The following is a 113,119-nucleotide window of genomic DNA, read 5'->3' as shown; positions in this document are numbered from 1 at the left end:
TAGCCCTTGGCGCCAACCTTTCCCCGCCCCCTCCGCGGTCATGCCCCGCGAAAGCGGGGCATCCAGCACGCTGCGGCCCCTCGACTCCAGCCGCGCCGGTGGAATACTGGATCGCCCGCCTTCGCGGGCGATGACGCCCGGCGTGGGGCTAAATCCACCCCAAAACCTTGACGTCCCGCCCCTTCCCCCCTATACGTCCGCCCGCTCCCTGCAAGGACGAAAGAATTTGCCCCCGTGGCGCCCCGAATGGCGGCCGCAAATCGTTGGGGGCTCGAACCTGAGGATTTCTACCATGTCTCGCCGCTGCGAACTGACGGCCAAGGGCCCCCTCGTCGGCCACAAGGTCAGCCACTCCAACATCAAGACCAAGCGCCGCTTCCTGCCGAACCTCGTCAACGTGACGTTCATCTCGGAAGCCCTCGAGCGCAACGTGCGCCTGCGCGTCTCCACCAACGCGGTCAAGAGCGTCGACCACAATGGCGGCTTGGATGCCTTCCTGCTCAAGGCCAGCGCCGACGTCCTGTCGCCGCGCGCCCTCGAGCTGAAGCGCGCCATCCAGAAGAAGGTCGGCGACGCGCCGGCGAAGAAGGCGAGCTAAGAATTCAGAATTGGGCGGGGGCTAAGTTGCGTCGTGTGGCGTAGGCTTAGCCAGTAGAGTTGCGTTGCGGCCGGATCGGAAGATCCGGCCGTTTTTGTTTGTGACAGGTCGTAATTCCTGACCTCGTCACGATTGGACTTTTTCACCAATGTAGCCAATAGCGGCCGTTCCATTGGAACGGTCGCACCACAAATGGATCCTCCCGGCACCGGGCGTGTATCGCGCGTGCAGATCGAAGCAGCGCACCTCTCCTTGCACATCTACGAAGTTGAATAAGGATCGGCGTTGCTCGTGTTCAGGGGTAACCTTAGTACGAAAAGTCGGGAGAGCGTGTGACTCAGGATTCCACTCTGCAAGCGCGCACTGAATTTCCCATAGGCGCCGGTTCACGGCCAACAATTCAGGCGCTCCCGATCTTAGCGAACGCACTTGCTCCTCTACACGCGGCAAGAAACGAAGGCGCGGGAAGCGTTCGGCTCGATTGTCCTACAAATCATCCCCATCGCTAGGCGCCTGCAGCGCCACAATGCGCATCCAAGCACGCACCGGATCGACGTGACCTCGGATCGAAGCGTTTCGGACAACGACAACTTCCGATTCGAGCGCTTCATCCTGCAGTTCGAGCCTGAAGACGTCCACTTCGGACCGACGCCAAGTCTCACAGTCAAAGCTAACTGCCAAAGCATCAAATTCATATGCCAGTCCTAGCGCAATCGCGCTCTTATCTTCGAATTCGAAGTCTACGTTAGCAGCAATCTTTCGATCCAGGCCAATATGAAAGGGAGCTCGATTTTCCAAGCCACGAAGAAAGCGCCACTCATCGATGGTGTCTGCATCAGCACGCAAGGCGCTGAGCCACAGATTATCACCAAGCGGCACAGCCCCTAATGGCACGGATGAATGAAGGGCCAAATCCGATCGTTCCGCCTTCAGCTCTTTCAAAAGTGCGATCAACGTCCGCACCACTTCACGGGCCGACGCTTGAGTCTGCGAGCCCTGCGGGTAAGAGAGCTCATTTAAGAAGGTTAAGAATGCCATCTTATGACAGCAAGCGATCGAGCGATTTATCCCACTGATCAAAAAAGCCGTTCGGCCAATGACTCAGCCGCCCATCAGCGGAAATCTTTGGTTGTTCGTGAGAAGGTTCGACGGCGCCCATCGGGCGATGAAAGAAATTTAGTCCCACTTGCTCTGGCGAGAGCACCCCCTCCTTCACGGCAATTCTGATGCCATTCAGAAGATGGTCGCTATGGGTCTCTACTATAATGGTCGTCCCTGCGGCTACCGCACGCGCTATCATTTCGCCCATGGCAGCCTGGCCTTGGGGATGCAAATGAGCCTCTGGATTTTCTACCAGAACCCAGCTACCCGCCGGCAAGGCAAGACACGCAACAACCACAGGGAGTGCATAAGTAAGTCCAAATCCGACATTGGTTGGTCGAAATGGATTGGAGCCGCTGAGACCTGCTGAACCGCCGTAACTATAGTCAAGCTGAACAAAGTCGGTCCGCGGCACTTCGGCAACATTGAGACTTACGCCAGGACTGAAGACCTGCATCCAAGCGTTGGTCTGTGACAGCAAGCCAGGAGCCATTTCGGCCGGATGCCGGAGCCGCTCTGGTACAGGAGCATCCCGAAACGCATTGAGATAATGTGCAGTAAATTCTCCGCGCGTGCCAAGAAAGCGGCGCTCGCTTACGACATGATATGATTTGGGATAACTGACGTTCGGGCTGGCTCTATCAGCCCTCAAATACTGAAAATTATTGCCAAAGAGTCCCCCATCAAAGTTTCCAGCAAACATTCCGTACTTGGGCGAGGTCGCAAAGTGCAAGACATCACCCTCAGGAGCGTATGCGACCTCCCACTCCCAAGGCGTTCGCCCATCGTGCATACCTATACGGATAACGTCATCCTCGTGCTGATCGTGAAGGAGGTCAGATCCCGTTCCCAACTCAACGAGTTCGCCATTGAGCAAGAAGCCCTTCGAGTCAAGAAAACCAGCATCGCGAGACTGCCTGACCAACGCTAGCGCCTGAAGCGCGGTGCTCTTGCCCGCACCGTTTAAACCAGCCAGTACAGTGAGCGGCCGAAGAGGAAGCGCAAGGTCCTTGAACGCTTTGAAATTGTGGAGCGCCAAAAGGTCAGCCACGCGCCACCTCCTGAAATACTCGCTCCATTGCCATGAATCGGTAGCGAACTTTGGCAATATCGCCTGTACCCTGCGAAATTGAGCTCTCGAATACTCTATCTTGCATTAAGACCATCATTCGCGCGCGTATTTCGGTGGCTCTGTCAACACATCGCCGCCGCTCAGAGTCCGCCAGCGAAGCTATCGCCACTGAAACAGTTTCGAACAGCGCCTTGTTTATGGGCATGCGCGCGTCTTGCTCGCGATAGCGCTTTCGAAACGCATCATCTCCAAAGATCTCCGCTGCTGTATTCATCACAGCAACGAACTCCTCCCCCAAACGATCGAGCTTACGACGGCTCAGAGTATTTATTTGACGCATAGCATCACCAAGGAAGCGATCAAAATCGTACGCTCTAAACTCCTCAGGCTCATTCAAACGAAAAGCGACGAAACGTAGCACCATTTCTCGATCAGCCATTCGTTCGTCGCGTATGCTGTACGTGGTTGCGACCTTGAACGCATCGCTTGCTGCCAAATCCCTAAGGAAATTTCTGGCCTGACCGGGAATGAGCGCATGACGCAATTCTTGGCTGGAGAGAGGTAATCCGCCAGTGTTGATGCGAGCGAAGATATTGAATTTTACTTCTTGCGGCGTGCCATGCCTAATCAAATGAACAACCAGCTCAGTTTCACGAAGGCGGCGCTTTAGTCGCGCAGGCAGATCATCATAAACCATGCCATTGAACGAATTTCCCAGATACTCCAGACCACTCAAACGTAGCGGAGCTTCTTCTATCAATTCAGGCGAAATGAAGCGCGTAATGGTGGTTAGCCGCTGGATACCATCCACAATCGCCCAATTCTCTTGTTCATCCTCCGCCGCATAAAGTGTAGGAAGCGGAATTCTCAATAAAAGAGATTCGATCAAACGACTCTGTTGGCGATCGGTCCAAATCCCTCTCCGACGCTAAAAGTCGGGCTCAAGATCGATTGCATCAGCGGCAATCCTAGACAGCAGCAAATCTATCGTCATCGACCTTGTAGCGACGTCTATGTCATCGGGGTTGAACGGTTCGCCGATAGCTACGTCTTCGAGGAGAGGCCGAGCCTCTACCTCGATGCCGCTCGCCTCGCCAAATGAGGTGCTCTCTTCCAGAGCCACTTTCACGTCGCTAGTCATCGCAATCTCCGCCGGGTCTTCAATAGCCCAGGTCCTAGATTCTAGCCAGCTATTCAATCCAACATTGAAAGGTCGACGCTCAGCCCGCAAGGCAAGCTCCCACCTCGGCAAGCGGAGCGACCTATATTTCTTAGGTAGGAACTCAAGAGCACTAAACTATCCGTTCACCCACATCTGCGAGCAAGGTTCAGGCGACCAAAGCGGACCACACCTGCGCCCATACGTCCCGCTAAGCTTACCTCCGATCAGCTTCTGACGGACGCGTCACTCAAGTGGACCTCGGTTGCCGCCCTTTTCCAGCTATGCTCGCCCCGGTAGCATCGCCGGGGCATGCCGTTGAGCACGACCAAACAACCGACCCGAAACCTCATCATCTGCTCTGACGGCACCGGCAGCGAGATCTCGGAGAACATCTCCAAATCCTGAAGCTCTATCGCCTGCCTCCGGGCAAGACCGACAGGACACAGCCCGCGGCAGATGCTGCCCGGCATCCCTACGTCGGCCCGGTGTCCGGCACTGGTAAACAACACCCCTCGCGCGTTAACCGTGCATTAACCAACGCAGCCTAGCCTGCGGTAATCGTCCAGCCATCATTAGCTCGAAATGCCGTCCCGGTTCGCTCCAGGAGAAGCGCCGATGTGCGTTGCATTGTTGACGTATGCCGATCTCAGTGCCCGCCTCGATATCTCCCGAGAGGCCGCGCGTTCGCTTGCGCGACGCCGCCGGTTGCCGCGCTCGCGGTCGGAGGACGGCAAGGCCCTGGTGAGGGTTGATTTCGCAGAGCTCCGCTACACGCCCCGCCCACGACGCATCCGCCGGGCAGACCCGATCGATGCCTCCCTGGCGAAGATCGAGGCGATCAAGATCCAGGCCTTCAAGGCGGAGGTGGCGCGGCTCGAGGCCGTCGCAACCGCCTACAGGGCAGTGTTCGAGCGCGAGCGCGAACGTGCCGATCGCCTGGCGGTCGAACTGACGCAGGCGGCCGCCGAGACGACCGCCGCCAATGCGTGGGCGGCACGACTGGAAGACGAAGTGGCGGTTCTCCAGGCCGGTCGCGGGGCGGGCGGCACGATCGCGGGACAAGCCGCGCTCCGATTGGGACATCTGGCCGCTGCGATCGTGCAGGCGGACCGCGCGGCTCGCAGGTAGCACTCGAGACTCATCTCCATCCCCGGCTTGCCGGAGCAATCACGAGGGAAGTATGACTGGCACCACCGATATCCACGAAATGAAGGCCCGCATTGTCGTGTTTGGCGTCGGCGGCGCCGGCGGCAATGCGGTCAACAACATGATCACGGCCGGGCTGCAAGGGGTCGAGTTCGTGGTCGCCAACACCGACGCGCAGGCGCTGGCAATGTCGAAGGCGAGGCGCCTGATCCAGCTCGGCACAAAGGTGACCGCAGGCCTCGGCGCCGGCTCGCAGCCGGAATTGGGACGCGCCGCAGCCGAAGAGGCAATCGACACGATCCGCGATCAATTGACCGGCGCGCACATGGTGTTCGTGACGGCCGGCATGGGCGGCGGCACCGGCACCGGGGCTGCCCCCATCGTCGCCAGGACCGCGCGCGAGCTCGGCATCCTCACGATCGGCGTGGTCACCAAGCCATTCTACTTCGAGGGCCAGCGCCGCATGCGCTTTGCCGAAGCCGGCATCGAGGAATTGCTGAAGACGGTCGACACGCTCCTGATCATCCCGAACCAGAACCTGTTCCGGGTGGCCAGCGAGAAGACCACATTCGCCGATGCCTTCGCCCTTGCCGACCAGGTGCTTTATTCCGGCGTCGCCTGCATCAGCGACCTCATCGTCAAGGAAGGCCTGATCAATCTCGATTTTGCCGACGTCCTCTCCGTCATGAAGGAGAAGGGCAAGGCCATGATGGGACGGGGCGAGGCTTCCGGCGAGAAGCGCGTGCTTGCCGCCGCTGTCGCCGCGATCTCCAATCCATTGATCGAGAATCCCTCGATCAAGCGCGCCAGTGGCCTCATCATCTCCATCACCGGCGGCAAGGATCTCATGCTGTACGAGGTCGACGAAGCCGCGACCCGCATTCGCGACGAGGCCGACCCGGACGCCAACATCATCGTCGGCGCGTCGTTTGATGACAGCCTCGAAGGCATCGTCCGCGTCTCCGTGGTCGCAACCGGAATCGATAATCTCGACCCGGCGCAGCAGTCGCAACCGGTGGAAACCGCACTCACGCAGCTCGCCGGCAGGCTGCGCAATGACGGCCGCCGTATCGCCGATCGCATCGAGCGCAGTGCGCCCCTTGCGCAGGTCGAAAGCCCGCCGCTCCGGCCGCAGCCGCACCACCCGGTGGGGCCGCCGGCAAGGCCGAGCCTGGAACATGCACGCCACGCGGCCGACCGGCCGCTCGATCCTTACGGCCGCAGCGCTGCGCGCAATGCGCCCGACGAGGCCGTTCTCGATATCCCGGCCTTCCTGCGCCGCGCCGCCAACTGAGCGGTCGCAGGAGGGGAGTTAATCGTCTCCAATGCCGGACATGGACCGCTGCCAGGCGGCTCCAAAGCGCGATGAAATCAGGTTCGGTCGGAGGTCCACCTCGCCCCAGCGGGGAGAGGTCGGATTGCTATGGCGCGCAATTGCGCGCCTGAGCAATCCGGGTGAGGGCCCGCTGCGCTCGGTGAGACCGGATCCCTCACCCGGATCGCATCTTTCGATGCGCTCCGACCTCTCCCTACGGGAGAGGTGGTCTGAGCTCTCGGCTTGCATCGAATCAAACAATATCATCAGCTTGTGCCGGCGCATGCCGTCGGCGCGCTGGCGCTGCCGACGGGAATTTCATCGGCAACTCAGAACCGCCAGATCTGCAGACAAGCTTCTTGAGCCGCGCGGCGCGCCGATTGTTCACGCTGCCGTGCTGCGCGGGCTCTCCGCTGTTTCCTTCTTGTCCGTCTCCTTGTCGCGAGACAGCCACGCCGGAAAACGAAGCAGGCGTTCGTTGCTGTCTTTCGGCAGCTCGATGGCAGCTTCGTCGGCCGAACTCGGGAGGTCGAGCGCGACGTGCCCTGTTCGCACCGCATCGGCGCGCTGATCCAGTTCGCGCAACAGGGGATCGAGCACGCTGTCGATTTCGGTCGCCACCGACACCAGGAAACTATTGAGCTCGCGCGCCTCGGGCACGACGGCCGCAGCCGATTCGATCGCCTTGGAGAGGCCATCGACGACGGGCGCAAACGCGCCGGCGGCCTGCTTGACTCGGGTTTTGATCGCTTCGATCTCGACCAAGACGCGCTCACGCTCCCGCCTTTTCTTCTCCTCCGAAAGGCGGGCTTCAATTTCGGCGATCTGGGCCGTCAGGGTCGTGGCTTCGGATGCGAGTGCATCGCGTCTTCCGCGCGCGCGCTCGAGATCGCGGCTGAGATTGTCCACTAAGTCGTCCTTTCCAAACATGGCTTTGCTCCGTACGACAGCCGTTTTGGTCCGTAGGACGGCCGTGGCGCGAACCGCCAGCCTGGCAAGCTCAGCAAAGGCTGGACGGGCCGAAACAGGCATCAACTTCGGTCGCGTCACATGGGCCGACATGGTGATCCCCCACTCCTCCACATTAGGCGTCGGCATGGTTAACAAGTGGTTAATGTCAACAGAAGATAAATGAGGCACCACGCCGGCGGCGCCGGCTTCGTCTCCTCGCTGCCATCCATTTCCGCTATACTGCGGTCGCATCACCCGGAGGCGCATCCCATGGAGCATGCAGCCAGCACCGACCGCAAACCCGAGCCGAAAAACCTCGTCATCTGCTGTGACGGCACCGGCAACGAGATCAGCGAGAACATCTCCAACGTCCTGAAGCTCTATCGCTGCCTGCGCAAGACCGACAAGACGCAGCCGCGGCAGATGGTGTTTTACGATCCGGGAGTCGGCACGGTGACGGAGCCGACGACGTGGCATCGCTGGAAGGCCAATATCAACATGGTGCTGGGGCTCGCCACCGGCTATGGGCTCGATGAGAACGTGCTCAGCGCCTATTGCTTCCTGGTTCAGCATTACGCAGCCGGAGACAAGATCTACCTGTTCGGCTTCTCGCGCGGCGCCTATACCGTGCGGGTGCTGGCGGGGCTGATCCACAAGGTCGGGCTGATCTCGCCGGAGCAGGTGAACCTCGCAGGCAGCGGCCTCATCGCCTACAAACAATATTCCGGCACCGGGCGCGGCAACGACGTCGAGGACCTCAGCGATGTCACTTTCGACGAGCAGGGGCCGCTGCCGAAAGACCAATTCGACCTCGCCGCGCAGTTCGCGCGCATCACCTCGACGCGCTGGCCGACCATCCACTTCGTCGGCGTCTGGGACACGGTGGCGAGCGTGATCGTGCCGCGCGCCGACCGGCTGTATTGGCCGAGCTTCGAGGAGCTCGCCTTCACGCTGCGCAATCCCAGCGTCAAAATCTTCCGGCAGGCGATCGCGATCGACGAGCGGCGCTGCATGTTCCGCCTCAAGGCGTATGACGCGCCGCAGGAGTTCTGGAGCAATCGCTATGTGCCGGACGAGAAGAAGGTGCCGCAGGACATTCTGCAGGTGTGGTTCGCCGGCGTGCATGGCGATGTCGGCGGCAGCTATCCGGAAGCCGAGAGCGGACAGTCGAAATATCCGCTGCTGTGGATGATCGAGGAGGCCGCAAAGGCGGGGCTGAACTTCAACCCGCGCACGGTGAACCAGCTCGCCTTCGGCATCCAGCGCAAGAACTCGCCGTTCAGCTATGTCGCGCCCGCTTTTACCGGGAAGACGGGCGAGCTGCACGATTCCATGACGCTCGCCTGGCGGCTGCTGGAATATTTGCCGAAGCGCGCGAAATACCGGGAATGGCCGGAGCGGAAGGTGGTGCTCGGCTTCTACATTCCCGATTGCGAGCCGCGCGTCATTCCGGAAGGCGCGCATGTGCATGAGAGCGTGGTGAAGCGGATGGCGGTGGAGCCGGACTATCGGCCGGTGAATCTGCCGAAGGATTTTGTGACGGTGCCGATGCCGACAGGGCCGGGGATGGAGGTGGCGGCGGGGGCGGAGGAGATCGTGACAGGGTGATGGGAGAGCCGCGCTCTCTTACCCTCCCCTGGAGGGGTAAGCACCCGCTACCTTCGCTTTCTTTCTTTGCCGCTACTTTTCGTTAAAATTCTCAAGCCTGCTTTAGCGGGATCGCATGATCTGCCGGCCATCATTGGAACCGATCGCCGCGAGACAGCGGAGCTGGAGGAGACGTGCCGCACTATCCGCGCAAATATGCCCGCGTGAAACCTTCGGGATTGGTGTCGCGCCAGGCCAAGATCATCACCGACCCGCGCGCGCCGGTGATTCCCTGCACGCTGATCGACTATTCGCCCGGCGGGGCCTGCGTCGATCTCGGCGGGCAGGTGAGCATTCCCGATCGGTTCGAGCTCTTGCACGTCAACACCAAGAAGCGCTGCCGTATCGCGTGGAAGCGCGGCACGCGGGTGGGCGTGGTGTTCTAGGGCCGAACACCGAGATGCCCCGCTTACCCTCCCCTGGAGGGTAAGAGCCGCGCTACGTCCGCATCCTGGCCTTGGTGCCCGCGACGATCTGCATGGCGACACCGCCGATCCAGCCGAGCAGAGCGAGCCAGGTCCAGGCGATGTGCGGATCGAGGCGGAGCACGATGACGGCGACCGAAGCGAGCGCGGTGAGCGTGGCGCAGAGCGTGCCGGCCGAACTCAAAAACTCCGCGGCGTCGATCTGGCTGTGCGCCTCGTCGAACGGCATTTGCGGCGTGTCGATGCCGATATAGAAGCCGATGAAGCCGAGCACCATCATCAGCAGCAAGAACCCCTGCGTGGTGAGCGTGGGGATCGCCGATCCCACATAGGCGCCGACGAACAATCCGCACGCCGCGCCCGCCATCGCAAGACCCACGCGCTCGAACACATGGGCAGTTTTGCGAACACCAAAACGCATGGCCGGCCTCCGTGAGCCGTTGAGGGGACGGAGGTTAGGCCAGTTTTGCGGGAGGTGGAAGGTGAGCGGGGTTACGGATGCGTGAGTTTACTCCCCCGCACGCCGCGCCGCACGCGGGGAGAGGTGAAGAAATCACCGCGCCCCGAACGTGGTCCTGCCGAACAGCGCCTTTTGCGTCGAGGGCTGCGAGCGCCAATATTGCGGCGGGGCTTCGACTTCGCCGCCGAGCTCGGCGGCCGCGTGCCAGGCCCAGCGCGGGTCGTAGAGCATGCCGCGGGCGAGCGCGACCATGTCGGCCTTGCCGGATGCGACGATCTCCTCGGCTTGCCTGGCTTCGCTGATCAGGCCGACGGCGATGGTCGGCAATTCGGTGTCGCGCTTGATCGCCTCTGCGAACTGCACCTGATAGCCGGGGCCGAGCGGAATCTTCTGAAGCGGCGAGACGCCGCCGGAGGAGGCATCGATCCAGTCGACGCCGCGCGCCTTCAGCGCTTTCGCGAATGCGATGGTCTGCGCCAGGTCCCAGCCGCCCTCGACCCAGTCGGTCGACGACACCCGCATGCCGACCGGCTTGTCGGCGGGGAATGCTGCGCGCACCGCATCGAACACCTCCAGCGGAAACCGCATGCGGTTTTCGAGGCTGCCGCCATATTCGTCGGTGCGCCGGTTCGAGATCGGCGACAGGAACTGATGCAGGAGATAGCCGTGCGCGCCGTGCACCTCGATCGCGTCGACGCCGAGGCGGGCGGCGCGCTTTGCTGAGTCGGCGAAGGCGTTGCGGATGCGCTTGAGGCCCGCGGCGTCGAGCGCCAGCGGCGCGGCCTCGCCCTCCTTGTGCGGCACGGCCGACGGCGCAACCGTCTGCCAGCCGCCGTGTTCAACCGGAATCAGCTGGCCGCCCTCCCAGGGCCGCGCGCTCGAGGCTTTGCGGCCGGCATGGGCGAGCTGCATCGCGATGGCCGTGGAGGAATATTTGCGCACCGAATTGAGGATCGGCTTCAAGGCCGCTTCGCAGGCGTCGCTGTAGAGCCCGAGACAGCCCGGCGTGATGCGGCCGATCGCCTCGACATGCGTCGCCTCTATGCAGAACATCGCCGCGCCCGACAGGCTGAGATTGTTGATGTGGGTGAAGTGCCAGTCGGTGGCGACGCCGTCGTCGGCCGAATACTGGCACATCGGCGACACCACGACGCGGTTCTTCAACGTCAGGCCGCGCAGCTTGATCGGGGAAAACAGGACGGACATGCGGGGAGGTTCCGAAGGATGGAGGGGCAATGGCAGGAGTGTAGTGACCGACGTGCGGATTGCTAGGCGCGCGGCGGAATGGCGGATAGTGATGCCACGCATTGCGCTGTTGGCTCGGTGCGAGCCCGCCTCCGCATCGGCAATGAGGGGGAGAGACCGCCGGCTACTCCACAAGCGTAAACTGCAGCAGCAGCGTCCGCTGGAGCATCGAGAAATTGTCGTCGGAGATCAGGGTCAGCACGGTCTCGCCCCCGGCCGTGACGTGGGCGTCGATGCCCTCCATGTTGTCGATCTCGTGGCCGAGATCGGCGGCGAACAGCGTGAGGCCGTCGACCAGCGCACCCGGCGCGATTGCCTTGAGCGGGATCGCGCGGATGCGGATGTTGACGCCGGTGAACCAGGAGAATTTGCGCTCGAGGATGAGGAGATCGCCCGAGGGCAGCAGCACGGCGTCGCTGATGTCAAAATTTTCGGAGCGCCGCACGCTGAACTGGCCCGGCGTCGGGCCGCCGATCAGGAAGGCTATGAGGTTGCCGTCGGCATCGAGCCCCCGCTCTGAGAAGGCGATCAGCGTGCCGGCGAGCGGCTGGCTCTGGCCTTGCCCTCTCGGCACCATGACCATCGCCTCCAGCCCCTTGTTGGAGGGCAGCTTGCGCAACGCCGGCGGCACCGCAATCACCTCGCCGCGGGCGCGGGTGCCGCCCTTGGCGAAATCGTAGCGCAGGATCTGGTTAACGCGCTCGAGGCCGACATAGACGAGGTTGCCGTCGCGCGCGAGCGCCTCGGTGTCGTACCAGAGCCGCTTGTCCGTGATCGGCCGCCCGTCCGCACCGAGCAGCGGCGCGGCCTCGACGTCTGCGAGCCCAACCATCTCGCGGCCGGAATAGCGGATGGCACCGGTGAACCAGCCGCCCTGGTCGGAGATCGCGAGGAAGCGTTCACCTTTGTTGTCGAGGAAGCGGATACCGGACAGGCCGCCAAAACCGCGATAGGGCGAGGTCAGCACCAAGCCGCTGCGAAAATCCAGCGAGCCGAAGCGCGTGCGCGCGCGGTCGCGCGGCTCGAAATTGGGGATGGTGCGCGCGTTGACCTCGACGCTGACGGGCGCGGCGACGGCGTGATCGAGGTGGAGCGCGCGCGGCGGCGGCTCGGTCGCGGGCTGCAATTGCGCCTGCGCTCGCGCCAATCGCGGCATCGTCAGAATGGAAAATCCCGCCGCCGCGTGGCCGAGAAAGCTGCGGCGGGATGAAGCTGCGCTCACGAATGCAGTTTGCGGCGCAGCCGGCTGGCCGGCTGGCTTGGCGCGGTGTTGGTCTCGCTGAAGAGTTCGGCGAGCTTCTCGGTGATGGCGCCGCCGAGCTCCTCGGCGTCCACGATCGTCACCGCGCGGCGGTAATAGCGCGTCACATCATGGCCGATGCCGATCGCGATCAGCTCGACCGGTGAGCGGGTCTCGATCTCCTCGATGATGTGGCGCAGGTGCCGCTCGAGATAGTTGCCGGGATTGACCGACAGCGTGGAATCGTCGACCGGCGCGCCGTCCGAGATCATCATCAGGATCTTGCGCTGCTCGGCCCTCCCCAAGAGGCGCTTGTGCGCCCAGTCCAGCGCCTCGCCGTCGATGTTCTCCTTGAGGAGCCCCTCGCGCATCATCAGGCCGAGATTTTTCCGCGCACGACGCCAGGGGGCGTCGGCGGATTTGTAGATGATGTGGCGAAGATCGTTGAGGCGGCCGGGATTGGCGGGCTTGCCGGCGGCAAGCCAGGCCTCGCGCGATTGCCCGCCCTTCCAGGCGCGCGTGGTGAAGCCCAAAATCTCGACCTTGACGCCGCAACGCTCCAGCGTGCGGGCGAGGATGTCGGCGCAGGTGGCGGCGACCGTGATCGGACGTCCGCGCATCGAGCCGGAATTGTCGAGCAGCAGCGTCACCACGGTATCGCGGAACGTCGCCTCCTTCTCGTGCATGAAGGACAGCGGGTGATAGGGATCGGTGACCACGCGCGACAGCCGCGCGGGATCCAGGATGCCCTCTTCGAGATCGAACTCCCAGGCGCGGTTCTGCTGCGCCATCAGGCGGCGCTGCAGGCGGTTTGCGAGGCGGGCAACAATGCCTTGCAGGTGCGCGAGCTGCTTGTCGAGATAGGCGCGCAGCCGCTCCAGTTCGTCATGGTCGCAGAGGTCTTCGGCGGCGATGACCTCGTCGAATTTCGGCGCAAACGCATGGTATTCCGGCCCGCGCGGCTCGTTGGCTCCGCGCGAATTCGGCCGCGTCGCCTCGCCCGGCGTCTCATCGTCGCCGAGCTCGCCGTCGTCGAAGGTGTCCGAGGTCGAGGCCTGCGCGCTCTCCATCGCGCTCTCGCTCATCTCCTCCGACGTCGCCTCGGCCTGATCGGCGCTCATCTCCTGCGCGGCGTCGGAATCGGGCGAGCCTTCGGCGCCGGACTGGTCGTTGTCGCCGTCCTGGTTCTCGTCGTTCTCGTCATTGTCCTCGGTGTCGGCGTTGCGTTCGTCGCCGAGCTCGAGCGCCGACAAGAGATCGTGCACGGCATCGCCGAACCGGGTCTGGTCCTCGAGCACGCCGTCGAGCCGGTCGAGCCGCTTGCCGATCTTGTCTTCGAGAATGGGACGCCAGAGGTCGACCATCTTCCTGGCGGCCGCCGGCGGCGCCATGCCGGTCAGGCGCTCGCGTACCAGCATCGCCAGCGCGTCCGCCAGCGGTGCATCGGCGCGGTCGGTGATCTCGTCGAACTTGCCGCGATGGAAGTGATCGTCGAGCATCGCGGTGAGGTTTTTCGCAACGCCCGCCATGCGGCGCGCGCCGATTGCCTCGACCCGCGCCTGCTCCACCGCCTCGAACACGCCGCGCGCCTGCGGATTGCCGGGCATCAGCTTGCGATGCACTTTCGGATCGTGACAGGCGAGCTTGAGCGCGATGGAATCAGCGTGGCCGCGCACGACCGCGGCGTCCCGCTTGGTCATCTTGCGCGCAGGCTCGGGCAGCCGCGCCTTGCCGGGCGCAAGGCCCGGGCGCTCAGCGGCGAAGGAGACGTCGAGCTCGGGCGTCTTCGCGATCGCCTTGAGACAGGAGGCGACCGAGCGCTTGAACGGCTCGGTGGGCGCTTCCTTGCTGCTGCGGAATTTGGAGTTGGAGGTGGTCATCTCACCCTATCCGTCGTCCCGAAAGGCCGGGACGACATCTCAAACCTTTAGCTCAGCGCCACGTTCACCGCCGATTCCGGCAGCTCCGCATTGAAGCAGCGCTGGTAGAACTCGGCGACAAGCGGACGCTCGAGCTCATCACATTTGTTGAGGAAGGTGACGCGGAAGGCAAAGCCGATGTCGCCGAAGATGTCGGAGTTTTCCGCCCAGGTGATCACCGTGCGCGGGCTCATCACCGTCGACAGATCGCCGTTGGCGAAGGCGTTGCGGGTGAGGTCAGCGAGACGCACCATCTTGTTGACGATGTCGCGGCCCTCCTGGGAGCGATAGTGCTTGGCCTTGGCCAGCACGATCTCCACTTCCTCGTCGTGGCTGAGATAGTTCAGCGTGGTGACGATCGACCAGCGGTCCATCTGGCCCTGGTTGATCTGCTGGGTGCCGTGATAGAGGCCGGAGGTATCGCCGAGGCCGACGGTGTTCGCCGTGGCGAACAGCCGGAACGCCGGATGCGGCTTGATCACCTTGTTCTGGTCGAGCAGGGTCAGGCGCCCCGAGACCTCGAGCACGCGCTGGATCACGAACATCACGTCCGGGCGGCCTGCGTCGTATTCGTCGAACACCAGCGCGACGTTGTTCTGCAGCGCCCAGGGCAAAATGCCGTCGCGGAATTCGGTGACCTGCTTGCCGTCGCGGACCACGATGGAGTCCTTGCCGACCAGGTCGATACGGCTGATGTGGCTGTCGAGGTTGACGCGCACGCAGGGCCAGTTCAGCCGCGCGGCGACCTGCTCGATATGGGTGGATTTGCCGGTGCCATGATAGCCGGTCACCATCACGCGGCGGTTGCGGGCAAAGCCGGCGAGAATGGCAAGCGTGGTGGCGCGGTCGAAGCGGTAGTCGGAATCGACTTCGGGCACGTGAGGATCGACTTCGGAATAGGCCGGGACTTCGAGATCGCTGTCGATCCCGAACACCTGGCGCACCGACACCTTCATGTCGGGCAGACCGGAAACTTCCTCAACTTTGGACAGAGCGGCGGTCGTCATCAATCCTCCGAGGTCCCGGGCGGTCCCGAAACCGGTTATTTGCACGTTGGCTGCGGCTGGGTGCTGAAAATCAACCTATCAGAGACAACGAGCGGGCAGAAGCCCGCCCACTTATCAAAGTTCCATTGTCTTTTCATTTAGATAGGCAAGGAACGCAGTTTTTGGAGGGCTGCCTTGCGAATCATGCTCGAATTTCGGGCGGTTGACCCCTCTGCCGGCGCGGACGCCACTGTTGCCGCATGCACTGACCCATGTAGGGTCTGACTTCCAGTGCTCCAGTCCACCATCGAGACGACGTGACATCCTTCCTCGATCCCCTCATCGCCTTCGTCTCGGCCCATGCGTGGCTGGCCTATCTGACCCTGTTTCTCGCCGCGCTGCTCGAAGCGGTGCCGGTGGTGGGATCGGTGATCCCCGGCTCGACCATCATCCTGGCACTGAGCGCGCTGGTTCCGGGCGGCGAGCTGAAGCTGCCATGGGTGTTGCTGGCGGCCGCACTCGGGGCAGTGCTCGGCGACGGATCGGCCTATTGGATCGGGCACCGGCGGCAGCGCGAGATCCTCAACACCTGGCCGCTGACCAGCTACCCGCGCGTGGTCGAGCAGAGCGAGAATTTTTTCCATCGCTTCGGCACCTGGGCGGTGTTCTTCGCCCGTTTCGTGCCCCCGGTCCGCGCCTTCGTGCCTGTTACCGCCGGCGCGCTCGGCATGGCGCCGGCGAAATTCTACGCGGTCAACATCCCGGCGATCCTGGCCTGGGCGCCCGCGCATGTGCTGCCCGGCGTGCTGGCGGTCTCAGCGCTCCACGAATATGCCGGGCTGCATCATCACGGCCATATCGGCAAGCACATCTGGATTTTGACCGTAATGGCCGTGGCGATCGTGGTGGGCGTAACGGTGTGGTTCTCCCGCCGCCGGCACGGCGGCGGCGTCGCGAAGGCCAAGCCTCGGGAATAGGGGCCGCCAAGCTCTCCGCCCTCATCCTGAGGGCGCGCGAAGCGGGCGCCTCGAAGGATGGCCGCGGGCGAGAGGCGGGCCTTCATGGTTCGAGACGCGCGCGAAGGGCGCGCTCCTCAGCATGAGGGTCTAGATTTAGCTCCTGGGCTCAGCTCCCGCCCGCCGTCCCGGTGCCGGTCCCACATACCTTGCCCTTGGCCTGATCAGCTTGCCGAACTGCAATTGCTCGCTGGAATGGGCGATCCAGCCGACGCTGCGGGCCATGGCGAACAGAGCGAGCTCGCTGCCGGCGGGCAGGCGCAGGGCATGCACGAGCACGGCGAGTGCATAGTCGATGTTGACGAACTCGCCGGTCGCTTCCGCGATCCGCTCCGGCACCTCGCGGGTGAACTTCCGCGGTGCGCCTGCGCGCGACAAGGCATTGAGCAGCGATTGCGCGCGGGGATCGCCGCGCTTGTAGACGCCATGGCCGAAGCCGGCAAAGCGCTCGCCGAGCGCGACGCGCTCGCGCACCATCGGCTCGACGTCGCGATCGATCAGCGTTTTCACGAGCTGCGAGGCCAGCACGCCGGCGCCGCCATGCTTGGGCCCTTTGAGCGCGGCGAGCCCGGCGATCACCGAGTCGTAGAGATTGAGGCCGGTCGATGCGGCACAGCGCGCTGTGAAGGTGGAGGCGTTCAGTTCATGGTCGGCAAGCAGCACGAGCGCGCGGCGGATCAGATCGCTCGCGTGCTTGTTGTCCGCGGCCCACGCCTTCGCAACCTGCTGATGCAGCGGCTCGGCCGACGGCTCGGCATTGAGCATGGTCGCGACCAGCAGGCGGACGATGCGCGCGCCGACCATGGCACGGCCATCGGGCGCGCGGGTGAAGGCGCGGGGATCGGCGCTCGCGGCCAGCGCGAGCACCGCAATGGCGCGGTCGATCGGCGCGGCGCGACGCGCGGCTTGCCCGATCATGCGCATCTCCTCGGAGAGGAGCGGCTGATTCTCCTGATCGAACGGATCGACGCCGGAGACGTCCCACAGCAGCGTCGCCGTATGCTCGAGCGTGTCGTTCTCGGCGAGATCGACGCAATTCACCCCGCGGTAGATCGCGCCGTCCTCGGTGATGGTCGAGATCTCCGTGTCCATCACCGGCAAATCGGCGTCGAAGCTGCGCAGGCCCCTGGGCTCCGGCGACGGCACCCGGCGCTCCTTGAGCGCGCGGACGTCCTCGGCCCGGTAGCGATTTTTTCGCGAATCCTGCGTCGGCTCGGAGCGGATCAGACCGCGGCTGACATAGGCATAGAGCGTGGCCGGCGAGATCGCGAGCTCGGCGGCGGCTTCCCGGGCGGAGAGGTAGAGCTCGTTGGAATTTTTCATATTGATTTATGTAATCAAGATTGATCAATCTGTCGACAGGTCTGACCTTCCCCTGCATCAAACGGGAGATTGGGCCATGAACATCCACCTCACCAAAAGCCAGATCGGACTGGACGGCGTTCCCGCCGCTGAGACCGTGCTGAGCCATGTCGACGGCGAGCGCGGCGAGCTGATCATCGCCGGCGAGCATGTCGGCAGTCTCGCCGCCAGATCGAGTTTTGAGGGCGTCACCGCCCGGCTCTGGAACGGCGCCAACAAGACCAGCTTAAGCGAGGCCGATGTGCGGGCGAGCCTGGGGGCCGCGCGGGAGCGCGCCTTCGCGCGATTGCCGGACCTGTTGCCGGCAACCCGCGGCATGGGCATCGTCGACGGGTTTCGTGCGGCCGTCGCGGGCCTTCGCGCCGAACACGGCCTGGAGCATGAAGCAACTATCGTCGGCGCGTTTCCGGTGATTGCGGGCGCGCTGGCCCGCCGCGCCGGGGGGCTCGAGCCGGTGGCGCCCGATCCCAGCATGAGCCACGCCGCCGACACGCTGCGCATGCTGCACGGGCGGGCGCCTGCAACGCGCGAGGTCACCGCGCTCGATGCGTATCTCGTCACCGTCTGCGACCACGGCATGAATGCCTCGACCTTCACGACGCGCGTGGTGGCCTCGACGCAAGCCGATCTGTTCGCCGCCGTAACCGCGGGCTATTGCGCGCTCACCGGCCCCTTGCATGGCGGCGCGCCGGAGCCCGTGCTGGAAATGCTCGACGCGATCGGCTCGCGCGAACGCATCCAGAGCTGGGTCGACGCGGCACTGGCACGCGGCGAGCGGATGATGGGCTTTGGTCACCGCGTCTATCGCGTCCGCGACCCGCGTGCCGACGTGCTGAAGACCGCGATCGAGGCCCTGGCTTCCAACGGCGCCGACCTGCCCTTTGCCGGCGAGGTCGAAGCCTATATCCGCAGCGCGCTGCGCAAGAAGAATCCGGACCGGCCGCTGGAGACCAATGTCGAGTTCTTCACCGCCATCCTGCTCGATGCACTCGCGATTCCGAGGCAGGCCTTCACGCCGATCTTCGCGGTGGCGCGCGCGGCAGGATGGACCGCGCATGCGCGCGAGCAGCAGCGCACGGGACGGCTGATCCGGCCGAGTTCGTCCTATGTGGGCGCCATGCCGAAGGCTCCAGCGCCTAAAGACTAAAAGACTAAGGGAAAGGCGACAGCGGAGCTCCCACTCCGCTGTCGTGCGGGCGAAGTCCTGATCTATGCTGGTTGACGAGATCTGCACGTCCCGGGCGAGCACTGTGGAACGTATACGCGGCCGGCGAATTAGCTGATCTGGCCCGTAGAGGAACGCGATGCTGGACTTGCTTGGACATTCGGACGAGGCCAGGATCGGCGAGATCGCGAGGCAAGCAGCGAGCAGGAGCGCTGCCGGCGGGGATTCCGAGAGGCGATTCCGGGACTTGCTCCAGGCGCTGCCCGCCGCGATCTACACCACCGACGCAGAGGGCCGCATCACCTTCTTCAATCAAGCCTGCATCGAGTTCGCCGGACGCACGCCAAAGATCGGCGAGATGTGGTGCGTGACATGGAAGCTCTATCTGCCGGACGGCACGCCGCTTCCCCACGATGAGTGCCCCATGGCCGTCGCGCTCAAGCAGAACCGGCCGGTGCGCGACGTCGAGGCTGTGGCCGAACGGCCGGACGGCTCAAGGATTTGCTTCATGCCGTATCCGACGCCGCTCCGCGACGAAGGCGGCCGCCTGGTCGGCGCGGTGAACATGCTGGTCGACATCACGGCTCGCAAGCAGGCCGAGCAGCGGATGATGCTCCTGGCTTACGAGGTCGATCATCGTTCGAACAATCTGCTGGCGGTGACCCAGGCGATGCTGCGGCTGACGAAGGCCGAGACCGCTGCAGAATTCCAGGCCGCGTTTCAAGGCCGGCTCAGCGCGCTTGCCAATGTGCAGAGGCTGTTCTCGGAATCGCGCTGGACCGGTGCGAGTCTGAAGACCATCGTCGAAGAGGAACTCCGGCCCTACGCAGGCGCAGACGGCGAACGTATCAGCATCGCTGGAGACGACCTCCGGCTGCCGGCGACGCTCGCCCAATCGATCGCGGTCGCCGTGCACGAACTTGCGACCAACGCCGCCAAATACGGGGCGCTGTCGACGCCTTCGGGCACGCTGGAGATCCGCTGGGAGACCAATGGTGCAGACCCTCTCGTACTGCACTGGTCAGAGCGCGGCGGTCCCCCGGTCAACGAACCGCCGACGCGCAAGGGCTTTGGCATCGGCGCGGTCGATGGCATCATCCGGACCTTGCGCGGGAGGATCACCCGGCGGTGGAAGCCGGAAGGGCTGGTGTGCCAGATGGCGTTCCCGGACGTCACCAAGTAAGCGCGACCAGATCCGGATGCATCGTCATCGCGCTTTGTCATCGCGCTTTAGACTGTCGCCAAAGCAAAGCCTCTGAAGGCCGATGCACGCATTCCTGAATGCACTAGGCCTCGCGGACCACCGTCTTCAGGTAATTATACGCCTTGATGATCTCGATCAAACGGTCTTCGGTAGAGCGGTCGCCGCCGTTGGCGTCGGGATGATGCTGCTTCACCAGCGCCTTGTACTTGCTCTTGACGTCGGCGAGGGTGGACTCGGGTCCGAGGCCCATGACCTGGAGCGCCTTGCGCTCAGCGTTCATGATCTTGCGCGTCTCGGCCTTGGGCGGGGCTTGCGGGCCGCCGCGCCAGTTGGCGCGGCCGTTGAGCTCCTGGAACATGCTGAACGGATCGAAGGCGCTGTCGATCTCCGCCTCCGCGCCTTTCTTGACGCCGCCATTAGCGCCCATCTTCCAAGTCGGGCGGTGGCCGGTCAGCGCATCCTTCTGGTAGCGCGCGACCGCGTCGGCATTCATGCCGGAGAAGAAATTGTAGTTCTGATTGTACTCGCGCACGTGGTTCAGGCAGAAGTGCCAGTACTCACGCTGATTGTCGCGACCCTTGGGCGCACGATGCGCGCCCTTGTTCTGACACCCGGTCCATTCGCAATTGACCACGGTGTCGCGCGGCTTCACTTCCGGCTGCTTGCCCCGCGGCTTGACCCGGATGGAGTCGAAGAACTTTGATGAATCGATCGGCATGGCTGACTTTGACTACGCAATGCAAAAACCTTCAAGTCTTGACATTGCAATTAGCTTGAAACCCGTAGCCGAAGTTTCACTTCGGCCTTTTCAGAACGGGCCACCAGAGGCGGCCTATGGTGTTGACGGAGTGCGATCGCGTCCCTTAATGGCTCACATGGCTATCAGAGACGTTATCAGCAACAAGTTGCAGGAAGCTTTCACGCCAGAGAGCCTGCAAGTCGTCGACGAGTCCCATTTGCATGAGGGCCACGCCGGCCATCGGCCGAGCGGCGAGACGCACTTCCGTGTGTATATCGTATCTGCCGCCTTCAAAGGGAAGGGCCGGGTCGATCGCCACCGCATGATAAATTCGGCGTTGGCCGCGGAACTCGCTGGCGGCGTGCATGCGCTCGCGATCCACGCGCAGGCGCCGGGGGAAGGGTGATTTGCTTACCCTCCCCTCCAGGGACCTCCAGGGAGGGTAAGCGAGGTCAAAACGAAGTTCCGGCCCTTCGCGGCTTGGCTTCCTCCAGCTCGGCCTCCCGCGGCACCGGTGAAATACGGAGCGCGGTGATGCGGTTGCGTTCGCGGCGGAGGACGCGGAAGCGGAAGCCGTGGAAGGTGAAGCTCTGGCCGCGGTCGGGGATCGAACGCGCCTCGTGGATGACGAGGCCCGCGACCGTGGTTGCCTCTTCGTCGGGGAGGTGCCAGTCAAGCGCGCGGTTGAGATCGCGGATCGGCACCGAGCCGTCGACCACGACAGAGCCGTCGGGCTGGCGGCGCACGCCCGCGACCACGACGTCATGCTCGTCGGCGATGTCGCCGACGATCTCCTCCAGGATGTCTTCCAGCGTCACGAGCCCTTCGACTTCGCCGTATTCGTCGACGACCAGCGCGAAATGGGTCTTGCGGCGGCGGAACGCCTTGAGCTGCTGGGATATCGGCCGCATTTCCGGCACGAACCAGGGCGGCAGCATGATGGTGGTGACGTCGATGCGCGAGGTATCGCCTTCCGACGCGCGGATTGCCCGCAACAGATCCTTGGCGTGCAGAATGCCGATAATGTTCTCCGACTTGTCGCGCCACAGCGGAATGCGGGTGTATTCGGTAGCCAGCACCTCCCGCACCAGCTCCTCCGGCGGGAGATCGGCATTGATCATCACCATCGCGGTGCGGTGAACCATCACGTCGGAGACGGTCAGCTCGCCGAGGCGGAAGACATTGTGAATGTACTCGGCTTCGCCGCTCTCGATCTTGCCGTGTACGGCCGATTCCTCAACCAGGCCCTCGATCTCGGAATCCGTCAGGATCTCGTGCTGCGAAAACTCCTGAACGCCGATCAGACGCAAGATCGCGCTCGAAGCCGTGTTGAGACACCAGCTCAGCGGGTAGAACACCAGGTAGGAGACATGAAGCGGATACGCAATCCACTGCGACACCGGCACCGGCTCCCTGATCGCAAGCGTCTTCGGCACCTGTTCGCCGATGATGATGTGCAGCGAGGAGAAAACCAGAAAACCCGCCACGAACGAGGTGAAGTGCAGCGTCGCCTCCGACAGTCCGAGCGGATGGAGGATCGGGCTCAGCAGCGCAGAAACGGTCGGCTCACCAATCCAGCCAAGACCAAGGGAGGCCATGGTAATGCCGAGCTGGCAGCAGGCGAGATAGGATTCGATATTCCCCATCATCGTCTGCAACAGGCGTGCGCCGAAGCGGTTCTGCTCGACCATTGCCTTGACGCGAAAGCCACGGCTCTTCACGAGGGCAAATTCGGCCGCCACGTAAAATGCGTTGGCAGCAAGCAGGAGGACAGCAAGCAGCAGATTGATGGAGATCGAACTCATGTTTGCCTCGCGACCGCCTCGGCGTTCCGCGCCGTTTCGCGGGCGGCAGATCCAATCGATCCCGCCATCACTGCGCTAATTTCGACTGCAGGAAATCGCGCACCAGCGTCGGCTCGACGTCCTTCGCAATCACGGCGCGCCCGACCGCCTCCAGCAGAATGAAGGTGAGCTTGCCGCGCTTGACTTTCTTGTCCTGCGCCATCAGCGCCATCAGCGCGTCGGCGTCGGCAAGGCCTTCCTGCGCAAAACCCGCGATGTCCTGCAAGCGCGTCGGCAGGCCGGCTTCGACCAGATGCCGCTCGACGCGCGCCGCATCGGCCTCTCCGATCTTGCCGAGCCGGGCCGAGAACTGCGCCGCTAGCGTCATGCCGATCGCGACGCCCTCGCCGTGGAACAGGCGGTCCGAGAAGCCGGTCGCCGCCTCCAGCGCATGACCGAAGGTATGGCCGAGATTGAGCAGCGCGCGTTCGCCGGTCTCGCGCTCGTCGCGCGCGACGATTGCGGCCTTGGCGCGGCACGACGTCGCGATCGCATGCTCGCGCGCCGAGCCGCCCCTGAAGATATCGGCATGGTTCTTCTCCAGCCAGGTGAAGAAGGCGTCGTCGCCGAGCACGCCATATTTGGCGACCTCGGCATAGCCGGCGCGGAATTGCCGCGGCGACAGCGTGTCGAGCACGGCGGTGTCGGCGATGACAAGGACCGGCTGGTGGAAGGCGCCGAGCAGATTCTTGCCCTGCGGCGAGTTGATGCCGGTCTTGCCGCCGACGCTGGAATCGACCTGCGCCAAGAGCGAGGTCGGCACCTGCACGAAATCGACGCCGCGGCGCAGGATCGCCGCGGCAAAGCCGGCGAGATCGCCCACCACGCCGCCGCCGAGCGCGATGACGAGATCGTTGCGCTCAATTTTTGCGGCGATCAGGGCCTCGCTGACCTTTTCCAGGCCCGCATAGGTTTTGGAGATCTCGCCTTCCTCGACCACGATGCGCGAGGTCGGAATGCCGGCTGCGGCAAGCGACGCCTCGGCGGGCTCGAGCCAGTGCTTTGCGACGGTGCGGTCGGTCACAACGGCGGTACGCACGCCGGGGCGCAAGCGCGCGACGCGCTCGCCGAGCGAGGCCAGCACGCCGCGGCCGATGACGATGCCATAGGCGCGGTCACCGAGCGCGACATCGACATTGACAGGATCGGAATGCTTCAAAGGCGCAGTCATCGTACGGCACTCGCAAGGTCTGCAGGTGGCACGCCGCAGAGATGGGCATGCAGGGTCTCGATGCATTCCTCGACGATCTTGTCGTGCGGCACGTCGCGCGAGGCGATGGTGAGGTCGGCATGGCGATAGACCGGTTCGCGTTCGGTGAGCAGGCGCGTCACGGTTCCTTCGGGATCGGCGGTCTGGAGCAGCGGGCGATCGGCACGGCGCCGCACGCGGCGCATGATGACGTCGTGGTCGGCCTTGAGCCAGATCGAGACCGCTTTCGCGGCGATGCGCGCGCGCGTCTCCTCGCGCATGAACGCGCCGCCACCGGTCGCGAGCACGATCGGTCCGCCGTCCAGCAGCCGCGCGATCACGCGGGCCTCGCCGTCGCGGAAATGAGGCTCGCCGTGGCGCTCGAAGATTTCCGGTATGCTCATGCCGGCCGCCGCCTCGATCTCGGTGTCGGCATCGACGAAGGGCAACTTGAGCCGCGCCGCCATGCGGCGGCCGATGGTGGATTTGCCCACCCCCATCATCCCGACAAGCACGATCGAGCGCGCCCCGAGCGCCGACAGGATGTCGGCCTCAGGCGAACCGGGTATCGGCAGCGCGGCGTCGGACATGGATCTCGCTCGATCTGCCGCCAAGGCGGCATGCTTTCGCCACCTATACGACCCCGCAGGGGGCCTCGCCAGAGGACTCTTGCCACGAAACGGCGAACATGTTGGATGATTTCATTGGTTAATTTGCCCGCCAAGACCGCTATCGAGACCCTTTGCCGATGCCCAGCCTGTTCCGCTTCCTGACGGTCCTCGCCGTGATCGCCGGCATCGTCTATGGCGCGGTCTTCGCGCTGGCAAACTTCGTCAGTCCGAAGCCGCGGGAAATGACGGTGACGATCCCGCCTGATAAGTTTCTCAAGAAATAGCAGCTAGGCTTTGGGCATGCGCACCAAACCCTCCGACACCCGGCTCACCGGCCTGTTCCTCGACATGCTCGCGGCGGAACAGGGCGCCGGGCCCAACACGCTCGACGCCTACCGCCGCGACCTCACCGATCTCTCGGAATTTCTGGGCCGCGTCGGCCACACTTTCGCGGATGCGGAGACGCAAACGCTGCGCGATTATCTCGCCGATCTCGATGCCCGCGGCTTCAAATCCACCAGCGTCGCGCGGCGGCTGTCGGCGATGCGGCATCTGTTCCGCTTTCTCCTCAACGAGCGCATCCGTACCGAGGATCCCGCAGCGATCCTGTCGGGGCCGAAGCGCGGCCGCGGCCTGCCGAAAGTGCTGTCGATTGCGGATGTCGACCGCATGCTCCGCCGCGCCAAGGAATTGAGCGAGGCGGCAGATGCCTCGCCCTCGAAACGGCTGCGCAGCTTGCGGCTCTATTGCCTGCTCGAGGTGCTCTACGCCACCGGCCTACGCGTCTCCGAGTTGGTGGCACTGCCGCGCTCGGCGGCCAAGCGCGATGCGCGCATGATCGTGGTGCGCGGCAAGGGCAATAAGGAGCGCCTGGCGCCGCTCAACGAAGCCTCGCGGCAGGCGATGGCGGATTATCTCGCGGCGATGGAAGCTGCAAAGGCTGACAAGAAGAACAGCGTGGCTGCTTCGAAATGGCTGTTCCCCTCATTCGGCGAGAGCGGACATCTGACCCGACAGCATTTCGCGCGCGACTTGAAGGAACTCGCGGTCGCCTCCGGGCTTCAGGCCCGTCTGGTCTCCCCGCACGTGCTGCGCCACGCCTTCGCCAGCCATCTCCTCCACAACGGCGCCGATTTGCGCATCGTGCAGACCCTGCTCGGCCACACCGACATCTCGACGACCCAGATCTACACCCACGTGGTAAAGGAGCGGCTGAAGAGCCTGGTGCGCGACCTGCATCCACTGGCGGAGAAGTAATCTTGCGTGCCCCCGCCGCGGCGCAGCGTGAAACGGTGCGCCGCTGAGCTGGGCCCCACGCCTCTTGCCGGGTCCCGGCTCAGCGCTACAGCGCGCTGCAGCGCGTCCGGGACACGAGAGTCCAACCCCGGCGATGGCGAAACCGCCTTGACTTCGGCCACATCTCCGCAGAAAGAGCCGGGGCTTCACGAGTGATTTGGCTTGCGGCCCACGAGCACACAAGCCAAGCCATTGAAGAATCTACAGTTCTTTCCGCGACCGCAACCTCGCTTCGCTTCTCCAGCCCCGTCCGCCTATATTGAGTTGATGCCAGACCAGATGCGCAGCTATCTCGACTTCGAAAAGCCCGTCGCCGAGCTCGACTCCAAGGTCGACGAGTTGCGCACGCTCGCAGCTTCCGGCACCGACATCGCCGAGGAGATCGGGCGGATCGAGGACAAGGCGTCGCAAGCGCTGGCCGACCTCTATGCGAACCTGACGCCGTGGCAGAAGACGCTGGTGGCGCGGCACCCGCAGCGGCCGCATTTCAACGACTTCATCAAGGGCCTGATCACCGAGTTCACGCCGCTAGCCGGCGACCGCAAATTCGGCGAGGACGAGGCGCTGGTCGCCGGCTTCGGCCGCTTCCGCGGCGAGCCGATCTGCGTGATGGGCCAGGAAAAAGGCGATTCAACCGAGAGCCGCATCCGGCACAATTTCGGCATGGCGCGGCCCGAAGGCTATCGCAAATGCGTGCGGCTGATGGAGATGGCCGAGCGGTTCGGTCTGCCGGTGCTGTCGCTCGCCGATTCCGCCGGCGCCTATCCCGGCATCGGCGCCGAAGAGCGGGGACAAGCCGAGGCGATCGCGCGCTCGACGGATGCCTGCCTGGCGCTGACCGTGCCGAACGTCGCCATCATCACCGGGGAGGGCATGTCGGGCGGCGCCATCGCCATCACCACCGCCAACAAGGTGCTGATGCTGGAGCACGCGATCTACAGCGTGATCTCGCCGGAAGCCGCCTCCTCGATCCTGTGGCGCGACGGCACCAAGGCGCAGGAAGCCGCCAACAACATGAAGATCACCGCCCAGGACATGCTCCGCTTCGGCGTGATCGACAGCATTTTGAAGGAGCCGGTCGGCGGCGCCCACCGCGACCCTGCCGCCATGATCGCCACCACCGGCGATGCCATCGCCAAGGCTTTCGACGAGCTCCGCGGCCTCGACGGCGACGCCATCCGCAAGCAGCGGCGGCAGAAATTCCTCGATATCGGCCGGAAACTGGGCTGATTCGGCCCGAGAGCCCGGATGGCCCTAGTAACCCCGCGTTAACCCTTTTTTTGCCCAAATCGGCGATCTCTGTTCCAATCCGGCCGAAAGGCCCAAGTAAGGCCCAAAGTCGCGTCCATTTAGTCTTCGTTGACCATGCCACTGGGCCAACGGGCTCGTGATCCCCGCTCGGGTTGCGACCACATGACCCAGAGGTTAGAATTTTAATCAATGGCTTCAGGGCATAAGCGCTGGGGCATGATCTGAAAAGCCCGTCACGACGGGTCTGGTTCGCCGGTCAGATCATGCTCCAAACGATTGGGGTCGCGCTTTCTGCCCGGCACGGTGTGGGGTCCATCTTGATTTCTCGTTCGCTTGCTCGGGCGCTCTTGGCTTCGGTTGCGCTGATGACGGCCGGCGTTCTGCTGACCGGGTGCGACACCGACCAGGTCTCGCTCGCGACCAACGCCAAGGCCAACCAGCCGGTGCCGCCAAAGCTGCTCGCCGCGATGACCGAGAAGGACATGGATCTGCAATCGCCGATCCTGGTCCGCCTGTTCAAGCAGGAGGCCGAGCTCGAAGTCTGGAAGCAGACCCGAAGCGGCCAGTTCGCGCTGCTCAAGACCTATCCGATCTGCCGCTGGTCGGGCGATCTCGGCCCCAAGGTGCGCGAAGGCGACCGCCAGGCGCCGGAAGGATTCTACTCGATCAATCCGAGCCAGATGAATCCGCAATCGGCCTATTACCTGTCCTTCAATACCGGTTACCCCAACGCGTTCGACAAGGCGCTCGGGCGCACCGGCTCGCAGCTGATGGTGCATGGCGATTGTTCTTCGCGCGGCTGTTACGCCATGACCGACGAGCAGATCGCCGAGATCTATTCGCTAGGGCGCGAATCCTTTTTCGGCGGCCAGAAGGCGTTCCAGCTCCAGGCCTATCCGTTCAAGATGACCCCGGTGAACATGGCCAAGCACCGGAACAATCCGAACATGCCGTTCTGGAAGATGATCAAGGAAGGCTATGATCATTTCGAGGTGACGCGGCAGGAGCCGAAGGTCGATTTCTGCGAGAAGAAGTACGTGTTCGATGCAGCCAAGCCGGCGGACGCCAAGCGCGACCCGGTGTTCGACGCCTCGGCAAAATGCCCGGCCTATGTCATCCCCGAGGACATCGCCGCCGCCGTGCGGGGGAAGCAAGCCAAGGACGAGGCGGAATACGCTAGGCTGGTCGCCAAGGGCACGCCGGTGGCGCGCATGAACACCGGCATCGACGGCGGCATGAACAAGGTCTTCGCCGCGAAGATTCCGGAAGGCTCCACGGGCCTGTCCGAGAGCGCCGAAGGCACCACGCTGCAGATGTTGGCGATGGCCAAGGCGCCGGGCACCATCCCCGGCCATGTCAATCCGCCCAAGCCGAATCTCGATGCGGCGGCATCCGCGCCTGCGCCGCAGGAAGAGCCGGTCACAGCTACCAGCGCGCCCGCGACCAGCACCCGCGTCGCCGCGGCCCAGCCTGCCGAGAAGACCCAAGAGAAATCCGGAGGCTTCTTCTCCAACCTCGGCCGCAAGATGGGCCTTGGCTCCGCCGACACCACGGCGACCACCCCGCCGCCGCAAGCCACCGCCTCCGTGGCCCCGGCCGCCACGACGCCGACGCCGCCCACCGCAGCGTCGCGGCTCAAGGCCGCCGTGACCCGGTTCGTGCCGGGGCACGACAAGTCCAAGGACGTTGCGAAGGACGCGCCGAAGCCGGCCGCGACCGTGGCCGCCAAGCCGGCAGAGCCCGCAAACACCCGCCTCGCCCAGACACGCCCGGCGCTGAAGCCGTCGGTGAGCGAAGGTGCAGGTGAGAGCGGTCAGATCGCCGGCGCCGCGCCGGTGGTGTCGTCGAACTCGTTCGACAGCCGCTTCGGAGCGATGAAGTAGGGACGATGCCGCGCCTTCCGGCATAAGCCAAGCACGACGTCGGGTTGGTTCCCTCCATAAATCCGGAACGCCTCTGGATGTGCCGGATTGCGTCGCCCGGTCACGCGGCTATAGTTGCGGCGTTTGCTCCTACGCGCTGCGCATGAGTGGATTTGGGCATCTCGATCACCTGATAGACCGCATTTACGAGGCCGGGCTGATACCGTCATTGTGGCCCGAGGTCCTCAATGAAATCGGTCACGCCATCGGCGGCAATGGCGGACTGCTTTTCGCGGTACGGGACGGCTATGTCAGCGGGATCAATTCCGTCAATCACGACCAGACCATGCATCTTTTCTTGGAAGAGGGATGGAGCGAGCGCGATCCGCTGCTGCCGCGTGCCGCCGCCCTCAACTACGCCGGCTTCCTCAACGATGGAGACCTTGTATCGGAAGAGGAGATCGCGACCAATGACGTGTACTGCAATTTCTACCGCAGGCACGGAATCGGCTACAGAGCCGGGACCATCATTTCAATACCGAGCGGCGATTCCATTGCGATCGTCATGCCGCGACACCAAAACAATGGACCGGTGCCGCGCGAGATCGTCTCGTTCCTCGATGGCCTGAGGCCGCATCTGGCTCGGGCGTCTCTGACTGCAAACCGGCTTGGCTTCGAGCGCGCACGCGCGCAAGCCGATGCATTGCAGGCCATCGGGCTGCCCGGAGCGATCTTGCGCGAACGGGGCAAATTACTCGCGGCGAACGGGCTGTTCGAAGCGCTGATGCCGTCGCTATTCCAAGACCGCGCAGAGCGGCTGACCCTGACCGATGTCAACGCGGACGGATTGTTCTCGGCGGCGCTGGGGAGCTCGTTCGTCGGCAACAGCCGGGGCGTCAAGTCCCTCGCCATCGCAGCGGCCATGGACCGCGTACCAATGGTCGTGCATGTCGTCCCGGTGCGCGGATCGGCGTGCGATATCTTCACGCAAGCCACCTTCATGCTCATCGTGACACCCGTCGATCGCGGCGCGGTCCCGAGCGCGGAAGTCCTGCAAGGGCTGTTCGACCTGACGCCGGCAGAGGCCCAGGTCGCACGTGGCGTTGCACAGGCCGGATCGGTTGATGCCCTCGCGGCAAGAATCGGCGTGACGCGAGAGACGGTGCGCACGCAGCTCAAAGCCGTGCTGTCGAAGACCGGCCTTTCCCGTCAGCAGGAGCTCGTCAGCTTACTCGCTGGCAAGGCGTTGCGCGGCGGCTAGAGTGCCATCCACCCGCAGAGACATCCCTCATCGCCCTTACGCCCGACGGCCCAGACCGGGACTTTGCCTCGGCACATGCCCCTTTCACCCAAATGGGTGAAGACAGGTATCGGACCTCCGCGTTCAAGTTTGTCGGGTTGGATCCAAGGTGAGAAGCGGCGACAATGGCTAGACCGGAGTTTCCCACATTCGAAATGACTTTGGTGCAGCGCAAGCGAAAAAGATGGGCCTGGAGCGTTTTCACCATCGGAGGAGCAGTCGTGGTGCAGGGGCGGGAATCAAGTCGACACGCCGCAAAATACCAGGCCGAGCGCGCACTTTTCATGCTGCTTCTGACGGCGCCCTATCGGTCGCGACTTCCCGCATAGCGAGGCTCTCAACGAGGTTGCGCTTGGCCCTGGTTCGAGCCGGAGCCACAGGTCGAGATTGTCGCCCTTCGTGGGTGAGTCACGGTGATCAACCGAGAGGCTGCGGCGTACTGCATGCCCTGCTTTCGCGGAGCATGAAAGCTGTGGTCGCTGTGGGTTCGGCGCGCCTCACGCGCATTCGCTACGGCGCCAGATAGCGCATCAGCTCCGGATTGCCCCGCACCTCACCCGCCTCACCCTCAAGCGCGACGCGGCCGCGATCGAGCACGTAGGCGTAATCGGCGACGCGCAGCGCGAGGTCGAGATGCTGCTCCACGATGATGACGGCGATGGTCTTCGCGAGCTCGATCAGGCGCTCGGTGATCTCCTCGATGACGCCGATCCAGACCCCTTCGGTGGGCTCGTCCAGCAGCAGCAGCTTTGGATCCCCCAGCATGGCGCGGCCGATCGCGAGCATCTTGCGCTCGCCGCCGGAAAGGGTCCCGGCAGGCTGGTCGAGACGCTGGCCGAGCTTGGGGAAGATGGTCAGCACGCGATCGACCGCGGAGGAATCCTTGTTCGCGAGCGAGCCGACGGCGAGATTGTCCCGCACCGACAGGCGCGCGAACACCGAATGCTCCTGCGGGACGTAGCCGATACCGGCGCGCACGCGCTGCTCGGTGGCGCGGCGGCTGATGTCGCGGCCGTCGAAGGCGACCTCGCCCTTCCAGGCCGGCAGCTCGCCGACGATGGTCTTCATCAGCGTGGTCTTGCCGGCGCCGTTGCGGCCGAGCACGGCGACGCCGCCGCGCCAGGGGATGCCGAGGCTGACGCCGAACAGCACCTGGCTGCGGCCATAGCCAGCATCGAGATGCTTGATGTCCAAAAATTCAGGCACGGCGCAGATAAATCTCCTGGACGGCTTTGTTGGCCTGGATCTCGGACACCGTGCCTGATGCCAGCACCCTGCCCTGGTCGAGCACGGTGAGGCGATCGCAGATGTCGCGGATGAAATCGAGGTCGTGCTCGACGATGACGAGCGAACAATGCTGCTTGATCGGCTCGAGCAGTTCGCCGGTGACGCGGCGCTCCTCGAGGCTCATGCCGCCGGTCGGCTCGTCCAGCAGCAGGAGTTTTGGCTTGCCCGCCAGCGCCATCGCGATCTCCAGCCATTGCTGCTGGCCATGCGACAGCGCGGCGGCCGCATCGAAGGCGCGGTTCGCCAGACGAAACTGCGTCAGCATGGTCATGACCTGGTCGTGCAGCAGCCTGCGCGTGCGCGAGCATACGAGATCGAACAGCGAAGACTGCGCCTGCAGCGCAAGCAGGATGTTGTCGTACAGGGTCAGCGACGGCAGCACGGACGTGATCTGGAATTTCAGGCTCATGCCGGCGCGGGCGCGCTCGGTCGGCGTGAGGGCGGTGATGTCGGTGTTGACGAAGCTCACCTTGCCCTGCGTCTGCACTTCGGCCCCGGCGATGCACTTCATCAGCGTGCTCTTGCCGGAGCCGTTCGGTCCTATCAGCCCGTGAAACTCGTTTTCGCCGACGCTGAGCGCCGCGCCGTCGAGCGCGGTGAGCTTGCCAAAGACCTTGCTGATGCCGGCGGCTTCAAGGAGCGGCATTGCGCTTCTCCTTGGGTTTGGCACCGAAGCTGCCGACGCGTTCACGCTCGCCGAGGACAAAACTGATCAAGCCGAGCGGCCGGAACAGGATCACGAGCAGCAGCAACAAGCCGAGAATGATTGGCCAGATATCGCGGTAATTGTCCGACAGCCAGAAGCTGACGCCTTCGACAATGACGGCGCCGATGACGGCGCCGATCAGCGTGCCGGAGCCGCCGAACAGCACGTAGAGCACCACCTGGGTCGACACCACGACGCCGACCATATTGGGCCAGACGAAGCCTTCATGGAAGGCATAGAGGCTGCCGGCGAGCCCGGCGATGGCGCCGCCGATGGTGAAGATGATGGCTTTGAGATGCTGCGCCTTGTAGCCGAAGAAGGCGATGCGTTGTTCGTTCTCGCGCAGGCCTGCCAGCGCAAGGCCGAACTGCGAACGCACCAGGAAGCGGCAGAGCAGGTAGACCACGACGAGGATGCCGAGCACGAGATAATAGAAGGCCGGCCCTTCCGAGAGTTCGTATGAACCAAGCGACATTGGCGCGATCGAGGGGATGCCGTTCTGACCGCCAAGATAGTACCAGCCGCGCGCCAGGCGGTCGGCCGCGTAGGAGCCCGTCAGCGTGCCCAGTGACACGAAGATCACGCTGGAGGGATGCCGCCCCAGCAACAGAAAGCCGCCGAGCAGCAGTGCGAAGGTCAGGCCGATCAGCGTGCCCGCCGGCAGCACCAGAAACATGTTGGTGATATCGAGGTCGCGCGCGAGCAGCGCGACGCCATAGCCGGCCGATCCGAAGAACAGGGCCTGACCGAAGCTCATGATCCCGGCATAACCCCAGACGAGGTCGAACGACAGCGCGAACAGCGCGAGGATGATCACGCGCGTCGCGAACACGGTGAGGTAGTCCTGGAGCACCAGCGGCGCGAGCAGTGCCGCGACGAGCACGACGCCTTCGACGATCGGCAGGACTTTTCGTCCTGCCTCGATTTGTTCCCTGGCCCGTCCCGCTGCCACGCGTTCAGCCATCGCGTCGTCCGCTTCGTCGCCGGCGATGGCTTCTCTTACCACGCTCATCGGCTTCCCATTCCGCCTCAGCATTCCTTGGGATCGACAAGCCCGTCGCTGCGGGCGACGATCTCATAATTTCCGCCCTTGGCCACCGCGGTATACATCTTCATCTTGCAGTGCCGCTTGCCCGGCACCATTTCGGCAGGTCCGCCGGGACCTTCGGCGATCTTGGCGTGGTCGAGCGCGGCGGCAACGGACTCGCGGTCGACCTTGCCCGCTTCCTTGACCGCCGCTTCCCACAGCTTCAGGCCGCGATAGGTGCCGGTGGCGGCGCTGCCGGCGGCGAACAGGAAGTTGCCCGGGAAGTCCTTCTCGTAGGCCGCCTGGATTTTTGCGTCGAAGGGGCTTTCCTTGGTCAGCACCTTGAAATAGTCGAGGCAGCTTGCGAGCCCCTCGATCTCGGCGGCCTGATTGATGTTGAGCGTGTTCTCATCATAGTAGACGCAGGCCAGGCGCCCGCCGTTCTTGAGGAATCCGGCTTCATAGAGCTGCTTGAAGAACGGCCCGACGCCAGGCGGAATGACGGTGTTGAAGACGACGTCGACCTTGTTGGAGATGATGCGGTTGACGGTCGCGGAGAAATCGACCTGGTCGAGCGGATAGTATTCCTCGAACACGATCTCGCCGCCGTTCGCCTCGATCACCTTGCGGGCATAGACGTTGAGCGTGTGCGGCCAGACATAATTGGCGCTCGGCAGCGCGAACTTCTTGCCGCCGTTCTTGATCAGCCAGGGGATGAACTCGTCGCATTGCTGCGCCGGCGTCGGTCCGGTGCAGAACAGATAGGGCGTGCACTCCTTGCCTTCATAGAGCTGCGGATAGATGTAGAGCGTCTTGCCGCGTGCCACGATCGGATCCTTGATCGCGTTGCGCATCGAGGAGGTGATGCCGCCCAAGACCATGTCGACCTTGTCGCGCTGGATCAGCTTGCGGACATTGCCGACGGCGACGGATTCGTTGGAAGCGGTGTCCTCGATATAGAGCTCGAGCGGCCGGCCGAGCAGGCCGCCGGCGGCGTTGATCTCCTTGATCACCATCTTGGCGACGTTGGCATCGGCATTGCCGGCATAGGCGATCGGACCGGTGAGGTCGGTGGCGATGCCGACCTTGATCGGGGCTTCGGCCGCATTGGCCCAGGGAGCCGGAATCACCCAGCTGCCGACGCTGGTTGCGACCGCACCGGAGGCAAAGGCAAGATTGGAGAGAAAGCGGCGCCGTGAGAGCTGAGTGCGATCGAACATGTGACTAAACCCCTTTTCCTGCGATGAGGCCCTGCGGACGGAATTTGATGAAGACAATGGCGAGCACGAAGACCAGCACGTCGGCGACGACGGGCGCCATCACCCACGGCAGCGCCGCGCTGAGCGTGCCGATGACGCCGGCGCCTGCGACCGGTCCGATGAAGGAGCCGACGCCGCCGACCATGACCGCGACAAAACCCTGGATCAGAAAGCGCAGGCCGAGATCGGCAAACAGGCTGAACACCGGCACGATCAGCGCACCGGCAAGGCCGGCAAGCGCGGCGCCGAACGCAAACGTAGCGCCGTAGATCAGCGGCGTGGAGATGCCCGACGCGCGTGCCAGCGACGGATTCTCCAGCGTGGCCCGCACGCGCAGGCCAAAACTCGTGCGCGACAGCAGCAGATAGCAACCGCCCATCACCAGGAGCGTGATCACGATGATGGTGAAACGCCAGGCCGAGATGTGCATGGCGCCGATGTCGAGCGAGCCGCCGATCGGCTCCGGCACGGTGAGGTAGAAGCCGCCGATCAGCCCGCGCACGGATTCCCGGATGATGAGGCCGAGCGCATAGGTGCCGAGCATGGCGACGATGGGCGCGGCATAGAACCGGCGGATGATCAGCGCCTCCAGCACGAAGCCGAGCGCGCCGACCGCGAAGGGCGCCGCAGCCATGCCCGCCCAGATCGGCAGCCCCTTGGCGTAGGCAAGATAGGTGATGTAAGCCCCGAGCAGGACGAACTCGCCTTGCGCGAAGTTGAAGATGCCCATCATGCTGGCGATGATCCCGAGCCCCAGCACGATCAGGACGATGATCGCGCCAAAGCTCAGGATCTCGAACGCCGCGACGAACGCGTTAGCCATGCGTTGCGTTTCCGTTCGCCTGCATCGAAGCCTCGCTCACATTTTCTTCCAGTCGCCGATCTGCTCGAAGGCATGGGCGGCGCGGTAGATCGTGGATTCCTCGAACATGCGGCCGACCAGCATCAGGCCGACGGGCAGGCCGTCGACCATGCCGCAGGGCAGCGACATCGCGGGATGATGGGTGATGTCGAACGGCGCGGTGTTGGAGATCATCTCGAGCGCGCGGGCTACGTATTCCTCGCGGCTGGCATTGGGCTCCGGCAGCTTGGTCGCCTTCATCGGTGTGGTCGGCATCAACAGCAGATCGTAATCGCTGAACGCCTTGTCATAGGCCGCGGTCAGCCGGCGGGAGATGTTGAGCGCCTTGCCGTAGAAGCGTGGCCCGAAATTGTTGTTGATGTAGGTGCCGAGCATCATGAACAACTTCGTGGTCTCGGACAGCGAGTCGGCCTGCCGGCGCCAGCCGCGGTGAAAATCCATCAGGGAGGTCGAATAGAGATCGCCGCGGCTGAGGCCGTAACCGTCGCCGAACATCATGGTCTGGGTCAGGCCTTCGGTGCCGATCGGGGTCCAGATCGCGCCGCCCAGGAGGTGCATCGGAATCGATACCGTCTCGACACTGGCTCCAAGATCCTTGAAGCGTTTTGCCGCCTCGCGCACACTTTCATTGACCGCCGCCTCTGCGACCGGCTGCTCAAAGCCTTCCTTGACGATACCGATCTTCATGCCCTTGACGCCCTGGCCGAGCGCCTTGGTGTATTCCTCGACCTTCGGCGCCTTGATGCGCGGATCATAGCCGTCGTCGCCGGCGAGCACTTCGAGCAGCAGCGCGTTGTCGGCGACCGTCGCAGTCATCGGTCCGGTATGATCGACGTAGATCTCGATCGGCATGATCCCGGTATAGGGCACGAGGCCCCAGGTCGGCTTCATGCCGTAGATGCCGCAGAACGAGGACGGCATGCGGATCGAGCCGCCCTGATCGCCGCCGATCGCCATGTGGACCTCGCCGAGTGCAACCACGACGCCAGAGCCTGACGACGAGCCGCCAGCCGAGTAGCCCATCTTGTGCGGATTATGCACTGGCCCGTACGAGCCGGTGTGGCTGCCGCCGGACAGGCAGAAGTGCTCGCAATGCACCTTGCCCTTGATTTCGGCGCCGGCATCCAGCATGCGCGTGACGATCGTGGCGTCGAAATCGGGCACATAGCCTTCCAGCGTCGACGACCCGTTGGTCATGGGAACGCCGGCCAGCATGATGTTGTCCTTCAGCGCGACGGTCTTGCCCTTGAGCTTGCCGCTGGCGGCGCCCTTCACGGTCGACTTGCGATACCAGGCATTGCGCGGGTTCTCTTCGGCCGAGGGTCGATATCCCGGCGTGCGCGGGTATTTGACCTCCGGCACCTCGTCCGGCATCGCGGCGACGAGATTGTAGGCTTCGATCGAGCCCTGCATCAGGCCGCGGAACGAGGCGACGTCGTCGTCGGTCAGCGAAAGGCCGCACTGCTTGGCGACGCTGCGAAGTTGGGCTGGCGTGGGAAGGACAACTGTCACGGCGCTCTCCTCAAAGGCTTCTTGATCCCTGGCGTGGACGGAAGCCGCATGGTCCCGCGCCTGCACAGCGCGGGACCAATCGGCATCGCGTCGATATTACAGACAGAAATATTTTCCTTTTCAAGTATTATTTCGAAAATCCGCCAGGACCACTCGACAATCTCGTTTCAGACCGGCTTGATCAGCTTGAAATCGAGACCGTCAGCCTCGGCGAGATACATCTGCATCCGGGCGTGACCGTTGCGAACGGTGACCGGGCCGCGCGCGCCGCCATAAACGATGTTGCGCCCCGCCGCGAGCATCGGAGCCATGGACAACGAACCTGCCTTATTCGCGACGGCTTCGAGGAAACGCAGTCCTTCGTAGCTGGACTGGCCGAGCGAGCCGATCGGCGGAGCGTTTGGTCCGAACATCGCGCGATAACGGATCTGGAAGTCGTCGTTGCTCCGCGAGCCGATGCCCGGGAAATAGCCGGAGGCGCAGAACATGTTCTCGCTGTTGTCGGCGCCGATGCCGAGCAGGACCGTCTCGTCCATCGCGCCGGCCAGCCGCAGCGTCGTCGCGGCAAGCCCGCATTCGCCGAAGGCACGGTTGAAGGTGATGCTGTCGGTGCCGATCAGCGAGATCAGCACGACATCCGGCCTCGCGGCGCGGATGCGCGCCAGATGAGGCTGGTGATTGTCCTCGCCGAGAGGAACGAACTCCTCGCCGACGACAAGGCCGCCGGTTTCCTTGATGTAATTCTTCACGGCGCGATGCGACTGCCAGGGCCAGACATAGTCGCTGCCGATCAGGTACCAGCGCGACGCCTTCTTGACCTCGGCGAGCCAGTGGATCGAGGGCCGGCTCTGCCAGCGCGGCGTCTCACCGATCGCCATCACGCCCGGCGTGCACTCGCCGCCTTCATAGACCGGCGTATAGATGTAGGGGATGCGATGACGCGTAGTGACGTCGCGCAAGCCGACACGGACCGCGCTGGTGTGCAGCCCGACGATGAGATCGACCTCGTCGAACGCGATCGCCTGCTCGGCGCGGTTCAGCACCTCGTCGAGCGGTCCGCCGGCGTCGTAAATGGAAAGCTCGATTTCGCGCTCGAGAATGCCGCCGCGCTTGTTGATCTCGGCAACGGCGAGCTTGGCGCTGTTGGTCGCACAGGGGCCCCAAACTCCAGGCGAGCCGGTGCAGCAGATGAAGCCGCCGATCCGTAGCTTGTTCGCGCGGCGCCGCTTGAAGAAGGCGTGATCCCTGGGCGACAAGACACCATCAGCCGCCGATGACGACAGATTCCTGAACAGCAAGGACGGCGGCAACGCCGGGCCGCCGTGAGCCGGGAAGTATACCGTCGCGCGCACGCCAACTCCTGTCTGGGACCAGACTTGAAAGCACATTGAGCAGGCGGCCGCGGCTTCCGCCCTTTTGTTGGGCAATGATCCTATTTTGAAAATATTGAATATTCAACAATTGAAGTGCATATAGATGCGGCATTGATTGCAAGACATTCACTCATTTGGGTCAAGACGAAGTCTTAGCCGTGGCAAAATCCTCGAAAGAAAACTCCCCGATCACCGATCATCTCGCCTATCTGCTCGCGCAAGCCAACCGGGAGATCAACCGGCAGCTCGAACTACGGTTGAGCAAAGAGGGCGTGCCGGTCGAGCAATGGCGCATCCTGAAAGTGCTGTCGGATGGCAACGGGCATTCGATGGGCGAACTCGCCGATGCCGTGCTGCTCAACCATCCGACATTGACCAAGATGATCGACCGCATGGTCTCGGACACGTTGGTCTACCGCGTGCAGGATCCGAACGACCGCCGCAAGGTGCTGATGTTCATCTCCGACCGCGGCAAGGTGCTGAGCAAGAAGCTCAACTCGCTTGCGGTGGACCAGGAGGAGCACATCCTGGAGAGCTACGGCGACAAATCGACGAGTGAGCTCAAGCGGCTGCTGGAGAGCTTGATCGACAGCTCGAATTGAGGGCTGATTAAGTTCGGCTTCTCAAAGCACGTCGTCCTTGACAAGCGAAGTTCTTGGCAACGCGCAGCGTTGTCCGGGGCGGAGCGCTGATCCAGGGCCCATTACCACCGCATTTACTTGGCGACGACTGGCGGTTGCCTGCGTCGCGCCGCGACTTCCCCTGGGTAATTGGCTTCGCCAGGACGACGGTGGGGTGAGAGCTGGGCGCGTCACGCTCAACTGTCATCGCCCGCCTTGTGCGCACTTGCGCACTGCAACAGGCGATCCAGTATTCCGGAGACGGTCGCGATTGAGCCGAGAAGCCGTGGCGTAATGGATCGCCCGGTCAGTCGGGCGACGACACTCGAGAATGAGGCGCCGGTGTTGCGCCCCACTAATACATTCAAGCCTTACGCGTACCTGCCGCGGCAGTGCTTGTATTGCCATTGCAGATAATGATTTCAGCAACTTACGACCCCGGAAATTAGCCCTGTCAATTTTTTGTCGAGAACCCTGTCTCGTCTCCTGTGCATCGTAGGCTCCCGGTGCGCCCTAACTCGCTCAGAGCGTCTGATGCGTTTTGCTTTGCCCGAGTGTCTGGACCGCGCAGCTAGCCCGAACGCATCGTCGGGGCTCGTCTTGGGCTGCCGGGGTAGCTCTAGCGTTTTGGGCTGCTGTTAGCGACCGAAGTTTCCCCGGGATTGATGCGTTGCGGAAGCAGCTTGTGGGTGGCTGCAAACTGAACGATGCTGCCGTTTTACCGGTGAGCTTTCAACGTGAATTACACCAGGGAGGATTGCAATGAAGATGGTGCTGCTCGGCATTGCTTTGGCTTTCATCGTGGCCCCAGCCGCTGGTGCGCAGGACTCTCCCTTTCGTAAAGAGCTGAAGCGAGGTGACCTCACTGGCACGAACATGGAGATCATCACGAGCATTAGCGAGCTGAAGCCCGGGGATGTCTCGATGCGCCACATTCATCATGGCGACGAGTCATATTACTTCCTCGAAGGGGGTACGATCGAACTGCCCGATGGAAGGCAGATGCCGATCCCGACTGGCACTGTTGGCTTGAACGTACGAGACACGCCGCACGGTGCTTACAAGGTCGTCGGTGACAAGACGATCAAGCTCTTGACGGTGCACATCGTCGACAAGGGCAAGCCGCTCTACGATGCACCGCCGAAGTAGCGATGATGGGGTTGCGATAGCTGAGAAGTGCTTCGCCAAGCAGCAGAGTCGCTTGGAATGCCATTAGATGTAATGGCTGATTGGTGGCACTCTATTTGGAACGGGTCAGGTTGGTATTGTACGCGGACAACCAATCGATTGTCGTTGGCCTCTAGACGATTGGAGGAAATAGAAATGCGTATTCGGTTGGTAGTTTGTGCGGCCGCATTGCTAGCGATGAGCACGGCAGATGCATCGGCGTTCTCGATGAACTTTCGATGGTGCGGATTGAGTTCGCCAGTGTTCTCGTTGAGCGGCGTGCCGAAGGGGACGACGACGCTGCAATTCCACATGGTTGATCTTCAGGTACCGAGCTACAATCACGGTGGCGGAACGGTGCCGTACAAAGGGCAATCAACGGTAGCTTGTGGAGCTCTGAAGAACTACTCGCCACCAAGCCCGCCGAGCGGCAGCCATTCTTATCAGATCACCGTCACCGCTTTCGGCCCGGGTAATTCAAATTTGGGATCAGCGACCTTTACGAGGGAATTCCCAGAGAAGTGACCCTGCAAAGCTTGGCCGGTTTTTGCTGATCGGGGTTGACGAGCTTCGCTAAGCGGCTGGCGTCGCTTGAAATGTCAATAGAAGAATGACGTGGCTGGCTTGACGGACTCCAGGGATGCAGACTGGCATGGCAAGACTGTTCGTCTGCAGCGCCCCAGGCTACTTCATATTGGCTGGCCGGCGCCACTATTCCTGACGCCTAACTTGCTTGCAGACGCACCGCACCAGTGAAGCCAAGATCGCTGGTGCGGCGCTAAGGATTGAAACGCAATCTACTGCCGGTCGTAAACGGCTACGTTACTAATTGGCTGACCATTGGCACCGACGCCCTCGATAGTAACAGTAAAGGTTTTGCCGTCAGCTGATATCTCGTTCGAGCCGGTTTGAATGGGCTTATCAGCTTTGGATCGGACCCACTTCACGTGGTGATCATCGACTGGGGTGTAGGTCGTCGCATCAAACAAGGGATTGCCTGTCGTGGGGTGAGGCTTCCCATCATAGATGTGCATGAAGACTATTTTTGTGACCTGACCCTGTGCGTCGACCGTTTCGGCAGTATTCTGGAGATCTTGCCCTGCCCGTTGGAAATTGAGGGTTTGGCTCTTCGGTGGTGGGCCAGGACTAAATTTTGATTTTTCGAGGTTGAGCTTCCAGGTGCCTAGCAGAAGATTGCTCTGCGTGAGCCCCATCTGAGATCCTGCTGCGACGAATGCCGCTGACAGCAGCCCCATAGCGAGTATGGTTCGTCGATTCATGTTCTTCCTCCTCAAGGGATCATTGATTACCTCTGGCTCTTGAAGTCTGCGGTGTGAAAGTCGGCGGTAGCAGTAGAACGGCTACCACCCGCATCAATTCTAATCTGAAACGTGTAGCTTTGACCACTTTTCAAGTTTCTCCGGGTAAAATTGGGAGTCACATCGATGGTGCGTATGATCGTACTTGCCTTAGGCATGGCGGTGATCTCGGGTGTGGCTGCTGGACAGGAGCCGCAGGTCAGTGGCGACCAGTACGCCGAACTCCAAAAGAACTTTGCCGAGGCTTATAATCGCAAAGACGTCGATGCCATGGCGGGCGCCTTCACTGAGGATGCCATCAGAGTAACGCCGAGCGGGATGTTCGTGGGCCGAGAAGCCATTCGTCGGAATCTGCAGGATGTCGTCAATCTGGACCTGCACGATTACTCGGTAGAGCGGAACGTAACCCGGTCTGTTGGGAATTTTGTCTTCAATGCTGGCGAATGGCGAGCCAAGCTCGCGGACCAACCGCTGCGGGGCTACTACACCGCCATCATCGTCCGAGACGGCGATCAAGCCAAGATCATGGAAGAGACCGTGACCATAGCTGCGCCAGGGCAGTGATGGCCGAAATGCCAATAGAGAAATGGCTGGCTTGATGGGCTCCAGGGATGCAGACCTGCATGGCAAGACTTGTTCGTCTGCAGTACCGCACTGGACTAAATAGAAGCGACTATCCCTACAGCAGATCTCGGGTGCTAAACCTGTCGAGCTTGCACTAAGCGAGCGGAGTTCAGTGAGGGCATCACCTCAAAAACGAGATTGGATGGGTCACAAGCTGCCGACGCCCCAACATCGGTGGCATGATGAGGGCAACGCTGCACTGCGACCCTCGAGCTGCACAGCTTCGGCCAAATGGGGCTGTGCCTGCTAGCGCTGACGAACAGGACGTAAAAGGAAGACCGCTCAGCCACCCCGTACCAAAGTGTGTCTGCATTTGGCGTGTGACGGGGCTATATGCAAGCTTGCACGATCATGCTTTGGCCGTCGTCGGCTGAAGTGTGATTGACTTGATGGTAGGTTGGCCTAACACCCGAAACTTCAACCACGGCACACGAGCGTAGCGAGTATCGCCGCAGGCGATTGTTGGCGGTTAGACTTGGTGACCACGGTAGTGATGGTGACTGCCGGTGCCCCTGAAGTTCGGCAAGCACCACCAGGATCGAAATGCTTTCAAGAGTTGGACGGCCGAAAATTTACAGCAGGTGGTTCGTCCGTGTAACCGTTTGAAATCACTGGCTAAGCGTACCTGCCGTGGCAGTGCTTGTACTTCTTGCCCGAGCCGCACGGGCAGTCCTCGTTGCGGCCGATCTTGCCCCAGCTTGCCGGGTTCTTGGGATCGCGAAGGGCGGCATCAGTGGCCTGCGCTCCGAGCGAGACGCTGGCGATGGCCATTTCGTCCTCGCCGGTGTTCGGGTCGAACTTGTGCGCCTCCATCGGCGGCAGCAGCGGGGCTTCCTCCTCCGGCGGGACGATCTCGACGCGCATCAGCTGCGCGGTGACGGCCTCGCGCAAATGTGCGCTCATCTCCTGGAAGAGATTGAAGGCCTCAGTCTTGTACTCCTGCAAGGGATCGCGCTGGCCGTAACCGCGCAGACCGATGACCTGGCGCAGATGGTCGAGCATGATCAGGTGCTCGCGCCAGAGATGGTCGAGCGTCTGCAACAGAATGGTCTTCTCGACGTAACGCATCACGTCGGGCCCCCATTGCGCGACCTTGGCCGCCATGTGCTCGTCGGCTTTGGTCTCAATGCGGTTCAGCAGCTCCTCGTCGGCGATTCCCTCTTCCTTGGCCCATTCGTCGACCGGCAGGTCGAGATCGAGCACACGCTTCAGCTCGTCCTTCAGGCCCGCCACGTCCCACTGCTCGGCATAGGCATGCTCGGGCACGTGCTTGGCGACGAGATCGTCGATGAAAGCGTGGCGCATGTCGGTGACGGTCTCGACAACGCTCTCGTCCTTCATCAGCTCGACGCGCTGATCGAAGATCACCTTGCGCTGGTCATTCTGGACGTTGTCGAACTTGAGCAGGTTCTTGCGGATGTCGAAGTTGCGCGCCTCGACCTTCTGCTGCGCCTTCTCCAACGCCTTGTTGATCCAGGGATGGATGATGGCCTCGCCCTCTTGCAGGCCGAGACGCTGGAGCATGCTGTCGAGACGGTCCGAGCCGAAGATGCGCATCAGATCGTCTTCGAGCGACAGGAAGAATTTCGAGCGGCCGGGGTCGCCCTGACGGCCGGAACGGCCGCGGAGCTGGTTGTCGATGCGGCGGGATTCGTGCCGCTCCGAGCCGATGATATAAAGGCCGCCCGGCTTCTTCACGGTCTTGGCTGGCTTGCTCCCCTTCGCCGGCTCGATCTCGATGGTCTCCTCGGCCTTCAGCACGAGATCGCGGAAGTGCGCGATGTCGGCCTTGATCTGCTCGATCTTCTTGGCCTTCTCGGCCTCGTCCTCGATGCCTGCGGTCTCCTGCTGGATACGCATCTCGAGCGAGCCGCCGAGCTTGATGTCGGTGCCGCGGCCGGCCATGTTGGTCGCGATCGTGATCGCACCGGGCACGCCCGCTTCGGCGACGATATAGGCTTCCTGTTCGTGGAAGCGCGCGTTCAGCACCGCGAACAGCTTTGCCGGCTTGCCGGCGCGGGCCGCAGCATAGAGCTTGTCGAGCGCGTTCTCCTTGCCGAAATCGATCTGCTTGTAGCCGTTCTTCTTGAGGAATTCGGCGAGCACTTCCGACTTTTCGATCGAGGCGGTGCCGACGAGCACCGGCTGGAGCCGCGAATTGGCACGCTCGATCTCGGCGAGGATCGCGCCGTATTTTTCCTGCTGGGTGCGGTAGACCTCGTCGTCCTCGTCGAGGCGCGCGACCGGCAGGTTGGTCGGGATCTCCACGACCTCGAGCTTGTAGATGTCGAACAATTCGTCCGCTTCGGTCGCGGCCGTGCCGGTCATGCCCGCGAGCTTCTCGTACATGCGGAAATAGTTCTGGAAGGTGATCGAGGCCAGCGTCTGGTTCTCAGGCTGAACCTGGACGTGCTCCTTGGCTTCCAGCGCCTGATGCAGGCCCTCCGAATAGCGGCGGCCCGGCATCATGCGGCCGGTGAACTCGTCGATGATGACGACCTCGTTGTCGCGGACGATGTAGTCCTTGTCGCGCGTGAACAGCGTATGGGCGCGCAGCGCCTGGTTGATGTGGTGCACGACGGAGACGTTCTCGACGTCGTAGAGCGACTCGCCCTTGAGCTGGCCCGCGTCGCGCAGCAAGGTCTCGATCTTCTCCATGCCGGCTTCGGTGAGCGTCACCGTGCGCTGCTTCTCGTCGACGTCGTAATCGGTCTTGTCGAGCTTGGGCAGGAACGAATCGATGGTGTTGTAGAAGTCGGAGCGGTCGTCGAGCGGGCCGGAGATGATCAGCGGCGTGCGCGCTTCGTCGATCAGGATGGAGTCGACCTCGTCGACGATGGCGAAGAAGTGCGGCCGCTGGACCATGTCCTCGAGCCGGTACTTCATGTTGTCGCGCAGATAGTCGAAGCCATATTCGTTGTTGGTGCCATACGTAATGTCGCAGGCATAGGCCGCCTTGCGTTCGGCATCGTCGAGGCCGTGCACGATCACACCGGTGGTCATGCCAAGGAAGCCATAGATCTGACCCATCCAGCCGGAGTCGCGGCGGGCGAGATAATCGTTGACGGTGACGACGTGGACGCCCTTACCGGCGAGCGCGTTGAGGTAGACCGCGAGCGTCGCCACCAGCGTCTTGCCTTCGCCGGTCTTCATCTCGGCGATGTCGCCCTCGTGCAGCACCATGCCGCCGATCAGCTGGACGTCGAAATGGCGCTGGCCGAGCGTGCGCTTGGCCGCCTCGCGCACTGTGGCGAAGGCAGGCACCAGAAGGTCGTCGAGCGTCTTGCCCTCGGCGAGTTGCTTCTTGAACTCGGCGGTGCGGGCCTTGAGCGCTTCGTCAGAGAGTTTCGAGACTTCGGGCTCCAGCGCGTTGATCGCGTTGACGCGGGACTGATATCCCTTCACCCGCCGGTCGTTGGCGGAGCCGAAAAACTTGCGGGCGAGCGCGCCGATCATGCCTAGTTCCTGTGTTCGCGATTTAACCGCGTTGCAGCCAAGAAGTTGTCACCCGCCTGCCTATCAACTCACCGTGACGCCGATGGCGCCTTCAGCCCGGACTGCGGGGGTGGTCCGCCATATGGGTGGGAATTGAGCAAGTCTGGGTTCAACGGCCAAAAACGCAGCAAAATAAACGCTATCGCCATGGACGCGACCGGCCAGAGATATGGCCGGCCTCTAGCCTTGTCAACGGCGGCCGCATTGCGGCTAATTCATCATTTTGACAGACTTTTCGCGTTGCCAAGCCCCCCTGAATTGGGCGAGTGTCCGCCCCGCTCGAGCAGCCCCCTGCTTCAACATAAGGATTTTCCATGACCACCTCGTTCCCGGTAACCACCGGCCAGCGTTTCCGCCATGCGTCCGCCCTGGCCGGCTGCCTCGCTTTGGCGCTGTCCCTGGCGTGCGCTGGGCCGCTCCGCGCCGCCGACGATCCGGTGCTGGCGAAGGTCAATGGCGCGGAAATCAAGAAGAGCGACGTCGCCATGGCCGAGGAAGAACTCGGACCCAGCCTGGCCCAGATGGACCCGGCGACCAAGGACGAGAACGTCCTGTCCTTCCTGATCGACATGAAGATCGTCAGCAAGGCTGCCGAAGACAAGAAGGTCGCCGACAGCGAGGAGTTCAAGAAGCGCCTGGCATTCGCCCGCAACCGCCTCCTGATGGACAGCCTGCTTGCCGGCGAGGGCAAGGCCGCCACCACCCCCGACGCCATGAAGAAGGTCTATGACGAGGCCTCCAAGCAGATCACCGGCGAGCAGGAGGTGCGCGCCCGCCATATCCTGGTCGAGACCGAGGACGAGGCCAAGGCAGTGAAGGCCGAGCTCGACAAGGGCGCTGATTTCGCCGAGCTTGCCAAGAAGAAATCCAAGGACCCGGGCTCTGCCGACGGCGGCGACCTCGGCTTCTTCACCAAGGAGCAGATGGTGCCGGAATTCTCGGCCGTCGCCTTCACGCTCGAGCCGGGCAAGATCTCCGACCCCGTGAAGTCGCAGTTCGGCTGGCACATCATCAAGGTCGAGGAAAAGCGCAACCGCAAGGCGCCGGACTTCGAGCAGGTGAAGACCCAGATCGAGAACTACGTCACCCGCAAGGCCCAGGCCGACTACGTCGCCAAGCTGCGTGCCGAGGCCAAGGTCGAGCGGCTGGACCAGCCGGCAGCGGACGCCGCCAAGTCGGACGCCAAGCCGTCTGACAGCAAGATGGCGCCGCCGGCGAAGAAGTAAGAATTTGCTGTCACTTCGCTGACGCCAAGAGTATCTAAGCATCGCAATGGCCGGGCATCGCCCGGCCATCTGCATGTCAGATCCACCAAGGCGCCCCCGCGATGTCTTCAACCGTCTCCCCGCTCGCCCCAAAAACCGTTCCCGACATGCCCGTGATCGCGGGCGTCCGTCTTGCGACCGCCGAGGCCGGCATCCGTTACAAGAACCGCACCGACGTGCTGCTGGCGGTGATGGATCAGGGCACGGCCGTGGCCGGAGTCTTCACCAGGTCGAAATGCCCCTCCGCGCCGGTCGAATGGTGCCGCGCCAAATTGAAGGGCGGTAAGGCTCGCGCTCTGGTCGTCAACTCCGGCAACGCCAATGCCTTCACCGGCAAGACCGGCCGCGCCTCCACCGCGCTGACCGCGAAGATCGCGGCCAAGGCCGTTGGATGCAGCGAGAGCGAGATTTTTCTCGCCTCGACCGGCGTGATCGGCGAGCCGCTGGACGCGACCAAGTTCGACGGCGTGCTCGGCCGCCTCGCCGAGACCGCGGAGCCCGGCGATTATCTCGCCGCGGCCAAGGCGATCATGACCACCGACACCTTCCCGAAGGTCGCGACCGCGACCGTCAAGCTCGGCAAGGCCAAGGTCACCATCAACGGCATGGCTAAGGGCGCCGGCATGATCGCTCCCGACATGGCGACCATGCTGTCCTTCATCTTCACGGACGCGCCGATCGCGCCCGCCGCGCTGCAAGCCATGCTCAAGAGGGGCGTCGAGGACACCTTCAATGCAGTGACGATCGACGGCGACACCTCGACCTCGGACACGCTGCTCGCCTTCGCGACCGGCACCGCGGCGAAACATGGTGCGCCGAAGATCAGCCGGGCCGGCGATCCCAGGCTGAAGGCCTTCGTCAAGGCATTCAACCAGGTGCTCGCCAATCTGTCCGAGCAGGTGGCCCGCGACGGCGAAGGCGCACGCAAGCTGGTCGAGATCACCGTCGAGGGCGCCAAGACCAAGGCCTCGGCGCGCAAGATCGCGATGTCGATTGCCAACTCACCCCTGGTCAAGACCGCGATCGCCGGCGAGGACGCCAATTGGGGCCGCGTGGTGATGGCGGTCGGCAAGGCCGGCGAGCCGGCCGATCGCGACAAGCTCTCGATCTCCTTCAACGGCATTCGCGTCGCCAAGAGCGGCGCGCGCGATCCGTCCTATGACGAAGCGCAGGTCTCGGAAGCGATGAAGGCACCGGAGATCGCGATCAAAGTCTCGCTCGGCCTTGGCAAGGGCCGCGACCGCGTCATGACCTGCGACCTCACCAAGGAATATGTCGCGATCAACGGCGACTACAGGTCCTGAAGGCTCCATCATTGAGGTGCGAAGCGCGCAGCGCGCAGCGATGCACGCCTTCCCTCCAAGGACGAACGGCCGCGCTACCGCCGCACGGGGAGAACTGGGCCGCCGTTCTGCCGCGAGGGCCGCTGAAGAAGCGACCGTCTCAGGATGACGGCGATGGAGCTCTGCTTCATCTCACCCGGAGATCCGCGCGTCGGCGACCGCCTTCTTGAACAGCGCATTCATCGCTTCGGAGATGCCCTGCGTCGGGCTGACCTCGAAATACAGGCCCGGCGAGGCGCAGCTCTGCATGTTCTGCGCGATCTCGCTGTTCGGCGACGGACCATAGGGCCCAGCATTAAACGGATTGATCCATTTCATGTACCAGCTGTTGGTGGGCAGCGCGAGATACGTCGTGTACAAGACCGCAACCTTGACCCCGCGATCCCTCATGGCCTTGCACAGCAATGGGTTGAGCGGCGACTGGCATCGTGTGCTGCCTGAGAGCGGCTTCAGGCATGCGGTGTTGCTCTCGTCAGCAACCCCATCAGATACGAAGAACAGATATTTGAGCGGGCTGGATGACGTGCCGGGGCCGGGTGAACTGATCTCCTTGTCAATCGCAGGAAATATCGCGGTGAATGCCGTGTCCTGATCGCCGTTCTCGTTCTGGCCGTTCACCGACATCAAGTCGATCTTGCCGGCCGCCGACTTGGCGCTGGAGAGCGACGCCGACAGCGAGAACAGATTGCGCAGACCGAGCGTGCTTGCGGAGCCGCCGAAATCATAGATCGCCATTCTGAACTGGTTTGAATAGGTTTCGGTTGCGCTCGCCGTGTCCATTAGCGACTGCGTGGCACTCCGAAGCACGTCGATCCGGGTGGTCACGCCGAGCTTCCTGGCAAGGTCGTAATAATTGTTCTTGTCCTTGAGATCATGGCAGGCGAACGCGCACTTGTCCGACGTGTTGTTGACCATCGTCTGCACGTCGCCGGGCGTCGCGCCGACGCCCATCGAAGGCGAGTTGTCGAGTAGCAGGTAGAAGTCGATATAGAGCGGCATGCTGGCCGTCGCGGTCGACGTGCCGCTCACGGTCAGCGCGGTCTTGCCGATTACGCCGAGAAACATGGTGTTCAGCTCGGCGCTGAATGAGACCGTGGACTTGACGGTCGAGCCGCTCTTGACCACCGTCGGCGTGATGTTCTTGAGCGTGTAGCCGGTCAGGTTGGCGCGGTTGGCATCAAAAATGTTCTGGGCATCGGTAACGCCGACGGAAATCGGGCCGTCCGAGGTCATCGTGCCCGCGGCGGCAAAGGCCGGCGAGGACTTGGCCACCGAGCCGACGCTGGCCGCATCGGCCGCGCCCTGAAGCTTGGAGCGGATCTGCGTCGCACGAGAGTAGTCGACCGCACAGCCGACCACGGTGATCAGCGGCACGCAGCAGAGTGCGAAGATCAGCGCGATATTGCCGCGCCGGTCGTGGACGAATCGGCGGATGATGATGCCAATGGCAGCGCGCATGGAGCGAGACCCGGAATGGTTTCAGCGTTGCCACTCTAGGAACCGTCGATTAAATATGACTTATGAAGGCCGTAGAACGCGGCCCCAAGCCGGGTTAACGAACCGTTGCGAGCGATCCTTCAGCAAACGATGGGCATGGCCGATCTCAAACTCACATTGGTGGTGGCCTGCGCCCTGGTCGACGCCGACAAGCGCGTCCTGATCGCGCAACGCCCCGAGGGTAAGGCGCTGGCCGGCCTTTGGGAATTCCCGGGCGGCAAGCTCGAGCCCGGCGAGCGGCCCGAGCAGAGCCTGATCCGCGAGCTCCACGAGGAGCTCGGCATCACGGTCGCCGAGCCGTGCCTAGCCCCGCTCACCTTTGCGAGCTACGGCTACGAGACCTTTCACCTGTTGATGCCGCTCTACATCTGCCGGCGCTGGGAGGGGCAGGTTACGGCGCGCGAAGGCCAGGCTCTGGCCTGGGTCCGCGCCAACAAACTGCGCGATTACCCGATGCCGCCCGCCGACATCCCGTTGATCCCGCAGTTGATCGATTTGCTGATGTGACCTCAGGGAGCCATCACGCTCTCAGCCTCACGGCTGGCTGTCTCCGGCATCCACGATCTTCGTGCCGAGCTGAATGATGTGGATGACCAGGTCAAGCACGGCCATGACGGGGAGAGACAGCCTATATTTCTCTCGCCTTCTTCACCGCCTCGGCGAGGCTCGCCTTGGCCGAGCCGGGCTTGAGCGGCTGCTGCTGGCTCGCATGCGGGGCCCAGCCGGAGAGCCAGATGATATCGAACGTCGCACGGACGCGGCCGTCGGCATCGGCGAAGCGTTCGGCATAGATCTCCGCCGTCCGCAACAGCGTCGTGCGACGGCTCGGCACGCGGCGACGCTCGATCAGCACATTGGCCGCACCCATGCGGCGAAGATCCTGCATCAAAGCGAACGCATTGCCATAGCGTACCACGACGCGGTCGACGTCGGTGACCGGCAGCGCGAAGTCAGCGCGCTGCAACAGCGCGCCGATGTCGCGCAAGTCCGCGAACGGCGCGACGCGCGGCGACACGCCGCCTTCGCATTCGGCTTCGGCGGCCGCAAACGCCTGACGCAGCTCGGTCAAGCTGTCGCCGCCGATCATGGCGGCGAGCAGCAACCCGTCCGGCCTCAGGGCGCGACGAATTTGCGCGAGCACACCCGGCAGGTCGTTGACGAATTGCAGCGCCAGCGCCGAGACGATGAGGTCGCGGCTCTCCGGCTCGAAGGGCAGCTTTTCCTCGCCGGCCGCACCCGACGCAATCCGCTCGATCGAAGGCAGGCACGTCCGCAACGCCGCGAGACCCTCGCCGGGCGTCCACAGATCCACCGCCGCATGAAATTCCCGCGTCACCGCAGCCAACCGGTCGGACATATCCTCGGCCACGCGGTCGAGCAGGAAGGTGACCGGGCCTTGCGCAAGTGCGCGTTGCTGCCGTGCATGCAGCAAGGCGCGGTCGAACAAAGCGGGCGGGGTTTGCGGAATTTGGGCCATGCCGCTGGTTACGCCGATCATGCTGGCTATTGCAATCGGTCTCGTGTCCCGAACACGGTGCGGCACGAAGTGACGCTGCGCAGAGCTGGGACCCACGCTTCTGCGCATGCGGCTTTTCTGGGCCCCGGCTCGGCAGCGCGCCGCAAGAGCGCTGCGTCCGCGGCCGAGAGGGTGGCTTGAGCAGATGATCCTGGAACGCTAGCCTTCCCTGATGGAAGCCGAAACCGCTCCCTCCCGATCCATCGCCGCACCATTGCGTGCCGCGTGGACGGCTGGCCGTCAGGTGCTGTCGCGCGCGGCACGGCTCGCCCTCGACATCGCACTGCCGACGCAGTGCGTGTCCTGCCGCGAGCCTGTCGACGGCGAGGGCGTTTGCGCTTCCTGCTGGGCGCGACTGTCGTTCATTGAACGGCCCTATTGCCCGCGGCTCGGCATTCCCTTTGTGTATGACCCCGGTCCCAACATGCTGTCGATGGAGGCCATCGCGAACCCGCCGGCTTACACGCGGGCACGCGCGGCGGTGCGCTATGACGATGTTGCGCGCACGCTGGTCCATGCGCTGAAATACCAGGACCGCACTGATTTGGCGCCCGCCATGGGCCGCTGGATGACGCGCGCGGGCGCAGAGCTGCTCTCTGGCACCGACATGCTGATTCCCGTCCCCCTGCATTGGCGGCGGGCCTGGCGGCGCCGCTACAACCAGTCCGGCGCGCTGGCGCGCATCATCGCGCGGCAGAGCGGCGTCGAGGTCCGGGGCGAAGTGTTGCGGCGGGTGCGCGCCACCGAGCAGCAGATCGGGCTATCGCGGGCCCAGCGCGCCACCAATGTGCAGGGCGCGTTCCAGGTATCCCCCGACCGCCAAGCCGAGATTCAGGGCCGTCGCATCGTCCTGGTCGATGATGTCCTGACATCGGGTGCCACGCTGGATGCCTGCGCGCGGGCCCTGCTGCGCGCCAAGGCCGCCCAGGTCGACGTGCTGGTCTTTGCCCGGGTTGTCGAAAGCGGCCCTCGTCCCATATAATTCAATGAATTCATGACATGAAAGCGCTGGACGCCATGACTGCTGCTGTCGAGATCTACACCCGGCCGGGCTGCGGCTATTGTTCCGCGGCAAGGTCGCTGTTGACCCGCAAAAAGGCGATCTTCACGGAATTCGATGTCGCCAAGAACCCGTCCTGGCGCCAGGACATGTACGACCGCGCCGGCGAGGGCTCGACGTTCCCGCAGATATGGATCGGTGGAACCCATGTCGGCGGTTGCGACGAGCTCTACGCGCTCGACCGTGAAGGCAAGCTCGACCGCATGCTCGACAGCGTCAAGGCCGTCTCATGAGCGAGGATCGGACCTTCACCGCCGCAATGGTGCAGATGCGCACCGGGCTCTTGCCCGAACCGAGCCTCGCGCAGGCTACCAAGCTGATCCGGCAGGCTGCGGCAAACGGCGCCGACTACGTGCAGACGCCCGAAGTCAGCAACATGATGCAGCTGAACCGTAAGGCATTGTTCGAGCATCTTCAGAGCGAAGAGGACGACACCTCTCTGAAGGCGTATCGGGCGCTCGCAGCGGAACTCGGGATCCACATCCATGTCGGCTCGCTGGCGCTGCGTTTCTCGCCGGAGAAAGCGGTCAACCGCTCCTTTCTGATCGGGCCCGAGGGCAACGTGCTCGCGAGTTACGACAAGATCCACATGTTCGACATCGAGCTGCCGGACGGCGAGAGCTATCGCGAATCCGCCAATTACCAGCCGGGCGAGACGGCGGTAATTTCCGACCTCCCCTGGGGCCGTGTCGGTCTGACGATCTGCTACGATGTCCGTTTCCCTGCGCTCTACCGCGCGCTGGCCGAGAGCGGCGCATCCTTCATCACTGTGCCCTCGGCCTTCACCCGCAAGACCGGGGAAGCGCACTGGCACGTGCTGCTGCGTTCGCGCGCGATCGAGACCGGCTGCTTCATCTTCGCCGCGGCGCAAGCCGGCCTACACGAGAACAAGCGCGAGACCTACGGCCACTCCCTTATCATCGACCCCTGGGGCGAGATCCTCGCCGAGGGTGGCGTCGAGCCCGGCGTCATCATGGCCAAGATCGACCCGGCCAAGGTCGAGACGGCGCGCCGGGCGATCCCCTCGCTGCAGCACGGCCGCCGCTTCGGCGTCTCCGATGCCAAGGCCGGGCCGGACTATCTGCATCTCGTGCGGGGATCGGTATGATCCGCTACGCACTGCACTGCGACCGGAACCATGCCTTCGAAAGCTGGTTTCAGAGCTCGTCGGCCTATGATTCCCAGGTGAAGCGCAAGCTCGTCACCTGTCCAATCTGCGGCTCGGCCAGGGTCGACAAGGCGATCATGGCCCCGCGCATCGTCGGCAAGAAGGGCCGCGGGCGCGCTACGCCGCCGCCGGAGCCCACGGCGTCCACTACGCCTGCACCCGAGGCAGCGCCGTCAGGACCGACCTCGCTGCTGATGGCGCAGGAGCGCGAGCTGCGCGCCAAGCTGAAGGAATTGCGCGACCACATCGTCAAGAACGCCGACAATGTCGGCGAGCGCTTTGCCAACGAAGCCCGCGCCATGCACTATGGCGACAAGGAGCACCGTCCGATCTATGGCGAGGCCTCGCCCGACGAAGCCAAGTCGCTGATCGACGAAGGCATCGAGGTGTCGCCGTTACCGGTGCTGCCGGAAGACCGGAATTAAGTCCCTACCAGAACAGCGACCCCGATCACGATCAACGCTATGCCTGCAAGCTCGCGCGGCGCGATCGGCTGCTTGAACGAGTAATACGCCACGCCTTGCGCGAACAGCACCTCGATCAAAGCGAGCGTGCGGACATTGGCGGCCGCGGTCAGCGCGAACGCAAGGAACCAGAATTGTGATGCGAAGGCGCCCGTGAAGCCTGCAAGCATCGACGGCCGCCATAGTCCCAGGATGCCCCGCAATACGTTCGGCGCGCGCCAGAGCAGATAGGTCGTCAGCACCAGCGTCTGCACGAACAGGCCGAGCACTAGCGTGAAGGACGACGCCGTCACGAACGACACGTTCGGCACCGTGATGATCGCGCCGCGAAAGCCGACCGCGGAGAGTGCGAAGGCTGCCGCGGCGACGAGGCCGGTGATGGTCGGCTTCAATTCGGCAAAACTCTTCTCGCCGCCTGGCCGGAGCGCGGTGATGACGACCCCGGCGGTCGCGATCACGATCGCGAGCACCTTCAGCCAAGTCAGGTGATCGCCGAGGAAGACGAAGCCGAAGATCGCGGTCTGGATTGCTTCGGTCTTGAGGTAGGCCGTCGTCACCACGAAGGAGCGGTCATTCATGGCGAGCAGCATCAACCCGGTGGCGACGATCTGGCTGAGTGCGCCGAGCAGGAGCCACGGCCAGAACGCGACCGGCGGCATGCTGAGATGATCGCCGGAGACGACGAGCACCACCGCGAGAAACAGCAGCGAGAATGGGAAGCCGAACAGGAAGCGGATGTTGGTCGCGCCCCAGGTCCCCAGCGGCTTCGTCAGCGACCGCTGCATCGCATTGCGTGCGACCTGCCCGAGCGCGGCAATGACGGTGAAGGGAATCCAGAGGCTGGCGATGGTGAACATGGGATGGGTTGGCGGGCTATATGACGGCTCGTGCAAACTGCCGGCGGCGCGACAACAGGTCAATCATGCCTGCGTCATAGGAGCGATGCTCTCGCCATACCCTCACGGTCATCCTCGACAAGCGTAGCGCAGATCCGAGACCCATGACCCAGGGAGTGGCTTTCCGAAGACTCGGAGTTGCCACCTCGCGCCACAACTTCTCCCTGGGATAATGGCTCCTTGGCGGCCCACGCCAGGACGACACCAAATGGTTGGGATGCAGCGGCCTTACACCATCCCTTCCGCCACGACCATGTAGTTCACGTCCATGTCGGAGGAGAGGGTCCATTTGTCGGCAAAGGGGCTGTAGACCACGCCGGTCTGCTCGGTGATGACGAGGCGGTTGTCGAGCAGGTATTTTGCGAGTTCGTCGGGGGTGACGAACTTGCTCCACTCGTGGGTACCGCGGGGCAGCCAGCGCAGGACGTATTCGGCGCCGACGATCGCGAGCGCAAAACTCTTCCAGTTCCGGTTCAGCGTCGAGACCACCATCAGGCCGTTCGGCTTCAGCATCGATGCGCAGCGCTTCAGGAAAACGCCGACGTCGGTGACGTGCTCGACCACCTCCATCGCCAGCACGATGTCGAAGCGCTCGCGCGGATCAATCTCTTCCACCGTGGTGCAGCGGTAGTCGATCGCGAGATGGCTTTTGTCGGCATGCAGCTTCGCGGCGGCGATGTTGCTCGCCGAAGGGTCGATGCCGATGACCTGCGCCCCCAGGCGCGACAGCGGCTCGCAGAGCAGGCCAGCGCCGCAGCCGATGTCGAGCACGCGCAGGCCGCCGAGGCAATTGAGACTGCGCACATTGCGCTCGAACTTGCGGCAAGCGGCATCGCGGATGTAGCCGAGCCGCAGCGGGTTGATCCGGTGCAGCGGCGCCATCTTGCCCTTGGGGTCCCACCACTCCGCCGAGAGTTTTGAGAATTTCGCGATCTCGGCGGCGTCGACGGTCGAACCCGGCGCGGTAGTTGCGGAAGTATTTTGCTGCATGCTCATGATTACGCGCGGTCCTACCGCGTGGTGATCGAACTACGGAAGGCGAGCGGCGAGGCGATGGTCTTGATCGTCTCGATTCCCTCGCCGACGCCGCGAATCGTCACGTCGCCATAGTTGAGAATCCGTCCAAGAATGGTCTGGTCGACGTCGACGCTCTCGACCTTGTCCAGCGCCATCTCGAAGGTACGGCGCTTGATGAACCCGGTCTTGTGCACGACCCGGAGATTGGTGACGTCGGTCTCGGTGGTGAAGCGATGGAACCAGCCCTTGATGGTCCAGTACAAGGCCGCCAGGGCCACGAGACCCGCGCCTCCCAGGCAAAGCAAGACGAGCCCGTCAACCGTGACCTGCCGCGACAGGATCAGCAGCGCCAGCGCCACGATCCAGGCCACGATGGCCGGAAAATAGAAGATCCAATGCGCATTGGTCGAATACAGCACCCGCTCGCCCGGTTGCAGGATCTCGTCGATATAACGCGCCATGATCTGTGTTAACCCAATAGCCCCGCACCTGCCCCCGCAGGAACCCGCTTGCCCCCGGCCCCGCCGCTCTGTATACGCGCGGTCGGTATCCGCGAGGCACCCGTCCGGTGCGGTCACCATACTGATCCTTATGAGGGAATGCACGCGCCGTCATGAGCCGCCTCGTGATGAAATTCGGCGGCACATCCGTCGCCAACATCGAACGTATCCGCAACGTCGCGCGCCATGTGAAGCGCGAGGTCGACGCCGGCCATGAAGTAGCCGTTGTCGTCTCGGCGATGTCCGGCAAGACCAACGAGCTGGTGGCCTGGTGCACCGAGGCCTCGCCCATGCACGATGCGCGCGAGTACGACGCCGTCGTGGCCTCCGGCGAACAGGTGACGTCCGGCCTGCTTGCCATCGTGCTGCAGGGCATGGGCATCCAGGCCCGCTCCTGGCAGGGCTGGCAGATACCGATCAAGACCAGCGACGCCCATGCCTCGGCCCGAATCGAGGACATCGACGGCAGCGAGATCATCAAGCGCTTTAGGGAGCGCAAGGAGGTCGCCGTGATCGCCGGCTTCCAGGGCATCAACCCCGAGACTGGTCGCATCACCACGCTCGGCCGTGGCGGCTCCGACACCTCGGCCGTGGCGGTCGCCGCCGCCGTCAAGGCGGACCGTTGCGATATCTACACCGATGTCGACGGCGTCTACACGACCGATCCACGAATCGTGCCGAAGGCCAAGAGGCTCGACAAGATCGCATTCGAAGACATGCTGGAACTGGCCTCCCAGGGCGCCAAAGTGCTCCAGGTCCGCTCGGTGGAACTCGGCATGGTCCACAACATGCCGATTTTCGTCCGCTCAAGCTTCGACAAGCCCGAGGACATCGACCCGCATGCCAACCAGCCGCCCGGCACGCTGATCTGCGGCGAGGAGGAGATCATGGAAAGCCACGTCGTCACCGGTATCGCCTTCTCCAAGGACGAGGCCCAGATCTCGGTGCGCCAGATCGAGGACAAGCCGGGCGTCGCGGCCTCGATCTTCGGCCCGCTGGCGGACGCCAACATCAACGTCGACATGATCGTTCAGAACGTTTCTGAAGACGGCAAGACCACCGACCTCACCTTCACGGTGCCGGCCGCCGACTACACCCGCGCCAAGGACACAATTACCGCCGCCAAGGCCAAGATCGGCTATGCCCGGCTCGACACCGCCACCGACGTCGCCAAGATCTCGGTGATCGGCAGCGGTATGCGCAGCCATGCCGGCGTTGCTGCCCAGGCGTTCTCGGCCCTCGCCAGACGGAATATCAATATCCGGGCCATTACAACCTCCGAGATCAAATTCTCGGTTTTGATCGATGCGGCCTATACCGAGCTTGCAGTGCGCACCCTGCACACGCTCTACGGCCTCGATCAGACTTAGACGAATTTTCTCTTAGCGGTCGCAGCAAACGCGAAGGCGTCCACACATTCGCGTTTGGCAGGCGTTTTGCTTGGCAAAAGAAGCCCCAATTCGCTATACGGCGAACAGGGTTGGCTGCCGAAAACTGTGCCCCAGTTGAAGCGGTGTCGATTCGGCAAAAGCGTCAAGGCTCACTAGATTGAGCTTGGGCCGGCGCCGGACGAGCAGGCTTTGTTGCTTTTCTGGATTTCTGGGCCAGCCGCCGACGACCCTTTCGGGCTCGGCAGACGGAGGAGATTGACGGTTCATGCGGAGCGCGTCGGGAGGTCCCCGCGTCTTATTGAGACGGCTCCGCGAAACCATGGCGGAGCAGGTTTCGGCCCAGGAGCGGCTGGACAAGATCGTGGTGCTGATCGCCGCCAATATGGTGGCCGAGGTCTGCTCGGTCTATGTGCTGCGCGTCGACAACACGCTCGAGCTCTACGCCACCGAAGGTCTCAATCGCGAGGCGGTGCATCACACGGTGCTCAGCGCCCATGAGGGCCTGGTCGGCCTCGTCGCCAGCGAAGCGACGCCGCTCAATCTAAGCGATGCGCAGAGCCACCCGGCCTTTTCGTTCCGCCCCGAGACCGGCGAAGAAATCTACCACTCCTTCCTCGGCGTCCCGATCCTGCGGGCCGGCAACACGCTCGGCGTGCTGGTGGTGCAGAACCGCGCCAAGCGCAACTATGTCGAGGAGGAGCTCGAGGCGCTCCAGACCACCGCCATGGTGCTGGCGGAGCTGATTGCCTCCGGCGAACTATCCGCGCTGGCCCAGCCGGGCCAAGAGCCTGCCGCGCGCCATTCCGCGCAGAAGGTCGGCGCCATCCTGTCGGAAGGCATCGCGCTCGGCCATGTCGTGCTGCACGAGCCGCGCGTGGTCATCAAGGACTACATCGCCGAGGACCTGCCGAAAGAAATCAAGCGGCTCGACACCGCGCTCGCCAAGCTGCGCGCCGATCTCGACCGCATGCTTGAGCGCGGCGACGTCGCGGAGGGCGGCGAGCACCGCGAGGTGCTGGAAGCCTATCGCATGTTCGCCAACGACCAGGGCTGGTCGCACAAGCTGCATGAGGCGGTCGCCACCGGCCTCACCGCGGAGGCCGCCGTCGAGCGCGTCCAGTCCGACACCCGCGCGCGCATGCTGCGCTCGACCGATCCATATTTGCGCGACCGCCTGCACGACCTGGAAGATCTCGGCTACCGGCTGATGCGGCAGCTGGTCGGCCAGGACCACGCGCCCTCCCGCGAGCAATTGCCCGACAACGCCATCGTCATCGCGCGTGCGATGGGCCCGGCGGCGCTGCTCGACTACGACCGCAAGCGCCTGCGCGGCATCGTGCTGGAGGAAGGCACCGCCAATTCCCACGTCTCGATCGTGGCGCGCGCGCTCGGAATTCCTGCGGTCGGTGAAGTCCCGAACGCGCCGGGTATCGCCGATCCCGGCGACGCCATCATCGTCGACGGCACGTCGGGCTCGATCTATGTGCGCCCCTCGCAGGAAATCGAGGCCGCCTTCGCCGAGCGCGTGCGCTTCCGCGCCCGCCGCCAGGCGCAGTACCTCGCACTGCGCGACCGGCCTTGCGTGACCAAGGATGGCCAGAAGGTCGAGCTCATGATCAACGCAGGTCTCGCCATCGACCTGCCCCATATCGAGGACACCGGCAGCGCCGGCATCGGCCTGTTCCGCACCGAATTGCAATTCATGGTCGGCCAGAGCCTGCCGCGCACCAGTGACCAGCTCGCGCTCTATCGCACCGTGCTGGATGCGGCCGGCAGCAAGCCCGTCACCTTCCGCACCCTCGACATCGGCGGCGACAAGGCGCTGCCCTACATGGAAGCGGTGGTCGAGGAGAATCCCGCGCTCGGCTGGCGCGCGATCCGGCTCGGGCTCGATCGGCCCGGCCTGTTGCGCGGCCAAATCCGCGCGCTGTTGCGCGCCGGCGGCGGCCGCGCACTGCGCATCATGTTCCCGATGATCTCGGAAGTCGCCGAATTCGATGCGGCCAAGGCGCTGGTCGAGCGCGAACTCACATATTTACGCCAGCACGGCCACACGCTGCCGGAGCGGATCGACATCGGCACCATGGTCGAGGTGCCCGCCCTGCTCTACCAGCTCGACGAGCTCCTGAGGAAGGTCGACTTCATCTCGGTCGGCTCGAACGATCTGTTCCAGTTTCTGTTCGCTGTCGATCGTGGCAACCCAAAAGTGTCCGAGCGCTTCGACACCATGTCGGCGCCGATCTTGCGCGCGCTGCGCGACATCGCACGCAAGTCCCATGCGGCCAAGAAGTCGCTTTCGCTCTGCGGCGAAATGGCCTCGAAGCCGGTCGGCGCGCTGGCGCTGATCGCACTGGGTTATCGCTCGCTCTCGCTGTCGGCGACCGCCCTCGGCCCGGTCAAGGCCATGGTGCTCGACCTCGACGCCAGGAAGGCCGAAGCCATGCTCGGCCCGTTGCTGGACGCGCCCGCGGGCAGCGTCTCGATCCGGCAGAAGCTGACGGAATTTGCCGAGGCCGAAGGCCTGGCGTTGTAGCGGGCCTGGCGCCGCTTCCGCTCACCTCGCCTCCGCCCGCCCATTTGAGACTGAACCGATGTCGCCACTCCCCGAAGCCAAACTCGACGTCCTGCTCGCGCATCACGCCTCGCTCGAGGCCGAATCGCTCGGCCAGCTCGCCTCCGACCGTTATGTGCAGATCACCCGCGAGCTCGCCGAGATCACGCCGCTGATCGAGGCGGTGAAGACCTATCGTTCCGCAGTCAAGGAGCTCGCCGACACCGAGGCCCTGATCGCCGATCCCGCGACAGACGCCGAGATGCGCAGCATGGCGGAAGCCGAACGCGACGAGCTGACGGCCAGGATCGAGGACCTGGTCCAGAAGATCCGCGTCGCGCTACTGCCCAAAGACGCCATGGACGACCGCAACGTCGTGCTGGAAATCCGCGCCGGCACCGGCGGCGACGAGGCTTCGCTGTTCGCCGGCGATCTGTTCCGGATGTACGAGCGCTTCGCCAGCCTGCAGGGCTGGAAGGTCGAGGTGATCTCGGCCAGCGAAGGCACCGTTGGCGGCTACAAGGAGATCATCGCGGAGGTGCAGGGCCGCGGCGCGTTCTCCAAGCTGAAATTCGAATCCGGCGTGCACCGCGTGCAGCGCGTGCCCGATACCGAGACGCAAGGGCGTATTCACACCTCGGCGGCGACGGTCGCGGTGCTACCGGAGGTCGAGGATGTCGACGTCGACATCAAGAACGACGATCTGCGCATCGAGACCATGCGTGCGCAGGGCGCCGGCGGCCAGCACGTCAACAAGACCGAATCGGCGATCCGCATCACCCACATCCCGACCGGCATCGTGGTGATGATGCAGGACAGCCGCTCCCAGCACAAGAACCGCGCCTCCGCCATGAACATCCTGCGCTCGCGCATCTACGACGCCGAGCGCCAGCGCGTCGACGCCGCGCGGTCGGCCGAGCGCAAGGAGAAGGTCGGCTCCGGTGACCGCAGCGAGCGCATCCGCACCTATAACTTTCCACAGGGGCGCGTGACCGACCATCGCATCAATCTGACGCTCTACAAGCTGCCACAGGTGATCGCGGGGGAAGCACTCGGCGAGCTGATCGACGCTCTGACCACCGAGCACCAGGCCGCGCAGCTCGCCGCGCAAGGCGCGGCGGCCTGACGCGTGAGCAATCCCTTCACCGGACAATCGATCGAGAGTGCACGGCGCACGCTGGCCACACAATTGAGGTCGGCGCAGCGCGACGAAGCCGATCTCGATGCCCGCATCCTGCTCGGTGCGGTGCTCGGCCTCGACCTCACCGGCCTGATCGCGCAGGCCACCCGCTCGCTCACGGATGCCGAGGCGTCGCGGCTCGCGCAGCACGCACAGCGTCGCATCGCCGGCGAGCCGGTGGCGCGCATCCTCGGGACACGCGAATTCTGGGGACTGCCATTTCGTCTGTCCGAAGCAACCCTGGTCCCGCGTCCCGATACCGAGACCGTGGTCGAGCTTGCACTCGAAATCCTTCGCGAGCAGAAGGCAGCTTATCCACCTCGCATCGCCGACATCGGCACCGGATCCGGCGCGATCCTGCTGGCGCTGCTGCATGAGATCCCTGACGCTTTCGGCGTCGCCACCGATCTCAGCCTGACCGCGCTCACAACCGCCAGGGACAATGCCACAGCGCTCGGCCTTGCCGACCGCGCCGCCTTCATTGCCTGCTCCTATGCCGCCGCGCTCTCGGGTCCCTTCGATCTCATCGTGTCGAATCCGCCCTATATTCCATCCGCCGAAATCCCTAAATTGAGCATCGAGGTGCGCGAACACGATCCGCATCTGGCGCTCGACGGCGGCAATGACGGATACGACGCCTATCGCGCCCTGATCCCGCAGGCGAGCGAACGTCTCGCCCCCCGCGGCGCGCTGATCGTGGAGGCCGGACAGGGCCAGGCCGGAAATATTGAAACCTTGATGCTGGCTGCGGCGTTAGTGGTGGACAGGCCACCCAAGGCCGATCTGGCGGGTATTCCGCGGGCCGTTTCGGCCCGAAAAATGCCCCCATAAAAGCCGGAATGGCCTGTAAAAACCTCTTGGAATATCCCGTGGGAACGACTACGTTCCGGTCAACACATCGGTGCCGGCCCCGTAGACCTACGGGCGAAAGCCGGGCTCTCGGGCGAGAGCTTACTGATATAGGTTCCAAGCCGCAGGTCCTGTTGAGCGCGATGGCCAGTGGAGCTGCGCTGCACTCCGACCGCAACGTGAACGAAAGCCTGAATTTGCGCTTGAAGACTTACGCAAGAAAGCTGGGCTTGTTTCGGCAGGCGATATGAATGGGTTCGCTGGCAATGAATGCTGGCGGGTGGGGAACGCGTCTTTGTTGAACGCGACGGTCGACGAACATCGGCAGGGTTCAGGACCCTCTTGCGCGCGGTGCGTGCGAGAGTCGTGAACCGCTGTCACCAGGCCACTCCTAGCAATCAGTAACGCGTGCAACCTTTAGGGCTGGAATTAAAGGCAGGACATGAGAAACGGTCAGAACAAGCAGCGGATGCGCAACCGCAACAACAATAACAACAACAACCGGCGCGGCCAGAACCCGATGACCCGGGTCTACGAGTCCAACGGGCCCGACATCAAGATCCGCGGCACGGCTTCGCACATTGCTGAAAAGTATCTTCAGCTCGCGCGCGATGCGCGCTCCTCCGGCGACCCGGTTGCAGCCGAGAACTACTACCAGCATGCCGAGCATTATTTCCGCCTGATCGCCGCCGCCCAGGAGCAGTTCCGCCAGAACCAGCAGCAGCCGCGCGGTGACGAGCCGACCGCCAGTAACGACGACGGCGAGGACGATGGCGAGAATTTCTCGGCTTTCGGCCAGGAGCCGGGCTTCGTGCCGCAGCCGCCGCAGCAGCCTTTCATGCGCGACCGCGACGGCCAGCGTGATCAGCAGCGCGAGAACCAGCAGCCATATCACCGCGACCAGCAGCAGCCGCGCGAGCACCGCGAACGCGACCATCGTCCGCAACCGCAATACCAGCCGCCGCAACCGCCGAACCAGCCGCAGCCCGTCATTGCCGATGCCGGCAACGTCGATCGCCTGCCCTCCTTCATCACCGGCGCGCAGCCGCAAGTGAATGTCGGCGCGAATGGCGGCCAGGGCGGTTTCGAGGGCGGTGGCGGCAGCGAGCGTTATCCGCGGCGGCGGCGTCGGCCGCATGGCCCCCGCCCCGAGCGCGAAGCCGCGCCGGCGGCATCCAACGACGATCTCGCGCCCGGCGAATGAGCTGGTTGGTTTTCGTAAACTGAATCGTCCCGGCTCCGCCGGGACGATTTGCTTTCAGCTCCGGGTTACCGTCGTCGAGGACGGCACCAAGACGGGCTTCGCCAACGAGGGAATCAGCCGTGTCCGCTCGCGCTTGGCGGGAATCGCGCGGTAGACCTGCTTGGTGGCTTCGACGATGTGCACGCCGGCAAAGGGCAGTGACAGCGCCGCGCCGGCGCGCTCCCACATCTGCGCCGATTTCAAGACCCAGCCGCCGGCATAAGGCGGCATGAACAGCGCCTCGCCCCAGGCGGTCGGCGTGAACCAGGTCTGGCGCAGCAGCTCGGTGATCTGTGAGCGCGAATAGGGCCGGCCGTGGCCGAACGGCGTGCTGTCGGTGCGCGTCCACACCCCACGCCGATTCGGGATCACCGCAATGACGCGGCCGGACGGCGCCAGCACGCGCCAGACTTCGCGCAGCAGCGCAGCCGGGTCGTCCGACATCTCGAGCGCGTGGACCAGGAGAATGCGGTCGACCGCGGCGTCAGGAAGCGGCAGCGAGAATTCATCGACCAGCGAGGCCAGCGCCGGCCGCCCCGTCGGCCATTTCAGGACCCCCTGGGCCGCCGGCATGAACGCGAGGCAGCGCTCCGCGTCCTCGCGGAACAGTCCGAGATAGGGCGTGGGATAGCCGATGCCGAGTACGCGTTGACCCGCCGCGCCCGGCCAGCGCTGCCTGATGCCACGGTTGATCATTTGTCGCGCCACGATCCCGAGGCGGCGGGAATAGAACTCGCGGAGGTCGACGACGTCGATGGTCATGGCGGCAATGTAACATGCGCAAGGCCGCCGCCGCGCGCGGAATATTGCATTGCCTGCGCAACGTTAACGCCATATTTGTCTGGCGGGGCTGAGCGCGATGGAGATGTCATGGCCGCCGAAATTCGTACTTTCACCTGTTTAAGCGACAATTTCGGTTATCTGATCCACGATGAGGAAACCAAGGCGACGGCGTCGATCGACGCGCCGGAGGCAGGTCCCATCCTCAAGGCGCTGGAGCGCGAGGGCTGGCAACTCACCGACATCCTGATCACCCATCATCATGGCGATCATGTCGGCGGGGTCGCCGAACTCAAGCGGAAATTCAGTTGCCGCGTCGTCGCGCCGCACGACAAGACGACGAGAATTGCCGACGTCGATTTGCGTGTCGCCAATGCGGACGTGGTCAAGATCGGCAACCTGCTGGCGCGGGTCGTGGAGACGCCGGGCCACACGCTCGACCACATCTCTTACGTGTTCGACAATGAAAAGACCGTGTTCGCCGCCGATACGCTGTTCTCGATCGGCTGCGGCCGCGTGTTCGAGGGCACCTATCCGATGATGTGGGACTCGCTGTTGAAGCTGCGGGCCCTGCCCGACGACTTCAAGCTCTATTGCGGCCACGAATACACGGCGTCCAACGTCAAGTTCGCGCTCACCATCGAGCCGGACAACGCGGCGCTCCAGGCGCGCGCAGCGGAAGTTGCGAGGCTGCGGGCCGAGAACAAGCCGACCATTCCCGCCCTGCTCGGCGACGAGAAGCGGGCCAACGTGTTCCTGCGCGCCGATGAGCCATCGGTCGCAGCCAGGCTGCACATGAAGGGCGCGGATGCCGCCGCGGTGTTCGGCGAGCTACGCGAGCGCAAGAACAAATCCTGAAGCACAAGTCCTGACGGGGATCGATGCCGACTGCAGCCGAGATCATCGCCCGCCTCGAACTTCGCCCCCATCCCGAAGGCGGGCACTACCGCGAGACGTTTCGCGACCAGACCACGGATAGCAACGGGCGCTCGCGTTCGACCTTGATCTATTTCCTGCTCGCGCGCGGCGAGCGCTCGCACTGGCATCGCATCGATGCAGTCGAAGTTTGGCACTATTACGCCGGCAGTCCCTTGATGCTGCGCATCGCGCACGAGGGCTGCTCGCAGCACGAGGTGCAGCTCGGCACGGATCTCGTGAGCGGCGAGCGGCCGCAGGCCATCGTGCCGGCGAATGCCTGGCAGATGGCGGAAACGACCGGCGAATGGACGCTGGTCGGCTGCACCGTCGCGCCCGCATTCGAGTTCGCGAAATTCGAGCTCGCGCCGCCGGGCTGGGAGCCGTAGGCCCGTTCACTGCTTCCGCAGCACCATGTCCTTCGCCGCGATCAGGCCGCCACCGGCGATCAGGATGGCGGCGATGGCGATGTTGGTGCTGGCTTTCGCAAAGCCGGCAGCGATGAGGAAGCCGGTCGACAATAGCGGCGTCGCATAGGAGGCGGCGCCGAGCACGCGGATGTCGCCGCGCTTCATGCCGATGTCCCAGGCGTAGAAGGCAGCACCGACGGGACCGATGCCGAGCGCGGCCACGGAGAGCCATTGCAGCGCGGTCTCCGGCCAGACCGTGGTTTCGAGCAGAGCATGCATCAGCGCGGCAAGCGCGGCGGTGGCGAGGCAGAAGCCCGCGACCGCGTCGGTCGGAACCGCCTTGAGCCGGCGTGACAGCACCGAATAGCTCGCCCAGACGAAGGCGGCGATGAAGGCCGCGACCAGTCCCGGCACCGCGCCCGACGCGAAGCCCGAGGTGTTGCCGGCCAACAGCAGCACGGTGCCGACAAGTCCGAGCACGGCGCCGGCGATGTGATGCAGGGCGAGCCGCTCGCCCGGCAGGAAGGACGAGAACAGCACGATCAGCAGCGGCCAGAGATAATTCAAGAGGCCGGCTTCTGCCGGCGGGGCGAAGCGCAGAGCAAGGAAATAGAGCGCGTGATAGCCGAACAGGCCGCCGACGCCGACGACCCAGACGACGAGCGGCTGGCGCACGCTGCTTGCCGCCTCGCCGCGACCAATCCAGGTGAGCAGGCCGACGAGACCGCCGATCGCGAAGGTCATTGCGGCGAGCTGGAACGCCGGGATCTTTCCAGTCGCCACCGTCATCACTGACAGCAGCGACCACATCAGGATCGCGGTCAATCCGATCAGCGTCGCGGTGCGGGGAGTCATCGATCAAGGGCTCTGAGGACGCTTATGCCCGGCGCGGAGCCGGGCATTTGCGTCTTCACTATCGCCTTGTCGCGCCTGAGGCTACAGGCTTTTGGCTCAAAAGCCTGCGGCCCTATCAGGCCTGATACTGGCCGCCATTGATGGTCATGGTCGACCCGGTGATGAAGCCGGCCTCGTCCGCCGCCAGGAACACGACTGCCCGCGCGATCTCCTCGGGCTCGCCGAGCCGGTTGACGGGAATCTGCGGAATCACGCTCTTTTCCAAAACGTCCTTCGGCACCGCCTGCACCATTTCGGTATTGATGTAGCCGGGGCAGATCGCGTTGACGGTGATGCCGCCCTTGGCGTTCTCGAGCGCGAGCGCCTTGGTGAAACCGATGTCGCCGGCCTTCGCCGCTGAATAGTTGACTTGCCCGAACTGCCCCTTCTGGCCGTTGATCGACGAGATCGAAATGATGCGGCCGAACTTGCGCGCACGCATGCCCTCGATCACCTGGCGCGTCATGTTGAACAGCGAGCCGAGATTGGTGTTGATGACAGCGTTCCACTGCTCGAGCGTCATCTTGTGGAACGCGGTGTCGCGGGTGATGCCGGCATTGTTGACCAGCACCTCGATCGGGCCGAGATCGGCCTCGACCTTCTTCACGCCCTCGGCGCAGGCGTCGAAACTGCTGACGTCCCATTTGTAGACCGCGATGCCGGTCTCGGCCTTGAACTTCTCCGCCGCAGCATCGTTGCCGGCATAGCTCGCCGCAACCTTGTAGCCCGCCGCCTTCAGCGCCTTGCTGATGGCAGCACCGATGCCCCGCGTACCACCCGTGACCAATGCAACACGTGCCATGTCGTATTCCTTCCCTTGGACTCTTCGGACGTTTCTGACGCGATCGTTTTTTAACTGCGGATTATGCGGGACGTTTGACGGACATCAAGAACAAAACGCCCGGCGTCGAGCCGGGCGTTTCTCTTTAGTCGAGACGTGCGCAGTTGCGAAGAATATTTGATTTGCAACCGCCGCCTTTTTAATCGCGTGCAACGCACTCATTGACGTGTGCAGCGCACGCGCAAGTTAAGGTACGTGTCAGGTTCTTCTCAGTCGCGTGCCAGACACATCGCAATGCCCATGCCGCCGCCGATGCACAGCGTGGCAAGGCCCTTCTTCGAATCGCGCTTCTGCATTTCGTGCAGCAGCGTGACCAGCACGCGGGCGCCGGACGCGCCGACCGGATGACCGATGGCGATCGCGCCGCCATTGACGTTGACCTTGGAGGTGTCCCAGCCGAGGTCCTTGTTGACGGCGCAGGCCTGTGCCGCGAAGGCTTCGTTGGCTTCGATCAGGTCGAGATCACCGACATTCCAGCCGGCCTTCTTCAGCGCGGCGCGCGAGGCCGGGATCGGGCCCGAGCCCATGATCTTCGGATCGACGCCGGCCTGCGCCCAGGACACGATGCGGGCAAGCGGCTTCTTGCCTTCCTTGGCGGCCTGCTTGGCGCTCATGAGCACCACGGCGGCAGCGCCGTCATTGATGCCCGAAGCAGAGCCCGCAGTGACCGTGCCGTCCTTCTCGAAGGCCGGCTTGAGCTTGGCCATCGCATCGAGCGTCGCGCCATGGCGCGGATATTCGTCGGCGCTGACGACGACGTCGCCCTTGCGGGTCTTGATGGTGACGGGAACGATCTCGTCGTTGAACTTGCCGGCCTTCTGCGCGGCCTCGGCCTTCTGCTGCGAGGCGACCGCGAACTCGTCCTGTTGGGCGCGGGTGATCTGCCACTGCCGCGCGACGTTTTCGGCGGTGTTGCCCATGTGATAGCCGTTGAAGGCATCCCACAGGCCGTCCTTGATCATGGTGTCGACCAATTCGAGACCGCCCATCTTGACGCCGCCGCGCAGGTGCTGGGCGTGCGGGGCCATGCTCATGGACTCCTGTCCGCCAGCGACCACGATCTCGGAATCGCCGTTGAGCAGCGCCTGGTAGCCGAGCGCGACCGTGCGCAGGCCGGAGCCGCAGAGCTGGTTGACGCCCCAGGCCGGGCTCTCCACCGGAATGCCGGCGGCGATCGAGGCTTGACGGGCTGGGTTCTGGCCCTGAGCTGCGGTCAGGATCTGACCCATGATGACCTCCGAAACCCGGCCGGGCTCGATGCCGGCGCGCTCCAGTGCAGCCTTGATGGCGATGGCGCCGAGATCATGGGCGGGAAGAGTCGCGAACGCTCCGTTGAAGCTTCCGACCGGGGTGCGGGCGGCGCTGACGATGACGACATCGTCTGACATGGGCATCTCCTGAGGTTGAATGGGGGTAGGCGGGGCTGGGGAAACGGCTCGCCAGTCTCGGTCGGCATCCTGTTAACGTCATTGCGGCATGTCAATCGGCCGGCGGCCGAATTCATGCCGCAGCGCATTCAAAATAGCGTTCTTGGCGCTTTCGCAAGCACGTTTTTGCTCTCCGATTAACCGTGCCGCACAAAACGGTAGCGTGACCCCTTTGAAAATGCTTATTTTGTTGCGTTGCGTACTCTTCCCGCCCTGCGGCATAGCCCGCTGGGTTCCTGTTCTCCGCGTTTGCAAGTGAGAGCCCATGGCGAAATCAGACCAACCCACCACCATCAAGAAATACGCGAACCGCCGGCTCTATAATACCGGAACGAGCACTTACGTGACGCTCGAGGACCTCGCCGCCATGGTCAAGGACGGCGAAGATTTCCTGGTCTACGACGCCAAGACCGGTGACGACATCACCCGCTCCGTGCTCGCCCAGATCATCTTCGAGCAGGAGAACAAGGCCGGCCAGAACCTGCTCCCGACCACCTTCCTGCGCCAGCTCATCCGCTTCTACGGCGACAGCATGCAGATGGTGGTGCCGAAATATCTGGAACAGTCGATCGCGACACTGACGCAGGAGCAGGAGAAGTTCCGCAAGCAGATCGCCAACACGCTGTCCGGCACACCGTTTGCGCCGCTCGAGGAGCAGGTCCGCCGCAACATGGAGCTTTTCCAGCAGACCTTCTCGATGTTCAAGCCCTTCGCCGCGCCCCGTCCGGCGGCCACTCCGGAGCCGGAGCCCGATGCAAATGCCGAGGCGCCGAAGGACAGCAACATCGACGATCTGCGCCAGCAGATGAAGGAAATGCAGGAACGCCTCGAGCGGATGTCGAAGAAGGACGAGTAGGTCTATCCATTGAGCCGGCTCTCCGCGAGCCGGAGGACGCAACATGCCCGATCGACGCGCGCATTGGGATAACGTCTACGCCACCAAGGGCGAAGCCGAGGTCAGCTGGTTTCAGAACAGCCCGGCGACCTCGCTCGCGATGATCAGAGCAGCCAATTTGGACCGCGAGGCCGCCATCATCGACATTGGCGGCGGCGCATCGCGATTAGTCGATGCTCTGTTGCAGGACGGACATCGCGACGTCGCCGTGCTGGATCTCTCCGCCAATGCGCTTGACGTCGCGAAGAAACGCCTCGGCGCAGCCGCTTCAGTGGTTGACTGGATCGTTGCCGATGTCACGACATGGCGCTCAGCAAAGACCTACCATCTATGGCACGATCGCGCAGCGTTTCACTTCCTGACCGAATCCCGCGACAGGGCCGCCTATGTCGAGCGCCTGCGGTCGGCGCTTGCGCCCGGCGGCTACGTCATCATCGCGACGTTCGCGCCCGACGGTCCGGAGCAATGCAGCGGCCTGCCGGTGCAGCGCCATGACAGTTCGAGCCTTTTGGCGGAATTGGGGGCCGAGTTCGAGCTGATCGAGACGCGTAGCGAAATCCACCATACGCCGTGGCATTCGACGCAGGCGTTTCAGTTCAGCCGGTTTGAGCGAAGCCTTTAGAAACGGTGTCATGCCCCGGCTTGCCGCCTTCGCTAAAGCTTCGGCGGCCGAGCACCCTTGAGGCCCCGGCGTAGCCTTGGCGGAGCCGGGACCGGGGGCATCCAGCACGCCGCGCCTATCGAGGAGTCACAACTGTCTCTGGAATACTGGATCGCCAGATCAAGTCGGACGATGACAGCGGAGTAATGGCAGCTACGCCGCCAGCTTCACCGCATGCGCAAAATCCCAATAGAGTTTTCGCGCCCGGGCGTAGAACGGACCCGGCTTCAGTTCGCGCTCGTCGATGCGGACAACCGGCGCGACTTTGGCGAAATTGCCGGTGGAGAAGATCTCGTCAGCAGCGAGGAAGTCGGCATAGCGCAGCGTCTTCTCGACCACGGCGACGCCGTCGGCGCGAAGCAGGTTGATGACGCGCTGGCGCGTGATGCCGTTGAGGAACGTTCCGTTGGGCACGGGGGTGTAGACCACGCCGTCGTTGGCCATGAACACGTTGGAATTGCCGAACTCGGCGACATTGCCGAGCATGTCGAGCATCAACGCGTTCTGGAAGCCGCGCGAGGCGGCCTCAGCGAGCGCGCGCGAATTGTTCGGATAGAGGCAGGCGGCCTTGGCCTCGACCGGCGCGCATTCGGCGGTAGGCCTGCGAAACGGCGACAGCGTGATGGCGTTGCCGACGGGTTTTGGCATCGGCGCCTCGTAGATGCACAGGCACCAATTGGTAGTCTCGGGATCGAACAGCACGCCGCCGCCCGAACCGTGCTGCGCCCAATACATCGGACGGATGTAGAGCTCGGCGTTGGCCGCAAAGCGCGCAATGCCCTCGCGCGCGAGCGTGAGCCAGGTGTCGGTATCGACCACCGGCTTGAGGCCAAAGTTGACCGCCGATTGATTGGCGCGGGCGACGTGGCGGTCGAGATCGGGCGCCACACCCTCGAACGCACGCGCGCCGTCGAACACGACAGAGCCGAGCCAAGCCGCATGCGTCCGCGGGCCCATGATCGGCACATTGCCGTCCTGCCATTTGCCCTCGAAGAAGGTCCAGCTCGGTGAATATTCGATGGGCTTCCTGATCTCGGCCATGACCGGCCTCCCTGGCGTGATGCCGCATTAACGCGCCACTATTGGTCGCAATTTCTAAATGATTCCCTGCGGGAAGACAGTTACCCTCTTCCCTTGTCGGAGAATGAAAGATCCATGCCGCTCGATCCGCTCGCAAAACGTTTGTTGACCATGATGGCTGCCGCCGCGCCGCAGACACGAAGCCGGCCGAGCGTCGAGGCACGGCGGCAGTCGCTCGCGAAACTGATGCAGTTCGCGCGCGCTGATGCGCCGGATGTGACGACGTCCAATGGCAGGCTGCCGGGTCCTGGCGGCGAGCTGCCCTATCGCCTCTATGCGCCCGCAAGTGCCGGTGAACGCACGCCGGGATTCGTGTTCTTTCACGGCGGCGGGCTCGTCGCCGGCAGCATCGCCACGCACGACCGCATCGCAGCGGCGCTGGCGCATGCGACGGGCTGCCGCCTTGTCTCGGTCGACTACCGGCTCGCGCCCGAACACAAATTCCCTGCCGCCGTCGACGATGCGATCGCCGCCACCGAGTGGGTCGCGCGTGAAGCGCCAACACTCGGCATCGATGCGGAGCGGCTGGTGGTCGGCGGCGATTCCGCCGGCGCCACGCTGGCTGCGATCGTGTGCCAGGAGGCGATGCAGAACGCAGGCCTCTCCATCGTCGCGCAATGCCTGATCTGCCCGGTGCTGGATTTCGAGGAGATCTCGCCGTCACGCGAGGCGTTCGCCGAGGGCCACCTGATCGATCGCGCCACCATGGAAGCCGACCTCGCCGACTATCTGCCTCAGGGCTTGGATGCCGCCGATCCCCGCATCTCGCCGCTACGCGCGACACGGCTCGCGGGCCTGCCGATGGCGATCATCCATACCGCCGAATTCGACCCGATGCGTGACGAAGGCAATGCCTATGCGCGCAAGCTGCTGACCGCGGGCGTGGTCGTCGAGCACACCTGCCATGACGGCATGATTCACAATTTCCACGCCATGGGCGCCATCCTGCCGCAGGCGCAGCTCGTGCTGTCGCAAATCGGCGAGCAGGTCAGGCGAGCGGTGGAGAGATAGAACGCCAATCACACCCGCGCGTCGAGCACGGCCCTGGCTGCCACGACATATTCAGGCCAATGTGCATCAGCGTAAAGTTCGGCCTGTCGTGCACAGCTGACGTCGGGTGCATGCGCGGCCGCGATCATGCGCGCATAGCGCTCTTCCGCGACCGTCGTATCCTCGGTGGCAGGCTTCGGCGCGGCGGCCACCGCGGTCGGAGCGATAGCAAGCCCAGCCAGACCCGTGAGCAGGATACGGCGTGAGGTGTTCATGGCTTTCATGTCTCTATTGTCCTGCGCAGTGTTTAGTTCGGCCGTAACCGGCGAATGCGTCGCCGTGGCGGCAGCAAAATAGCGTTCGGCATCCGGATGGTCCAGCAGCCGACGGCGCCACTTGCTCGAACGCGCGACCAGCGCACCGGTTCTGTCGCCAAATCGCCGCACCGGGATGAGCCGCGCGCCCGGTTCGATCCGGGGGCTAATCCGGCACCGGCACGTCGTAGGTGTTGAGCGTGACCGAGACCATGCAGTAGACGCCGACGAGATAAGACAGCTCGGCTGCGCCGTGCTCGCCGAACTCCTTCACGGCGGCGCGCCAGGTCAGCTCCGGCAGCACGCCGCCGCCGACCAGCGCCGAGGCCATGTCGTAGGCGACCGCTTCCTGCTTGGTGAGATCGACCGGCCGCTGTCCAGCGACGATGGTCGCGAGCTTCTCGTCGGACAGCCGCGCTGCTCGGCGACCAGCACGTGGGCGTAGAGTTCGTATCTGGAGCGGAAATGCGAGCCGGTGACGAGGATGGCGACCTCGCGCACCGGTGCCGGCAGCAGCGGGTTCGACGCGATCGCCTTGACCAGCTCCCATACCGGCTTGCCGAAGCGCGGCTCGCGCAGCCAGGGATTCCACGGCCCCAGCAGCGCGCCGTCGTCGCGCATGTTCACAAAACCCTTGAAATGGTCCTTGATGCCGGCTCGCATGTCGTCATAAAGCGGCTTCTGTTCGTCGGCCAGATCCTTGGGATCGAGAATGGAAAGGCGCACGGCGGGATCTCCTCTTTGAGAAGATGCGAAGCTCGCCTGCATGCGCGCGCAGGGCAAGTGAAGTTGCTGTGACGGGCGCGCTCAAAACTCCAGCGGCGCGTTGTCGACGACTTCCTTCATCACGAAGAAGGTGCGGGTCTGGCGCACCCCGGGCAGCGCGATCAGCTGCTCGCCATGGATACGGTTGAAATCCTCCATGTCGCCGACACGGATCTTGAGGAAATAGTCGAAATCGCCGGCGACGAGGTGGCAATCGAGCACGAATTTCAGTTTTGTAATCGCCTGCTCGAAAGTGGCAAAACTCTCCGGGGTCGAGCGGTCGAGCACGACGCCGACCATCACCAGCGTGCCCTTGGCCACCTTCTTCGGCGCCACCATCGCGCGCACAGTCGCAATGAAGCCGTCCTCGAACAGGCGCTGGGTGCGGCGATGGCAGGTGGCGGGGCTGATCGCGACGGTTTCGGCCAGCTCGGCATTGCTGAGCCGGCCGTTATTCTGAAGCAATCGCAATATTTTAAGGTCGATACGGTCGAGCCGGGAAGGCATGGAAGAATCTCTCATCTTTAGCGGTCATCACGGCATAAATAGGCGTAATTGATGTCATTTTTGCAAGCAACGGCGCAAGATTGGTGCAGTATTTGAGAGCACCTTTCTTGCAGCAAGTGCTAGTCGCTGCGGCCAGCCCAATGCCAATCGGGATGACCCATGATGCTGAAAAAATTCGCGCGCTATCCGCTCACCTTCGGTCCGACGCCAATTGAGAAGCTTGAGCGGCTATCGAAATATCTCGGCGGTCAAGTCGAGGTCTACGCCAAGCGCGAGGACTGCAATTCGGGCCTTGCCTACGGCGGCAACAAGCTGCGCAAGCTCGAATACATCATTCCCGATGCGATCGCCTCCAACGCCGACACGCTGGTATCGATCGGCGGCGTGCAATCCAACCACACCCGCATGATCGCGGCGGTCGCCGCCAAGCTCGGCATGAAGTGCCGTCTGGTGCAGGAAGCGTGGGTACCGCACGAGGACGCCGTCTATGACCGCGTCGGCAACATCATGCTCTCGCGCATCATGGGTGCCGACGTGCGCCTGGTCGACGACGGCTTCGACATCGGCATCCGCAAGAGCTGGGAGCAGGCGATCGAGGAGGTGAAGGCGGCGGGTGGCAAGCCTTACGCGATTCCGGCCGGCGCCTCCGTGCACAAATTCGGCGGCCTTGGCTATGTCGGCTTCGCCGAGGAAGTGCGCAAGCAGGAGAAGGAGCTCGGCTTCAAATTCGACTACATCGTCGTCTGCACCGTCACCGGCTCGACCCATGCCGGCATGCTGGTCGGCTTCGCCGCCGACGACCGCGCCTGCAAGGTGATCGGCATCGATGCGTCGTTCACGCCTAGCCAGACGAAAGCCCAGGTGCTCGAGATTGCGCAGAACACCGCAAAGCTCGTCGAGCTCGGCAAGGAGCTCGTCCCCGACGACGTCGTGCTGATCGAGGACTATGCCTATCCCGCCTACGGCGTGCCGTCGGAAGAGACCAAGGAAGCGATCCGCCTCACCGCGCGGCTCGAAGGCATGATCACCGACCCCGTCTACGAGGGCAAGTCGATGCAGGGCCTGATCGACCTTGCGAAGAAGGGCTATTTCGAGAAGGGCGCGAAGATCCTGTACGCCCATCTCGGCGGCGCGCCCGCGTTGAACGGGTATGCCTATGCGTTCCGGAATGGGTGAGGTGGCGCAGATCCCGCCACATACACGGCTGTCGTCCGGACAAGCATGAGCACAGATCCGGCACCGAGAGCCACAGGGTCGCGTTGGGCGAAGACTACTCGCTAGCTCGCCCTGACGATCTGCAACAGCTCGTCGCCGTAATGCTCGAGCTTCTTGTCGCCGATCCCGGGCACGTTGCGGAGTTCATCCAGCGTCGTCGGCCAGGCCCGAACGATGCCGTCGATGGTGGCATCGTGCAGCACGACATAGGCGGGCACGCCGCGCTCGCGGGCGACGTCGGAACGCCAGGAGCGCAGCCGCGCGCGCAATTCGGGATCGATGTCGCCTTGCGGCGCGCTCGCCGCGGGTGCGAGGTCGCCGCGGCGCGATTTGACCCGTCTCGAACGGATGCGGGTGCCGGGCGCCTCCTCGCGCAGCCACACTTCCGTTTCGCCGCGCAGCACGCCCCGCGAAGAGTCCGTCAGCTTCAACGCGCCGAATGCTTCGCTGTCGCTCTGCAAATGCCCCATTGCCACTAATTGCCGCAGTACCGTGCGCCACTGCTTTTCGTTGAGCTCGCGGCCAATGCCGAACACCGACAGCTTGTCATGGCTGAACTGCATCACCTTCTCGGTCAGGCGCCCGACCAGCACGTCGATCAAATGCATTGCCCCGAAGCGTTGGCCGGTGCGGTAGACGCAGGACAACAGCTTCTGCGCCAGCACCTTGCCGTCACGCATTTTCGGCGGCGTCAGGCAATTGTCGCAATTGCCGCAACTCTCGGCCATCACGATCTCGCCGAAATAGGCGAGCAGCCGCCGACGCCGGCAATGCGGCGTCTCGGCAAGGCCGACCAGCGCGTCGAGCTTACCGATCGAGACGCGCTTGAATTCGTCGGAAGCGTTCGACTCGTCGATCATGCGGCGCTGCTGCACGATGTCGGAGAGGCCGTAGGCCATCCAGGCGGCGGAGGGCTTGCCGTCACGGCCGGCGCGCCCCGTCTCCTGATAATAGGCTTCGATGCTTTTGGGCAGATCGAGATGGGCGACGAAACGCACGTCAGGCTTGTCGATGCCCATGCCGAACGCAATGGTCGCGACGATGACGATGCCGTCCTCGTTGAGAAAGCGGTCCTGATTCCGGGAGCGCACGCTGCTGTCGAGGCCGGCATGATAGGGCAGCGCGGCCATGCCTGCGTCTTGAAGCGCGGCAGCGACCTCCTCGACGCGGTTGCGGGACAGGCAATAGGCCACGCCGGCATCGCCCATGTGGCGCTCGCGGATGAACTCCTTCAGCTGAGACACCGCATTGCGCTTGTCGACGATCTCGTAGCGGATGTTGGGCCGGTCGAAGCTGGAGATAAATTGCGGGGACCCGGCAAGCTGAAGCCGCTCGACGATTTCCTTGCGGGTCAGATCGTCGGCGGTCGCGGTCAGCGCGATGCGCGGGACATCGGGAAAGCGCTCGGCGATGACGGACAGACCGACATATTCGGGCCGGAAGTCGTGGCCCCATTGCGAGACGCAATGCGCCTCGTCGATCGCGAACAGCGCCACCTTCGCCCGCGCCAGCATCGACAGGCAGCGCGGCGTCACCAGCCGTTCCGGCGCGACATAGAGCAGGTCGAGATCGCCCGCGATCAGGCGGCGCTCCACCTCCGAGGCTTCGTGCGGAGTCAGGGACGAGTTCAGCGCGGCCGCGTTCACACCTGCTTCGATCAGGCCCGCAACCTGATCGCGCATCAGCGCGATCAGCGGCGAGACCACGATGCCGCAGCCTTCGCGCAGCAGTGAGGGGAGTTGATAGCAGAGCGACTTGCCGCCGCCGGTCGGCATCAGCACAAGGCAATTGCCGCCTTCGGTCACGTGCCGGATGATCTCACCCTGCGCGCCGCGGAACCCCGGCAGGCCGAACACCGAATGCAAGACCGACAGCGCGTCGCGGCCGTTGGCCGGAGCAGACAGCGGAGCGGTCGAAGGAGAGGACATGGGCGTGAGGACATTGAGCTTTCGGTCAACGCCAGTCGCACGACCGAGCGGGCATGGCAAGACCGTTTGCGCGGCAGGGTATAGTGTTCCCCTCTCCGCTTTTGAGAGAGGCTGGCTCGCCGCATAGTGAGGGGTCTCTGACCGCGCATTCGATGAGACTTGTTTCGCGGCGACATACCCCTCATGCGGCCCTTCGCGCCACCTTCTCCACAAGAGGAAAAGGGAAGAACAGCCGCTATGCTCCGATCCTTCGCAGCGCCTCCGCGACGGTCAGGATCGGTACACTGCGCTTCTCGGCCGCCTTCAGCGCATGGCGCATCAAATGCGGCGTGCAACCATAGGGGCTCGGCCGGTCGGCGACGTCATGGCCGTACAAGATCAGCCATCCGCCGCTTGCGACCGCCTCGTCGAAATAGCGATCGATGCCTGTCGTATCGATGTCGCGGTCGATCAAGGGCGAAGCACGCAGGAACTGAAGGTCGATGACGCCGTGATTGACGCCGGGAAGGATGCCGCGCGCCGAACGGTAGGCTCTTGCAAGCTGCGGCTTGCGCCAAACCGAGGCGAGACCATACGGATAGGCGAAGTTCTCCAGCATGATCGAGGAATCGATGCTGCGGAAATGGTCGCGATTGCGCTCGATCTCGCGTTCCATGGCGGCTTCGTCGAGATCGACCGCGCTCTGGTGCGAGAAGGTGTGGCAGGCAATCTCGTGGCCGGCGCGGTGAAGCCGCACGATCGCGTCGTTCGACAGGCCCTGCCAATGATCCGACGGCTGATCGATCAGGCTGCCCGAGAGGTAGAATGTGCCGCGGCCGCCATGTTGCTCCAGGAGTTCGGCACCCTCCCCTGCAGCGCTATCTGGGGCATCGTCGAAGGTGAAGCTCACCATCGGCGCGCGCGCAGGCAACCGGTGCGGCGCGGCGCGGAAATGCCGAGCCAGCCGATTGCTCACGCGTCCCTGGAATGCCGACCACACGCTGCGTTTCCCGTGATTCCGTATGCGCTACTGAAACATTCGCGCGCTGGTTGAGGCAAGCCTAACGCTCGGGTAATCCTAACATGGAGCCAACACCCTTCGGCTAGCACGCAGGGACCGATACGTCGGCATCCGTATCGAGATATTGCAGCCAGTTCCGGAATAACGCTGCCGCTGCGGTACCGGCGGCGATATCGGCGCGCAAATTCAGCGCAGGCAATTCGTTGGTGAGCGCGGGATGGCGCTGGTGCCGTGCCTGTTTCTCGAAGCGGGCCAGCTTCTCTTCCGTCGCTGCGTCAAAATAACTCACGGGCAAGTTCGGATAATTCTCGCGCTCACGGGCGAGATAGCGACCGACGTCGCGCAGATATTCGCGCTGGAGCGACAGCGCGTCATATTCCGGGTGGCCCTGGAAGAACACGAAGCGGCTGGCATATTGGCGGACAAAGACGTCGACGCCGGCCTCTTCCGAGCGCGTCAGCACCCGGTACCCGGCTTGCACGAGCTCGCTCTCGGCGATCTCGTTCAGGCGCGAATGCGAGACCTTGAGCGGCATAGGCGCACCGCGCGTCAGCGGATCGTTCGTCACGGCTTCGCAGTCGAAGATGCCGTGACATTTGGCCGGCAGCCGCCGTCGTTCGATACGGTCGAGATGCAGCACCGCCGCATGCGCGGCGAGGCACGACCAGATCGTCGAGCGCGTGTTGACCTTGGCCCAGTCGATCAGCTCGGTCAGGTCGCGCCAGTACGGCTCCTGGTCGAGCTCGGGCGCGACCGGCTCGGCGCCGGTCACGATCAGCCCATCGAATTGACGGCGCCCGAGATCCGCAAGATCGGAATATTCGCTCTCGATATGCCACTTGGCGTCCGGCGAGCGCTTCACCGAAGGAAGCGAGAAGCAGTGAAAGCGGATGCGGCGCGAGCCTGCGGCCGCTTGGAGCAGCTTCATAAACTGCCGCTCGGTCGCCTTCAACGCCGGGTCCGGCACGTTGTTGATCAGCCCGATGGTCAGCTCGGCGCCGCGATCACGCGCGAGATCACCTTCGGCCGGCACCAGGGCCGGGCTTGATATGACTTGATCCCTGTCGATCAAGATCGTCATCGGCGCCGCCGCCTACTCCGCGGCCTGCAGATGCGACGACGGACAGGCCTTTTCCAGCGCCTGGTCGATGTCCTCGATGATGTCTGCGGAATGCTCGATGCCGATCGACAGGCGGATCGTCTCCGGCAGCACGCCCGCTATGCGCTGCTGCTCTGCCGACATCTGCCGGTGCGTCGTCGACGCCGGATGGCAGGCCAGCGACTTGGCATCGCCGATATTGACGAGGCGCGTGATCAGCTTCAGCGCATCATAGAAGGTCTTGCCGGCTTCCATGCCGCCCTTGATGCCGAAGGTGAACAGCGAAGAGGCGTTGCCGTTCAGATATTTCTGCACCAGCGGATAATAGGGGCTGTCCGGGAAGCCCGTGTAATTGACCCAGGCCACCCGCGGATCGCCACGGAGGAATTCGGCGACCTTGCGGGCGTTCTCGACGTGGCGCTCCATGCGCAGCGCCACGGTTTCGATGCCCTGGAGCAGCAGGAAGGCATTGAAAGGCGAGAGCACCGAACCCATGGTGCGCTGATAGACGCTGCGCGCGCGTTCGATGTAGGCGGTCCTGCCGAACCGCTCGGCATAGACGAGGCCATGATAGGACGCATCCGGCTTGTTGTAAGCCGGGAAGCGGTCGGCGTGTTTCCCCCAGGGGAAGTTTCCGGAATCGACGATGGCGCCGCCGAGCGTGGTGCCGTGGCCACCGAGGAACTTGGTCAGGGAATGCACGGCAATATCGGCACCGTAGTCGAACGGCTTGAGCAGAATCGGGGTCGCGACCGTGTTGTCGACGATCAGCGGCACGCCATGCGAATGCGCGATTTTCGCCAGCGCCTCGATGTCGCAGACATTGCCGGCGGGGTTGCCGATGGTCTCGGCGAATACGGCACGGGTATTCTCGTCGATCAGTTTCTCGATCGCCTCGGGCTTATCGCTGTCGGCGAAGCGGCCGGTGATGCCCTGCCGCGGCAGGATGTGGGAGAGCAGCGTGTGTGTGGTGCCGTAGAGCTGCGGCACCGAGACGATGTTGCCGCCGTGATCGGCGACATTGACAAAGGCGAAATGCAGCGCCGCCTGGCCGGTCGCAACCGCAAGCGCGCCGACGCCGCCTTCGAGCTGAGCGATTCGCTTCTCCAGCACCGCGCTGGTCGGATTTGCGATGCGGCTGTAACGAAAGCCCTCGGCCTCGAGATTGAAGAGCGCCGCGCCATGATCGGCGCTGTCGAACGCATAGGCTGCGGTCTGGTAAATCGGCACGGCGACGGCGTGCGTTGTGGCTTCCGGTTCGTAGCCGGCGTGAATAGCGATCGTCTCGTTGCGCATCGTGCCACCTCCGCGTGGAGCGGGCCGCACTTATCGGCCTGTATGAGGCGCGTGCGTTGTCCGCCATCCTCCTGTTAGAAGGGGGTGGTAAAGCGGACAATAATTCGCCTAGAGATCGAGGAAGTAACCCTAACGCTTGTTGGCGATGTGGCCAGAATTCGGGTTAAACTGGATTAACGAATTGACGAGGTTGCCGCGCCAGCGGCGTTACTTTTCCCTTCTCCCTTGGTTTTGCGTACCGCATAGGGGACAAAGGGTGCACCGTCAACGCGTCGACAGCCTGCCTAGCTTCAGGCCATCGTCTCCCACAATCGATGAGCGAGCACGCCGGCGCGCTTCTCGATCGCGGCCGCGGCATCGAGCGCGAGATCCTCGCGATAGCGCCCGGCAATGAGCTGCACGCCGATCGGCCTGCCGTCATGCACTGCCACCGGAACTACCGCGCCAGGCAGGCCCAGCACGTTAATCGCGGAGATGAAGCGGATCTCGCCCCAGAAGATCTCGCGCACGCGCTCGGGGCTGACGGTATCCTCGCGCGGGCCCGGCGTCGGCTTCACCGTGGTCGGCGCCAGCACGACCGGATACTCCTCAAAGAACAATTGCCAGGCGCGGATGTGGCCGTTGCGCGCGGCCGTCGCCTGCATCCAGGCTTTGAGATCGAGCACGTTGGCCTTGGTCTTCATGCCGCCCCAGGCCTTGTGAAAATCCTCGGACGTAACCTTCAGCATGCTGGCTTCCTGCATCACAACGGTCTCGTTGGTGATGATGTCGCACCAGGTCTGCCAGACGCCGTTGATGTCGGGCACCTCGACCTCGCTGACGCGATAGCCGGACCGCTCGAGATGATCCGCGGCCTGGCGCAGCGCCGCGGCAACCTGCGGCTCAACGTCCATGTCATCGGGGATCTTGGCCAGCGCAACCTTGATCGGCCCCTTTGGCTTCGGCCCGACGAGCGGCGCCGGCACCCACCAGGGATCGCGCGGATCGCGTTGGCTCATCACCTCCAGGGCGAGACGAACGTCGGCGACGTGGCGGGCGAGCGGCCCCTGCGCCGACATCAGATGCGCCAGCATCGGCCGCTCGGCGGTGGCGCTTCCGTTGAAAGCGGGGATCCGTCCCTGCGTCGGCTTGATGGTGGCAACACCGTTGCAATGCGCCGGCCAGCGCAGCGAGCCGCCGATGTCGTTGCCATGGGCGATGGTGCCGATGCCGGCCGCCACCGCCGAGCCTGCGCCGCCCGAGGAGCCGCCGCAGGTGATGTTCGGATCCCAGGGGTTCAGCGTCAGCCCGTGCAGAGGATTGTCGGTGAAGCCGCGGAAGGAGTATTCCGGTGTGTTGGTGAGCCCGATCACGATCGCGCCGGCCTTTTTCAAGTTGCGCACCACGGGGGAATCCGACGGCGCGATGAGGTCCTTGTTGGCGGGAACGCCGTTGAAATTTGGCCGCCCTTCGTAGTCGACATTTTCCTTGATGGTTACAGGCACGCCATGCAGGAGGCCGAGCTCGCCGCCCTTCGCGCGCTGCCTGTCGGCCGCATGCGCCGCTTTTAACGCCTCTTCGGAGAGATCGACGACGACGGCGTTCAGCCTCGGATTGACGGCGCGCATGCGTTCGAGATGCGCTTCGACCGTCTCGACGGCGGAGATTGCGCCGGAGCGGATCGCAGCCGCGGTCTCGACCGCCGACCATTGCCAAGCCGGCCCCTTGGGACGGCGCGATGAGGCCGGCTTGAGCCGCGTGGCTTTCTTTGTCTTCTTCGCAGCGACGGCCTTGCGGCTTGTGCTTTTCTTGCTGGAGGTCTTTACCGGTTTCTTCGAAGCCGTTTTCTTCTTGGTCGTCGCCTTCGCCACGTCGCATCTCCTGAAATTGCGCCGTAGACGTTACGAATGGCGAAAGGACGTGTACAGGTGCGTTTTCTGCATGGCGCGATGGCGCGACGCGGCGAATTGTCCGCGAACGCACCGCTGCGCTATTCCGCGGGGCAAGCCGCAACGGCGGCCTGGGCGCGGTCCAGCCGGAGGCTCCACAGCGCCAGCAGGAGACCGACAGCGGTGATGCCGGCTGCGACCAGAGGCAGCGCCGAGAAGCCGAGCCCGCGATCGATGGTGACGCCGCCGGCCCAGGCGCCGAGAGCGTTACCGAGATTGAACGCGGCGATGTTGAGGCTGGAGGCAAGCGTGCGGCCATCGGGGCCTGCCGCTTCCAGCACGCGAAGCTGGAGCGGGGCGACCGTCGCAAAGGCGGCGATGCCGAGCAGCAGGATCAGCACGACCGCGGGGATCTTGAGCGACAGCACGGCGGCAAGGCCAAGAAGCACGATGGCGAGCGCAGCGAGCGTTCCGATCAGCGCGCCGGCGAGCCCACGGTCGGCGAGCTTGCCGCCGGCGACGTTGCCGATCGCGAGGCCGACGCCGAACACCAGCAGGATCGGTGAGACCGCGGCCTCCGAAAAACCGGTGAAGCGCGTCAGGATCGGCTGGATATAGGTGAAGACGACGAACAGGCCGGCAAAGCCGAACACCGTCATAGCAAGGCCGAGCAGCACCTGCGGGCGGCCGAGCACCGAGACTTCCTCGGCAAGCGAGACCGGCTTTTCGCCATTGCCGACATGCCCGGGCACCAGCGCGGCAACCACGGCAAAGGCGATCACACCGATGACCGTCACGGCCCAAAACGCCGCGCGCCAGCCGAGCATCAGGCCGAACCAGGCGCCGAAGGGCACGCCCAGCAATGTCGCGACCGTAAGGCCGATGAACATGGTGGCAATCGCCGAGGCCTGCTTGTCCTCGGCGACGAGGCTGGTCGCCACCACCGAGCCGACGCCGAAGAAGGTACCGTGGGCAAGCGAAGTCAACACGCGCGCGGCCATCAGCAATTCGTAGTTCGGTGCCAGTGCGCAGGCCGCATTGCCGAGCGTGAAGATCGCCATCAGCGCGAGCAGCACGGTCTTCCGCGGCATACGCCGTGTGGCGAGCGTCAGTACCGGCGCGCCGACGAACACGCCGAACGCATAGCCGGAGATGAGCAGGCCCGCGACGGGCACCGAGACGTGCATCTCGGCGGCAACCTGGAGCAACAGGCCCATGATGATGAATTCGGTGGTGCCGATGCCAAAGGCACCGGCGGTGAGCGCAAGGACGGCGGAAGGCATGCGTGGCTCCGATGGATGAGACGAGCCACGCAGATAGCCGCGCGTGGGCAAAACCGTTAGCATGGCCGCAATCCAATCATTTGTGACGTGAATTCAACATGAGCCGTTTCGACACCAACCGCTCCGCCGAGATGGAGGTCTTCGTCCGCGTCGTCGACCTCGGCGGATTCACCCAGGCCGGTCGAAAACTGCGCCTGACGCCATCGGGCGTGAGCAAGCTGATCTCACGGCTGGAGGCACGGCTCGGCTCGCGCCTCGTCAACCGCACCACACGCAAGCTGACCCTGACCGAAGAAGGGCAGGCGTTCTACCAACGGGCCGTGCGCATCCTCGCAGAGATGGAGGAAGCCGAGCGCGAGGCGGCCTCCGGTGCGACCCCGCGCGGCCGCCTCACGGTGAACAGCAACATTCCATTCGGCATGCTGCATGTGATGCCACTGATCCCGCGGTTCCTGGAAGAGCATCCCGACGTCACGCTCGATCTCGTGCTCACGGATACGGTCATCGATCTGATGCAGGAGCGCGCCGACGTCGCGATCCGGGTCGGGCCATTGCGTGCATCACGTCTCGTCGCCCGAAAACTCGGCACCAGCCGCATGGTCGTGGTCGGCGCGCCGGACTATCTCGCACGTTGCGGCACGCCGAGGACGCCGGCCGATCTCGCTGATCACCGCGGCATCGGTTGGACGTTTCCGCGCAGTATCCGGGGCTGGCCATTCAAGCGCGGCGACCACACCGAAGAAGCGGTGCCACCTCCCGTCGCGCGCGCCAGCGACGGCGAAGCCGCGCGCCGCCTTGCGCTCGGCGGCGTCGGCCTCGCGCGCCTTGCCCTCTTCCACATCGGCCCCGACATCGAATCGGGCCGCCTCGTCCCGGTGCTGCAAAGCCACAATCCCGGCGACCGCGAAGACATCCACGCCGTCTATGTCGGCCACACCGCGCCGCTCCCGGCACGCGTCCGTGCGTTCATCGATTTCCTCGCCGAGCACGTGCGGGTGAGCGATCCCGTGCTGAAGCGGGCCGGAGACGGGAGATGGAAGCTGGCGGGATGATGAAATGGCGGAGAGAGTGGCCGATTTCGGCTCTCCCGGAGAGCCCCGCCAAGCCTCGCTAAAACTCGCAAATATCTTGAAATAACAATAGCTTAGATCTTTCCATCGCACCGCCGAACCCCGATATTACCCGCTAGAAGTCGGAGCCAATCCGGGGGTCGCCCCGGGGGTCATTCGGAGCGGGGATCGATGAAGCTAACGGCGAAGGGCGTAGAGCGAGCACTGAAGAAGCCAGGCCGCTATCGAGACGGGCGAGGGCTTCTACTCCAAGTCATCTCGTCCACCAATGCGAGCTGGGTTTTCAGGTATGAGCGCGGCGGACGGGAGCGATGGCTAGGCCTCGGTCCACTCTCCCTGGTCTCGCTCGCGGAAGCTCGCGACAAGGCTCACGAAGCTCGGAAACTCCTCTTCAACGGCATCGACCCACTGGAACACCGCAAGGCAGAGAAGGCGGCGCGAGCGGCCGAGCCTAGCGCGAAGCTTTCGTTTGAGGAGGCTGCTCGACAATACTTTGACCAGCACCAGCAGAAGTGGCGCAATCCGAAGCACCGGGCTCAATTTTTATCGACGTTGGTGGACTACGCTTTCCCGCTCATTGGGCGCCTCGCGGTCAGCCAGGTCGATACGCCCCGACTCATCGCGGTCCTAGAGCAGCGGCACGCGAACTATCCGGATCAGCGACTCTGGGACGCCATTCCCGAGACGGCTAATCGCTTGCGCGGTCGCATCGAGCAGGTTTTGGATTGGGCGACGGTTCGTGGTCATCGGAAGGGCGATAACCCGGGCCGCTGGAAAGGGCACCTCGACAATGTTCTCCCGGCTCGCGGCAAAATCCGGAAGGTTAGACATCACCCGGCTCTTGCCTATTCGCAAATCCCGGACTTCATGGCTGAGCTGCGTGGGCGCGAAGGGATTGCAGCTCGTGCGCTGGAATTTCTAATCCTCACCGCCGCCCGTACTGGGGCGGTGATCGGAGCGCGGCGTGACGAGGTCGATTTCGAACAGAAGATTTGGACAGTGCCTCCGGACCGCGCAGAGACGAAGATCACCGGGAATCAACCGCGGCGCGTCCCACTGAGCGACCGCGCGATGGAAATTCTGAAGGAGTTGCCAATTGAGGATGACAATTCGTTCCTTTTTATCGGTGGCAAGGCTGGCTCCGGCCTGAGCAATATGGGCATGGCCGAGCTACTGAGGGATATGGCTTGGCCTTCCACGACGCCGGATCGGATCGCGACCGTCCACGGCTTCCGCTCGACCTTCAAGGATTGGGTATCGGAGACCACTAATTATCCCAACCATGTCTCCGAAGCTGCGCTGTGGCATATTGTGGCCGACAAGGTTGAGGCGGCTTATCGGCGCGGCGATCTATTCAATAAAAGGCGGCGGCTTATGGCTGATTGGGCTCGCTATTGTTCCGCTCCTCCGGTTTCCAGCGCGAAGGTTCTTCCGATGCGAGGTGCGCAATGACTCGTGAGTGCGCAATGACTCGTGAGCAACAAATCCGGGCCGCGATGAAGGAGTTGGACGGCAGCGGGCGTGCTGAGATCGAGCAAGCGCTTACCCTGATCGCTGAAGAGCGAACCTCCTACGAGCGAGCTGAAAAAACAAAAAGTGCTCTCAACAAAATCGCGTCGGCGATGCATCGGGCGCAACAAGCACTCGAACGTCTACCGCCCCCAACCAGAGAAGAAATCGGCAACCCTCCATTTGAGCATTACAAGGCGGCCGCAATTCAGCGCAAAGCAAGCGAAAAGCGAAGTCGGGATCACACTAAGCTGATTGCAGCGCGGGAGGCGCAGTGCCTTCTCCTCAAGTTTGGCTATCCTGACAACACGACGCGCCTCGATCGATGGTACAGACTAGCGGCCGTATTGTACGGAGACAGGAAGGCCAATCTTTCTTGGCAATGCCGTAAGCTAAAGAAAGAAAGGAAGCGCGCGAGAAGCTCAAAACTTTCTTTCCTCACTATCTAGAAAGCGCGCTTAGCTTCGCTCCAGCCCGGAACACCCCGGCACAACACGGAGCGAACTTCATGCCTCAGCTCAAAGCGAAGAAGACCCCTGAACCGAAAGAAAAGAGGGAGCGGCGAAGTCCGCCGCCCGTCCTTTGTCCTGATCATTTTTACAGATTAGCGGACGGCCCGCACTTCTTTGGGTACCGCGCAACCGTGCTGGCCGAAAAGATCGAGGCAGGCGAAGTGCCGCGGCCGATCTCGCTGTCTAACAGTGGACGCGCGCGCGGTTGGTTCGGCCGAGCCATTCTTGCGTGGCAAAGGTCGAGGGAAGAAGCGGCCGCGAAGCAAAGCGCGTGAACCGGGCCGATGGGCTACTACAAAGAACTTCTCATACGCCGGGCTAATGCCAACGAATGGCGAGTGCCCGAAGACGAAATTGTCGCCGACTTGGCCACAATCGCAGCAGCCCTTGGTGGAGAGCTTGACGGTAACTTCGTCCGTTGTCCCTCGCCTGGCCGCCCGCCCGATGATCGGTCGTGCTTTGCACGCTTCTACGCGCCGGACAGCTTCTACATCTATGAATGCGAAGGGAGCGAGCGGGCCGCCTATGCCTTTGTGCGATCTCGACTGAACTTGCGCGAGCCTGTTCGTCGAGATCAGAGCGAAATCATAAGCGCAACTCTCTCTTCGGTGGACTGCGGTTCGGCTGATGGGACGGTTGTCGAGCAGTATCTCCGTGCTCGCGCTTTGACATTGCCCCTACCCTCGTGCCTGTTGTTCCATAAGCGCTTATTCCACAAGCCGAGCGGCTGCTTCTTTCCGGCCATGATTGCAGAGCGACGTGACGTTCATGGCGCGTTGACAGCGATCCATCGAACCTTCCTCGATTGGCGTACTCCGCGAAAGGCGCCAGTCGAGCCACAACGGATGGATCTTGGGCCTACTGCGGGGACCGCGATCCGACTATCGGCCGCCGCTGAAGAGCTTATCGTTGCCGAGGGCATCGAGACCACCCTCTCGGCAATCCAAGCCACGGGTGGTGCAGGCTGGGCGGCGGGTTCTGCGAAGGCGCTAGAGCTTCTAATTCTCCCACCCGAGGTTCGCCGCGTGACCATTGCCGCAGATGGCGATGAACCGGGAGAGCGGGCAGCGCGGCGAGCTGCTGCGCGATGGGCAGGAGAAGGTCGCGACGTGAAAATCGCGCGTGCGCCGCGCGGAAAAGACTTCAATGATATGCTGATGGAGGGCGTGCGATGAACAACTCCCTCAAGATCAAGGAACTGTTGCAGAATGCAGAGCCGCAGTTGACGCTTGATCCTCTGGACCCGATGAAATGTGCCCGCGCGCTAGTTAATGCTTCCTTCACGAACAACGATGCGACGAGAACGCTTCACCGGTATCGCGGGGATTTCTGGCGATGGAGTATCAGTCACTATCGAGCCTCCACTGAGGAGGTGGTCCGCAGCGAGATATGGCAATTCTTGGACAAAGCATTCCGAGCAGATAAAGAAGGCCGCCTTCTACCGTTTCGGCCGACGCGGTCCATTGTCGCGAACGTGCTCGATGCGCTTAGCGCGGTATGCCAGCTTGATGCTTCAATCGATCCGCCGGCGTGGCTGGTTGATAACAAGCAGCCTCCAGCCAATGAATATGTGGCGGTTGCGAACGGCCTGCTCCACCTGAAAACCAGAGAACTCTCGCCTCCAACACCAACCTACTTCGGCGTGAGCGCTTCCACTGTGAGATATGATCCCGCCGCTCCGGAGCCGAGGAAGTGGATAGCGTTTCTCAAGGAAGGGCTGGAGGACGATACAGCGATATCCCTAGCTCAAGAATGGTTTGGCTACTCGCTAGCACCTGACACCTCACAACAAAAGATACTGCTTTGTATCGGTCCGAAGCGCGCTGGAAAAGGAACGCTGGCCCGCGTGCTCACTTCACTTGTTGGTAGATCATCCGTTTCAGGTCCCACAATGGGCTCGTTAGCGACCAATTTTGGTCTAGAGCCGCTGATAGACAAGCCATTGGCTATTGTTTCGGACGCGCGCATCGGACAACGCACTGATAAGTCAGTGATAGTCGAAAGGCTCTTGTCCATTTCAGGCGAAGATACGCTGACTGTGGACCGAAAGTTCAAGTTGGCGTGGTCCGGTCGGCTACCAACACGGTTTGTCATCCTAACAAATGAGATGCCTTCCCTGACCGATGGCTCTGGCGCGTTGGTCGGACGCTTTCTTGTCCTCCTGTTTAAAAAAAGCTTCTACGGCAAGGAAAATGTAGGACTCACAGACGAGCTACTTGACGAACTGCCAAGCATTTTGAATTGGGCGATCGAAGGATACGAACGGCTCCTGTCCCGCGGCTACTTCGAGCAACCAAAGAATGCGAAGGAGACGATCGAAGCGATGGAAGCCCTTGGCTCGCCCATCAAGGCCTTCATCGCTGAGGAATGCATCGTCGGGCCGACGCAGGAAGTGGAAGTTGATCTACTCTACACGCACTATTGCACGTGGTGTGAGAAGGCGCGGCTCATTCCTCGCAGCAAACAATGGTTTGGCCGCGATCTCTCCTCCGCACTCCCGGGTTTAAAGACCCGCAAGCCGAGGAGCGATGACGCACGGAAGCTCGTCTACGTTGGCATCGGAGAAGGGCCCTACTGATGCCGGTCCTTGTAGGTCCGCACATTTTCCAACCTAACGCGCGGAAGGAAGGAAGCAGTCTATTATCGTATAAGGGTCCGGAAATACGCGGACCTACACGGACCGGGCTTCAACGTTTCCCGAGTGGGCGAGCGCCGTCAAGGCTCCCCTCGCCGGCCCCTAGCGGCAGACGGACCGCTTTCGTCCATGGCTAAGGCCCCGCGCCGTCCGCCGAAGTCCAGCGCGAAGCGGCGCGCGAGCTGGCGGAGATACCGGGAACGTCAGAAGCCGGGCGGATGGGGTAGGATCGTCGTGCCGGTTGAACTCGATATCGACTTTGTCGAGGAGGTCGTTGACCGCAAGCGACTGCCGCCTGCCGACCGCCGAAACCGGGACGCGATCGGGAAGCTGGCCCGCCGGCTCCTCCAGACCGAATGGGCAGAGTTGACCCGTCCCCCAAAGAAATAATCCGCTACCGCAGTCGCGAGGACAATCCGAACGCGGGTATACTTCGGATTAGGCGCAATCATCGGAATGCGAACATGATCCACGATCGCTTTCGGCGCGACGGAGGCGCCGTTTTCATCCGCACCGCGGCGCGAGTGATCAAGGCTGTCGCCAATGACGACTTTGCAGACCGCAATGCCAGGTCGGCTGGGGACATTGATGTCTCGTTGTTGTTGAAAGCAGCGACATCCCCGGCAACCACTTCATCAAGCAACTGGGCCGGCTCGCTCGCGAGTACCGCGGTCGCGGACTTCATTGGGTCCTTGGGTCCGCTCTCCGCCGCCGCGAGATTGATCGCTGCGGGCGTGACTGCCTCGCTCGATGGCCTCGCAACGGTCGAGATACCCCGACGACAAGGTGGGAAACCGTCTGGCGATGTCGCATGGGTCGCCGAAGGTGGCGCGATTCCGGTCCGCCAATACGTCTTCGATAGCGTAACGCTCGGTCCAACTCGAAAGCTGCCCATCTTGACAGCGATAAGTCGAGAGGCGGCCGCATCAGGCGAAGATGCTATCGGAATGCTGGTCCGAGAAGATACTGCTGCAAGCTTGGATGCGAGCGTACTTTCGGCCGCGTCCGCCGACGCCTCACGGCCTGCCGGTATCCTCGCTGGATTGACCGCGATCCCCGCTGCCAATCTCACTGATGATTCCGCCACAATGATTGCAGACCTCGAAGCTATTGGCGGCGCAATTGCGGACGCGGGCGGGTCCGGTGATGTCGTCTACATCATGGCTCCTCGGCAGGCATTGTCCGCGAAGCTTCGCCTCGGCACTTCGCGCGGCGTTACGGTTTGGCCGAGCGCCGGACTGCCCAGCGGAACAGTTGTTGGAGTGCAGCCCGACGCTTTCGTGTCGGGCTTTGGTGCGACGCCCAGGATCACAGCGAGTATCGAGGCCACTGTCCATATGGACACAGCGGCGCTCTCGTTGAGCGAGGTTGGCACTCCGTCCGCGATCTTAGCCGCGCCGATCAAAAGTGCGTTCCAAGGCGATTTCATTTTATTGAAATGCATTTTGGATTGTGCTTGGGCGATGAGAGCCGAGGGCCGCGTTGCTTTTGTCGAGGGCGCTCATTGGGGCACTGCGCCATGAGCAGTTATGAGCGAAGCCGCACGGCTTTGGCCCGGGCATACGAAGCGCTCGCCCGAACGTCGAGCATCAACGAAGAGATTGCCGAGCGAAATAGGCTTCGCGATCTGGGTCTTTTGCCCGAGCCGTACCCGCCGCCTCCTCCGCCGCCGGAGCCGCAGCAAGCTGCAGAGGACGCTGATGATGCCGACGGCGAACGCCTGATGACGCTCGCGTTCTTCGAAGGCATCATGCTGGAACTGATACTCCAATTGCGCAGCGAGTGGAGAAGCGAGTTGGACAAACTTCGAGCGGAAGTCGTCACCCTCAAGAATGAGAGAATGAGCGATGACCACACAAGCTGAATTTGACGCTATGGTCGAGCAAGCGCGGACCGATGCTCTCAATTACCGGCCGCTCAAGCTCGCAGCCGTCCTCGCATTCACTTCAGTTCAAATCGTTGGCGATGATCAGTTCGCTCGGCTCGCACTAGCGGGCATCCTGACCGGTCTTGCAAAGGAATTGCGCGATAGCGTTCCGAATGTCGTTGAGCTGCGAACCCAATGAGTTTGTTCTTGCCCTCATTTGGCGATAGCTCCGACAAAGCGGCGCCAGTCTCTGGCGAGCACGCCAAAGAGGCTGGCGCCGCACTTCTTGACAACCCGGGGGAGGTCATTTTCGGAGGACCCCAGCCATCGGCCAGTGCGGCTCGCAGGTATCTTATTACCACATGTCCTTGGAAATTCATCATGAGACCAGCGTCTAACCAACAATCGACCGTTGTCCGCTTAGACCTAACCGGCACACCTCCTCCGCTGGTCGAGCCGTCATCTCTGACGGCAGCCGAACGCGCGCTGTTCAAAGAGATCGTGAGCGCGACCGACCGTCGGCACTTCGCAGAGGGCGACGTTCAATTGTTGGTCTCCTATGTGCAGGTGACCCTCGCGGTTCGAAAGCTCGCCGCGGTCGCGAACCGGAAGCCCTCGCCCGGTGCTTTCGTGTCGATGGAGCGAATGACGCGATTGCAAGCGAGCCTCGCGACCAAGTTGAGGCTAAGCCCCCAGAGCCGCCTCGATCGCAAAACCGCGGGACGACTGGTCGCGCGGCAGGAGAAGGCTTCATATTATGACCGAGCAGCAGACGATGACGACGAGTGAAGACGATCACGCCGCCCTTGAACTCGCTCTCTCCCGCATCTTGGGCAACCAGCAGCATTCGCAGCACGAGCAGATAAAGGCGAAGCTCGTGAGCGAGCCTTGGGCCGATGTTGCCGCGTTCGCGGCCGCCTCCGAGCAGATCGATGCTCTGAACCTCAAGCCATGGCAGTCGCCGCCGTCGCACATTAACGATCCGAAGGCCGTCATTGCGTCGGGCACGGCACATCCCGACTACAAGGCGGCAAAACTCTTACAGCGGATGCTCGATTGTGGTGTGTCGAAATATGCACCTGATCCGGTGCTCGCGATTGAGAAGGCAAAGCTTGGAAGAGCGAGGCGATAAGCGGAGGGCCGACCAAGCAGGGCGGAAAGTGAGCGCCGCCCATTTTGGCGTGCCGCCGGAGGAATGGTTAGGCTTGGCCTAGCCCCTCGTTCCAACTCAACTGAGCACAGTACTGAGGGGGAGTTCACGGTAGCAAGCGACGGGCTTCCGCTTCAATGGCACCGACTATGCCCTCTGCCATTTTGTGTATATCGGTCAATACGCTGACAACATTGGCATTTCGCACGAATTCGGGCTCCGAAAATGCAATGGCTTGATTCAACATGACAATGTGCATGCCGGGAGCATTCAAAGGCGTCGTCGCAGATAGTTCTCGTTTATCAGGATCCCACGCGTATGTCGGAGAAGCTGTGAGATCAACTGGCACAATGCTCCACGCGAACAAAGATGCCGGAGCTGGTTGAGCTTTGATCAAGAAGCGATGCTTATGAATGTTCGCCAGTCGATTTAGACCGACCAATTTGAAGTTTCCACCTGGGCGCTCCTGGCTGGGTGGATACGGCTCAAACCGTCTAATCACATCGTGCAGAGCGGCGGGCACCGATTTAAAATCAAGCTTCTTGGGATCGTCGGCGAACGGAAACGCCAAACCTCTTTCCGCCTTTTCATTCCCCTTCAGCGAAGGATCGATCAACAGTGAGGCCGCGTACACGGCTTGATCCAAAGCTGAGCGCGACTTGGTAATTGAATCATCGACCATCTCAGAAAGCTCTTCTGGGAATTCTGAGTAGTGCCGTGCCGCCACCTGTACCCCGCGCTCTCGGTCACGCCGTATGCTTTCTTTGAACGGGTTGACCGCGAAGTACTCGCCAATCCCCCGGGTCAATTCGTCGATACGGCGTTTCGCACGCGCGATCTGCGTTTTTGGGTTTTCAAATGGATCAATGGACATTGCGAAAGAGCCTAAGAAAGGTAGCCCAACATAGGCGCGACCAGCAGCCAGACCTTGAGAAAGAACCCGACGATGCTGATGACCCGAGCAGTCACCGCGACGGCAGCATCGATCCGCTTCATCAAGCGGAAAAAGCGACGCCAAAGACGAGAGTTGAAGAGTTTCATAGGCACAGTCCTCCATTAAAAGAATCAGAGAACTGCAACCAGAAGTATTGTCGGGTGATTTGCTGGAGGTCCGCAAGGTGGCTTGAGTCAGCATCCTCCAAAAATAACAAGTGGTGGATAGACGGTGGAGGGCAGCAATTTGATCTTGACGAACTATATATGGCCGCTCGTAGCCGACTGCCCAGCGACGCCGTAAATTTCCACCACACTTGAAAGTGCGCAGGCGAAACCTACATACGTTTTGAAATAGTCGGAGCGTGTCTGCGGGGATCACCAACCGGACGTCAGGTAAAAAACCCCCACCACTGCTGGCCTAATGCGTGAACCGGCTACCGCAAGGGACCTCGCGCAAGGGGATAGGAGACACCGATGGGTGTATTCCTCGTTCTCGAAGCCAGTCAGCCGCACGGTACGACCTACCGTATCGGCTTCGGATGGTCTTTCCATCCGGCGCTGGCCTCGGTTGTCGCCGCACTGGCGCGGTTGATCTAAAAGGGAAAGGCACCTCGGAGACGGGGTGCCTTTTCTTTTTTGCTGACCTCAGCAACTCGGTGCGACCAACCGTCTACTCTCGCCTAGTATCGCCGGTTCGACCCGGAGCAGACGTTCGGTGCGCCATCCCGACGCACTGCGATTAAATTTGGCTGTTGTTATTAATTTTAAATAACAGTAAAATGTTTAATCGCGGCTAGGCGAGCGACAACTAGGAGAGGAGCAGATCCATGAAGATCACCTGGGGCCTTCTTTCCGCAGCCGTATTTGCGCTGTCTCTGGCGATCACCGCGCCACCTGCATCGGCTTGCAACGGCAAAGGGAATTGCGATAGCGCGCCTGGCCAAACGAGGGGAGCCCCCGGACCGATTGCGGGCGCCGGCCTACCTATTCTCGCGATTGGATACGGCGTGTACTGGTTGGTGAGGCGGCGGCGAGCCCGCTAGTAGCGCGCAGGGGATGCTTGGCATTCGGCTTGAGCAGCTAGCAAGACAAAACTCGTCACCGCTATTCCATTAATCTGAACCAATCTCGTAGGCTCAGCTTCAGTCTCAGCACCTCGTCCTCAGCGAGCACCGAGCAATGAGCAATCGGTGCGCGCAGTGTGTTGAGGCGAGCGATGACGCCTGTGACTGCCTTTGGATCTGTAAACAGATCGCTGAACAGTGCCCAATTTGATGTGATGATCTGGCCCAACTCGCCGAAGTTTGTGTAGCTCAGCCAGTCGTCGGATCGCGGCGTTACACCGGCCTCGGTCTCTCTCTTCTTGTTCAGCGCAGCATTGTCCCGAATGAACTGCGGTACAAACTTCTCCCACCAGTTTTCTTTGTCGGCCTCTTCAAGCTTAGCTCGGATGACGTCACGTATCGAGACCTCAAGGCAATAGAATAGCTCGTAATGCTGCGCCATGATCGCAGCATCGTGCCTGATCCTTTCGGTGATTTGCGGATAGTAAGCGTCCCGCGCGCTCTTGGTGCGAGATGGCCGCAATTGAACCTTCTTGTCGCGGGCAACCCGGCGAAGATCATTTTCTAGGGCGATATTGTTCAAGCCAAAATATTTGATTGAGTGTTCCACTTCACACCTTCAGCAGATTTTCTTTTAGGCTCCGAAAGATCGCGTTGAACACTTCGACGTCCGTCGTCTCCGGTAGGTTGAGGTTGATAGTGTAAGAAAGGTTCAGACCCGAAGGAGTGCTCACGGCTGCCGGTGAAACAGGCGGGACAACCGGCTCAGTCTTTTCCAGCACGGTAACCTTGCCGTTGCCGTTGTCGGTGGCAGGAGCCTTCTCGAAATCTGCGTAGGCTTTAAGGTTCCAGAACGTGCCTACGATAGCGGTTACCGTCTGATTGTCCGGCTCCAAACCCGTAATCTCAACAACAAGGTTTTTGAGCTTGTCTCTCGTCAAGTCGTGAGCGTACTCATTCCTATCGTAGATTTCCTTGTAAGCCGCTCGCAGCGCCTGAGCCATGGCCGCGCCACGGTTCTCCGGATTGCGAAATTGGGAGTACAGCCCGGTGGGAGCGCCGTCGGTTGCGATGAATCCAAGCTTCTTGAGCAGCGGGATCATCGGACGGGCGCTGCCGCTGCTGTAGCCGAGTTTGGTCGCTAGAAAGTCCTGAGTGAAGCGCTCGGGCTGGGACGCTTCAATGATCTTGTCGAGAATTTTGGTCACGAGACCGGTTGCGTTTAGGAATGGCGGAGCCATATGGCTGTTCCCCTGATTCTTGGCTGACCATAGGATAAGCCGCGCTCTCAATGGTTGTGGAGTCAGCCTTCGAATTACTCCCCGGAATAGAAGAAAGCAGCCTCATCCGGTACAAAACGTGTTCGCAATCCCCGCGCTCGTGGCGAGCCAAGGCGGGGGTTTCGCCGGGGATTTCGGTCCGAGGCTCGAAATTCGTCAATAATTTCAGTGATCATGGCGGAGAGAGTGGGATTCGAACCCACGGTACGGTTTCCCGCACACACGCTTTCCAAGCGTGCGCCTTAAGCCACTCGGCCATCTCTCCGGAGCGCCCTCTCTTGAAGGGGCGCCGAGGATTTTGCAAGGGATCGCGCTAAAATCGGATGAATTTTCCGCAACATATTGGATTTACGAGAGAATATCTCGCGCCGGCCAATGTCCTGACGCGCCGGTCGACTGAACCAGCGGTGGGTTTGGGGCGACGATTCACGTGAGGACGCCAGACATGCCAGGGACGCCATGACCATCTGCAGGACCATCACCGCGCTGAGTCTGATTTCGGCCTTGGGTACCGCCCTCGCCACGCCGGCCCTGGCGCAGGTCTGCACGCGGCAGGGCGTCCATGTGAGCTGCGACGACGGGCGGCGCGGAATGCTGTCGGGCGATGCCATCATCTGGCCGGACGGCACGCGCTCGAGCGCCGCGCCGCATCCGAGCGTGATCATCGGCAACAAAAGTTCGGTGCATGTCGGGCCAGGCGTGTTCGTCGGCCAGGGTAAGGGTATGGCGCCGATGGATGATCCGAACGCGCCGAACAAGCGGCAGTGCGCGATTCTGGATGGCGTGTCGTATTGTTATTGACGCGTTGCTAATTGACGCGGCGGGCCGCCCTCGCAGTGCACCGTCATGCCCGGGCTTGTCCCGGGCATTCACGTTCCTAAGGCGAGGCGTGAGGCGTGGATGGCCGGGACAAGCCCGGCCTGACGCGAGACCTTAGATCAACCGCACGCCTGAGATCGCCGACTTCAGCCAACGTAGCGCCTGCGGCGGTTGCGCGGCAAGCGGCGCGACGGCGGCCTTCTCCGTCCGGCACTTCTCGAGCTCAGCGACGAAATCAGCGGACCATTGCTGGATGGTGTGGCCGCGCAGCTTCTTCATCATCGCGTCCCAGCGCATCTTGCGCTCGGTGAGCGCCATTGAGGCCGCGACCGCGATCGCGCGCGCCATGCCGTCGATGTCGTGCGGATTGACCAGCAAGGCGCTGTCAAGCTCGTTGGCCGCGCCCGCGAACTTCGACAGCACCAGCACGCCCGGATCGGCCGGGTTTTGCGCGGCCACATATTCCTTGGCGACGAGGTTCATGCCGTCATGCAGCGGCGTTACCACGCCGATCTGCGCGGTGCGGTAGAGGCCTGCGAGCACGGCCTGGCTGAAGCCCTTGTTGAGGTAGCGGATCGGCGTCCAGTCCACTTCGCCGTGGCGACCGTTGACGTCGGTGACGAGGCGAGCGACCTCGTTCTGGAGGTTGCCATAGGCCTCGATGCCACCCCGCGAGGGATTCGCGATCTGGAGCAGCGAGATGCTGCGCGCAAGCTGCGGCTGCTCGGTCCAGAGCCGGTCGAACGCGCTGATGCGGTTCACGAGGCCTTTCGAATAATCGAGGCGGTCGACGCCGATCGCGAGGCGCTCGCCGTTGAGGCTGCGCCGCAGCCGCGACACGTCAGGATGCGAGACCGATTTCGCGGCATAAGCTGCGAACTTTTCCGCATCGATGCCGATCGGAAACACTTCACAGCGGGTGCGGCCATGCTGAGAGATCGCAACGCCGTCCTCGACGGCGAGGCCGAGCTCACCGCCGACATAACCGAGGAAGTTCTGGCAATCCTCATTGGTCTGGAAGCCGAGCAGATCGTAGGCCAGCATCGCGGTGATCAGCTCGCGATGATTGGGCACGCCCTGCATCACCGCGGCGACCGGCCACGGCGTATGAAGGAAGAAACCGATCGGATCATCGACGCCGAGATCGCGCAATTCCGCACCGAGCGCAAGGAAGTGATAATCCTGCACCCAGAACGCAGTTTTTGCTTTTCGGAAGCGCATCAAGGCGCGCGCCATGAAAGCGTTGACCTCGCGATAGCTGACATAATCCTCGCGCGAGACGCGGATCAGATCGCTGCGCGAATGCAGTGCCGGCCACAACGCCGAATTGGCAAAGCCTTCGTAATAGCCGCCGTAATGCGCCGCCGGCAGATCCAACGTCGCAATCGCGCCCGACCCCAGCGCTTCGATCTCCGCGAACGGTTCCTTCTGATGGCCATCGCGCACGCGGCCTGAAGAACCCACCCAAATAGCTCCCGAATGTTCCACGACCGGCAGCAAGGCCGCCGCGAGGCCCCCCGTCATGGGTTCATTGGGTTTGCCGCGCGCGACGCGATTTGAAACGACGACTAAGTTCACAGGTCGTCCCCTCCTGTTTCATTCCACCCGTTTAACTGCCGTTCATCAATATGGTTCCTGATCATCGTTTCAACGAATTGAAACCAAAATCAGGCGTGCGCGTTGGAACTGGTTTCGCTCGCGGAACCAAGGATTTCACCGCAAAGAGAGTTCGTGCGCCCGGAATTGCGCAGGATGCATTGCGATACGCCACGACAGCGTGTCGGACATTGTGTTTGCGAAGTGGCGCTGCCTTTGTTTCACCTCGGATCGAGCAGGTGCGCAAGGAACGCGCGCACATCGCTCGGCGCATCGAAGTGACCATTCACACCCATGGCGCGGCGGCCGACCGAGAAGGCGAGCCCGTTCATATCAGGCATGATCGCGAACACGGTCTCATCCGTGACGTCGTCACCGATGAACAGTGGACGACGCCCCCTGAAGGGCTCGTGCTTCATCAACTCGCGCACGCCGCTCGCCTTGGTGAAGCCTGAATGCTTGATCTCGCAGACGAACTTGCCAGGCAGCACCTCGATCGGCGCACTGGGCAGGTCCGCGCGGATCAGCGACACGGATTCGTAGATCGCCTTCTCCGCATGCGGCGCCAGGCGGTAATGCAGCGCCAGCGAGTAGCCCTTGTCCTCGAGCAGAATGCCCGGGCTGAGCTTGGCAATCGCAGCCAGCCGCCGCTTCAGCTCCTTGTCCAGCGGCGGCGCATGCACGGCATCAGCTTCATTGTCCGCAGACAGCCGCATCTCGGCGCCATGACCGGCGACGGCGCAAAACACGTCGGGCGCGAAAATCAGATCGATATCGTTGAGTGAGCGGCCGCTGACCAGCGCCAGCGCGCCTGACGTACATTCGACCAAACGGTTGAGTGTGTCCGAAAGGCCCGGCGGCACCCACACCTCGCGCGGCGTCGGCATCAGGTCGAGCAGCGTGCCGTCGATATCGAGCAGGATCGCGGTCTCGTTCAGATGCGGCACGAGCGCGTGCGGCACCGGCACCGTTTCGGGCGTCTCGTCGTCACCAGGGATGGTGAGCTTCTCGTCCAATGCCATTTCCGCCAGTTCCGATTTCATAGTCTACTCCATAAAGGCAAGCGGCCGCGCGATTTGTTCGAGCGATTTGCGCTCCGCCGAGACGGCATAGCGCCACGCCACGATCGCAGCCGCGATCATCAGGGCTGCCCCCAGCAAATAGCCGGCGAATACGCTGGTGCGCGATCCCGTGTCGATCAGAACGCCGAACAGCGCCGGCCCGATCACGCCGCCGATGCCCGTGCCGACGGCATAGAATACCGCGATCGCCAGCGCGCGAACCTCCAACGGAAAGTTCTCGCTGACGGTGAGATAGGCCGCGCTCGCGGCGGGCGAGGCGAAGAAGAAGATCACCATCCAGGCGACGGTCTGCCCCTGCGCGCTGAGCGCGCCGATCGAGAACAGATAGCCTGACAGCGCCAGCAGCAGGCCTGACATGCCATAGGTGAACATGATCATGGTGCGGCGGCCGAGCGTATCGAACAGCCGGCCGAGCAGCAGCGGGCCGAGGAAGTTGCCGGCGGCGAAGGGTAGCAGGTACCAGCCAACGTGATCGGCGCTGATGCCGTAGAAATCGGTCAGCACCAGCGCGAAGGTGAAGAAGATGGCGTTGTAGAAAAATGCCTGCGCGCTCATCAGCACGAGGCCGACCAGCGCGCGCTGGCGATAAACCGAGAACAGCGTGTGGACGACCTCGGCGATCGGCGTGTGATCGCGCATCCTCAGGCGGATCTTCGTAAAGCGACCGTCGCTCGTATCCTGGCCGTGTCCAATGACCGAGCGCTCGATCTCATCGGCGATCGCATGAGCCTCATCGGGCCGGCCATGGATCATCAGCCAGCGCGGACTCTCCGGAATCCACATCCGCATCAATAGCACGACGAGGCCGAGCGTCGCGCCGATCAGATAAGCGAGCCGCCAGCCCATGTCGGGCCCCATCACCGCAGGATCGAGCAGCACGATGGCTGCCACCGCGCCCATCGCAGCGCCGATCCAGAAGCTGCCGTTGATCACGAGATCGGTCCAGCCGCGATACCGCGCCGGCACCAGCTCCTGGATGGTTGAGTTGATCGCGGTATATTCGCCGCCGATACCGGCACCGGTGAGGAAACGGAACACCGCGTAGCTCGCCACATCCCATGACAGAGCCGTCGCAGCCGTCGCCGAGAGGTAGAGCGCAAGCGTGATGAAGAACAATTTCTTGCGGCCGATGCGATCGGTGAGCCAGCCGAAGCCGAGCGCACCCAGCACCGCGCCGGCGAGATAGGCGGAATTAGCGATGCCGAGATCGAGATTTGAGAAATGCAGCGAGGGACTCTGCTTCAGTGCGCCCGAGAGCGCGCCGGCCAGAGTCACCTCGAGTCCGTCGAGGATCCAGGTGATGCCGAGCGCGAGAACGACGCGCGTGTGAAAGCCGCTCCACGGCAGCGCGTCGAGCCGCGAGGGGATGCTGGTCTCGACGATGCGATCCGTCGCCACCGCCGAGATCGCAGGTCCATAATTCAGCGCTGGGCTTTCCTGCAATTCCATCGCGTTGTTGCGTCTGATCAATGGAAGCGGCCCCGGTTCACATGACGTGGACGGGGTCGATCCGATCATTGGGGGTGCGGCATTCCGCCTGCCTGCGACAACGTCTGCCATGAGGTCGGGTTCCCTTGGGAACAGCCTCCAAGAACATCCGTTTCCGATGGAGCTGCAAGGAGTTGACGCATGGCTCAGGTCAGAAAGACGACACATTCGCGGAAGACAGGCGCGCGCAGCACCGCGCGCCGCAAGGCCAGCACGACACGCAAGAGGTCAAGCCGCCGCGCAGCACCGAAGCGATGGTCGCAACGTGTGACGAAGGAGAGCAACGCGCTCGATCTCAAGCACGGTGTGTTCAAGCTCAAGGACCCCAGGAAAATCGCGGGCTCCCTAAAGCGCTCGGCCGAGCACAGCTCGCGTCGCAAGACCGGCGCCTATCGCTCTGCGCTGTCGATGCTGACGTTCTATATCAACCGCGCCGGCAAGACGCTGCCGAAGACGCAGCGCACGCGACTGGAGCGCGCAAAGGTGGAGCTGAAGCGAGCTTTCGGGAAGGAGTGAGTTTCAGAGCTCCGCAGTGGCGCGGTCCGAGCGTCACGCCGCGCGGATATTGGCCATGAAGCGGTCGAGTTCGGCGCGCAGGCGGGTGCTTTCGCTGGACAGCGTCTTGGCCGAGTTCAGCACCTCTTCCGAGGCCGAACCGGTCTGGGCGGCGCCGCGATTGACCTCGCCGATATCGGTGGCTGCGGTCTGGGTGCCCTGCGCGACGGTCTGGACGCTGCGGGCGATCTCCTGCGTCGCCGCACCCTGCTGCTCGACGGCGCTCGCGATCGAGGTCGAGATCGACGAGATCTGGCCGATGGTCGCACCGATCTCCTTGATCGCGGCAACCGATTCGGCCGTGGCGCCCTGCATGCCGGTGATATGCGAGGAGATTTCATCGGTCGCCTTCGCCGTCTGGCTCGCCAGCGACTTCACTTCGCTCGCAACCACGGCAAAGCCGCGGCCCGCTTCCCCGGCGCGCGCCGCCTCGATGGTGGCGTTGAGCGCCAGAAGATTGGTCTGCTCGGCAATCGCCGTGATCAGCTTGACGACCTCGCCGATCTGCTGGGCGGCATGCGACAGCTTGCCGATGCGGCCGTCGGTCTCCTTGGCCTGCACCACGGCGGCCTCGGCGATGCGGCTGGAATCGCGGACCTGGCGGCCGATCTCCTCGACCGAGGCCGAGAGCTCTTCGGTCGCGGTCGCGACCGATTGCATGTTGGAGGACGCCTGCTCGGAGACGCCGGCGACCTGGCTCGACAGGCTCTGCGTGGTCTCGGCGGTGCGGGTCAGCGTGGAGGCTGCCGATTCCAGTTGCACGGCGGAGGCCGAGACGTTGGAGACGATGGCGCCGACCGCGTTTTCGAAATCGTCGGCGAAGCGGATCAGCTCGGCGCGCCGGCTTGCAGCCTGCTCCCGGTTCTGGGCTTCGCTGGCGGCGGCATCGCGCTCGGCCTTGGCCACCGCCTGAACCTTGAACTCCTCGACCGCCCCGGCCATCTCGCCGATCTCGTCCTTGCGACCAAGACCCGGCAGCACCACGTCGAAATTGCCCGAGGCCAGCTCCCGCATCGCCTTGCACATCGCGATCATCGGACGCGAGATGCCGTTGCCGAGCAGGAAGGCCAGCGCGGCACCGATGGCAAGGCCACCGAGCGCCATCATCAGCATCAGCCGCTCGGTGTCCCCGATCGTCGCATTGGCGCTCGCCTCGATGCGCTGCTGGTCGGCAGTCAGATCGGAGCGCAGCTCGCCCGAGAGTTTCACGATGGACGCGGCCGTCTTGGTCATCTCGCCATTCAGCTTGACGATGACCTTGACGTTTTCGGTCAGCTTTACGAAGGAGGTGCGATACTGCTTCAGGAGATTGCCGATCTCGGTGACGCGGTCGGTGATCTTCTGGTCGTTCGCGTAGATCGAGACCAGCAAGGTCTCCAAGAACTTGATGCGGGCGATCACGCCATCGGCGGTCTTCGGCTCCGGCTTGGCAACGAAGGCACTGACCGAGGTGGAGACCGCCAGATATTGCGAGGTGATGTCCTTCGCTGTGGTCTGGACGGATGCAAGACCCGCCAGCGCCGCCGTGTCGCCGAGATCGTCGAACTTGAAGCGGATCTTGTTGCCGACGCCGTTGAGCTCATCGGCCGCGATCTTGTTGTTTTCGCGTGTCAGGGTGATGATCTCACCGAACAACTTCGTGAAGCGCTGGAACTCGGCCTCGAGCTTGCCGACCTGCTCGCGGCGCGCAGCGCCGGTCGTGGCGGACAACGACTTGCCGATCGCGCCCCTCAGATTCTCTTCGGCGGCCTTGGCCGCGGTCTCGTCGTCGGCGGCGCCGGTCAGGGTGTAGGCCCGCGCCAGCCCCTGATAGACGATCAGTTCACGATCGACCGTCCGCGCCAGATCGGCTTCCGATACGCTGGTCCGATACGCGGCCACGGCGCCTGCGATCCGCTCGAAGCCGAAATAGGCGAAAGCCATGCTGACGGCGAGGATGGCTAGCACCGCCACGAAGCCGAGGATGATTTTTGCGCGAAAACGCAGCGTTGGCAGCTTCGATGGTTTCGACTTCGACTTGACCGACATTCCCCCACCCCATTCCATTCGCGGAAAACCAGGCGCAGCCCGGAAGCAGCCCGCTTCCTGACCCTTGGGCACGTTACGGGGCAAAGGATAAGCTGTGGTAAATTTGTGGCACCGCAACTGGCGGTTAGCTGACGCGGGGGATAGTTATGAGCCGAGCGCCGATCGGGACGACGGGCCGAATGTGAGGCGACAGCGTGGGCTTCGGCCGCAGAATGGCTTGACGCGCAGCGAACTTACGCCGCGCGGATATTGGCCATGAAGCGGTCGAGCTCGGCGCGCAGGCGGGTGCTTTCGCTCGACAGCGTCTTGGCCGAGTTCAGCACCTCTTCCGAGGCCGAGCCGGTTTCAGCGGCGCCGCGGTTGACCTCGCCGATATCGGTGGCTGCGGTCTGGGTACCCTGCGCGACGGTCTGGACGCTGCGGGCGATCTCCTGCGTCGCCGCACCCTGCTGCTCGACGGCGCTCGCGATCGAGGTCGAGATCGACGAGATCTGGCCGATGGTCGCGCCGATCTCCTTGATCGCGGCAACCGATTCGGCCGTGGCGCCCTGCATGCCGGTGATATGCGAGGAGATTTCATCGGTCGCCTTCGCCGTCTGGCTCGCCAGCGACTTCACTTCGCTCGCAACCACGGCAAAGCCGCGGCCGGCCTCCCCGGCGCGCGCCGCCTCGATGGTGGCGTTGAGCGCCAGAAGATTGGTCTGCTCGGCAATCGCCGTGATCAGCTTGACGACCTCGCCGATCTGCTGGGCGGCATGCGACAGCTTGCCGATGCGGCCGTCGGTCTCCTTGGCCTGCACCACGGCGGCCTCGGCGATGCGGCTGGAATCGCGGACCTGGCGGCCGATCTCCTCGACCGAGGCCGAGAGCTCTTCGGTCGCGGTCGCGACCGATTGCATGTTGGAGGACGCCTGCTCGGAGACGCCGGCGACCTGGCTCGACAGGCTCTGCGTGGTCTCGGCGGTGCGGGTCAGCGTGGAGGCTGCCGATTCCAGTTGCACGGCGGAGGCCGAGACGTTGGAGACGATGGCGCCGACCGCGTTTTCGAAATCGTCGGCGAAGCGGATCAGCTCGGCGCGCCGGCTTGCAGCCTGCTCCCGGTTCTGGGCTTCGCTGGCGGCGGCATCGCGCTCGGCCTTGGCCACCGCCTGAACCTTGAACTCCTCGACCGCCCCGGCCATCTCGCCGATCTCGTCCTTGCGACCAAGACCCGGCAGCACCACGTCGAAATTGCCCGAGGCCAGCTCCCGCATCGCCTTGCACATCGCAATCATCGGACGCGAGATGCCGGTACCGAGCAGGAAGGCGAGGACCGCACCCAGCAGCGTGCCGCCGACGGCGAGCATCAGCACCAGTTGCTCGGTCTGCCCGATGGTCGCCTCCGACTCCGCCTCCAGCCGCTGCTGTTCGGCGATGAGGTCCGCCTTCATGGCGGTGGCGCCCTGAAGGATGGCGCCGGCCGAGCCGCTCATTTCGGTCACGAGCTCATCGACCAGCTTGGCGTTGGCGATCAGCTTCTCCAGCGCTTCCCGATAAGCCCCCAGCAGCGCCTTGGCGTCCTTCAGCCCGGCGACGATCTTGTCGTCCATGGAATAGATTGCACCGAGTGAGTTCTCGACGAATTTCAGCCGCGCCAGCGCGCTTGCCGCGACCGCCTGGTCGGAATTGAGGATGAAATTGCTCGCGGCGGAGCTTGCGGTCTGGAACTGGGCATTGACCTGCTTGGTGCCGAACTCGATCGCCTGCGCCTCCGCGTCGGAGGCGTTGTTGCCGATGTCATCGAGCTTGTATTTCAGGAGATTGGCGTTGCGCTGGAGCTGGTTCTGGACCAGCAGCACGCTGTCAAGCTTGGCCTGCAGGATCTTGGCAAACGTCGCGGAGAAGTTGGAAAACTCCTTGGCGAGCTTGTTGAGGCCCTCTTGCCGCGCCGGCTTCTTGGCGCTCTTGATGGCCAGGTCGATCGCGCTCTTGAGGCTGGCTTCTGCCTCCAGCGCCGCCTTGGCGTCGTCCTCCTTGCCGGTAACGACAAAGCAGCGGGCAGCCGAACGATAGGCGAGCAGCTCGCGGTCGATGTTGCGGGCAAGGTCGGCTTCGGAAACGCTGGTGCGGTAGGATCCGACCCCGGAGGAAACCCGCTCAAAGCCGAAATATGAGAAGGCCATGCTGCCGGCGGAGATCACCAGCACTGCGGCAAAGCCCAGGATGATCTTGGTACGGAACCTGAGAGCCGGAATTAGTGTTCGCTTCGACGGCGACCCGATACGCCCGGACATTCCCACCCCCATTTTCATTCAGCCGCGACCCGGAGGCGCCCCGCCCCAGACCTGGACGCGCAAAACTAAGGCACAATCGATAAGGGGCGGTAAACTCAGTGCATCTCCCGATTCCGAGGTCATCGGGCCAAAGCTGACCGGCTACAAAAAGACGACAGCTGGCATCCCATGGTCAGAGGGCCGCGCCGTCCGAGTCCAGCGGCTCGCTGGCAAATCATTGCACGCCCTTCTGGATCAATGACTTTTCCATGACGCCGGCGACCAAAATCCCAGTTGCAAAGTTCCGGGTCGCCGGTCTCTAATTGGAAACAATCAAAATCAATCCCGGGAGGACTTCACCGTGTCTACTGTCAAACTGACGGTCAACGGCAACGCCGTTGCCGTTGACGTCGAGGACCGCACGCTGCTGGTCCAGCTGCTGCGCGACCACCTCAACCTCACCGGCACCCATGTCGGCTGCGACACCAGCCAGTGCGGCGCCTGCGTCGTCCACATGGATGGCCGTGCGGTGAAATCCTGCACCATGCTGGCGGGACAGGCAGACGGCGCGAGCGTCACCACGATCGAAGGCATCGCAAAGGGCGACGAACTGCATCCGATGCAGGCCGCTTTCCGCGACAATCACGGCCTGCAATGCGGCTATTGCACGCCAGGCATGATCATGTCGGCGATCGACATCGTGCAGCGCCACGGGGGCCAGCTCGACGAGGCCACCGTGCGTCAGGAGCTCGAGGGCAATATCTGCCGCTGCACTGGCTACCACAACATCGTCAAGGCCGTGCTGGATGCGGCCGGTCGCATGAAGGTTGCGGAGGCGGCCGAGTAAAGGCCGCAGCGAACAAGAAAATCACTGGCGCTTTCGATGGAAAGCGCGGGTCAACAAATTCCGGTCGGGAGGACCAGACATGGGTGTTGAAGGCATCGGCGCACGCGTGCTGCGCAAGGAAGACAAGCGTTTCATTACGGGCAAGGGCCGCTACGTCGATGATATCAAATTGCAGGGCATGACCCATGCGTATTTCATCAGAAGTCCGCACGCGCACGCCAAGGTGAAGGGGATCGACTCTTCCGCCGCGCTGAAGATGCCGGGCGTTGTCGCGGTGCTCACGGGACAGCAGCTCGTCGACGACAAGGTCGGCAACCTGATCTGCGGCTGGGCCATCACCTCCAAGGACGGCAGCCCGATGAAGATGGGTGCATGGCCGGCGATGGCGCCGGAGACGGTGCGCTTCGTTGGACAGGCCGTCGCTGTCGTGATCGCCGAGAGCAAGAATCTGGCGCGCGACGCGGCGGAGGCCGTGGTGGTGGATTATGAGGAGCTTCCGGCGGTCGCCGACATGCACGCCGCCATCAAGCCCGGAGCACCGCAGCTTCACCCCGAAGCCCCCGGCAACCAGGTCTACGACTGGGTGATCGGCGACGAGAGTGCGGTGGATGCAGCCTTCTCGAAGGCCGCCAATGTGGTCAAGCTCGACGTCACCAACAACCGCCTCGCGCCCAACGCCATGGAGCCGCGCGCGGCGATCGCCGATTACGACGCGGCGGAGGAGCATTTCACGCTCTACACGACGTCGCAGAACCCGCACGTCGCCCGCCTCGTGCTGTCGGCGTTCTACAACATCGCCCCCGAGCACAAGTTGCGCGTGATCGCGCCCGACGTCGGCGGCGGCTTTGGCTCGAAGATCTTCATCTATCCCGAAGAGATGGTGGCGCTGTGGGCCTCCAAGAAGGTCGGCCGTCCCGTGAAATGGACCGGCGACCGCACCGAGGCCTTCCTCACCGACGCGCATGGCCGTGACCACGTGACCCATGCCGAGATGGCCTTCGACGCCAACAACAAGATCACCGGGTTGAAAGTGAAGACCTACGCCAATTTCGGCGCCTACATGTCGCTGTTCTCGTCGTCGGTGCCGACCTATCTCTACGCAACGCTGCTGTCCGGCCAGTACAACATCCCGGCGATCCATGCCGAGGTGATCGGGGTCTACACCAACACCACGCCGGTCGACGCCTATCGCGGCGCCGGCCGCCCCGAGGCCAGCTATCTGCTCGAGCGGCTGATGGAAACGGCGGCGCGCCAGCTGAACGTCGATCCGGCCGCACTGCGCCGGACCAATTTCATCACTCAGTTTCCGCACCAGACGCCTGTCATCATGGCCTATGACACCGGCGACTTTAACGCTTCGCTCGATGCGGCGATGAAGGCGATCGACTATGCCGGCTTCCCTGCCCGCAAGGCACAAGCAAAGGCACAAGGCAAGCTGCGCGGCATCGGCGTATCCTGCTACATCGAGGCCTGCGGCATCGCGCCGTCAAAGGCCGTCGGCAGCCTGGGTGCCGGCGTCGGCCTGTGGGAATCGGCTGAGGTGCGCGTCAACCCAGTCGGCACCATCGAGATCCTGACCGGCTCGCACAGCCACGGCCAGGGTCACGAGACCACCTTCTGCCAGCTCGTCGCCGATCGCTTGGGCGTTCCCATCAGCCAGGTCTCGATCGTCCATGGCGACACCGACAAGGTGCAGTTCGGCATGGGCACCTATGGCTCGCGCTCGGCTGCCGTAGGTCTCACTGCGATCCTGAAGGCGATGGAGAAGATGGAATCCAAAGCCAAGAAGATTGCCGCGCATGCGCTGGAGGCTTCTGAGGCCGACATCGTCATCGAGAACGGCGAGTTCAAGGTCACCGGCACCGACAAGGCGATCGCCTTCCCGATGGTCGCGCTCGCGGCCTACACCGCGCACAATCTGCCTGAAGGAATGGAGCCCGGCCTGAAGGAAAGCGCCTTCTACGACCCGACTAACTTCACCTTCCCGGCCGGCGCCTATATCTGCGAGCTCGAGGTCGATCCCGGCACCGGCAAGACGTCCTTCGTCAACTTCGTCGCGGCGGACGATTTCGGCCGGCTGATCAACCCGATGATCGTCGAGGGACAGGTTCATGGTGGACTCGCCCAAGGCATCGGGCAGGCGCTGCTCGAGCACGCGATCTACGATGCCAACGGCCAGCCGGTCACGGCCTCGTTCATGGATTACTCCATGCCGCGCGCCGACGATCTGCCCTCGTTCAATCTCTCCCACACCACGACGCTATGCCCGGGCAATCCCCTGGGCATCAAGGGTTGCGGCGAGGCCGGCGCGATCGGCGCTTCTGCGGCCGTGATCAACGCGATCACGGATGCGATCGGCAAGAACAATCTGGAAATGCCCGCAACCCCGGACAGGGTGTGGCGCACGATCCACGCGGCTTAAGAGGGAGGAACAAAGATGTACCAGACCACTTATCATCGGGCTTCCTCGGTCGAAGAAGCCGTGAGCCTGTTCGGCAAGAGCAGCGATGCGAAATTTCTCGCCGGCGGACAGACATTGCTGCCGGTCATGAAACAGCGGCTTGCCAGTCCCTCAGACGTGATCGACCTCGGCAGGATCAAGGAGTTGCAGGGCATCGAGCTGTCAGGCGATACGCTGACAATCAAGGCCGCCACGACCTATTACGACATCATGCAGAATGCCGATGTGAAGAAGGCGATCCCCGCGATTGCCTATCTCACCTCGGTGCTCGGCGACCCTGCCGTGCGCTATCGCGGCACGATCGGCGGCTCGATTGCCAACAACGATCCTGCCGCAGACTTTCCGGCCGCGCTGCTGGCGCTCGGCGCGACCGTAAAGACCAATAAGCGATCGATTGCGGCGGAGGATTTCTTCCAGGGCCTGTTCACCACGGCGCTCGAAGACGGCGAGATCATCACCGCGGTGTCGTTCCCGGTTCCGGCAAAAGCGGGTTACGAAAAAATGCGGCACCCGGCCTCGCGCTTCGCACTGACCGGTGTGTTCGTCGCGCAGACCAAGTCCGGCGAGGTTCGGGTGGCCGCCACCGGCGCCTCGCAGTCTGGCGTGATGCGCGTGCCCGCAATCGAAGCCGCGCTGAAGGCGAACTGGTCGCCATCGGCGCTCGACAGCGTCAGTATTTCTGCAAGCGGATTGCTGGCTGACATCCACGGCACCGCCGAGTACCGGGCCAACCTCGTCAAGGTAATGGCGCAGCGCGCGGTGGCCGCGGCTGGGTGATGTTCGCGCTTCAGCGCCTCGACGCAAATTTTCCGCGGCGCGCACTTCGGTGCGCGCCGCTTTTATTATGCGCCCATGCATGAAAAGCGCTTGCCTCGTTCGGCGTAAGGCGGGAAAAGTTAATTGACCAATTAACTCGATAAGGAAACGTCCAGGCGAATGCGCTCATCGCGCACGCGCGCTGCGACCCGAGGAAACAACAACGTGCTCGACAAACCAGCCCAAAACTCCTCCGTCCGCACCTCCGGCCCGCTGTCGGGCTTTCGCATCGTCGAATTCGCCGGCATCGGACCCGGCCCGTTCGCCTGCATGATGCTGGCCGACATGGGCGCCGACGTCGTCACGCTCGATCGCGTCGGCGCGAGCAAGAGCATGAAGTCGGTGGCGGGCCGCGGCCGCAAGGTGATCGAGCTCGACCTCAAGGACAAGGCGGCGATCGCGCAAGTGCTCGACCTGCTGGCCAGCGCCGATGCGCTGGTCGAAGGCTTCCGTCCCGGCGTGATGGAGCGGCTCGGGCTCGGGCCGGACGTGGTGCTCGCGCACAATCCCAAGCTGGTCTATGGCCGCATGACCGGCTGGGGCCAGGAAGGCCCGCTTGCCAACGCCGCCGGCCACGACATCAATTACATCTCCATCACCGGAGCGCTCGCCGCGATCGGCACCAAAGAGGCACCGGTGCCGCCGCTCAACCTGGTCGGCGATTTCGGCGGCGGCGCGCTTTATCTCGTCGTCGGCGTGCTGGCGGCACTGCTGGAGGCGCAGCGATCAGGCAAGGGCCAGGTGGTCGATGCCGCGATGTGCGACGGCGCGGCGTCGCTGATGTCGTTCTTCTTCGACATGACCACGATGGGACGCTGGACCGAGGAGCGCGACCAGAACTTCCTCGATGGCGGCGCGCATTTCTACGGCGTCTACGAATGCGCCTGCGGCCATTTCGTCTCGATCGGCTCGATCGAGCCGCAATTCTACGCGCTGCTGCGCCAGCACGCGGGCCTGACCGACGCCGATTTCGACGCGCAGATGGATCGGAACGCCTGGCCGGCGCTGAAGGAGAAGCTGAAGGCGGTGTTCAAGAGCAAGACGCGCGAAGAGTGGTGCAAGATCATGGAAGGCACCGACATCTGCTTCGCGCCGGTGCTGACCATGTCGGAGGCGACACGGCATCCGCACATGGTCGCCCGCAACGTCTTCATCGAGCGCCACGGCGTGAAGCAGCCCGCGCCCGCGCCGCGCTTCTCGCGCACACCGTCCACGGTCCGCGAGCCGGAAGCGGCGGAGATCGGTGCGGTCACGAAGGCGTGGAAGGCAGCGAAGTAGCCTCAGCGCACGAATCCGTTGGGTGAGAAAAGGCGCATAGCGCCGTGCCGAGCATCTCTCGGAGATTGCAACAGAACTGGTAGGCACGCTTACGCTTGCCCACCCTGCGGCACCGAGCTATGCCGCGCTGTCCACCTTCAACACCCCGCGCCGGATCTGATCCTCCTCGATCGATTCGAACAGAGCCTTGAAATTGCCCTCGCCGAATCCATCGTCGCCCTTGCGCTGGATGAACTCGAAAAAGATCGGCCCGATCGCGTTGGCCGAGAAGATTTGCAGCAGCACCTTGGTCTGACCGCCATCGACCACACCCTCGCCGTCGATCAAAATGCCGTTGGTCTTGAGACGTGCGACGTCCTCGCCGTGTTTGGGCAGGCGCGCGTCAATCTTCTCGAAATAGGTATCGGGCGGAGACGGCATGAAGGGCAGGCCGGCCTGGCGCAGGCCTTCGATGGTTTGATAGATGTCGCGGCAGCCGCAGGCGATGTGCTGGATACCTTCGCCGCGATAGGTCTTCAGATATTCCTCGATCTGGCCGGAATCGCCGGCATCCTCGTTGATCGGAATCCGGATCTTGCCATCCGGGCTGGTCAATGCGCGCGAGAACAGGCCCGAGGCGCGGCCCTCGATGTCGAAGAAGCGGATCTGGCGGAAGTTGAACAGCTTTTCGTAGAAGCCGGCCCAAACATCCATGCGGCCGCGATGGACGTTGTGGGTGAGATGGTCGAGATAGAACAGGCCCGCGCCGAACGGCCGCGGATCGCGCGCCCCTAACCATTCGAACTCGGCATCATAGGCCGAGCCGTTGTCCCCATAGCGATCGACCAGATACAGCAGGCTGCCGCCAATACCCTTGATGGCGGGGACGTCGAGCGTCTTTTGCGACGACAATACGTCGGCCGGCTCGGCACCGAGCGCGATCGCGCGATCATAGGCCGCTTTCGCATCGACAACACGGAACGCCATCGACGGCGCACAGGGGCCGTGCGCGGCGACGAAGTCGTAGCCATGCGTGCCGGGCTCTTCGTTGACGAGATAATTGATGTCGCCTTGGCGATAGACCGTGATCTTCTTCGCCTTGTGGCGCGCCACGGCCGTATAGCCCATCAGTTTGAACAGCGCATGCAACTCTTCCGGGTTGGGATGCGCATATTCGACGAACTCGAACCCGTCGGTTCCCATCGGATTGTCGGCGCTGATCCTGGCCGGCGGCGCATCGTGCGGAAACGGACCCATGGTGTTCTCCCAAATTGCTGCTGGCAGAACTATCCTTCATGCAGCGCGCAATGAGCGTGCAAATGCGCCGCTAAATCGCTATCTTACACACGATCCATGCACAGAATGGGCGAAATACGCATGATCTCAGTTGATGCCTTCGACCTCAGGATTCTCGACGCACTCCAGGACGATGGCCGCCTCACCAACCAGGAGCTCGCCGACTTCGCTGGCCTCTCTGCCTCGCAATGCTCGCGGCGTCGGATGCGGCTTGAAGAGGAGAAGGTGATCGCGGGCTACCACGCTGATCTCTCCAGCGAGACGCTCGGCTTCGGCGTGGTCGCCTTCATCCAGGTGACGCTGGCGACGCACTCGCCGGACAATGCCAAGCGCTTTCGCGCGCTGGTCAATCGAATCGACGAAATCCAGGAGGCCTATTCGCTCACCGGCGATGCCGACTATGTGCTGAAAGCCGTGCTGCGTGACCTCAAGGGTCTCTCCAACCTCGTCAACGACGTCCTAATGCCGCATCAGAGCGTGGCGCATGTACGCTCCTCGATCGTGCTCGACAGGCTGAAGGAGAGCACGCGGCTGCCGCTCAAGGAGATCAAGCCGGGCTGAAATCGAGGGAAATCCGACATTCGCGCTAGGCATGGGATCTGCGATGATTGAGGCCAATCCGCGGAGATTCGACCATGGCCCTCCAGCTTCGACCGAACTGCGAATATTGCGACCGCGACCTGCCGCCGAATGCAATCGACGCGCGGATCTGCTCCTATGAATGCACCTTCTGCGCACAATGCGTCGAGACCAGGCTCTTCAATGTCTGCCCGAACTGCGGCGGCGGCTTTGCCCCGCGCCCGATCCGCCCCACGCAAGAATGGCGGCCGGGCGTCTGCACGACCAGGCAGGCGCCCTCCGAGAAGCGGGTGCATCTGAAGTACAGCCTGGAGGATGTCGCTGCGCATTGCGCGAGGATACGCGAGGTGCCGCCGGAGAAGCGGTAGGTTCTCTCAACACCGTTGATCCCGTAGCAACCATTAAGTGACGGCAGTTTTTTGCTCCGCCCGGATCGTCTGCGCCTGCCATGATGACGCCGTGCTCGCGTCCGTCAAGGCGTGGCCTGGCAACAGACCACGTGAGGTTCGAGCGAGCGACGGCCATCCTTGACGGACGCTGCGCGCGACGTCATGA

107 protein-coding genes, 1 tRNA gene and 1 pseudogene are annotated in these 113,119 nt (G+C 63.1%); 55 read left to right on the top strand and 54 right to left on the bottom strand.

Annotation, left to right across the window (positions count from 1 at the left end; all coding sequences use genetic code 11):
- Positions 1-292 precede the first annotated feature (292 nt).
- On the top strand, positions 293-598 hold the full coding sequence (gene rpmB, locus IVA87_RS08515) for a 50S ribosomal protein L28 (protein WP_247276313.1): 306 nt from the start codon (positions 293-295) through the stop codon (positions 596-598).
- 486 nt (positions 599-1,084) lie between these two features.
- Here the strand turns inward: rpmB and IVA87_RS08510 are convergent, their stop codons facing one another.
- The 4 genes from IVA87_RS08510 to IVA87_RS08495 are packed head-to-tail and all read right to left on the bottom strand — an operon-like array spanning position 1,085 to position 3,912.
- Positions 1,085-1,636, bottom strand: coding sequence for a hypothetical protein (locus tag IVA87_RS08510; protein ID WP_247333322.1), 552 nt, complete (start codon positions 1,634-1,636; stop codon positions 1,085-1,087).
- Position 1,637: 1 nt separating this feature from the next.
- Positions 1,638-2,750 carry a DUF3696 domain-containing protein gene (locus IVA87_RS08505; protein ID WP_247297892.1) on the bottom strand — a complete coding sequence of 371 codons (1,113 nt, stop codon included), beginning with the start codon at positions 2,748-2,750 and terminating at the stop codon, positions 1,638-1,640.
- On the bottom strand, positions 2,743-3,687 hold the full coding sequence (locus IVA87_RS08500; RefSeq protein ID WP_346658347.1) for a DUF262 domain-containing protein: 945 nt from the start codon (positions 3,685-3,687) through the stop codon (positions 2,743-2,745). The genes IVA87_RS08505 and IVA87_RS08500 overlap by 8 nt, the downstream gene beginning before the upstream one ends.
- A gap of 12 nt (positions 3,688-3,699) precedes the next feature.
- Positions 3,700-3,912 (bottom strand): hypothetical protein, encoded by a 213-nt coding sequence (locus tag IVA87_RS08495; protein WP_247333321.1) that lies wholly within the window; start codon positions 3,910-3,912, stop codon positions 3,700-3,702.
- Positions 3,913-4,548: 636 nt separating this feature from the next.
- Here IVA87_RS08495 and IVA87_RS08490 point away from each other — a divergent pair.
- Positions 4,549-5,061, top strand: coding sequence for a hypothetical protein (locus IVA87_RS08490; RefSeq protein ID WP_247333320.1), 513 nt, complete (start codon positions 4,549-4,551; stop codon positions 5,059-5,061).
- A 52-nt stretch (positions 5,062-5,113) separates the two neighbouring features.
- Positions 5,114-6,373 carry a cell division protein FtsZ gene (gene ftsZ / locus IVA87_RS08485; protein WP_346657724.1) on the top strand — a complete coding sequence of 420 codons (1,260 nt, stop codon included), beginning with the start codon at positions 5,114-5,116 and terminating at the stop codon, positions 6,371-6,373.
- 405 nt (positions 6,374-6,778) lie between these two features.
- On the opposite strand, the gene IVA87_RS08480 is transcribed toward ftsZ, so the two are convergent.
- Entirely contained in the window at positions 6,779-7,456 is a 678-nt protein-coding gene (locus IVA87_RS08480; RefSeq protein WP_247297885.1) for a hypothetical protein, read from the bottom strand.
- A 159-nt stretch (positions 7,457-7,615) separates the two neighbouring features.
- On the opposite strand from IVA87_RS08480, the gene IVA87_RS08475 reads away from it, so the two are divergent.
- Both IVA87_RS08475 and IVA87_RS08470 read left to right on the top strand, forming a co-directional pair.
- Positions 7,616-8,953 (top strand): DUF2235 domain-containing protein, encoded by a 1,338-nt coding sequence (locus IVA87_RS08475; RefSeq protein WP_247298013.1) that lies wholly within the window; start codon positions 7,616-7,618, stop codon positions 8,951-8,953.
- A 173-nt stretch (positions 8,954-9,126) separates the two neighbouring features.
- Positions 9,127-9,378: a PilZ domain-containing protein gene (locus tag IVA87_RS08470; protein ID WP_091893446.1), complete on the top strand. Its 252-nt coding sequence runs from the start codon at positions 9,127-9,129 to the stop codon at positions 9,376-9,378.
- A gap of 52 nt (positions 9,379-9,430) precedes the next feature.
- Here IVA87_RS08470 and IVA87_RS08465 read toward each other — a convergent pair whose 3' ends face one another.
- The 5 genes from IVA87_RS08465 to cobS form a co-directional block, all read right to left on the bottom strand.
- Complete coding sequence (locus IVA87_RS08465) at positions 9,431-9,838, bottom strand: hypothetical protein (protein ID WP_247297882.1); 408 nt, start codon at positions 9,836-9,838, stop codon at positions 9,431-9,433.
- Between the two features lie 132 nt (positions 9,839-9,970).
- Positions 9,971-11,083 carry an NADH:flavin oxidoreductase/NADH oxidase gene (locus IVA87_RS08460; protein ID WP_247297879.1) on the bottom strand — a complete coding sequence of 371 codons (1,113 nt, stop codon included), beginning with the start codon at positions 11,081-11,083 and terminating at the stop codon, positions 9,971-9,973.
- Positions 11,084-11,246: 163 nt separating this feature from the next.
- Complete coding sequence (locus IVA87_RS08455; protein WP_247297878.1) at positions 11,247-12,344, bottom strand: esterase-like activity of phytase family protein; 1,098 nt, start codon at positions 12,342-12,344, stop codon at positions 11,247-11,249.
- Positions 12,341-14,242, bottom strand: coding sequence for a cobaltochelatase subunit CobT (gene cobT, locus IVA87_RS08450; RefSeq protein ID WP_247333319.1), 1,902 nt, complete (start codon positions 14,240-14,242; stop codon positions 12,341-12,343). The genes IVA87_RS08455 and cobT overlap by 4 nt, the downstream gene beginning before the upstream one ends.
- Positions 14,243-14,289: 47 nt before the next feature.
- Positions 14,290-15,288 carry a cobaltochelatase subunit CobS gene (gene cobS / locus IVA87_RS08445; protein WP_247276300.1) on the bottom strand — a complete coding sequence of 333 codons (999 nt, stop codon included), beginning with the start codon at positions 15,286-15,288 and terminating at the stop codon, positions 14,290-14,292.
- 296 nt (positions 15,289-15,584) lie between these two features.
- On the opposite strand from cobS, the gene IVA87_RS08440 reads away from it, so the two are divergent.
- Positions 15,585-16,244 carry a DedA family protein gene (locus IVA87_RS08440; RefSeq protein ID WP_247297871.1) on the top strand — a complete coding sequence of 220 codons (660 nt, stop codon included), beginning with the start codon at positions 15,585-15,587 and terminating at the stop codon, positions 16,242-16,244.
- A gap of 135 nt (positions 16,245-16,379) precedes the next feature.
- Here IVA87_RS08440 and IVA87_RS08435 read toward each other — a convergent pair whose 3' ends face one another.
- Positions 16,380-17,606: a citrate synthase family protein gene (locus tag IVA87_RS08435; RefSeq protein ID WP_247297869.1), complete on the bottom strand. Its 1,227-nt coding sequence runs from the start codon at positions 17,604-17,606 to the stop codon at positions 16,380-16,382.
- Between the two features lie 76 nt (positions 17,607-17,682).
- Here IVA87_RS08435 and IVA87_RS08430 point away from each other — a divergent pair, with 76 nt between their 5' ends.
- Complete coding sequence (locus IVA87_RS08430) at positions 17,683-18,792, top strand: citrate synthase/methylcitrate synthase (protein WP_247333318.1); 1,110 nt, start codon at positions 17,683-17,685, stop codon at positions 18,790-18,792.
- A 157-nt stretch (positions 18,793-18,949) separates the two neighbouring features.
- Positions 18,950-19,993, top strand: coding sequence for a sensor histidine kinase (locus IVA87_RS08425; protein ID WP_247297864.1), 1,044 nt, complete (start codon positions 18,950-18,952; stop codon positions 19,991-19,993).
- Positions 19,994-20,096: 103 nt separating this feature from the next.
- Here IVA87_RS08425 and IVA87_RS08420 read toward each other — a convergent pair whose 3' ends face one another.
- On the bottom strand, positions 20,097-20,732 hold the full coding sequence (locus IVA87_RS08420; protein ID WP_247276295.1) for a DnaJ domain-containing protein: 636 nt from the start codon (positions 20,730-20,732) through the stop codon (positions 20,097-20,099).
- Positions 20,733-20,889: 157 nt separating this feature from the next.
- Between IVA87_RS08420 and IVA87_RS08415 the strand changes: the two genes are divergently transcribed.
- Positions 20,890-21,159 (top strand): BolA family protein, encoded by a 270-nt coding sequence (locus tag IVA87_RS08415; RefSeq protein WP_247298010.1) that lies wholly within the window; start codon positions 20,890-20,892, stop codon positions 21,157-21,159.
- A gap of 46 nt (positions 21,160-21,205) precedes the next feature.
- On the opposite strand, the gene IVA87_RS08410 is transcribed toward IVA87_RS08415, so the two are convergent.
- The 3 genes from IVA87_RS08410 to IVA87_RS08400 all read right to left on the bottom strand — a co-directional run bounded on the left by IVA87_RS08410 (position 21,206) and on the right by IVA87_RS08400 (position 24,376).
- Complete coding sequence (locus IVA87_RS08410; RefSeq protein WP_247297861.1) at positions 21,206-22,558, bottom strand: hemolysin family protein; 1,353 nt, start codon at positions 22,556-22,558, stop codon at positions 21,206-21,208.
- A gap of 67 nt (positions 22,559-22,625) precedes the next feature.
- Positions 22,626-23,768 carry a 3-dehydroquinate synthase gene (gene aroB / locus IVA87_RS08405; RefSeq protein WP_247297858.1) on the bottom strand — a complete coding sequence of 381 codons (1,143 nt, stop codon included), beginning with the start codon at positions 23,766-23,768 and terminating at the stop codon, positions 22,626-22,628.
- Positions 23,765-24,376, bottom strand: coding sequence for a shikimate kinase (locus IVA87_RS08400; protein ID WP_247297855.1), 612 nt, complete (start codon positions 24,374-24,376; stop codon positions 23,765-23,767). The genes aroB and IVA87_RS08400 overlap by 4 nt, the downstream gene beginning before the upstream one ends.
- A 158-nt stretch (positions 24,377-24,534) precedes the next feature.
- Here IVA87_RS08400 and IVA87_RS08395 point away from each other — a divergent pair, with 158 nt between their 5' ends.
- From IVA87_RS08395 to IVA87_RS08375, 5 genes are all read left to right on the top strand, one after another.
- Positions 24,535-24,681 (top strand): histidine kinase, encoded by a 147-nt coding sequence (locus IVA87_RS08395; protein WP_247276291.1) that lies wholly within the window; start codon positions 24,535-24,537, stop codon positions 24,679-24,681.
- A gap of 16 nt (positions 24,682-24,697) precedes the next feature.
- The gene (gene xerD, locus IVA87_RS08390; protein ID WP_247333316.1) at positions 24,698-25,654 is read left to right on the top strand and encodes a site-specific tyrosine recombinase XerD; all 957 of its coding nucleotides are present in this window, start codon (positions 24,698-24,700) and stop codon (positions 25,652-25,654) included.
- 306 nt (positions 25,655-25,960) lie between these two features.
- Positions 25,961-26,923, top strand: a complete 963-nt coding sequence (locus IVA87_RS08385; RefSeq protein WP_247276289.1) for an acetyl-CoA carboxylase carboxyltransferase subunit alpha — start codon at positions 25,961-25,963, stop codon at positions 26,921-26,923.
- Positions 26,924-27,309: 386 nt separating this feature from the next.
- Positions 27,310-28,827 (top strand): murein L,D-transpeptidase family protein, encoded by a 1,518-nt coding sequence (locus IVA87_RS08380; RefSeq protein ID WP_247297843.1) that lies wholly within the window; start codon positions 27,310-27,312, stop codon positions 28,825-28,827.
- Positions 28,828-28,906: 79 nt separating this feature from the next.
- Complete coding sequence (locus IVA87_RS08375; protein ID WP_247297841.1) at positions 28,907-30,067, top strand: LuxR family transcriptional regulator; 1,161 nt, start codon at positions 28,907-28,909, stop codon at positions 30,065-30,067.
- A 549-nt stretch (positions 30,068-30,616) separates the two neighbouring features.
- Here the strand turns inward: IVA87_RS08375 and IVA87_RS08370 are convergent.
- From IVA87_RS08370 to IVA87_RS08340, 7 genes are all read right to left on the bottom strand, one after another.
- A complete protein-coding gene (locus IVA87_RS08370; RefSeq protein WP_247297838.1) occupies positions 30,617-31,312 on the bottom strand; it encodes an ABC transporter ATP-binding protein in 696 nt (231 codons plus the stop codon).
- A complete protein-coding gene (locus IVA87_RS08365) occupies positions 31,305-32,039 on the bottom strand; it encodes an ABC transporter ATP-binding protein (RefSeq protein WP_247333314.1) in 735 nt (244 codons plus the stop codon). Before IVA87_RS08365 ends, IVA87_RS08370 begins: the two co-directional genes overlap by 8 nt.
- Positions 32,026-33,111, bottom strand: coding sequence for a branched-chain amino acid ABC transporter permease (locus tag IVA87_RS08360; protein WP_247333313.1), 1,086 nt, complete (start codon positions 33,109-33,111; stop codon positions 32,026-32,028). Before IVA87_RS08360 ends, IVA87_RS08365 begins: the two co-directional genes overlap by 14 nt.
- A 17-nt stretch (positions 33,112-33,128) precedes the next feature.
- Positions 33,129-34,346, bottom strand: coding sequence for a substrate-binding protein (locus IVA87_RS08355; protein WP_247297832.1), 1,218 nt, complete (start codon positions 34,344-34,346; stop codon positions 33,129-33,131).
- 4 nt (positions 34,347-34,350) lie between these two features.
- On the bottom strand, positions 34,351-35,208 hold the full coding sequence (locus IVA87_RS08350; RefSeq protein ID WP_247297830.1) for a branched-chain amino acid ABC transporter permease: 858 nt from the start codon (positions 35,206-35,208) through the stop codon (positions 34,351-34,353).
- A gap of 36 nt (positions 35,209-35,244) precedes the next feature.
- Entirely contained in the window at positions 35,245-36,759 is a 1,515-nt protein-coding gene (locus IVA87_RS08345) for an amidase (RefSeq protein WP_247297828.1), read from the bottom strand.
- A gap of 167 nt (positions 36,760-36,926) precedes the next feature.
- On the bottom strand, positions 36,927-38,111 hold the full coding sequence (locus IVA87_RS08340; RefSeq protein WP_247333312.1) for a substrate-binding domain-containing protein: 1,185 nt from the start codon (positions 38,109-38,111) through the stop codon (positions 36,927-36,929).
- Between the two features lie 179 nt (positions 38,112-38,290).
- On the opposite strand from IVA87_RS08340, the gene IVA87_RS08335 reads away from it, so the two are divergent.
- The 3 genes from IVA87_RS08335 (at position 38,291) to IVA87_RS08325 (ending at position 40,444) form a co-directional block, all read left to right on the top strand.
- Positions 38,291-38,734 (top strand): MarR family transcriptional regulator, encoded by a 444-nt coding sequence (locus IVA87_RS08335; RefSeq protein WP_247276280.1) that lies wholly within the window; start codon positions 38,291-38,293, stop codon positions 38,732-38,734.
- Positions 38,735-39,514: 780 nt separating this feature from the next.
- Positions 39,515-39,901, top strand: a complete 387-nt coding sequence (locus IVA87_RS08330; protein ID WP_247297824.1) for a cupin domain-containing protein — start codon at positions 39,515-39,517, stop codon at positions 39,899-39,901.
- A 174-nt stretch (positions 39,902-40,075) separates the two neighbouring features.
- Complete coding sequence (locus tag IVA87_RS08325) at positions 40,076-40,444, top strand: phospholipid-binding protein (protein ID WP_247297822.1); 369 nt, start codon at positions 40,076-40,078, stop codon at positions 40,442-40,444.
- A gap of 272 nt (positions 40,445-40,716) precedes the next feature.
- Here IVA87_RS08325 and IVA87_RS08320 read toward each other — a convergent pair whose 3' ends face one another.
- On the bottom strand, positions 40,717-41,199 hold the full coding sequence (locus IVA87_RS08320) for a hypothetical protein (protein WP_247297820.1): 483 nt from the start codon (positions 41,197-41,199) through the stop codon (positions 40,717-40,719).
- A gap of 165 nt (positions 41,200-41,364) precedes the next feature.
- Here IVA87_RS08320 and IVA87_RS08315 point away from each other — a divergent pair, with 165 nt between their 5' ends.
- Positions 41,365-41,802, top strand: coding sequence for a DUF4440 domain-containing protein (locus IVA87_RS08315; protein ID WP_247297818.1), 438 nt, complete (start codon positions 41,365-41,367; stop codon positions 41,800-41,802).
- 675 nt (positions 41,803-42,477) lie between these two features.
- Here IVA87_RS08315 and secA read toward each other — a convergent pair.
- Positions 42,478-45,318 (bottom strand): preprotein translocase subunit SecA, encoded by a 2,841-nt coding sequence (gene secA, locus IVA87_RS08310; RefSeq protein ID WP_247333311.1) that lies wholly within the window; start codon positions 45,316-45,318, stop codon positions 42,478-42,480.
- 353 nt (positions 45,319-45,671) lie between these two features.
- Between secA and IVA87_RS08305 the strand changes: the two genes are divergently transcribed.
- Together IVA87_RS08305 and argJ are read left to right on the top strand one after the other, a co-directional pair.
- Complete coding sequence (locus IVA87_RS08305) at positions 45,672-46,583, top strand: peptidylprolyl isomerase (protein WP_247297814.1); 912 nt, start codon at positions 45,672-45,674, stop codon at positions 46,581-46,583.
- Between the two features lie 101 nt (positions 46,584-46,684).
- Positions 46,685-47,926, top strand: coding sequence for a bifunctional glutamate N-acetyltransferase/amino-acid acetyltransferase ArgJ (argJ, locus tag IVA87_RS08300; RefSeq protein ID WP_247297812.1), 1,242 nt, complete (start codon positions 46,685-46,687; stop codon positions 47,924-47,926).
- Positions 47,927-48,097: 171 nt separating this feature from the next.
- Here the strand turns inward: argJ and IVA87_RS08295 are convergent, their stop codons facing one another.
- Entirely contained in the window at positions 48,098-49,423 is a 1,326-nt protein-coding gene (locus IVA87_RS08295; protein ID WP_247333310.1) for a TadE/TadG family type IV pilus assembly protein, read from the bottom strand.
- 135 nt (positions 49,424-49,558) lie between these two features.
- Between IVA87_RS08295 and mutT the strand changes: the two genes are divergently transcribed.
- On the top strand, positions 49,559-49,969 hold the full coding sequence (gene mutT, locus IVA87_RS08290) for an 8-oxo-dGTP diphosphatase MutT (protein WP_247333309.1): 411 nt from the start codon (positions 49,559-49,561) through the stop codon (positions 49,967-49,969).
- 121 nt (positions 49,970-50,090) lie between these two features.
- Here the strand turns inward: mutT and IVA87_RS08285 are convergent, their stop codons facing one another.
- Positions 50,091-50,960 (bottom strand): methyltransferase domain-containing protein, encoded by an 870-nt coding sequence (locus IVA87_RS08285; RefSeq protein WP_247297808.1) that lies wholly within the window; start codon positions 50,958-50,960, stop codon positions 50,091-50,093.
- Positions 50,961-51,150: 190 nt separating this feature from the next.
- Here IVA87_RS08285 and IVA87_RS08280 point away from each other — a divergent pair, with 190 nt between their 5' ends.
- The 4 genes from IVA87_RS08280 to IVA87_RS08265 are packed head-to-tail and all read left to right on the top strand — an operon-like array spanning position 51,151 to position 53,631.
- A complete protein-coding gene (locus tag IVA87_RS08280) occupies positions 51,151-51,960 on the top strand; it encodes a ComF family protein (RefSeq protein ID WP_247297807.1) in 810 nt (269 codons plus the stop codon).
- 35 nt (positions 51,961-51,995) lie between these two features.
- On the top strand, positions 51,996-52,271 hold the full coding sequence (gene grxC, locus IVA87_RS08275) for a glutaredoxin 3 (RefSeq protein ID WP_247276437.1): 276 nt from the start codon (positions 51,996-51,998) through the stop codon (positions 52,269-52,271).
- Positions 52,268-53,146 (top strand): carbon-nitrogen hydrolase family protein, encoded by an 879-nt coding sequence (locus tag IVA87_RS08270; RefSeq protein WP_247297805.1) that lies wholly within the window; start codon positions 52,268-52,270, stop codon positions 53,144-53,146. Before grxC ends, IVA87_RS08270 begins: the two co-directional genes overlap by 4 nt.
- Positions 53,143-53,631 carry a DUF1178 family protein gene (locus tag IVA87_RS08265; RefSeq protein WP_247276274.1) on the top strand — a complete coding sequence of 163 codons (489 nt, stop codon included), beginning with the start codon at positions 53,143-53,145 and terminating at the stop codon, positions 53,629-53,631. Before IVA87_RS08270 ends, IVA87_RS08265 begins: the two co-directional genes overlap by 4 nt.
- Here IVA87_RS08265 and IVA87_RS08260 read toward each other — a convergent pair.
- The 3 genes from IVA87_RS08260 to IVA87_RS08250 all read right to left on the bottom strand — a co-directional run bounded on the left by IVA87_RS08260 (position 53,628) and on the right by IVA87_RS08250 (position 56,044).
- The gene (locus IVA87_RS08260; protein ID WP_247297802.1) at positions 53,628-54,527 is read right to left on the bottom strand and encodes an EamA family transporter; all 900 of its coding nucleotides are present in this window, start codon (positions 54,525-54,527) and stop codon (positions 53,628-53,630) included. The two genes, IVA87_RS08265 and IVA87_RS08260, sit on opposite strands and share 4 nt — an antisense overlap.
- A gap of 267 nt (positions 54,528-54,794) precedes the next feature.
- Entirely contained in the window at positions 54,795-55,562 is a 768-nt protein-coding gene (ubiG, locus tag IVA87_RS08255; protein ID WP_247297800.1) for a bifunctional 2-polyprenyl-6-hydroxyphenol methylase/3-demethylubiquinol 3-O-methyltransferase UbiG, read from the bottom strand.
- A gap of 14 nt (positions 55,563-55,576) precedes the next feature.
- Positions 55,577-56,044 carry a PH domain-containing protein gene (locus IVA87_RS08250; RefSeq protein WP_247333308.1) on the bottom strand — a complete coding sequence of 156 codons (468 nt, stop codon included), beginning with the start codon at positions 56,042-56,044 and terminating at the stop codon, positions 55,577-55,579.
- Between the two features lie 152 nt (positions 56,045-56,196).
- Here IVA87_RS08250 and IVA87_RS08245 point away from each other — a divergent pair, with 152 nt between their 5' ends.
- The 5 genes from IVA87_RS08245 to IVA87_RS08225 all read left to right on the top strand — a co-directional run bounded on the left by IVA87_RS08245 (position 56,197) and on the right by IVA87_RS08225 (position 63,258).
- Positions 56,197-57,453: an aspartate kinase gene (locus IVA87_RS08245; RefSeq protein ID WP_247297796.1), complete on the top strand. Its 1,257-nt coding sequence runs from the start codon at positions 56,197-56,199 to the stop codon at positions 57,451-57,453.
- Between the two features lie 286 nt (positions 57,454-57,739).
- A complete protein-coding gene (gene ptsP, locus IVA87_RS08240; protein WP_247297795.1) occupies positions 57,740-60,007 on the top strand; it encodes a phosphoenolpyruvate--protein phosphotransferase in 2,268 nt (755 codons plus the stop codon).
- Between the two features lie 58 nt (positions 60,008-60,065).
- Positions 60,066-61,151, top strand: coding sequence for a peptide chain release factor 1 (gene prfA / locus IVA87_RS08235; protein WP_247297793.1), 1,086 nt, complete (start codon positions 60,066-60,068; stop codon positions 61,149-61,151).
- A gap of 3 nt (positions 61,152-61,154) precedes the next feature.
- Positions 61,155-62,036 (top strand): peptide chain release factor N(5)-glutamine methyltransferase, encoded by an 882-nt coding sequence (gene prmC, locus IVA87_RS08230; protein ID WP_247297791.1) that lies wholly within the window; start codon positions 61,155-61,157, stop codon positions 62,034-62,036.
- 460 nt (positions 62,037-62,496) lie between these two features.
- Positions 62,497-63,258 carry a DUF4167 domain-containing protein gene (locus IVA87_RS08225; protein ID WP_247276266.1) on the top strand — a complete coding sequence of 254 codons (762 nt, stop codon included), beginning with the start codon at positions 62,497-62,499 and terminating at the stop codon, positions 63,256-63,258.
- Between the two features lie 54 nt (positions 63,259-63,312).
- On the opposite strand, the gene IVA87_RS08220 is transcribed toward IVA87_RS08225, so the two are convergent.
- Positions 63,313-64,059 (bottom strand): methyltransferase domain-containing protein, encoded by a 747-nt coding sequence (locus tag IVA87_RS08220; protein WP_247297789.1) that lies wholly within the window; start codon positions 64,057-64,059, stop codon positions 63,313-63,315.
- A 108-nt stretch (positions 64,060-64,167) separates the two neighbouring features.
- On the opposite strand from IVA87_RS08220, the gene gloB reads away from it, so the two are divergent.
- Together gloB and IVA87_RS08210 are read left to right on the top strand one after the other, a co-directional pair.
- A complete protein-coding gene (gene gloB, locus IVA87_RS08215) occupies positions 64,168-64,935 on the top strand; it encodes a hydroxyacylglutathione hydrolase (RefSeq protein ID WP_247297787.1) in 768 nt (255 codons plus the stop codon).
- 23 nt (positions 64,936-64,958) lie between these two features.
- The gene (locus tag IVA87_RS08210) at positions 64,959-65,381 is read left to right on the top strand and encodes a cupin domain-containing protein (protein WP_247297785.1); all 423 of its coding nucleotides are present in this window, start codon (positions 64,959-64,961) and stop codon (positions 65,379-65,381) included.
- Positions 65,382-65,387: 6 nt separating this feature from the next.
- Here the strand turns inward: IVA87_RS08210 and IVA87_RS08205 are convergent, their stop codons facing one another.
- The 3 genes from IVA87_RS08205 to IVA87_RS08195 form a co-directional block, all read right to left on the bottom strand.
- A complete protein-coding gene (locus tag IVA87_RS08205; protein ID WP_247297784.1) occupies positions 65,388-66,257 on the bottom strand; it encodes an EamA family transporter in 870 nt (289 codons plus the stop codon).
- A gap of 115 nt (positions 66,258-66,372) precedes the next feature.
- On the bottom strand, positions 66,373-67,098 hold the full coding sequence (gene phbB / locus IVA87_RS08200) for an acetoacetyl-CoA reductase (RefSeq protein ID WP_247276261.1): 726 nt from the start codon (positions 67,096-67,098) through the stop codon (positions 66,373-66,375).
- Between the two features lie 248 nt (positions 67,099-67,346).
- The gene (locus tag IVA87_RS08195; protein WP_247297782.1) at positions 67,347-68,525 is read right to left on the bottom strand and encodes an acetyl-CoA C-acetyltransferase; all 1,179 of its coding nucleotides are present in this window, start codon (positions 68,523-68,525) and stop codon (positions 67,347-67,349) included.
- A 304-nt stretch (positions 68,526-68,829) separates the two neighbouring features.
- Between IVA87_RS08195 and phaR the strand changes: the two genes are divergently transcribed.
- Together phaR and IVA87_RS08185 are read left to right on the top strand one after the other, a co-directional pair.
- On the top strand, positions 68,830-69,420 hold the full coding sequence (gene phaR / locus IVA87_RS08190) for a polyhydroxyalkanoate synthesis repressor PhaR (protein ID WP_247276259.1): 591 nt from the start codon (positions 68,830-68,832) through the stop codon (positions 69,418-69,420).
- 43 nt (positions 69,421-69,463) lie between these two features.
- Entirely contained in the window at positions 69,464-70,081 is a 618-nt protein-coding gene (locus IVA87_RS08185) for a class I SAM-dependent methyltransferase (protein ID WP_247297781.1), read from the top strand.
- Between the two features lie 192 nt (positions 70,082-70,273).
- On the opposite strand, the gene IVA87_RS08180 is transcribed toward IVA87_RS08185, so the two are convergent.
- A complete protein-coding gene (locus IVA87_RS08180) occupies positions 70,274-71,161 on the bottom strand; it encodes a branched-chain amino acid aminotransferase (RefSeq protein ID WP_247297780.1) in 888 nt (295 codons plus the stop codon).
- A gap of 114 nt (positions 71,162-71,275) precedes the next feature.
- Between IVA87_RS08180 and IVA87_RS08175 the strand changes: the two genes are divergently transcribed.
- Complete coding sequence (locus IVA87_RS08175; RefSeq protein WP_247297779.1) at positions 71,276-72,211, top strand: alpha/beta hydrolase; 936 nt, start codon at positions 71,276-71,278, stop codon at positions 72,209-72,211.
- An 8-nt stretch (positions 72,212-72,219) separates the two neighbouring features.
- On the opposite strand, the gene IVA87_RS08170 is transcribed toward IVA87_RS08175, so the two are convergent.
- From IVA87_RS08170 to IVA87_RS08160, 3 genes and pseudogenes are all read right to left on the bottom strand, one after another.
- Positions 72,220-72,465: a hypothetical protein gene (locus IVA87_RS08170; protein WP_247298006.1), complete on the bottom strand. Its 246-nt coding sequence runs from the start codon at positions 72,463-72,465 to the stop codon at positions 72,220-72,222.
- A gap of 205 nt (positions 72,466-72,670) precedes the next feature.
- A pseudogene (locus IVA87_RS08165) lies at positions 72,671-73,230 on the bottom strand (carboxymuconolactone decarboxylase family protein).
- A gap of 81 nt (positions 73,231-73,311) precedes the next feature.
- The gene (locus tag IVA87_RS08160) at positions 73,312-73,776 is read right to left on the bottom strand and encodes an Lrp/AsnC ligand binding domain-containing protein (RefSeq protein ID WP_247276253.1); all 465 of its coding nucleotides are present in this window, start codon (positions 73,774-73,776) and stop codon (positions 73,312-73,314) included.
- A 162-nt stretch (positions 73,777-73,938) separates the two neighbouring features.
- On the opposite strand from IVA87_RS08160, the gene IVA87_RS08155 reads away from it, so the two are divergent.
- On the top strand, positions 73,939-74,952 hold the full coding sequence (locus tag IVA87_RS08155) for a 1-aminocyclopropane-1-carboxylate deaminase (RefSeq protein WP_247298003.1): 1,014 nt from the start codon (positions 73,939-73,941) through the stop codon (positions 74,950-74,952).
- 101 nt (positions 74,953-75,053) lie between these two features.
- On the opposite strand, the gene recQ is transcribed toward IVA87_RS08155, so the two are convergent.
- From recQ to IVA87_RS08125, 6 genes are all read right to left on the bottom strand, one after another.
- The gene (gene recQ / locus IVA87_RS08150; RefSeq protein ID WP_247333307.1) at positions 75,054-76,919 is read right to left on the bottom strand and encodes a DNA helicase RecQ; all 1,866 of its coding nucleotides are present in this window, start codon (positions 76,917-76,919) and stop codon (positions 75,054-75,056) included.
- Positions 76,920-77,154: 235 nt separating this feature from the next.
- Complete coding sequence (locus IVA87_RS08145) at positions 77,155-77,898, bottom strand: polysaccharide deacetylase family protein (RefSeq protein ID WP_247297777.1); 744 nt, start codon at positions 77,896-77,898, stop codon at positions 77,155-77,157.
- Between the two features lie 103 nt (positions 77,899-78,001).
- Positions 78,002-79,000, bottom strand: a complete 999-nt coding sequence (locus tag IVA87_RS08140; RefSeq protein WP_247297776.1) for a homoserine O-succinyltransferase — start codon at positions 78,998-79,000, stop codon at positions 78,002-78,004.
- A gap of 12 nt (positions 79,001-79,012) precedes the next feature.
- Entirely contained in the window at positions 79,013-80,314 is a 1,302-nt protein-coding gene (locus IVA87_RS08135; protein WP_247297775.1) for an O-acetylhomoserine aminocarboxypropyltransferase/cysteine synthase family protein, read from the bottom strand.
- A 290-nt stretch (positions 80,315-80,604) separates the two neighbouring features.
- On the bottom strand, positions 80,605-82,164 hold the full coding sequence (locus IVA87_RS08130; protein WP_247297773.1) for an amidase family protein: 1,560 nt from the start codon (positions 82,162-82,164) through the stop codon (positions 80,605-80,607).
- Positions 82,165-82,283: 119 nt separating this feature from the next.
- A complete protein-coding gene (locus IVA87_RS08125) occupies positions 82,284-83,465 on the bottom strand; it encodes an MFS transporter (RefSeq protein ID WP_247297771.1) in 1,182 nt (393 codons plus the stop codon).
- 98 nt (positions 83,466-83,563) lie between these two features.
- Here IVA87_RS08125 and IVA87_RS08120 point away from each other — a divergent pair, with 98 nt between their 5' ends.
- From IVA87_RS08120 to IVA87_RS08075, 10 genes are all read left to right on the top strand, one after another.
- Positions 83,564-84,517, top strand: a complete 954-nt coding sequence (locus tag IVA87_RS08120; RefSeq protein ID WP_247333306.1) for a LysR family transcriptional regulator — start codon at positions 83,564-83,566, stop codon at positions 84,515-84,517.
- A gap of 189 nt (positions 84,518-84,706) precedes the next feature.
- Positions 84,707-85,987 carry a site-specific integrase gene (locus tag IVA87_RS08115; RefSeq protein ID WP_247333305.1) on the top strand — a complete coding sequence of 427 codons (1,281 nt, stop codon included), beginning with the start codon at positions 84,707-84,709 and terminating at the stop codon, positions 85,985-85,987.
- A 14-nt stretch (positions 85,988-86,001) separates the two neighbouring features.
- Positions 86,002-86,493, top strand: coding sequence for a hypothetical protein (locus tag IVA87_RS08110; protein ID WP_247333304.1), 492 nt, complete (start codon positions 86,002-86,004; stop codon positions 86,491-86,493).
- A 59-nt stretch (positions 86,494-86,552) separates the two neighbouring features.
- Positions 86,553-86,831: a hypothetical protein gene (locus tag IVA87_RS08105; protein ID WP_247333303.1), complete on the top strand. Its 279-nt coding sequence runs from the start codon at positions 86,553-86,555 to the stop codon at positions 86,829-86,831.
- Positions 86,832-86,840: 9 nt separating this feature from the next.
- Positions 86,841-87,731 (top strand): toprim domain-containing protein, encoded by an 891-nt coding sequence (locus IVA87_RS08100; protein ID WP_247333302.1) that lies wholly within the window; start codon positions 86,841-86,843, stop codon positions 87,729-87,731.
- On the top strand, positions 87,728-89,134 hold the full coding sequence (locus IVA87_RS08095) for a DNA primase family protein (RefSeq protein ID WP_247333301.1): 1,407 nt from the start codon (positions 87,728-87,730) through the stop codon (positions 89,132-89,134). The genes IVA87_RS08100 and IVA87_RS08095 overlap by 4 nt, the downstream gene beginning before the upstream one ends.
- Positions 89,135-89,655: 521 nt before the next feature.
- Positions 89,656-90,714 carry a phage major capsid protein gene (locus tag IVA87_RS08090; protein WP_247333300.1) on the top strand — a complete coding sequence of 353 codons (1,059 nt, stop codon included), beginning with the start codon at positions 89,656-89,658 and terminating at the stop codon, positions 90,712-90,714.
- Positions 90,711-91,055, top strand: a complete 345-nt coding sequence (locus tag IVA87_RS08085; RefSeq protein ID WP_247333299.1) for a hypothetical protein — start codon at positions 90,711-90,713, stop codon at positions 91,053-91,055. The genes IVA87_RS08090 and IVA87_RS08085 overlap by 4 nt, the downstream gene beginning before the upstream one ends.
- Positions 91,039-91,257: a hypothetical protein gene (locus tag IVA87_RS08080; RefSeq protein WP_247333298.1), complete on the top strand. Its 219-nt coding sequence runs from the start codon at positions 91,039-91,041 to the stop codon at positions 91,255-91,257. The genes IVA87_RS08085 and IVA87_RS08080 overlap by 17 nt, the downstream gene beginning before the upstream one ends.
- Positions 91,258-91,815: 558 nt before the next feature.
- On the top strand, positions 91,816-92,190 hold the full coding sequence (locus tag IVA87_RS08075) for a hypothetical protein (protein WP_247333297.1): 375 nt from the start codon (positions 91,816-91,818) through the stop codon (positions 92,188-92,190).
- 124 nt (positions 92,191-92,314) lie between these two features.
- On the opposite strand, the gene IVA87_RS08070 is transcribed toward IVA87_RS08075, so the two are convergent.
- Both IVA87_RS08070 and IVA87_RS08065 read right to left on the bottom strand, forming a co-directional pair.
- On the bottom strand, positions 92,315-93,082 hold the full coding sequence (locus IVA87_RS08070) for a hypothetical protein (protein ID WP_247333296.1): 768 nt from the start codon (positions 93,080-93,082) through the stop codon (positions 92,315-92,317).
- 11 nt (positions 93,083-93,093) lie between these two features.
- A complete protein-coding gene (locus tag IVA87_RS08065) occupies positions 93,094-93,249 on the bottom strand; it encodes a hypothetical protein (RefSeq protein WP_247333295.1) in 156 nt (51 codons plus the stop codon).
- Between the two features lie 369 nt (positions 93,250-93,618).
- On the opposite strand from IVA87_RS08065, the gene IVA87_RS35100 reads away from it, so the two are divergent.
- The gene (locus IVA87_RS35100) at positions 93,619-93,741 is read left to right on the top strand and encodes a hypothetical protein (protein ID WP_256466460.1); all 123 of its coding nucleotides are present in this window, start codon (positions 93,619-93,621) and stop codon (positions 93,739-93,741) included.
- Positions 93,742-94,248: 507 nt separating this feature from the next.
- Here the strand turns inward: IVA87_RS35100 and IVA87_RS08060 are convergent.
- The 3 genes from IVA87_RS08060 to IVA87_RS08050 all read right to left on the bottom strand — a co-directional run bounded on the left by IVA87_RS08060 (position 94,249) and on the right by IVA87_RS08050 (position 95,753).
- Complete coding sequence (locus tag IVA87_RS08060) at positions 94,249-94,818, bottom strand: Swt1 family HEPN domain-containing protein (RefSeq protein ID WP_247333294.1); 570 nt, start codon at positions 94,816-94,818, stop codon at positions 94,249-94,251.
- A 1-nt stretch (position 94,819) separates the two neighbouring features.
- Complete coding sequence (locus IVA87_RS08055) at positions 94,820-95,449, bottom strand: DUF5343 domain-containing protein (RefSeq protein WP_249817562.1); 630 nt, start codon at positions 95,447-95,449, stop codon at positions 94,820-94,822.
- Between the two features lie 214 nt (positions 95,450-95,663).
- Positions 95,664-95,753 (bottom strand) — tRNA-Ser (locus IVA87_RS08050).
- A gap of 194 nt (positions 95,754-95,947) precedes the next feature.
- Here IVA87_RS08050 and IVA87_RS08045 point away from each other — a divergent pair.
- Positions 95,948-96,289: a hypothetical protein gene (locus tag IVA87_RS08045; RefSeq protein ID WP_247297739.1), complete on the top strand. Its 342-nt coding sequence runs from the start codon at positions 95,948-95,950 to the stop codon at positions 96,287-96,289.
- A gap of 132 nt (positions 96,290-96,421) precedes the next feature.
- Here the strand turns inward: IVA87_RS08045 and IVA87_RS08040 are convergent, their stop codons facing one another.
- The 3 genes from IVA87_RS08040 to IVA87_RS08030 form a co-directional block, all read right to left on the bottom strand.
- Positions 96,422-97,885: a trehalose-6-phosphate synthase gene (locus IVA87_RS08040; RefSeq protein ID WP_247297737.1), complete on the bottom strand. Its 1,464-nt coding sequence runs from the start codon at positions 97,883-97,885 to the stop codon at positions 96,422-96,424.
- Positions 97,886-98,124: 239 nt separating this feature from the next.
- Positions 98,125-98,946 carry a trehalose-phosphatase gene (gene otsB, locus IVA87_RS08035; RefSeq protein WP_247297735.1) on the bottom strand — a complete coding sequence of 274 codons (822 nt, stop codon included), beginning with the start codon at positions 98,944-98,946 and terminating at the stop codon, positions 98,125-98,127.
- Between the two features lie 3 nt (positions 98,947-98,949).
- Positions 98,950-100,434, bottom strand: coding sequence for an MFS transporter (locus tag IVA87_RS08030; RefSeq protein WP_247297997.1), 1,485 nt, complete (start codon positions 100,432-100,434; stop codon positions 98,950-98,952).
- A 180-nt stretch (positions 100,435-100,614) separates the two neighbouring features.
- On the opposite strand from IVA87_RS08030, the gene IVA87_RS08025 reads away from it, so the two are divergent.
- Positions 100,615-100,989, top strand: a complete 375-nt coding sequence (locus tag IVA87_RS08025) for a DUF3175 domain-containing protein (RefSeq protein WP_247297727.1) — start codon at positions 100,615-100,617, stop codon at positions 100,987-100,989.
- A gap of 33 nt (positions 100,990-101,022) precedes the next feature.
- On the opposite strand, the gene IVA87_RS08020 is transcribed toward IVA87_RS08025, so the two are convergent.
- Together IVA87_RS08020 and IVA87_RS08015 are read right to left on the bottom strand one after the other, a co-directional pair.
- Positions 101,023-103,056 (bottom strand): HAMP domain-containing methyl-accepting chemotaxis protein, encoded by a 2,034-nt coding sequence (locus IVA87_RS08020; protein ID WP_247333292.1) that lies wholly within the window; start codon positions 103,054-103,056, stop codon positions 101,023-101,025.
- 233 nt (positions 103,057-103,289) lie between these two features.
- The gene (locus IVA87_RS08015; RefSeq protein WP_247333291.1) at positions 103,290-105,329 is read right to left on the bottom strand and encodes a HAMP domain-containing methyl-accepting chemotaxis protein; all 2,040 of its coding nucleotides are present in this window, start codon (positions 105,327-105,329) and stop codon (positions 103,290-103,292) included.
- Positions 105,330-105,669: 340 nt separating this feature from the next.
- On the opposite strand from IVA87_RS08015, the gene IVA87_RS08010 reads away from it, so the two are divergent.
- The 4 genes from IVA87_RS08010 to IVA87_RS07995 all read left to right on the top strand — a co-directional run bounded on the left by IVA87_RS08010 (position 105,670) and on the right by IVA87_RS07995 (position 110,710).
- Positions 105,670-106,155: a (2Fe-2S)-binding protein gene (locus IVA87_RS08010; protein WP_247297721.1), complete on the top strand. Its 486-nt coding sequence runs from the start codon at positions 105,670-105,672 to the stop codon at positions 106,153-106,155.
- Between the two features lie 79 nt (positions 106,156-106,234).
- Positions 106,235-108,577 carry a xanthine dehydrogenase family protein molybdopterin-binding subunit gene (locus IVA87_RS08005; RefSeq protein ID WP_247297719.1) on the top strand — a complete coding sequence of 781 codons (2,343 nt, stop codon included), beginning with the start codon at positions 106,235-106,237 and terminating at the stop codon, positions 108,575-108,577.
- A gap of 15 nt (positions 108,578-108,592) precedes the next feature.
- Positions 108,593-109,393 (top strand): xanthine dehydrogenase family protein subunit M, encoded by an 801-nt coding sequence (locus tag IVA87_RS08000; protein WP_247297709.1) that lies wholly within the window; start codon positions 108,593-108,595, stop codon positions 109,391-109,393.
- 204 nt (positions 109,394-109,597) lie between these two features.
- Positions 109,598-110,710: a CaiB/BaiF CoA-transferase family protein gene (locus IVA87_RS07995; protein WP_247297707.1), complete on the top strand. Its 1,113-nt coding sequence runs from the start codon at positions 109,598-109,600 to the stop codon at positions 110,708-110,710.
- 117 nt (positions 110,711-110,827) lie between these two features.
- On the opposite strand, the gene hppD is transcribed toward IVA87_RS07995, so the two are convergent.
- On the bottom strand, positions 110,828-111,946 hold the full coding sequence (gene hppD, locus IVA87_RS07990; RefSeq protein ID WP_247297705.1) for a 4-hydroxyphenylpyruvate dioxygenase: 1,119 nt from the start codon (positions 111,944-111,946) through the stop codon (positions 110,828-110,830).
- A gap of 120 nt (positions 111,947-112,066) precedes the next feature.
- On the opposite strand from hppD, the gene IVA87_RS07985 reads away from it, so the two are divergent.
- On the top strand, positions 112,067-112,546 hold the full coding sequence (locus IVA87_RS07985) for an Lrp/AsnC family transcriptional regulator (RefSeq protein ID WP_247297703.1): 480 nt from the start codon (positions 112,067-112,069) through the stop codon (positions 112,544-112,546).
- A 74-nt stretch (positions 112,547-112,620) separates the two neighbouring features.
- Positions 112,621-112,932, top strand: a complete 312-nt coding sequence (locus IVA87_RS07980; RefSeq protein WP_247297701.1) for a DUF1272 domain-containing protein — start codon at positions 112,621-112,623, stop codon at positions 112,930-112,932.
- The last annotated feature ends 187 nt before the right edge of the window (positions 112,933-113,119 follow it).

Source organism: Bradyrhizobium sp. 147 (assembly GCF_023073935.1).
Classification (GTDB): Bacteria; Pseudomonadota; Alphaproteobacteria; order Rhizobiales; family Xanthobacteraceae; genus Bradyrhizobium.
Note: the sequence above shows the minus strand (reverse complement) of the source record. Positions and strands in the feature narration are given on the sequence as shown.

Excerpts from the sequence above, each read along its gene's own strand:
- IVA87_RS08195 (WP_247297782.1), bottom strand. The coding sequence starts at position 68,525 with ATGTCAGACGATGTCGTCATCGTCAGCGCCGCCCGCACCCCGGTCGGA.
- prfA (WP_247297793.1), top strand. The coding sequence starts at position 60,066 with ATGTCGCCACTCCCCGAAGCCAAACTCGACGTCCTGCTCGCGCATCAC.
- phaR (WP_247276259.1), top strand. The coding sequence starts at position 68,830 with ATGGCGAAATCAGACCAACCCACCACCATCAAGAAATACGCGAACCGC.
- IVA87_RS08355 (WP_247297832.1), bottom strand. The coding sequence starts at position 34,346 with ATGTTCGATCGCACTCAGCTCTCACGGCGCCGCTTTCTCTCCAATCTT.
- IVA87_RS08105 (WP_247333303.1), top strand. The coding sequence starts at position 86,553 with ATGCCTCAGCTCAAAGCGAAGAAGACCCCTGAACCGAAAGAAAAGAGG.
- IVA87_RS08160 (WP_247276253.1), bottom strand. The coding sequence starts at position 73,776 with ATGCCTTCCCGGCTCGACCGTATCGACCTTAAAATATTGCGATTGCTT.
- IVA87_RS08395 (WP_247276291.1), top strand. The coding sequence starts at position 24,535 with ATGCCCAGCCTGTTCCGCTTCCTGACGGTCCTCGCCGTGATCGCCGGC.
- IVA87_RS08420 (WP_247276295.1), bottom strand. The coding sequence starts at position 20,732 with ATGCCGATCGATTCATCAAAGTTCTTCGACTCCATCCGGGTCAAGCCG.
- grxC (WP_247276437.1), top strand. The coding sequence starts at position 51,996 with ATGACTGCTGCTGTCGAGATCTACACCCGGCCGGGCTGCGGCTATTGT.
- IVA87_RS08100 (WP_247333302.1), top strand. The coding sequence starts at position 86,841 with ATGGGCTACTACAAAGAACTTCTCATACGCCGGGCTAATGCCAACGAA.
- phbB (WP_247276261.1), bottom strand. The coding sequence starts at position 67,098 with ATGGCACGTGTTGCATTGGTCACGGGTGGTACGCGGGGCATCGGTGCT.
- IVA87_RS08260 (WP_247297802.1), bottom strand. The coding sequence starts at position 54,527 with ATGTTCACCATCGCCAGCCTCTGGATTCCCTTCACCGTCATTGCCGCG.
- IVA87_RS08135 (WP_247297775.1), bottom strand. The coding sequence starts at position 80,314 with ATGCGCAACGAGACGATCGCTATTCACGCCGGCTACGAACCGGAAGCC.
- IVA87_RS08475 (WP_247298013.1), top strand. The coding sequence starts at position 7,616 with ATGGAGCATGCAGCCAGCACCGACCGCAAACCCGAGCCGAAAAACCTC.
- aroB (WP_247297858.1), bottom strand. The coding sequence starts at position 23,768 with ATGACTGCGCCTTTGAAGCATTCCGATCCTGTCAATGTCGATGTCGCG.
- IVA87_RS08245 (WP_247297796.1), top strand. The coding sequence starts at position 56,197 with ATGAGCCGCCTCGTGATGAAATTCGGCGGCACATCCGTCGCCAACATC.
- xerD (WP_247333316.1), top strand. The coding sequence starts at position 24,698 with ATGCGCACCAAACCCTCCGACACCCGGCTCACCGGCCTGTTCCTCGAC.
- IVA87_RS07980 (WP_247297701.1), top strand. The coding sequence starts at position 112,621 with ATGGCCCTCCAGCTTCGACCGAACTGCGAATATTGCGACCGCGACCTG.
- IVA87_RS08320 (WP_247297820.1), bottom strand. The coding sequence starts at position 41,199 with ATGAATCGACGAACCATACTCGCTATGGGGCTGCTGTCAGCGGCATTC.
- mutT (WP_247333309.1), top strand. The coding sequence starts at position 49,559 with ATGGCCGATCTCAAACTCACATTGGTGGTGGCCTGCGCCCTGGTCGAC.
- IVA87_RS08070 (WP_247333296.1), bottom strand. The coding sequence starts at position 93,082 with ATGTCCATTGATCCATTTGAAAACCCAAAAACGCAGATCGCGCGTGCG.
- IVA87_RS08120 (WP_247333306.1), top strand. The coding sequence starts at position 83,564 with ATGAGCCGTTTCGACACCAACCGCTCCGCCGAGATGGAGGTCTTCGTC.
- IVA87_RS08490 (WP_247333320.1), top strand. The coding sequence starts at position 4,549 with ATGTGCGTTGCATTGTTGACGTATGCCGATCTCAGTGCCCGCCTCGAT.
- IVA87_RS35100 (WP_256466460.1), top strand. The coding sequence starts at position 93,619 with ATGGGTGTATTCCTCGTTCTCGAAGCCAGTCAGCCGCACGGTACGACC.
- IVA87_RS08325 (WP_247297822.1), top strand. The coding sequence starts at position 40,076 with ATGCGTATTCGGTTGGTAGTTTGTGCGGCCGCATTGCTAGCGATGAGC.
- IVA87_RS07985 (WP_247297703.1), top strand. The coding sequence starts at position 112,067 with ATGATCTCAGTTGATGCCTTCGACCTCAGGATTCTCGACGCACTCCAG.
- IVA87_RS08085 (WP_247333299.1), top strand. The coding sequence starts at position 90,711 with ATGAGCAGTTATGAGCGAAGCCGCACGGCTTTGGCCCGGGCATACGAA.
- ftsZ (WP_346657724.1), top strand. The coding sequence starts at position 5,114 with ATGACTGGCACCACCGATATCCACGAAATGAAGGCCCGCATTGTCGTG.
- IVA87_RS08385 (WP_247276289.1), top strand. The coding sequence starts at position 25,961 with ATGCCAGACCAGATGCGCAGCTATCTCGACTTCGAAAAGCCCGTCGCC.
- IVA87_RS08210 (WP_247297785.1), top strand. The coding sequence starts at position 64,959 with ATGCCGACTGCAGCCGAGATCATCGCCCGCCTCGAACTTCGCCCCCAT.
- IVA87_RS08110 (WP_247333304.1), top strand. The coding sequence starts at position 86,002 with ATGACTCGTGAGCAACAAATCCGGGCCGCGATGAAGGAGTTGGACGGC.
- hppD (WP_247297705.1), bottom strand. The coding sequence starts at position 111,946 with ATGGGTCCGTTTCCGCACGATGCGCCGCCGGCCAGGATCAGCGCCGAC.
- cobT (WP_247333319.1), bottom strand. The coding sequence starts at position 14,242 with ATGACCACCTCCAACTCCAAATTCCGCAGCAGCAAGGAAGCGCCCACC.
- IVA87_RS08380 (WP_247297843.1), top strand. The coding sequence starts at position 27,310 with ATGACGGCCGGCGTTCTGCTGACCGGGTGCGACACCGACCAGGTCTCG.
- IVA87_RS08350 (WP_247297830.1), bottom strand. The coding sequence starts at position 35,208 with ATGGCTAACGCGTTCGTCGCGGCGTTCGAGATCCTGAGCTTTGGCGCG.
- IVA87_RS08055 (WP_249817562.1), bottom strand. The coding sequence starts at position 95,449 with ATGGCTCCGCCATTCCTAAACGCAACCGGTCTCGTGACCAAAATTCTC.
- IVA87_RS08115 (WP_247333305.1), top strand. The coding sequence starts at position 84,707 with ATGAAGCTAACGGCGAAGGGCGTAGAGCGAGCACTGAAGAAGCCAGGC.
- IVA87_RS08140 (WP_247297776.1), bottom strand. The coding sequence starts at position 79,000 with ATGACGATCTTGATCGACAGGGATCAAGTCATATCAAGCCCGGCCCTG.
- IVA87_RS08075 (WP_247333297.1), top strand. The coding sequence starts at position 91,816 with ATGACCGAGCAGCAGACGATGACGACGAGTGAAGACGATCACGCCGCC.
- argJ (WP_247297812.1), top strand. The coding sequence starts at position 46,685 with ATGTCTTCAACCGTCTCCCCGCTCGCCCCAAAAACCGTTCCCGACATG.
- IVA87_RS08280 (WP_247297807.1), top strand. The coding sequence starts at position 51,151 with ATGGAAGCCGAAACCGCTCCCTCCCGATCCATCGCCGCACCATTGCGT.
- rpmB (WP_247276313.1), top strand. The coding sequence starts at position 293 with ATGTCTCGCCGCTGCGAACTGACGGCCAAGGGCCCCCTCGTCGGCCAC.
- IVA87_RS08225 (WP_247276266.1), top strand. The coding sequence starts at position 62,497 with ATGAGAAACGGTCAGAACAAGCAGCGGATGCGCAACCGCAACAACAAT.
- IVA87_RS08080 (WP_247333298.1), top strand. The coding sequence starts at position 91,039 with ATGACCACACAAGCTGAATTTGACGCTATGGTCGAGCAAGCGCGGACC.
- IVA87_RS08205 (WP_247297784.1), bottom strand. The coding sequence starts at position 66,257 with ATGACTCCCCGCACCGCGACGCTGATCGGATTGACCGCGATCCTGATG.
- IVA87_RS08315 (WP_247297818.1), top strand. The coding sequence starts at position 41,365 with ATGGTGCGTATGATCGTACTTGCCTTAGGCATGGCGGTGATCTCGGGT.
- otsB (WP_247297735.1), bottom strand. The coding sequence starts at position 98,946 with ATGAAATCGGAACTGGCGGAAATGGCATTGGACGAGAAGCTCACCATC.
- IVA87_RS08360 (WP_247333313.1), bottom strand. The coding sequence starts at position 33,111 with ATGAGCGTGGTAAGAGAAGCCATCGCCGGCGACGAAGCGGACGACGCG.
- IVA87_RS08045 (WP_247297739.1), top strand. The coding sequence starts at position 95,948 with ATGACCATCTGCAGGACCATCACCGCGCTGAGTCTGATTTCGGCCTTG.
- IVA87_RS08030 (WP_247297997.1), bottom strand. The coding sequence starts at position 100,434 with ATGGAATTGCAGGAAAGCCCAGCGCTGAATTATGGACCTGCGATCTCG.
- recQ (WP_247333307.1), bottom strand. The coding sequence starts at position 76,919 with ATGTCCTCTCCTTCGACCGCTCCGCTGTCTGCTCCGGCCAACGGCCGC.
- IVA87_RS08175 (WP_247297779.1), top strand. The coding sequence starts at position 71,276 with ATGCCGCTCGATCCGCTCGCAAAACGTTTGTTGACCATGATGGCTGCC.
- IVA87_RS08025 (WP_247297727.1), top strand. The coding sequence starts at position 100,615 with ATGGCTCAGGTCAGAAAGACGACACATTCGCGGAAGACAGGCGCGCGC.
- IVA87_RS08005 (WP_247297719.1), top strand. The coding sequence starts at position 106,235 with ATGGGTGTTGAAGGCATCGGCGCACGCGTGCTGCGCAAGGAAGACAAG.
- IVA87_RS08180 (WP_247297780.1), bottom strand. The coding sequence starts at position 71,161 with ATGGCCGAGATCAGGAAGCCCATCGAATATTCACCGAGCTGGACCTTC.
- IVA87_RS08460 (WP_247297879.1), bottom strand. The coding sequence starts at position 11,083 with ATGTCCGTCCTGTTTTCCCCGATCAAGCTGCGCGGCCTGACGTTGAAG.
- IVA87_RS08265 (WP_247276274.1), top strand. The coding sequence starts at position 53,143 with ATGATCCGCTACGCACTGCACTGCGACCGGAACCATGCCTTCGAAAGC.
- IVA87_RS08415 (WP_247298010.1), top strand. The coding sequence starts at position 20,890 with ATGGCTATCAGAGACGTTATCAGCAACAAGTTGCAGGAAGCTTTCACG.
- IVA87_RS08170 (WP_247298006.1), bottom strand. The coding sequence starts at position 72,465 with ATGAACACCTCACGCCGTATCCTGCTCACGGGTCTGGCTGGGCTTGCT.
- IVA87_RS08250 (WP_247333308.1), bottom strand. The coding sequence starts at position 56,044 with ATGGCGCGTTATATCGACGAGATCCTGCAACCGGGCGAGCGGGTGCTG.
- cobS (WP_247276300.1), bottom strand. The coding sequence starts at position 15,288 with ATGACGACCGCCGCTCTGTCCAAAGTTGAGGAAGTTTCCGGTCTGCCC.
- IVA87_RS08510 (WP_247333322.1), bottom strand. The coding sequence starts at position 1,636 with ATGGCATTCTTAACCTTCTTAAATGAGCTCTCTTACCCGCAGGGCTCG.
- IVA87_RS08330 (WP_247297824.1), top strand. The coding sequence starts at position 39,515 with ATGAAGATGGTGCTGCTCGGCATTGCTTTGGCTTTCATCGTGGCCCCA.
- IVA87_RS08495 (WP_247333321.1), bottom strand. The coding sequence starts at position 3,912 with ATGACTAGCGACGTGAAAGTGGCTCTGGAAGAGAGCACCTCATTTGGC.
- IVA87_RS08410 (WP_247297861.1), bottom strand. The coding sequence starts at position 22,558 with ATGAGTTCGATCTCCATCAATCTGCTGCTTGCTGTCCTCCTGCTTGCT.
- IVA87_RS08365 (WP_247333314.1), bottom strand. The coding sequence starts at position 32,039 with ATGCCGCTCCTTGAAGCCGCCGGCATCAGCAAGGTCTTTGGCAAGCTC.
- IVA87_RS08090 (WP_247333300.1), top strand. The coding sequence starts at position 89,656 with ATGATCCACGATCGCTTTCGGCGCGACGGAGGCGCCGTTTTCATCCGC.
- IVA87_RS08220 (WP_247297789.1), bottom strand. The coding sequence starts at position 64,059 with ATGACCATCGACGTCGTCGACCTCCGCGAGTTCTATTCCCGCCGCCTC.
- IVA87_RS08015 (WP_247333291.1), bottom strand. The coding sequence starts at position 105,329 with ATGTCCGGGCGTATCGGGTCGCCGTCGAAGCGAACACTAATTCCGGCT.
- IVA87_RS08095 (WP_247333301.1), top strand. The coding sequence starts at position 87,728 with ATGAACAACTCCCTCAAGATCAAGGAACTGTTGCAGAATGCAGAGCCG.
- IVA87_RS08185 (WP_247297781.1), top strand. The coding sequence starts at position 69,464 with ATGCCCGATCGACGCGCGCATTGGGATAACGTCTACGCCACCAAGGGC.
- gloB (WP_247297787.1), top strand. The coding sequence starts at position 64,168 with ATGGCCGCCGAAATTCGTACTTTCACCTGTTTAAGCGACAATTTCGGT.
- IVA87_RS08270 (WP_247297805.1), top strand. The coding sequence starts at position 52,268 with ATGAGCGAGGATCGGACCTTCACCGCCGCAATGGTGCAGATGCGCACC.
- IVA87_RS08425 (WP_247297864.1), top strand. The coding sequence starts at position 18,950 with ATGCTGGACTTGCTTGGACATTCGGACGAGGCCAGGATCGGCGAGATC.
- IVA87_RS08065 (WP_247333295.1), bottom strand. The coding sequence starts at position 93,249 with ATGAAACTCTTCAACTCTCGTCTTTGGCGTCGCTTTTTCCGCTTGATG.
- IVA87_RS08305 (WP_247297814.1), top strand. The coding sequence starts at position 45,672 with ATGACCACCTCGTTCCCGGTAACCACCGGCCAGCGTTTCCGCCATGCG.
- IVA87_RS08155 (WP_247298003.1), top strand. The coding sequence starts at position 73,939 with ATGCTGAAAAAATTCGCGCGCTATCCGCTCACCTTCGGTCCGACGCCA.
- IVA87_RS08400 (WP_247297855.1), bottom strand. The coding sequence starts at position 24,376 with ATGTCCGACGCCGCGCTGCCGATACCCGGTTCGCCTGAGGCCGACATC.
- IVA87_RS08295 (WP_247333310.1), bottom strand. The coding sequence starts at position 49,423 with ATGCGCGCTGCCATTGGCATCATCATCCGCCGATTCGTCCACGACCGG.
- IVA87_RS08430 (WP_247333318.1), top strand. The coding sequence starts at position 17,683 with ATGAACATCCACCTCACCAAAAGCCAGATCGGACTGGACGGCGTTCCC.
- ptsP (WP_247297795.1), top strand. The coding sequence starts at position 57,740 with ATGCGGAGCGCGTCGGGAGGTCCCCGCGTCTTATTGAGACGGCTCCGC.
- IVA87_RS08125 (WP_247297771.1), bottom strand. The coding sequence starts at position 83,465 with ATGCCTTCCGCCGTCCTTGCGCTCACCGCCGGTGCCTTTGGCATCGGC.
- IVA87_RS08480 (WP_247297885.1), bottom strand. The coding sequence starts at position 7,456 with ATGTCGGCCCATGTGACGCGACCGAAGTTGATGCCTGTTTCGGCCCGT.
- ubiG (WP_247297800.1), bottom strand. The coding sequence starts at position 55,562 with ATGAGCATGCAGCAAAATACTTCCGCAACTACCGCGCCGGGTTCGACC.
- secA (WP_247333311.1), bottom strand. The coding sequence starts at position 45,318 with ATGATCGGCGCGCTCGCCCGCAAGTTTTTCGGCTCCGCCAACGACCGG.
- IVA87_RS08285 (WP_247297808.1), bottom strand. The coding sequence starts at position 50,960 with ATGATCGGCGTAACCAGCGGCATGGCCCAAATTCCGCAAACCCCGCCC.
- IVA87_RS08020 (WP_247333292.1), bottom strand. The coding sequence starts at position 103,056 with ATGTCGGTCAAGTCGAAGTCGAAACCATCGAAGCTGCCAACGCTGCGT.
- IVA87_RS08435 (WP_247297869.1), bottom strand. The coding sequence starts at position 17,606 with ATGAAAAATTCCAACGAGCTCTACCTCTCCGCCCGGGAAGCCGCCGCC.
- IVA87_RS08000 (WP_247297709.1), top strand. The coding sequence starts at position 108,593 with ATGTACCAGACCACTTATCATCGGGCTTCCTCGGTCGAAGAAGCCGTG.
- IVA87_RS08465 (WP_247297882.1), bottom strand. The coding sequence starts at position 9,838 with ATGCGTTTTGGTGTTCGCAAAACTGCCCATGTGTTCGAGCGCGTGGGT.